116 protein-coding genes and 1 pseudogene (2 of these 117 only partly in view) are annotated in these 110,537 nt (G+C 66.8%); 56 read left to right on the forward strand and 61 right to left on the reverse strand.

Annotation, left to right across the window (positions count from 1 at the left end):
• From WDN01_05070 to WDN01_05085, 4 genes are all read left to right on the forward strand, one after another.
• On the forward strand, positions 1 to 206 hold the 3' portion of the coding sequence (locus WDN01_05070) for a putative quinol monooxygenase (protein MEJ0025380.1). Its footprint begins 91 nt before the window's first position; the window shows 206 of its 297 coding nt (coding positions 92-297); its start codon lies off the left edge, out of view; the stop codon is at positions 204 to 206.
• A 99-nt stretch (positions 207 to 305) separates the two neighbouring features.
• Complete coding sequence (locus WDN01_05075; protein MEJ0025381.1) at positions 306 to 650, forward strand: hypothetical protein; 345 nt, start codon at positions 306 to 308, stop codon at positions 648 to 650.
• 87 nt (positions 651 to 737) lie between these two features.
• Positions 738 to 2,621 carry a biotin carboxylase N-terminal domain-containing protein gene (locus WDN01_05080; protein MEJ0025382.1) on the forward strand — a complete coding sequence of 628 codons (1,884 nt, stop codon included), beginning with the start codon at positions 738 to 740 and terminating at the stop codon, positions 2,619 to 2,621.
• Positions 2,618 to 3,052, forward strand: coding sequence for a DUF1489 domain-containing protein (locus tag WDN01_05085; GenBank protein ID MEJ0025383.1), 435 nt, complete (start codon positions 2,618 to 2,620; stop codon positions 3,050 to 3,052). The genes WDN01_05080 and WDN01_05085 overlap by 4 nt, the downstream gene beginning before the upstream one ends.
• Positions 3,053 to 3,065: 13 nt before the next feature.
• On the opposite strand, the gene panC is transcribed toward WDN01_05085, so the two are convergent.
• Positions 3,066 to 3,911 (reverse strand): pantoate--beta-alanine ligase, encoded by an 846-nt coding sequence (panC, locus tag WDN01_05090; GenBank protein ID MEJ0025384.1) that lies wholly within the window; start codon positions 3,909 to 3,911, stop codon positions 3,066 to 3,068.
• A 66-nt stretch (positions 3,912 to 3,977) separates the two neighbouring features.
• Between panC and putA the strand changes: the two genes are divergently transcribed.
• The 5 genes from putA to WDN01_05115 all read left to right on the forward strand — a co-directional run bounded on the left by putA (position 3,978) and on the right by WDN01_05115 (position 9,546).
• On the forward strand, positions 3,978 to 7,088 hold the full coding sequence (gene putA, locus WDN01_05095) for a bifunctional proline dehydrogenase/L-glutamate gamma-semialdehyde dehydrogenase PutA (protein ID MEJ0025385.1): 3,111 nt from the start codon (positions 3,978 to 3,980) through the stop codon (positions 7,086 to 7,088).
• Between the two features lie 65 nt (positions 7,089 to 7,153).
• Positions 7,154 to 7,519, forward strand: a complete 366-nt coding sequence (locus tag WDN01_05100) for a metalloregulator ArsR/SmtB family transcription factor (protein MEJ0025386.1) — start codon at positions 7,154 to 7,156, stop codon at positions 7,517 to 7,519.
• Positions 7,497 to 8,024: an SRPBCC family protein gene (locus WDN01_05105; protein MEJ0025387.1), complete on the forward strand. Its 528-nt coding sequence runs from the start codon at positions 7,497 to 7,499 to the stop codon at positions 8,022 to 8,024. Before WDN01_05100 ends, WDN01_05105 begins: the two co-directional genes overlap by 23 nt.
• Before the next feature lie 109 nt (positions 8,025 to 8,133).
• Complete coding sequence (locus WDN01_05110) at positions 8,134 to 8,835, forward strand: hypothetical protein (protein ID MEJ0025388.1); 702 nt, start codon at positions 8,134 to 8,136, stop codon at positions 8,833 to 8,835.
• Positions 8,836 to 9,546, forward strand: coding sequence for a DnaJ domain-containing protein (locus WDN01_05115; protein ID MEJ0025389.1), 711 nt, complete (start codon positions 8,836 to 8,838; stop codon positions 9,544 to 9,546).
• Here WDN01_05115 and WDN01_05120 read toward each other — a convergent pair.
• Complete coding sequence (locus WDN01_05120) at positions 9,543 to 11,222, reverse strand: SPOR domain-containing protein (GenBank protein ID MEJ0025390.1); 1,680 nt, start codon at positions 11,220 to 11,222, stop codon at positions 9,543 to 9,545. The genes WDN01_05115 and WDN01_05120 overlap by 4 nt on opposite strands.
• Before the next feature lie 278 nt (positions 11,223 to 11,500).
• Here WDN01_05120 and WDN01_05125 point away from each other — a divergent pair, with 278 nt between their 5' ends.
• From WDN01_05125 to WDN01_05150, 6 genes are all read left to right on the forward strand, one after another.
• Positions 11,501 to 11,962 carry a phasin family protein gene (locus WDN01_05125; GenBank protein ID MEJ0025391.1) on the forward strand — a complete coding sequence of 154 codons (462 nt, stop codon included), beginning with the start codon at positions 11,501 to 11,503 and terminating at the stop codon, positions 11,960 to 11,962.
• A gap of 178 nt (positions 11,963 to 12,140) precedes the next feature.
• Positions 12,141 to 12,494 carry an ATP-dependent Clp protease adapter ClpS gene (gene clpS / locus WDN01_05130; GenBank protein ID MEJ0025392.1) on the forward strand — a complete coding sequence of 118 codons (354 nt, stop codon included), beginning with the start codon at positions 12,141 to 12,143 and terminating at the stop codon, positions 12,492 to 12,494.
• Between the two features lie 7 nt (positions 12,495 to 12,501).
• Positions 12,502 to 14,832: an ATP-dependent Clp protease ATP-binding subunit ClpA gene (gene clpA, locus WDN01_05135; GenBank protein ID MEJ0025393.1), complete on the forward strand. Its 2,331-nt coding sequence runs from the start codon at positions 12,502 to 12,504 to the stop codon at positions 14,830 to 14,832.
• Positions 14,833 to 14,899: 67 nt separating this feature from the next.
• Entirely contained in the window at positions 14,900 to 15,334 is a 435-nt protein-coding gene (locus WDN01_05140) for an endonuclease domain-containing protein (GenBank protein MEJ0025394.1), read from the forward strand.
• Positions 15,331 to 15,741, forward strand: coding sequence for a GFA family protein (locus WDN01_05145; GenBank protein MEJ0025395.1), 411 nt, complete (start codon positions 15,331 to 15,333; stop codon positions 15,739 to 15,741). Before WDN01_05140 ends, WDN01_05145 begins: the two co-directional genes overlap by 4 nt.
• 14 nt (positions 15,742 to 15,755) lie before the next feature.
• Positions 15,756 to 16,139, forward strand: a complete 384-nt coding sequence (locus WDN01_05150; protein MEJ0025396.1) for a hypothetical protein — start codon at positions 15,756 to 15,758, stop codon at positions 16,137 to 16,139.
• Positions 16,140 to 16,589: 450 nt separating this feature from the next.
• On the opposite strand, the gene WDN01_05155 is transcribed toward WDN01_05150, so the two are convergent.
• Genes WDN01_05155 through WDN01_05175 form a run of 5 tightly spaced genes read right to left on the reverse strand, consistent with a single transcriptional unit; the run spans position 16,590 to position 19,202 of the window.
• Positions 16,590 to 16,832, reverse strand: coding sequence for a hypothetical protein (locus WDN01_05155; protein MEJ0025397.1), 243 nt, complete (start codon positions 16,830 to 16,832; stop codon positions 16,590 to 16,592).
• Positions 16,833 to 16,862: 30 nt separating this feature from the next.
• Complete coding sequence (locus WDN01_05160; GenBank protein ID MEJ0025398.1) at positions 16,863 to 17,153, reverse strand: antibiotic biosynthesis monooxygenase; 291 nt, start codon at positions 17,151 to 17,153, stop codon at positions 16,863 to 16,865.
• The gene (locus WDN01_05165) at positions 17,150 to 17,566 is read right to left on the reverse strand and encodes an HIT family protein (protein ID MEJ0025399.1); all 417 of its coding nucleotides are present in this window, start codon (positions 17,564 to 17,566) and stop codon (positions 17,150 to 17,152) included. Before WDN01_05165 ends, WDN01_05160 begins: the two co-directional genes overlap by 4 nt.
• Positions 17,566 to 18,744 carry a GNAT family N-acetyltransferase gene (locus tag WDN01_05170; GenBank protein MEJ0025400.1) on the reverse strand — a complete coding sequence of 393 codons (1,179 nt, stop codon included), beginning with the start codon at positions 18,742 to 18,744 and terminating at the stop codon, positions 17,566 to 17,568. Before WDN01_05170 ends, WDN01_05165 begins: the two co-directional genes overlap by 1 nt.
• Positions 18,741 to 19,202: a RidA family protein gene (locus WDN01_05175; protein MEJ0025401.1), complete on the reverse strand. Its 462-nt coding sequence runs from the start codon at positions 19,200 to 19,202 to the stop codon at positions 18,741 to 18,743. Before WDN01_05175 ends, WDN01_05170 begins: the two co-directional genes overlap by 4 nt.
• A gap of 60 nt (positions 19,203 to 19,262) precedes the next feature.
• On the opposite strand from WDN01_05175, the gene WDN01_05180 reads away from it, so the two are divergent.
• The 3 genes from WDN01_05180 to WDN01_05190 are packed head-to-tail and all read left to right on the forward strand — an operon-like array spanning position 19,263 to position 21,979.
• Positions 19,263 to 20,309: an agmatine deiminase family protein gene (locus WDN01_05180; protein ID MEJ0025402.1), complete on the forward strand. Its 1,047-nt coding sequence runs from the start codon at positions 19,263 to 19,265 to the stop codon at positions 20,307 to 20,309.
• Positions 20,306 to 21,166, forward strand: coding sequence for an N-carbamoylputrescine amidase (aguB, locus tag WDN01_05185; GenBank protein MEJ0025403.1), 861 nt, complete (start codon positions 20,306 to 20,308; stop codon positions 21,164 to 21,166). Before WDN01_05180 ends, aguB begins: the two co-directional genes overlap by 4 nt.
• Before the next feature lie 12 nt (positions 21,167 to 21,178).
• Positions 21,179 to 21,979: a DUF1849 family protein gene (locus WDN01_05190; protein MEJ0025404.1), complete on the forward strand. Its 801-nt coding sequence runs from the start codon at positions 21,179 to 21,181 to the stop codon at positions 21,977 to 21,979.
• Here WDN01_05190 and WDN01_05195 read toward each other — a convergent pair.
• From WDN01_05195 to WDN01_05210, 4 genes are read right to left on the reverse strand one after another with little or no spacing between them, the layout of a single operon-like run.
• A complete protein-coding gene (locus tag WDN01_05195) occupies positions 21,962 to 23,263 on the reverse strand; it encodes a DNA polymerase IV (GenBank protein ID MEJ0025405.1) in 1,302 nt (433 codons plus the stop codon). The genes WDN01_05190 and WDN01_05195 overlap by 18 nt on opposite strands.
• Entirely contained in the window at positions 23,230 to 24,147 is a 918-nt protein-coding gene (locus tag WDN01_05200) for an ROK family protein (protein ID MEJ0025406.1), read from the reverse strand. The genes WDN01_05195 and WDN01_05200 overlap by 34 nt, the downstream gene beginning before the upstream one ends.
• On the reverse strand, positions 24,148 to 24,801 hold the full coding sequence (locus tag WDN01_05205) for a hypothetical protein (GenBank protein MEJ0025407.1): 654 nt from the start codon (positions 24,799 to 24,801) through the stop codon (positions 24,148 to 24,150).
• Positions 24,798 to 25,004, reverse strand: coding sequence for a DUF3572 family protein (locus tag WDN01_05210; GenBank protein MEJ0025408.1), 207 nt, complete (start codon positions 25,002 to 25,004; stop codon positions 24,798 to 24,800). The genes WDN01_05205 and WDN01_05210 overlap by 4 nt, the downstream gene beginning before the upstream one ends.
• A 402-nt stretch (positions 25,005 to 25,406) precedes the next feature.
• On the opposite strand from WDN01_05210, the gene WDN01_05215 reads away from it, so the two are divergent.
• Positions 25,407 to 25,781 carry a response regulator gene (locus tag WDN01_05215; GenBank protein ID MEJ0025409.1) on the forward strand — a complete coding sequence of 125 codons (375 nt, stop codon included), beginning with the start codon at positions 25,407 to 25,409 and terminating at the stop codon, positions 25,779 to 25,781.
• Positions 25,782 to 25,791: 10 nt separating this feature from the next.
• Positions 25,792 to 27,168, forward strand: coding sequence for a PleD family two-component system response regulator (locus WDN01_05220; protein ID MEJ0025410.1), 1,377 nt, complete (start codon positions 25,792 to 25,794; stop codon positions 27,166 to 27,168).
• A gap of 70 nt (positions 27,169 to 27,238) precedes the next feature.
• On the opposite strand, the gene WDN01_05225 is transcribed toward WDN01_05220, so the two are convergent.
• Complete coding sequence (locus tag WDN01_05225) at positions 27,239 to 27,997, reverse strand: SDR family NAD(P)-dependent oxidoreductase (protein MEJ0025411.1); 759 nt, start codon at positions 27,995 to 27,997, stop codon at positions 27,239 to 27,241.
• Between the two features lie 40 nt (positions 27,998 to 28,037).
• Here WDN01_05225 and WDN01_05230 point away from each other — a divergent pair, with 40 nt between their 5' ends.
• Positions 28,038 to 28,688, forward strand: coding sequence for a DsbA family oxidoreductase (locus WDN01_05230; GenBank protein ID MEJ0025412.1), 651 nt, complete (start codon positions 28,038 to 28,040; stop codon positions 28,686 to 28,688).
• Positions 28,685 to 29,614: a DUF5996 family protein gene (locus WDN01_05235; protein ID MEJ0025413.1), complete on the forward strand. Its 930-nt coding sequence runs from the start codon at positions 28,685 to 28,687 to the stop codon at positions 29,612 to 29,614. Before WDN01_05230 ends, WDN01_05235 begins: the two co-directional genes overlap by 4 nt.
• Here the strand turns inward: WDN01_05235 and WDN01_05240 are convergent.
• Positions 29,611 to 30,006 carry a hypothetical protein gene (locus WDN01_05240; GenBank protein ID MEJ0025414.1) on the reverse strand — a complete coding sequence of 132 codons (396 nt, stop codon included), beginning with the start codon at positions 30,004 to 30,006 and terminating at the stop codon, positions 29,611 to 29,613. The two genes, WDN01_05235 and WDN01_05240, sit on opposite strands and share 4 nt — an antisense overlap.
• 75 nt (positions 30,007 to 30,081) lie before the next feature.
• Between WDN01_05240 and WDN01_05245 the strand changes: the two genes are divergently transcribed.
• The gene (locus WDN01_05245; GenBank protein ID MEJ0025415.1) at positions 30,082 to 31,200 is read left to right on the forward strand and encodes a CaiB/BaiF CoA-transferase family protein; all 1,119 of its coding nucleotides are present in this window, start codon (positions 30,082 to 30,084) and stop codon (positions 31,198 to 31,200) included.
• A gap of 5 nt (positions 31,201 to 31,205) precedes the next feature.
• The gene (locus WDN01_05250) at positions 31,206 to 31,940 is read left to right on the forward strand and encodes a histidine phosphatase family protein (protein MEJ0025416.1); all 735 of its coding nucleotides are present in this window, start codon (positions 31,206 to 31,208) and stop codon (positions 31,938 to 31,940) included.
• Positions 31,941 to 31,948: 8 nt separating this feature from the next.
• Here WDN01_05250 and WDN01_05255 read toward each other — a convergent pair whose 3' ends face one another.
• The 4 genes from WDN01_05255 to erpA all read right to left on the reverse strand — a co-directional run bounded on the left by WDN01_05255 (position 31,949) and on the right by erpA (position 35,434).
• Positions 31,949 to 33,505 carry an ATP-binding protein gene (locus WDN01_05255; protein ID MEJ0025417.1) on the reverse strand — a complete coding sequence of 519 codons (1,557 nt, stop codon included), beginning with the start codon at positions 33,503 to 33,505 and terminating at the stop codon, positions 31,949 to 31,951.
• A gap of 139 nt (positions 33,506 to 33,644) precedes the next feature.
• Entirely contained in the window at positions 33,645 to 34,013 is a 369-nt protein-coding gene (locus tag WDN01_05260) for a glyoxalase superfamily protein (GenBank protein ID MEJ0025418.1), read from the reverse strand.
• Between the two features lie 8 nt (positions 34,014 to 34,021).
• Entirely contained in the window at positions 34,022 to 34,804 is a 783-nt protein-coding gene (xth, locus tag WDN01_05265) for an exodeoxyribonuclease III (protein MEJ0025419.1), read from the reverse strand.
• 288 nt (positions 34,805 to 35,092) lie between these two features.
• A complete protein-coding gene (gene erpA / locus WDN01_05270) occupies positions 35,093 to 35,434 on the reverse strand; it encodes an iron-sulfur cluster insertion protein ErpA (GenBank protein ID MEJ0025420.1) in 342 nt (113 codons plus the stop codon).
• 55 nt (positions 35,435 to 35,489) lie between these two features.
• Here erpA and WDN01_05275 point away from each other — a divergent pair, with 55 nt between their 5' ends.
• The 5 genes from WDN01_05275 to scpB all read left to right on the forward strand — a co-directional run bounded on the left by WDN01_05275 (position 35,490) and on the right by scpB (position 40,156).
• Positions 35,490 to 36,683, forward strand: a complete 1,194-nt coding sequence (locus WDN01_05275) for a deoxyguanosinetriphosphate triphosphohydrolase (GenBank protein MEJ0025421.1) — start codon at positions 35,490 to 35,492, stop codon at positions 36,681 to 36,683.
• Between the two features lie 62 nt (positions 36,684 to 36,745).
• Positions 36,746 to 37,579 (forward strand): SPOR domain-containing protein, encoded by an 834-nt coding sequence (locus tag WDN01_05280; GenBank protein MEJ0025422.1) that lies wholly within the window; start codon positions 36,746 to 36,748, stop codon positions 37,577 to 37,579.
• A 20-nt stretch (positions 37,580 to 37,599) separates the two neighbouring features.
• Positions 37,600 to 38,628, forward strand: a complete 1,029-nt coding sequence (gene nagZ, locus WDN01_05285; GenBank protein ID MEJ0025423.1) for a beta-N-acetylhexosaminidase — start codon at positions 37,600 to 37,602, stop codon at positions 38,626 to 38,628.
• Complete coding sequence (locus tag WDN01_05290; GenBank protein ID MEJ0025424.1) at positions 38,625 to 39,434, forward strand: ScpA family protein; 810 nt, start codon at positions 38,625 to 38,627, stop codon at positions 39,432 to 39,434. The genes nagZ and WDN01_05290 overlap by 4 nt, the downstream gene beginning before the upstream one ends.
• The gene (gene scpB, locus WDN01_05295) at positions 39,431 to 40,156 is read left to right on the forward strand and encodes an SMC-Scp complex subunit ScpB (protein ID MEJ0025425.1); all 726 of its coding nucleotides are present in this window, start codon (positions 39,431 to 39,433) and stop codon (positions 40,154 to 40,156) included. The genes WDN01_05290 and scpB overlap by 4 nt, the downstream gene beginning before the upstream one ends.
• Positions 40,157 to 40,213: 57 nt before the next feature.
• Here scpB and WDN01_05300 read toward each other — a convergent pair whose 3' ends face one another.
• Positions 40,214 to 41,362 (reverse strand): helix-turn-helix transcriptional regulator, encoded by a 1,149-nt coding sequence (locus WDN01_05300; GenBank protein ID MEJ0025426.1) that lies wholly within the window; start codon positions 41,360 to 41,362, stop codon positions 40,214 to 40,216.
• 215 nt (positions 41,363 to 41,577) lie between these two features.
• Here WDN01_05300 and WDN01_05305 point away from each other — a divergent pair, with 215 nt between their 5' ends.
• The gene (locus WDN01_05305) at positions 41,578 to 43,365 is read left to right on the forward strand and encodes an autotransporter outer membrane beta-barrel domain-containing protein (GenBank protein MEJ0025427.1); all 1,788 of its coding nucleotides are present in this window, start codon (positions 41,578 to 41,580) and stop codon (positions 43,363 to 43,365) included.
• Here WDN01_05305 and rnd read toward each other — a convergent pair whose 3' ends face one another.
• Both rnd and WDN01_05315 read right to left on the reverse strand, forming a co-directional pair.
• Positions 43,366 to 44,511, reverse strand: coding sequence for a ribonuclease D (rnd, locus tag WDN01_05310; GenBank protein ID MEJ0025428.1), 1,146 nt, complete (start codon positions 44,509 to 44,511; stop codon positions 43,366 to 43,368).
• Between the two features lie 48 nt (positions 44,512 to 44,559).
• A complete protein-coding gene (locus tag WDN01_05315) occupies positions 44,560 to 46,443 on the reverse strand; it encodes an alkaline phosphatase family protein (protein ID MEJ0025429.1) in 1,884 nt (627 codons plus the stop codon).
• A gap of 125 nt (positions 46,444 to 46,568) precedes the next feature.
• On the opposite strand from WDN01_05315, the gene aspS reads away from it, so the two are divergent.
• Complete coding sequence (gene aspS / locus WDN01_05320; GenBank protein MEJ0025430.1) at positions 46,569 to 48,368, forward strand: aspartate--tRNA ligase; 1,800 nt, start codon at positions 46,569 to 46,571, stop codon at positions 48,366 to 48,368.
• Position 48,369: 1 nt separating this feature from the next.
• On the forward strand, positions 48,370 to 48,885 hold the full coding sequence (locus WDN01_05325; GenBank protein ID MEJ0025431.1) for a YcxB family protein: 516 nt from the start codon (positions 48,370 to 48,372) through the stop codon (positions 48,883 to 48,885).
• A gap of 114 nt (positions 48,886 to 48,999) precedes the next feature.
• On the opposite strand, the gene WDN01_05330 is transcribed toward WDN01_05325, so the two are convergent.
• From WDN01_05330 to WDN01_05380, 11 genes are all read right to left on the reverse strand, one after another.
• Positions 49,000 to 49,491, reverse strand: a complete 492-nt coding sequence (locus tag WDN01_05330) for an ATP F0F1 synthase subunit B (protein MEJ0025432.1) — start codon at positions 49,489 to 49,491, stop codon at positions 49,000 to 49,002.
• A gap of 3 nt (positions 49,492 to 49,494) precedes the next feature.
• Positions 49,495 to 50,037 carry a hypothetical protein gene (locus tag WDN01_05335; GenBank protein MEJ0025433.1) on the reverse strand — a complete coding sequence of 181 codons (543 nt, stop codon included), beginning with the start codon at positions 50,035 to 50,037 and terminating at the stop codon, positions 49,495 to 49,497.
• Positions 50,037 to 50,264, reverse strand: a complete 228-nt coding sequence (locus WDN01_05340) for a F0F1 ATP synthase subunit C (protein MEJ0025434.1) — start codon at positions 50,262 to 50,264, stop codon at positions 50,037 to 50,039. The genes WDN01_05335 and WDN01_05340 overlap by 1 nt, the downstream gene beginning before the upstream one ends.
• A 14-nt stretch (positions 50,265 to 50,278) precedes the next feature.
• A complete protein-coding gene (locus WDN01_05345) occupies positions 50,279 to 51,040 on the reverse strand; it encodes a F0F1 ATP synthase subunit A (protein ID MEJ0025435.1) in 762 nt (253 codons plus the stop codon).
• A 10-nt stretch (positions 51,041 to 51,050) separates the two neighbouring features.
• Entirely contained in the window at positions 51,051 to 51,395 is a 345-nt protein-coding gene (locus WDN01_05350) for an AtpZ/AtpI family protein (protein ID MEJ0025436.1), read from the reverse strand.
• 177 nt (positions 51,396 to 51,572) lie between these two features.
• Entirely contained in the window at positions 51,573 to 51,908 is a 336-nt protein-coding gene (locus tag WDN01_05355; protein ID MEJ0025437.1) for a DUF5615 family PIN-like protein, read from the reverse strand.
• 8 nt (positions 51,909 to 51,916) lie between these two features.
• On the reverse strand, positions 51,917 to 52,150 hold the full coding sequence (locus WDN01_05360) for a DUF433 domain-containing protein (protein MEJ0025438.1): 234 nt from the start codon (positions 52,148 to 52,150) through the stop codon (positions 51,917 to 51,919).
• Positions 52,151 to 52,191: 41 nt separating this feature from the next.
• A complete protein-coding gene (locus tag WDN01_05365; GenBank protein ID MEJ0025439.1) occupies positions 52,192 to 55,650 on the reverse strand; it encodes an AAA family ATPase in 3,459 nt (1,152 codons plus the stop codon).
• A gap of 34 nt (positions 55,651 to 55,684) precedes the next feature.
• A complete protein-coding gene (locus tag WDN01_05370) occupies positions 55,685 to 56,347 on the reverse strand; it encodes a DsbA family protein (GenBank protein MEJ0025440.1) in 663 nt (220 codons plus the stop codon).
• A gap of 84 nt (positions 56,348 to 56,431) precedes the next feature.
• Positions 56,432 to 57,094, reverse strand: a complete 663-nt coding sequence (locus WDN01_05375; protein MEJ0025441.1) for a thioredoxin domain-containing protein — start codon at positions 57,092 to 57,094, stop codon at positions 56,432 to 56,434.
• Positions 57,095 to 57,150: 56 nt separating this feature from the next.
• Positions 57,151 to 57,681 (reverse strand): DciA family protein, encoded by a 531-nt coding sequence (locus WDN01_05380; protein MEJ0025442.1) that lies wholly within the window; start codon positions 57,679 to 57,681, stop codon positions 57,151 to 57,153.
• A 63-nt stretch (positions 57,682 to 57,744) separates the two neighbouring features.
• On the opposite strand from WDN01_05380, the gene mutY reads away from it, so the two are divergent.
• Positions 57,745 to 58,905, forward strand: coding sequence for an A/G-specific adenine glycosylase (mutY, locus tag WDN01_05385; GenBank protein MEJ0025443.1), 1,161 nt, complete (start codon positions 57,745 to 57,747; stop codon positions 58,903 to 58,905).
• Here mutY and WDN01_05390 read toward each other — a convergent pair.
• From WDN01_05390 to WDN01_05400, 3 genes are all read right to left on the reverse strand, one after another.
• The gene (locus WDN01_05390) at positions 58,878 to 59,954 is read right to left on the reverse strand and encodes a site-specific DNA-methyltransferase (protein MEJ0025444.1); all 1,077 of its coding nucleotides are present in this window, start codon (positions 59,952 to 59,954) and stop codon (positions 58,878 to 58,880) included. The genes mutY and WDN01_05390 overlap by 28 nt on opposite strands.
• Before the next feature lie 73 nt (positions 59,955 to 60,027).
• On the reverse strand, positions 60,028 to 60,690 hold the full coding sequence (locus WDN01_05395) for a ribonuclease HII (protein MEJ0025445.1): 663 nt from the start codon (positions 60,688 to 60,690) through the stop codon (positions 60,028 to 60,030).
• Between the two features lie 74 nt (positions 60,691 to 60,764).
• Positions 60,765 to 61,136, reverse strand: coding sequence for an SET domain-containing protein-lysine N-methyltransferase (locus tag WDN01_05400; GenBank protein ID MEJ0025446.1), 372 nt, complete (start codon positions 61,134 to 61,136; stop codon positions 60,765 to 60,767).
• Positions 61,137 to 61,399: 263 nt separating this feature from the next.
• Here WDN01_05400 and WDN01_05405 point away from each other — a divergent pair, with 263 nt between their 5' ends.
• Both WDN01_05405 and WDN01_05410 read left to right on the forward strand, forming a co-directional pair.
• Complete coding sequence (locus WDN01_05405) at positions 61,400 to 61,588, forward strand: hypothetical protein (protein MEJ0025447.1); 189 nt, start codon at positions 61,400 to 61,402, stop codon at positions 61,586 to 61,588.
• Between the two features lie 298 nt (positions 61,589 to 61,886).
• Complete coding sequence (locus WDN01_05410) at positions 61,887 to 62,201, forward strand: hypothetical protein (GenBank protein MEJ0025448.1); 315 nt, start codon at positions 61,887 to 61,889, stop codon at positions 62,199 to 62,201.
• A gap of 26 nt (positions 62,202 to 62,227) precedes the next feature.
• Here the strand turns inward: WDN01_05410 and WDN01_05415 are convergent, their stop codons facing one another.
• The gene (locus WDN01_05415; protein MEJ0025449.1) at positions 62,228 to 63,358 is read right to left on the reverse strand and encodes a PA0069 family radical SAM protein; all 1,131 of its coding nucleotides are present in this window, start codon (positions 63,356 to 63,358) and stop codon (positions 62,228 to 62,230) included.
• Positions 63,359 to 63,483: 125 nt separating this feature from the next.
• Here WDN01_05415 and WDN01_05420 point away from each other — a divergent pair, with 125 nt between their 5' ends.
• Positions 63,484 to 64,296, forward strand: a complete 813-nt coding sequence (locus WDN01_05420) for a hypothetical protein (GenBank protein ID MEJ0025450.1) — start codon at positions 63,484 to 63,486, stop codon at positions 64,294 to 64,296.
• Here the strand turns inward: WDN01_05420 and WDN01_05425 are convergent.
• Entirely contained in the window at positions 64,293 to 65,054 is a 762-nt protein-coding gene (locus tag WDN01_05425; GenBank protein MEJ0025451.1) for a hypothetical protein, read from the reverse strand. The two genes, WDN01_05420 and WDN01_05425, sit on opposite strands and share 4 nt — an antisense overlap.
• 95 nt (positions 65,055 to 65,149) lie before the next feature.
• Entirely contained in the window at positions 65,150 to 66,325 is a 1,176-nt protein-coding gene (locus tag WDN01_05430) for a phytanoyl-CoA dioxygenase family protein (GenBank protein MEJ0025452.1), read from the reverse strand.
• A 96-nt stretch (positions 66,326 to 66,421) separates the two neighbouring features.
• Here WDN01_05430 and WDN01_05435 point away from each other — a divergent pair, with 96 nt between their 5' ends.
• A complete protein-coding gene (locus tag WDN01_05435) occupies positions 66,422 to 67,078 on the forward strand; it encodes a glycosyltransferase (GenBank protein MEJ0025453.1) in 657 nt (218 codons plus the stop codon).
• On the opposite strand, the gene WDN01_05440 is transcribed toward WDN01_05435, so the two are convergent.
• On the reverse strand, positions 67,075 to 68,316 hold the full coding sequence (locus WDN01_05440) for a DUF6596 domain-containing protein (protein MEJ0025454.1): 1,242 nt from the start codon (positions 68,314 to 68,316) through the stop codon (positions 67,075 to 67,077). The two genes, WDN01_05435 and WDN01_05440, sit on opposite strands and share 4 nt — an antisense overlap.
• A gap of 4 nt (positions 68,317 to 68,320) precedes the next feature.
• Positions 68,321 to 68,668 (reverse strand): YciI family protein, encoded by a 348-nt coding sequence (locus WDN01_05445; GenBank protein MEJ0025455.1) that lies wholly within the window; start codon positions 68,666 to 68,668, stop codon positions 68,321 to 68,323.
• 178 nt (positions 68,669 to 68,846) lie between these two features.
• On the opposite strand from WDN01_05445, the gene WDN01_05450 reads away from it, so the two are divergent.
• The gene (locus WDN01_05450; GenBank protein ID MEJ0025456.1) at positions 68,847 to 69,062 is read left to right on the forward strand and encodes an addiction module protein; all 216 of its coding nucleotides are present in this window, start codon (positions 68,847 to 68,849) and stop codon (positions 69,060 to 69,062) included.
• Between the two features lie 295 nt (positions 69,063 to 69,357).
• On the opposite strand, the gene moaB is transcribed toward WDN01_05450, so the two are convergent.
• Genes moaB through WDN01_05465 form a run of 3 tightly spaced genes read right to left on the reverse strand, consistent with a single transcriptional unit; the run spans position 69,358 to position 72,561 of the window.
• Positions 69,358 to 69,894: a molybdenum cofactor biosynthesis protein B gene (moaB, locus tag WDN01_05455; GenBank protein ID MEJ0025457.1), complete on the reverse strand. Its 537-nt coding sequence runs from the start codon at positions 69,892 to 69,894 to the stop codon at positions 69,358 to 69,360.
• Entirely contained in the window at positions 69,881 to 71,698 is a 1,818-nt protein-coding gene (locus WDN01_05460; GenBank protein MEJ0025458.1) for a lytic transglycosylase domain-containing protein, read from the reverse strand. The genes moaB and WDN01_05460 overlap by 14 nt, the downstream gene beginning before the upstream one ends.
• A gap of 26 nt (positions 71,699 to 71,724) precedes the next feature.
• Positions 71,725 to 72,561 (reverse strand): uracil-DNA glycosylase, encoded by an 837-nt coding sequence (locus tag WDN01_05465; GenBank protein MEJ0025459.1) that lies wholly within the window; start codon positions 72,559 to 72,561, stop codon positions 71,725 to 71,727.
• Between the two features lie 82 nt (positions 72,562 to 72,643).
• On the opposite strand from WDN01_05465, the gene WDN01_05470 reads away from it, so the two are divergent.
• The 3 genes from WDN01_05470 to WDN01_05480 are packed head-to-tail and all read left to right on the forward strand — an operon-like array spanning position 72,644 to position 76,856.
• On the forward strand, positions 72,644 to 74,293 hold the full coding sequence (locus WDN01_05470; GenBank protein MEJ0025460.1) for an electron transfer flavoprotein-ubiquinone oxidoreductase: 1,650 nt from the start codon (positions 72,644 to 72,646) through the stop codon (positions 74,291 to 74,293).
• Positions 74,294 to 74,329: 36 nt separating this feature from the next.
• Complete coding sequence (locus tag WDN01_05475; GenBank protein ID MEJ0025461.1) at positions 74,330 to 76,003, forward strand: tetratricopeptide repeat protein; 1,674 nt, start codon at positions 74,330 to 74,332, stop codon at positions 76,001 to 76,003.
• The gene (locus tag WDN01_05480) at positions 75,987 to 76,856 is read left to right on the forward strand and encodes a 4-(cytidine 5'-diphospho)-2-C-methyl-D-erythritol kinase (GenBank protein ID MEJ0025462.1); all 870 of its coding nucleotides are present in this window, start codon (positions 75,987 to 75,989) and stop codon (positions 76,854 to 76,856) included. Before WDN01_05475 ends, WDN01_05480 begins: the two co-directional genes overlap by 17 nt.
• A 117-nt stretch (positions 76,857 to 76,973) precedes the next feature.
• On the opposite strand, the gene WDN01_05485 is transcribed toward WDN01_05480, so the two are convergent.
• Complete coding sequence (locus WDN01_05485) at positions 76,974 to 77,984, reverse strand: polyprenyl synthetase family protein (protein MEJ0025463.1); 1,011 nt, start codon at positions 77,982 to 77,984, stop codon at positions 76,974 to 76,976.
• A 103-nt stretch (positions 77,985 to 78,087) separates the two neighbouring features.
• Here WDN01_05485 and WDN01_05490 point away from each other — a divergent pair, with 103 nt between their 5' ends.
• From WDN01_05490 to glyS, 5 genes and pseudogenes are all read left to right on the forward strand, one after another.
• Complete coding sequence (locus WDN01_05490; GenBank protein MEJ0025464.1) at positions 78,088 to 79,020, forward strand: DUF2007 domain-containing protein; 933 nt, start codon at positions 78,088 to 78,090, stop codon at positions 79,018 to 79,020.
• Between the two features lie 104 nt (positions 79,021 to 79,124).
• Positions 79,125 to 79,319: pseudogene (locus WDN01_05495) on the forward strand (hypothetical protein).
• 310 nt (positions 79,320 to 79,629) lie between these two features.
• On the forward strand, positions 79,630 to 79,773 hold the full coding sequence (locus tag WDN01_05500) for a hypothetical protein (GenBank protein ID MEJ0025465.1): 144 nt from the start codon (positions 79,630 to 79,632) through the stop codon (positions 79,771 to 79,773).
• Between the two features lie 59 nt (positions 79,774 to 79,832).
• A complete protein-coding gene (locus tag WDN01_05505) occupies positions 79,833 to 80,711 on the forward strand; it encodes a glycine--tRNA ligase subunit alpha (protein ID MEJ0025466.1) in 879 nt (292 codons plus the stop codon).
• 3 nt (positions 80,712 to 80,714) lie between these two features.
• Positions 80,715 to 82,958, forward strand: coding sequence for a glycine--tRNA ligase subunit beta (gene glyS, locus WDN01_05510; protein ID MEJ0025467.1), 2,244 nt, complete (start codon positions 80,715 to 80,717; stop codon positions 82,956 to 82,958).
• A gap of 153 nt (positions 82,959 to 83,111) precedes the next feature.
• On the opposite strand, the gene WDN01_05515 is transcribed toward glyS, so the two are convergent.
• Together WDN01_05515 and WDN01_05520 are read right to left on the reverse strand one after the other, a co-directional pair.
• A complete protein-coding gene (locus tag WDN01_05515; protein MEJ0025468.1) occupies positions 83,112 to 83,399 on the reverse strand; it encodes a DUF4242 domain-containing protein in 288 nt (95 codons plus the stop codon).
• An 18-nt stretch (positions 83,400 to 83,417) separates the two neighbouring features.
• A complete protein-coding gene (locus tag WDN01_05520) occupies positions 83,418 to 83,816 on the reverse strand; it encodes an MAPEG family protein (protein MEJ0025469.1) in 399 nt (132 codons plus the stop codon).
• A gap of 207 nt (positions 83,817 to 84,023) precedes the next feature.
• Here WDN01_05520 and ppdK point away from each other — a divergent pair, with 207 nt between their 5' ends.
• Both ppdK and WDN01_05530 read left to right on the forward strand, forming a co-directional pair.
• The gene (gene ppdK, locus WDN01_05525; GenBank protein ID MEJ0025470.1) at positions 84,024 to 86,699 is read left to right on the forward strand and encodes a pyruvate, phosphate dikinase; all 2,676 of its coding nucleotides are present in this window, start codon (positions 84,024 to 84,026) and stop codon (positions 86,697 to 86,699) included.
• 192 nt (positions 86,700 to 86,891) lie between these two features.
• Positions 86,892 to 87,542, forward strand: a complete 651-nt coding sequence (locus WDN01_05530) for a cell wall hydrolase (GenBank protein MEJ0025471.1) — start codon at positions 86,892 to 86,894, stop codon at positions 87,540 to 87,542.
• A 77-nt stretch (positions 87,543 to 87,619) separates the two neighbouring features.
• Here WDN01_05530 and WDN01_05535 read toward each other — a convergent pair whose 3' ends face one another.
• From WDN01_05535 to WDN01_05585, 11 genes are all read right to left on the reverse strand, one after another.
• Positions 87,620 to 88,390: an SDR family oxidoreductase gene (locus tag WDN01_05535; protein MEJ0025472.1), complete on the reverse strand. Its 771-nt coding sequence runs from the start codon at positions 88,388 to 88,390 to the stop codon at positions 87,620 to 87,622.
• 33 nt (positions 88,391 to 88,423) lie between these two features.
• On the reverse strand, positions 88,424 to 89,281 hold the full coding sequence (nadC, locus tag WDN01_05540; protein ID MEJ0025473.1) for a carboxylating nicotinate-nucleotide diphosphorylase: 858 nt from the start codon (positions 89,279 to 89,281) through the stop codon (positions 88,424 to 88,426).
• Positions 89,281 to 90,864 (reverse strand): L-aspartate oxidase, encoded by a 1,584-nt coding sequence (locus tag WDN01_05545; protein ID MEJ0025474.1) that lies wholly within the window; start codon positions 90,862 to 90,864, stop codon positions 89,281 to 89,283. The genes nadC and WDN01_05545 overlap by 1 nt, the downstream gene beginning before the upstream one ends.
• 1 nt (position 90,865) lies before the next feature.
• A complete protein-coding gene (gene nadA, locus WDN01_05550; GenBank protein MEJ0025475.1) occupies positions 90,866 to 91,897 on the reverse strand; it encodes a quinolinate synthase NadA in 1,032 nt (343 codons plus the stop codon).
• 120 nt (positions 91,898 to 92,017) lie between these two features.
• Positions 92,018 to 93,703 (reverse strand): DUF3422 family protein, encoded by a 1,686-nt coding sequence (locus tag WDN01_05555; protein MEJ0025476.1) that lies wholly within the window; start codon positions 93,701 to 93,703, stop codon positions 92,018 to 92,020.
• A 110-nt stretch (positions 93,704 to 93,813) separates the two neighbouring features.
• Entirely contained in the window at positions 93,814 to 94,341 is a 528-nt protein-coding gene (locus WDN01_05560; GenBank protein ID MEJ0025477.1) for a hypothetical protein, read from the reverse strand.
• Between the two features lie 16 nt (positions 94,342 to 94,357).
• A complete protein-coding gene (locus WDN01_05565; protein ID MEJ0025478.1) occupies positions 94,358 to 94,912 on the reverse strand; it encodes a response regulator in 555 nt (184 codons plus the stop codon).
• A 130-nt stretch (positions 94,913 to 95,042) separates the two neighbouring features.
• Positions 95,043 to 95,585 carry a DUF1697 domain-containing protein gene (locus WDN01_05570; protein ID MEJ0025479.1) on the reverse strand — a complete coding sequence of 181 codons (543 nt, stop codon included), beginning with the start codon at positions 95,583 to 95,585 and terminating at the stop codon, positions 95,043 to 95,045.
• A complete protein-coding gene (locus WDN01_05575; GenBank protein MEJ0025480.1) occupies positions 95,582 to 96,547 on the reverse strand; it encodes a hypothetical protein in 966 nt (321 codons plus the stop codon). The genes WDN01_05570 and WDN01_05575 overlap by 4 nt, the downstream gene beginning before the upstream one ends.
• Positions 96,544 to 97,062 (reverse strand): hypothetical protein, encoded by a 519-nt coding sequence (locus tag WDN01_05580; protein MEJ0025481.1) that lies wholly within the window; start codon positions 97,060 to 97,062, stop codon positions 96,544 to 96,546. Before WDN01_05580 ends, WDN01_05575 begins: the two co-directional genes overlap by 4 nt.
• A gap of 37 nt (positions 97,063 to 97,099) precedes the next feature.
• Positions 97,100 to 97,687, reverse strand: a complete 588-nt coding sequence (locus WDN01_05585; protein ID MEJ0025482.1) for an HD family hydrolase — start codon at positions 97,685 to 97,687, stop codon at positions 97,100 to 97,102.
• A 136-nt stretch (positions 97,688 to 97,823) separates the two neighbouring features.
• On the opposite strand from WDN01_05585, the gene WDN01_05590 reads away from it, so the two are divergent.
• Positions 97,824 to 100,214: an ATP-binding protein gene (locus WDN01_05590; protein MEJ0025483.1), complete on the forward strand. Its 2,391-nt coding sequence runs from the start codon at positions 97,824 to 97,826 to the stop codon at positions 100,212 to 100,214.
• 47 nt (positions 100,215 to 100,261) lie between these two features.
• A complete protein-coding gene (locus WDN01_05595; GenBank protein MEJ0025484.1) occupies positions 100,262 to 101,131 on the forward strand; it encodes a universal stress protein in 870 nt (289 codons plus the stop codon).
• Between the two features lie 131 nt (positions 101,132 to 101,262).
• Here the strand turns inward: WDN01_05595 and WDN01_05600 are convergent, their stop codons facing one another.
• Positions 101,263 to 102,384: a beta-ketoacyl-ACP synthase III gene (locus tag WDN01_05600; GenBank protein MEJ0025485.1), complete on the reverse strand. Its 1,122-nt coding sequence runs from the start codon at positions 102,382 to 102,384 to the stop codon at positions 101,263 to 101,265.
• A gap of 144 nt (positions 102,385 to 102,528) precedes the next feature.
• Here WDN01_05600 and WDN01_05605 point away from each other — a divergent pair, with 144 nt between their 5' ends.
• The 3 genes from WDN01_05605 (at position 102,529) to queE (ending at position 105,349) form a co-directional block, all read left to right on the forward strand.
• A complete protein-coding gene (locus WDN01_05605) occupies positions 102,529 to 103,875 on the forward strand; it encodes a PAS domain-containing sensor histidine kinase (GenBank protein MEJ0025486.1) in 1,347 nt (448 codons plus the stop codon).
• 38 nt (positions 103,876 to 103,913) lie between these two features.
• The gene (queC, locus tag WDN01_05610) at positions 103,914 to 104,600 is read left to right on the forward strand and encodes a 7-cyano-7-deazaguanine synthase QueC (GenBank protein MEJ0025487.1); all 687 of its coding nucleotides are present in this window, start codon (positions 103,914 to 103,916) and stop codon (positions 104,598 to 104,600) included.
• Positions 104,601 to 104,719: 119 nt separating this feature from the next.
• On the forward strand, positions 104,720 to 105,349 hold the full coding sequence (queE, locus tag WDN01_05615) for a 7-carboxy-7-deazaguanine synthase (GenBank protein MEJ0025488.1): 630 nt from the start codon (positions 104,720 to 104,722) through the stop codon (positions 105,347 to 105,349).
• Between the two features lie 28 nt (positions 105,350 to 105,377).
• On the opposite strand, the gene WDN01_05620 is transcribed toward queE, so the two are convergent.
• On the reverse strand, positions 105,378 to 106,910 hold the full coding sequence (locus WDN01_05620; GenBank protein MEJ0025489.1) for a sulfatase-like hydrolase/transferase: 1,533 nt from the start codon (positions 106,908 to 106,910) through the stop codon (positions 105,378 to 105,380).
• Positions 106,911 to 106,924: 14 nt separating this feature from the next.
• Positions 106,925 to 107,521, reverse strand: a complete 597-nt coding sequence (locus WDN01_05625) for a nitroreductase (GenBank protein MEJ0025490.1) — start codon at positions 107,519 to 107,521, stop codon at positions 106,925 to 106,927.
• A gap of 157 nt (positions 107,522 to 107,678) precedes the next feature.
• On the opposite strand from WDN01_05625, the gene cysE reads away from it, so the two are divergent.
• Together cysE and WDN01_05635 are read left to right on the forward strand one after the other, a co-directional pair.
• On the forward strand, positions 107,679 to 108,500 hold the full coding sequence (gene cysE / locus WDN01_05630; protein MEJ0025491.1) for a serine O-acetyltransferase: 822 nt from the start codon (positions 107,679 to 107,681) through the stop codon (positions 108,498 to 108,500).
• 251 nt (positions 108,501 to 108,751) lie between these two features.
• Entirely contained in the window at positions 108,752 to 109,138 is a 387-nt protein-coding gene (locus WDN01_05635; GenBank protein ID MEJ0025492.1) for a hypothetical protein, read from the forward strand.
• A gap of 85 nt (positions 109,139 to 109,223) precedes the next feature.
• Here WDN01_05635 and WDN01_05640 read toward each other — a convergent pair whose 3' ends face one another.
• A complete protein-coding gene (locus WDN01_05640) occupies positions 109,224 to 109,676 on the reverse strand; it encodes a hypothetical protein (protein ID MEJ0025493.1) in 453 nt (150 codons plus the stop codon).
• A 122-nt stretch (positions 109,677 to 109,798) separates the two neighbouring features.
• The gene (locus tag WDN01_05645) at positions 109,799 to 110,002 is read right to left on the reverse strand and encodes a helix-turn-helix transcriptional regulator (protein ID MEJ0025494.1); all 204 of its coding nucleotides are present in this window, start codon (positions 110,000 to 110,002) and stop codon (positions 109,799 to 109,801) included.
• 75 nt (positions 110,003 to 110,077) lie between these two features.
• On the opposite strand from WDN01_05645, the gene WDN01_05650 reads away from it, so the two are divergent.
• Positions 110,078 to 110,537, forward strand: the 5' portion of a protein-coding gene (locus WDN01_05650; GenBank protein ID MEJ0025495.1) for a hypothetical protein. Its footprint extends 29 nt past the window's final position; 460 of the gene's 489 nt are visible here — the first part of the coding sequence; the start codon lies at positions 110,078 to 110,080; its stop codon lies off the right edge, out of view.

Raw genomic sequence — 110,537 nt, forward strand, 5'->3', positions numbered from 1 at the left:
CCGAGCCCGGCTGCATCGAGCACGGCGTCTATGTCGATGCCGAGAATCCGCTGAAGCTGCATTTCTTCGAGCGCTGGGCGGACGCGGCGGCGATCCGCGCCCATTTCGCCGTGCCGGAATCGCGCGCCTTCGCCAAGCGCCTGCGCAGCCTCGCCGCCGACCCCGGCACAATGCACGTCTTCGAAGCCGCGCCCGCGAAGCTCTGAGAGCCCGCAACCCTGCGGCGAGCGCGACTTGGCCTGCGAAACTTCCCCCAAAGTTCCGCGTTGTCCGCTAGAATACGGTAAACGGATGAGGGGACAGCCATGGATCAGATCACGCATTTCCTCAATGTTATCCTGAACTTCCTTCGTGAAGGCTACGACTCGGTGAACGCGGTCGAGGGCCTCGTCATCGCCCTCGTCGCCGCCATCGTCGCGCCGGCCTGGGACCGCATCTGGGCCGTGGCGCTCGGCGCCACGCTGGTCAACCTGATCGCCGACGTCCTCATCCCCGTCGTCGCCCGGCACGCCGCCTTCCGCCTGCCGCCGCTGATGGAGTTCGACTTCTGGCGCACCGCGGTCGCGCTCTATGTCGGCTATCTGATCGTCATCGCGGTCCTGATGTTCATCAAGCGGATGTTCCTCTCGCCGCCGGCGCACGCGCACTGAAAGGGACGGCGGTACTTATCCACAGTCGTTTCGCGCGCGTCTGATCGAGAGTATTTCGGCGCTGCGAACTGTGCTTAAACCCGCCCGATGTTCCGCTCCCTTCTGATTGCCAATCGCGGCGAGATCGCCGTCCGCGTCATCCGCACCGCCCGGCGCATGGGGCTGCGGACGGTGGCGGTCTATTCGGACGCCGACGCGCACGCCGCCCATGTCGCGCTGGCCGACAGCGCCCTGCGCATCGGCCCCGCCGCGCCGCGCGAATCCTATCTGAACATCGACGCGGTTCTGTCCGCCGCGCGCGAAGCGGGCGCCGAGGCGATCCATCCCGGCTACGGCTTCCTGTCGGAGAACGCCGCCTTCGCCGAAGCCTGCGCCGCCGCCGGCATCGTCTTCGTCGGCCCGCCGCCCGGCGCGATCCGCGCCATGGGCCTGAAAGACCGCGCCAAGGCGCTGATGGAGAAGGCCGGCGTGCCCGTAGTGCCCGGCTATCTGGGAGACGACCAGTCCGCCGAGCATCTCGCGAAAGAGGCGGCGCGTATCGGCTATCCCGTGCTGATCAAGGCGGTGGCCGGCGGCGGCGGCAAGGGCATGCGCAAGGTCGAGGGTGCCGCCGATTTCCCCGCCGCGCTGGCAAGCGCCCAGCGCGAAGCGAAGGGCGCCTTCGCCAACGACGCAGTGCTGATCGAGAAATACGTCACCCGCCCGCGCCACATCGAGGTCCAGGTCTTCGCCGACGCGCACGGCAACGCCGTCCATCTGTTCGAGCGCGATTGCTCGCTCCAGCGCCGCCACCAGAAGGTGATCGAGGAAGCGCCCGCGCCCGGCATGACGCCCGCCATCCGCGCCGCCATCGGCGCGATCGCCGTGACGGCCGCCCGCGCGGTCGATTATCGCGGCGCCGGCACCGTCGAGTTCATCGCCGACGCCTCCGAAGGCCTTCGCGCCGGCCGCATTTGGTTCATGGAGATGAACACGCGGCTGCAGGTCGAGCATCCCGTGACCGAGGCGATCACCGGCACCGATCTCGTCGAATGGCAGCTCCGCGTCGCCGCCGGCGAGCGGCTTCCGAAACGGCAGCCCGATCTCGCCATCGCCGGCCACGCCGTCGAGGCCCGCCTTTATGCAGAAGACCCGCAGAACGGCTTCCTGCCCTCCATCGGCACGCTGGAGCGCCTGCGCTTTCCGCAGGGCGTGCGTATCGACAGCGGCGTGCGCGAGGGCGACGCGGTGACACCGTTCTACGATCCGATGATCGCCAAGGTGGTCGCGCACGGCCCGACCCGCGATGACGCGATTGAGACGCTCGCGGCGGCTCTGGACGCCACGCAGATCGCCGGCCTGAAGACCAACAACGCGTTCCTGGCCCGCGCCCTCCGCGAACCCGACTTCCGCGCCGGCGACATCGATACGGCCTTTATCGAGCGGCACATCGACCGCCTCGTTCCGCCGGCGACCCTGCCGCCGCGCATACTTTCGGCCGCCGCCGATTTCGTCGTCCGCGAGCACGCGTCCGACAGCACCGATCCCTGGGCCGCGCGCGACGGCTTCCGCCTCGGCGGTGCCAAGGTCCCTCGCATCGCCTTTGCCGTCGACGGCAAGCCCGTGCTGGCCGAGGCTCAGGCCCTGGCGGACGCGAACACGCTCCGCCTCGCCAGCGGCGCCATCGCTGTGATGGAAAAGGGCGAGACCTATGTGCTGCGCGAATACGATCCCTTCGACGCCGCCGATGCCGCCGGCGCCGCCACCGACCGCGTCGTGACGCCGATGCCGGGCAAGATCATCCAGGTCCTCGTCAAGTCCGGCGACGCGGTGAAGCCGGGCCAGCCGCTCGCCGTCCTCGAAGCGATGAAGATGGAGCACACGCTGTCCGCGCCGGGTGCCGCGACCGTCGAGGCGGTGGCGGTCGCGGTCGGCGACCAGGTGGGCGAGGGTACGCTCGTGGTGCGCTTCGTCGCGGAGAAGGCTGCGTGACGCTGCACATCCTCAAGCTCTGCGTCGGCGTCGAGACGGTTGAGGAGCTGGCGCGATGGCAGGCCGGCCGCGTCCGCGACCAGAAGAAGCGCGGCGTGAAGACCCCCGAGCTGATCCACGTCACCCGCATGATGCCCAAGCGCAAGGACGAGATCCTCGACGGCGGCTCGCTCTACTGGGTGATCAAGGGCCAGATCGCGGTGCGCCAGACGCTGCTCGACATCCGCCGCGTGACCAAGAACGGCACGCCGCATTGCGGCCTGGTCTACGCGCCCGAGCTGGTGCCGGTGCGCCGCCGCGCCCATCGCGCCTTCCAGGGCTGGCGCTATCTTCCCGCGAAGGACGCCCCGCCCGACGCGCGCGGCGCCAAGGGCCTCGAAAAGCTTCCCGAGCGATTGCAAGCCGAACTGGTCGAATTGGGACTGCTGTAACGCCGCCGGCGGTTCACACCGCCATGTTGTCGATCAACCGCGTCGCGCCGATCTTCGCCGCCGCGAGAATCCGCGCCGGCCGGTCGAGGCTTTCGATCGTCTCCAGGCTCGCCGCGTCGCGGATCGCGACATAGTCGACGGAGTCGAATCCCGCCTCCAGCAGGTCGCTGCGCCCGAACTGCTCCACCACCGCGACGCCGTCGCCGCGCTTCAGCCGCGCGATCGCATCGCGCAGCACGAGATTGAGCCGGCCGGCGATCCGGCGCTGCCCGGGGTCCAGATAGGCATTCCGCGACGACATCGCGAGCCCGTCGGCCTCGCGGATGATCGGCGCCCCGGCGATCTCGATCGGCAGGCCGAGATCGGTGGTCAGGCGGCGGATGACCAGAAGCTGCTGGTAGTCTTTCTCGCCGAAGATCGCGACATCGGGCATCGCCGCGATCAGGAGCTTGGACACCACCGTCGCGACGCCGGAGAAGAAATGCGGCCGGAAATCGGTTTCGAGGCCGCGCGCCGGCCCGCCCACCTCGATCCGGGTCGCGAAGCCCGCCGGGTACATCTCCGCGACCGACGGCGCGAAAATCAGGTCGAGCGCGACCCCGCCGAGCTTGGCGGCATCGCTGATCAGGTCGCGCGGATAGCGGTCGAAATCTTCGTGCGGCGCGAACTGCGCCGGGTTTACAAAGATGCTGGCCACGCTCCTGTCGGCGCGGCTTTGTGTCTCGCGCACCAGCGACAGATGGCCGTCATGCAGCGCGCCCATGGTCGGCACCAGGCCGATGCGGGCGCCGTCGTGGCGCCATCCGGCGATCCGGTCGCGCAGCGCGGCGATGGTCTCCACGATCTCGGGCGTTTTCATCGCGCGAACATAGCGCGCCGGGCGGGGGCCGCGCTACAATCCTCCGCCACCCGAACCGACATCCCCATGACGCCGCTGCGCGACGCAATCTCAGCCGCCTATCTCGCCGACGAAGACGCCGTCGTGGACCGGCGCATCGCCCAGGCCACGCTCTCGCCCGCCGAGGCAGGGCAGACCGCGCGCGTCGCCGCCGATCTGGTCGCCCGCATCCGCAAGGACTCGGCCAAGGCCGGCGGCATCGACGCCTTCATGCGCGAATATGCACTCTCCAGCGAGGAGGGCGTTGCCCTGATGTGCCTGGCCGAGGCGCTGCTGCGGGTCCCCGACGCCGAGACCGCCGACAAGCTGATCCGCGACAAGATCGGCGGCGCGCAATGGGACCGCCATCGCGCCAAGTCGGACTCGCTGTTCGTCAACGCCTCGACCTGGGCGCTGATGCTGACGGGCCGCATCGTCCGCCTGGACGAGACCTCGAAATGGGATTTCGACGGCATCTTCAGGAAGCTCGTCGCGCGCTCGGGCGAGCCGGTGATCCGCCAGGCCGTCACCTATGCGATGCGCATTCTCGGCCGCCAATTCGTGCTCGGCCGCACCATCGGCGAGGCGCTGAAAGAGGCGAAGCCGCTGGCCGACAAGGGCTACCGCTTCTCCTTCGACATGCTGGGCGAGGCCGCCTACACCAAGGCCGACGCGGCACGCTACGCGCGGTCCTATCGCGATGCCCTCGATGTCATCGCCGCGACGACCCCGAAGGATTCCCGCGCGATCTTCGAGCGGCCCAGCCTGTCGGTGAAGCTCTCGGCGCTCCATCCGCGCTACGAATGGGTCAAGCGCGAGCGCGTCTTCGCCGAGCTGATGCCCGTCGTGCTGGCGCTGGGCGCGCAGGCCCGCGCCGCGGACATCGCGCTCACCGTCGACGCGGAAGAGGCCGAGCGCCTCGACCTGATGCTCGACCTGTTCGAGGCTTTCGGGGAAGCGCCCGAGTTGCGCGGCTGGGACGGTCTCGGCCTCGCGGTGCAGGCCTATCAGAAGCGCGCCATGCCGGTGCTCGACTGGCTGATCGATCTGGCGCGGCGCCAGGGCCGGCGCATTCCGGTGCGTCTGGTGAAAGGCGCCTATTGGGACAGCGAGATCAAGCGCGGCCAGGAGATGGGCCTCGACGACTACCCGGTGTTCACGCGCAAGGCCGCGACGGACACGTCCTATCTCGCCTGCGCGCGCGTCATGCTCGGCGCCGGCGCCGCGCTCTATCCGCAATTCGCCACCCACAACGCCCATTCGCTCGCCGCCATCGACGCGCTGGCCGGCGGGCGGCGCGACTTCGAATATCAGCGCCTGCACGGCATGGGCGAGGCGCTGCACGAGATCCACCGCGAGCTGGGCGGCGTGCCGACGCGCATCTACGCGCCGGTCGGCAGCCATGAGGACCTGCTGGCCTATCTCGTGCGCCGCCTCTTGGAAAACGGCGCCAACACCTCTTTCGTGAACCGCCTGGCCGACGACGACGCGCCGGTCGAAGACATCGTCGCCGATCCCGTGGCGCAGATCGCCGCCGCCCATCCGCATCGCAATCCCCGGATCGCGCTGCCGAAGGACATCCTGGGCGACCGCAAGAACTCGCATGGCTTTCTGTTCAGCGATCCGAAAGTCAGCGAGCCGCTGCTGTCGCGGATCGAGGACATATTGCAAACCCGCCACGACGCGGCGCCCGTCATCGGCGGCGCGGTGTGCGGCGGCGCGCCGGCCGAGATTCGCGATCCCGCGGATCGCCGCCGGATCGTCGGCACGGTCCTCGAAACCGCCTCGGACGACGCACGCGCCGCGCTGGCCTTGGCGCACAAGGCGCAGGCCGATTGGGACGCCTTGGGCGGCAAGGTCCGCGCCGGCATCCTCTACCGCGCCGCCGATCTCTTCGAGAAGAACCGCCCGCTCCTGATGGCGCTGGCGGTGCGCGAAGCGGGCAAGACGCTGCCCAACGCGCTGGGCGAAGTGCGCGAAGCCGTCGATTTCCTGCGTTACTACGCGACCCGCGCCGCCGCGACGTTCGAAGAGCCTTTGCGCCTGCCCGGGCCGACCGGCGAGTCGAACGAGCTGACCCTGCACGGCCGCGGCGTCTTCGCCTGCATCAGTCCGTGGAATTTCCCGCTGTCGATCTTCGCCGGCCAAGTCGCCGGGGCGCTCGCCGCCGGCAATGGCGTGCTGGCCAAGCCCGCCGAGCAGACCCCGCTGATCGCCGCCGCCGCCGTCCGGCTGCTGCACGAGGCCGGCGTGCCAGCCAATGTGCTCCACCTGTTGCCCGGCGACGGCCCGCGCATCGGCAAGGTGCTGTTCGCCGATCCGCGCCTTGCCGGCGTCGCCTTCACCGGCTCGACCGACGCCGCCAACGCCATCAACCGGGCGCTCGCCGCGCGCAGCGGTCCCATCGCCACGCTGATCGCCGAGACCGGCGGACAGAACGCGATGATCGTGGATTCGACCGCGCTGCCGGAGCAGGTCGCGCGCGACGCGCTGGCCTCGGCCTTCGACAGCGCCGGCCAGCGCTGCTCGGCCCTGCGCGTGCTGTTCGTGCAGGACGACGTCGCCGACAAGATGCTCGACATCCTGCTGGGCGCGATGGACGAATTGAAGATCGGCGATCCCTTGCGCCTCGACACCGATATCGGCCCCGTGATCGACGAGGCCGCCCGCGAAATGCTCGAAACCCATGCGGCGCGGATGGCGCGCGAGGCCAAGCTGCTGCGCAAGCTCGCCGTGCCGCCGGAATTGTCGAACGGCATCTTCTTCGCGCCGCACGCCTTCGAGCTCGATTCCCTCGACCAATTGAAGCGCGAAGTGTTCGGGCCGGTGCTGCATGTGATCCGCTATTCCGCCGACAGCCTCGGCAAGGTGTGCCACGCGATCAACGCGACGGCGTTCGGGCTGACGCTCGGCATCCACAGCCGGATCGAGGAGACCGCCGATTTCGTCCGCGCCCGCGTCCGCGTCGGCAACCTCTACGTCAACCGCAACCAGATCGGCGCCGTGGTCGGCGTCCAGCCCTTCGGCGGCGAGGGCCTGTCCGGCACAGGCCCCAAGGCCGGCGGCCCGCACTACCTGCCGCGCTTCGCCCTGGAGCGCACCTATACCGTCAACACCGCCGCCGCCGGCGGCAATACGGCGCTGCTCAGTTCGTCGTAGGACCGCGGCAAGGCGCGCGGCCTTCGCTTGCATGCCGGCGATCCCGGTGTTAAATACTGAACCAGATGGTTCAGTATAGCCAAACCCGCTTCGATGTATCGTTCGCCGCGCTCTCGGACGCCACAAGGCGCGGCGTTCTGGAGCAGCTCGGCCGCGCGGACGCCTCGATCACGGACCTTGCCGAGAAATTCCACATGACCCTCACGGGCATGAAGAAGCATGTCGGCGTCCTGGAGCGGGCAGGGCTCGTCATCACGGAAAAGGTCGGGCGCGTGCGGACCTGCAGGCTCGGCCTGCGCCGGCTGGAGGAAGAGGCGGCGTGGATCGAAGGGTGCCGCCGGCTCTGGGAGGCGCGCTTCGACGCGCTGGACAAGGTTGTCGAGGATCTGAAACGGAAGGAGAAGGCCGATGGACGCAAAAGGGAAGAGTGAGCCCAACCGCACGAAGAATCCCACGACGGTGGAACGGACGTCCGAGCGCGAGGTCGTCACGACGCGAACCTTCAACGGCCCGGTACGCATCGTGTTCGCGGCGTGGACCCGGCCCGAACTGCTCAAGCAATGGTGGGCGCCGACGTCGTTCGGAGTGACCTTCATGTCCTGCGAGGCCGATGTTCGTACGGGGGGCACCTACCGCTTCGTGTTCGGCCACCCTGCCTCGGAGCAGCCCATGGCGTTCTTCGGCCGGTACCTCGAAGTGACGCCGAACGCCCGCCTCGTCTGGACGAATGACGAGGGCGGCGAAGGCGGGGCCGTCACCACGGTGACCTTCGAAGAACGCGGTGCCGACACCCTGGTCGTCATGCGCGACCTCTATCCCTCGAAGGAGGCTCTCGACGAAGCCATCGCCTCCGGGAGCATGGGTGGGTACGACGAGACGTTCGCGCAACTGGACGATCTTCTCGTCACGCTGGGCGCGAGTTCGGGACGTCCGTAACGTCGTCTCTTGCATGGAACGGCGTCGACCGGTCGACTTTGCCCTTCCGGGTCCCTAAGGCTTGGAATCGGCGCCGCCAATGCCGACATTGGGGGGCGGAGGGACGTCTATGGCCAGCGACAATCTTCCGGCAAAGCCGTCGTCGAAGGGCGACATCGACGCCTTCCTCGGCCGCGCCGCCAGGCTGCCCAGCCTCGCCCAGACCAAGGGCCGCCTGATCTTCGCCATCGACGCCACGATGAGCCGCCAGCCGACCTGGGCCAAGGCGACCGAGATCCAAAGCGACATGTTCGCGGTCGCGCAATCCATCGGCGGCCTGGCGGTGCAGCTCGTCTATTTCCGCGGCCACGAATTCCGCGCCAGCGACTGGACCCCGTCGGCCACCGTGCTCGCGAACCGTATGCGCGACGTGACCTGCCGCAGCGGCTTCACCCAGCTCTGCCGCGTCCTCGCCCATGCCGCGTCCGAGGCGGGTCGGACCAAGGTCGGCGCACTGGTCTATGTCGGCGACGCCTTCGAGGAGAACCCCGATGCCGCGGCCGCCGAGGCGGCCAGGCTCGCGCTTCTCGGCGTTCCCGCCTTCATGTTCCACGAGGGCGACGATCCCCATGCCGGCGCCGTCTTCCGCGACATCGCCCGCCTGACCAAGGGCATCTACGCCCGCTTCGATGCCGGCGCCGCCAAGCAGCTCCGCGAACTTCTCATGGCCGCGGCGATCTACGCCACCGGCGGCGCCGTCGCGTTGCGCGAGCACGCGCGCAAGACGGGCGGCGAATTGCTGCGCATCGCCGACCAGATGGACCGCAAATAGATGGGCGAGTTCCTGCTCGGCGCCGTCGTCCTGGTGCTTCTGATCCTGCTGCTGCGCGCCTTCGCGGGCGCCAACCCGACCGCCCTGGCGAAGGGCCTGCGCTATGCCGGCGCCGGCGTTCTCGCCGCTCTGGCCGTCGGCCTCTTCTTCCTCGACCGCCCGGCGGTCGCCGTGTTCGTCGCGAGCGCCGCCTGGGGCGTTTTCACCGGCGGCCGTGCCTGGCCCGGCGGCTGGCCGCATCTCGGCCGCAAGTCCGCGTCGTCGCGCGGCCGGACGACGAGCGTGCGCACGTCCTGGCTGGAGATGGAGCTCGACCATGACAGCGGCGAGATGCGCGGCACGGTCCTGCGCGGCGCCCATGCCGGAAAACGCCTCGACGAACTCGACAAGAAAGCCTTGTCCGATCTCTACGCCGAAGCCGCTTCGGACGATGCGGAAACCAGACGGCTGCTGGAAGCGTGGCTCGACCGCGCCTTCGGCCCCGACTGGCGCCAGGATTTCGAACCGTCCCAGCCGCCGCCCGAACGCGCCACGACCGGCATGACGCGCGCCGAAGCCCTGAAGGTTCTCGGCCTGACCGACGGCGCGACGGAAGAGGACATCCGCGCCGCGCATCGCCGGCTGATGCTGCAGAACCATCCCGACCGCGGCGGCTCGGACTATCTCGCCTCGAAGATCAACGAAGCCAAGGACGTCCTGCTCGGGACCTAACGCGACGACGCCAGCACGGTGAAGCAGGTCTGGCCGCGCTGGGTCAGCCGCGAGCAGACTTCCCGCGCCTCGCGCTCCACGAAGGGCCCGAACCGCGCGCGGTAGAGCGTGTGGCCGTCGACCCCGGTGAAGGGGATCACCACGCGCGCCGCCTGGCCCAGGATGTCCATCGACTTCTCGGCATAGGAGGCAAGCTGGCCGCGCGCCTGGTTGATGTCGGCGAAGGCGCCGATCTGGATCGTCCAGGCCTTGGGTCCCATGACGACCGGCGTTCCGGCATCGCCGATATCGCCCTCGCCGATGTCGCTGCGCAGCCGCGCGGCCGGCTTGGCGGTCGGCACGATGGCGGCCGCGACCTGCACCGGCTTCGGCTTGACGACCGGCAGGTCGGCGGCGGCGACGACGATCTCCGGCGGCTTCGCCTTGGGCCTGGGCGCGTTGGTCACCCGGATCGGCTTCTGGACGACAGGCGGCGCCGGAGCGACACGCTGCGGCGGAGGCGGGGCGAGGGCGACGCGCTGCGGCGGCGCCTGCGGCGCCGGCTGGTAGACCGGCGCGGGCGCCGCCTGGGCCACGACGGGCGCGGTGTTCGGACGCGGCGGCGGCGGGGCCGCGATCACATTGGCGTCGTCGTCCTGGTCGGCGGTCGCGGCGGCCTCGGCGCTCTCCTCGTCGTCGGCGGCGGCCGGCGCGACGTCCAGGGTCGCGACCACGGGCGGCGCGTTCACCGCCACATTGCGCCACGGAACGCCCGCATGGGCGACCAGCGCCGGATTGACCGCGATTCGCCCGAAGGCGTCGTCGAGCAGATGGATCATTTCGAGGTCGCGGCGATGCGCGGTGCGCCCGCCCATGACGACGCCGATCACATGCGTTCCGTTGCGCACCACCGACGACACGAGGTTGAAGCCCGACATGCCGGTGTAGCCGGTCTTGATGCCGTCGGCGCCGTCGTAACGGCCGATCAGGTTGTCATGGGTGACGTAGTTGGTGCCGCGGAAGGTGAACCCCGGCGTCGCGAAATAGGGGAAATACTGCGGAAAATCATAGGCGAGGTGCCGCGCCAGCACGAGAAGGTCGCTGGCGGTCGTGATCTGGAGCGGATCGGGCAGGCCGGACGCGTTGTGGTAGAACGTGTCGCGCATGCCGAGCGCCCGCGCCTTGGCGGTCATCAGCTCGGCGAAATGGCCTTCGGTGCCGCCCAGCGCCTCGCCGATCGCCACTGCGACGTCGTTCGCCGAGCGCACGACGATCGCCTTGATCGCGGTATCGACCGGGATCATGTCGCCGGCATAGAGGTGCAGGTTGGTCGGGTGCTGGCTGGCCGCATGCTCCGAGATCGGCAGCAGGGTCTGCATGTTGACGTCGCCGCGCTTCAGCGCCTCGAACAGCAGGTACAGCGTCATCATCTTGGTCAGCGAAGCGGGATGGCGCTCGGCATAGGCGTTGCGGGCATAGAGCACCCGGCCGGTCTCGCCGTCGGCGATCAGCGCGGCGTCCTTGGCCGGGTCGGTCGCGCCTGCGGCGATCGGGATGCGCGCGCGGGCGCCGCCCCGGTGGTGATGCCCCCGGGCGAGGGTCGGATCGGTGCCTGCCACCAAGGCAAGTCCCAGGATTCCCGCCGCGAACAGCGTCCGCACGAGCGCGCCAAAGACGGCGCGCGGCTGTTCAGACATCACAGCCCCATTTCGTTAGTGTCGGCGCCCCAAACAGGATCGATAAGACCAAATCAAAGCTCCCATCGCAACCGCTAATGATCGTAGGAAGGCCCCATTTACGAAGCGTTAACGCTCCGGTCCATAAGGGTTATTTCCCCTCCGTATGGAACCCTAGGTGCAGTGCAGCATTCCTCTTGACAGAATCGCTGTTGCACTGCATATAACTCATGTTGCACCGCAACAAGGCCGCCTGGCCGAACGACGGTGCGCCATGAACCTTACGAGGAGTAACCATTATGGCGAAAGCAAAAACGGCCGGCGAGAAGCTCAACGGCACGACCGAGACCATCGAGACCGCGTTCAAGACCGGCACCGAGGCGATCAAGGCGAATTTCGAGAAGGCCGTGAAGAACTACGACCAGCTCCTGGGCTTTTCCAAGGACACGGTCGAGGCCTATGTGAAAGCCGCGAACGTCGCCGGCAAGGGCGCCGAGTCGCTGCACAACGAAATCTATTCCTTCTCCAAGCAGTCGATCGAAGGCTCGATCGCCAACGCGAAGGCCCTGATGGCCTCCAAGTCGGCGCATGAGGCGTTCGAGCTGCAGACCGGCTTCGCGAAGTCGGCGTTCGAATCCTACATCAGCGAGATGACGAAGCTCGGCGAGCTCATGGTCGCCACCTCCAAGGAAACCTTCGAGCCGATTCAGGGCCGCGTCCAGGCCTGGGTCGATGTCGTGCAGAGCGCGCGCGCGGCCTGATCCGCCTCGAAAAGCTGTAAAGCGTCTGGAAGAGCCCGGGAGCGATCCCGGGCTCTTTCGTTTTCGCGCCGCCGCCGCGGCAGTAACCGCGCCGGCTTTGGGTGCTTTATGGGGGCTTTGCACGGCCCTCTTATGGAATAGGATAGGCCTCCCTATATTCGGTCTATGATACGGCGACATGAAAGACGGACGTGACGGGCGAGGCCAGGGCGGCCAGGGAACACGCGACGGTGACGGCGCCGGCACGGGCATCGTCACGAAGACGCGCCCCAAGACCAAGAAGCCGAGCATGTACAAGGTGCTCCTGCTCAACGACGACTACACGCCGATGGAGTTCGTCGTCCACATCCTGGAGAAGATCTTCAACAAGAGCCGCGAGCAGGCCGTCGAGATTATGCTCCACGTCCACCGCCACGGCGTCGGCATCTGCGGCGTTTTCACCTATGATGTCGCCGAAACCAAGGTCGCGCAGGTCATTGAATTCGCCCGCCGCCACCAGCATCCTCTGCAATGCACCATGGAGAAGGAGTAGCGTTTAGATGCCCTCACTCTCGCGAAGCCTCGAACAAGCGCTGCATCGTGCGATCAAGCTCGCGAGCGACCGGCACCATGAATACGCCACGCCCGAGCACCTCTTGCTCGCCCTGATGGACGACACCGACGCGGCCCAGGTGATGAAGGCCTGCAATGTCGATCTCGAGGCGCTGCGCAAGACCGTCCAGAAATACGTCGACGAAGAGCTGATGACCCTGGTGATCGAGGATGGCGAGGACGCCAAGCCGACCACCGGCTTCCAGCGCGTCGTCCAGCGCGCCGTGCTGCACGTCCAGAATTCCGGCCGCGAGGAAGTCACCGGCGCGAACGTCCTCGTCGCGCTGTTCACCGAGCGCGAGAGCCACGCCGTCTATTTCCTGCAAGAGCAGAACATGACGCGGCTCGACGCGGTCTCCTATATGAGCCACGGCATCGCCAAGCGCCCCGGCATGAGCCAGCAGAAGGCCGCCAAGGGCGCCGACGAGGAAGGCGAGGAGGGCGAGCCCAAGAACAAGCAGGGCACCGAGGCGCTCGAAGCCTATTGCGTGAACCTGAACGAGAAGGCCAAGCAGGGCCGCGTCGATCCGCTCATCGGGCGCCTCGCCGAGGTCGACCGCACCATCCAGATCCTCTGCCGCCGCCAGAAGAACAATCCGCTCTTCGTCGGCGACCCCGGCGTCGGCAAGACCGCCATCGCCGAAGGCCTGGCGCGCAAGATCGTCAAGGGCGAAGTGCCCGATGTCTTGAAGAACAGCATCATCTATTCGCTGGACATGGGCTCGCTGATCGCCGGCACGCGCTATCGCGGCGATTTCGAGGAGCGGCTGAAATCGGTCGTGAAGGAGCTGGAGGCGCTGAAGGGCGCGATCCTCTTCATCGACGAGATCCACACCGTGATCGGCGCCGGCGCCACGTCCGGCGGCGCGATGGACGCGTCCAACCTGCTCAAGCCCGCGCTCCAGGCCGGCACGCTGCGCTGCATCGGCTCGACCACCTACAAGGAATACCGCCAGTATTTCGAGAAGGACCGCGCGCTCGTCCGCCGCTTCCAGAAGATCGACGTCGTGGAGCCGACCATCCCCGACACGATCAAGATCATGATGGGCATCAAGCCGTACTACGAGGAGTTCCACAAGGTCCGCTACACGACGGACGCGGTGAAGGCCGCGGTGGAGCTGTCGGCGAAATACATCAACGACCGCAAGCTGCCGGACAAGGCGATCGACGTGATCGACGAGGTCGGCGCCTCGCAGATGCTGCTCCCCGAGTCCCGGCGCAAGAAGGTCATCGGCGTGAAAGAAGTCGAGGACGTGATCGCCACCATGGCGCGCATTCCTCCGAAATCCGTGTCGAAGGACGACACCGAGGCGCTGCGCACGCTGGAAGCCGATCTCAAGCTGGCCGTGTTCGGCCAGGACAAGGCGCTGCATGCGCTGGCGAGCGCGATCAAGCTCGCCCGCGCCGGCCTGCGCGCGCCGGAAAAGCCCATCGGCTCCTATCTGTTCTCAGGACCCACCGGCGTCGGCAAGACCGAGGCGGCCAAGCAGCTCGCCAAGACGCTGGGCGTCGAGCTCCTGCGTTTCGACATGTCGGAATACATGGAGCGTCACACCGTCAGCCGCCTGATCGGCGCGCCGCCGGGCTATGTCGGCTTCGACCAGGGCGGCTTGCTCACCGACGGCGTCGATCAGCATCCGCATTGTGTGCTGCTGCTGGACGAGGTGGAGAAGGCGCATCCCGACCTGTTCAACATCCTTCTGCAGGTGATGGACCACGGCAAGCTGACCGACCACAACGGCAAGAAGATCGATTTCCGCAACGTGGTCTTGATCATGACCACCAATGCGGGCGCCTCGGATGCCGCGAAGGATGCCATCGGCTTCGGCCGCGGCAAGCGCGACGGCGAGGACGAGGAAGCGATCAAGAAGCTGTTCACGCCGGAGTTCCGCAACCGCCTGGACGCGACGATCACCTTCCAGCCGCTGTCGCGCGACACGATCGACCATGTCGTGACCAAATTCGTGCTCGAGCTCGAGGCGCAATTGGTGGACCGCGACGTGACCTTCGACCTGACGCCGGAAGCGACGCGCTGGCTGGGCGAGAAGGGCTATGACGACGCCTTCGGCGCGCGGCCGCTGGCCCGCGTGATCCAGGAGAATCTGAAGAAGCCCCTGGCGGACGAGATCCTGTTCGGCAAGCTGAAGGACGGCGGCACGGTGCGCGTGCTGCTGGATCGGGACGCGGACAAGCTGGCCTTCGAGTTCATCACGGAAAACAGCAAAAAGCCGAAAGCCCTCCCGCCCCCGAAAAAGCCGAAGGCGGAGGAGAGCGTCTGAAAGGTCACCCTCCCCTTGAGGGAGGGTCGAAATTTGCGAAGCAAATTTCGGGGAGGGGTCCGACGTCATGCGCTGGTCTGACGGTCTGCGCCGGCGCGATCTGAAGCAGACCGCGGCGCGTCGGCTTCGCACGGATATGACGGACGCCGAGCGCGTCCTGTGGGCACTTTTGCGAAACCGCCGCCTTGGCGGTGTCAAATTCCGCCGCCAGCAGCCGATCGGGCCCTATATCGCGGATTTCTTCTGCCGGTCGGCAAGATTGGTTGTCGAATTGGATGGCGATCAGCACGGCGTCGCGGAGCAGCAGCTTCATGACGAAGCGCGAACGCGCTATTTGAACGACCAAGGGTACAGCGTGATCCGATTTTCAAATCTGGATGTGCTCAAGCATAGGGACGTCGTGATGGAAAGCGTCGAACACGCTTTGGCGCTTGGCGTCCGACCCCTCCCCGAACCGCCTTTGGCGGTTCGACCCTCCCTCAAGGGGAGGGTGGAACGGTGACTTCTCCCATCACCGGCGGCTGTCTCTGCGGCGCCGTTCGTTATGAAGCCTCCGCCCCGCCGCTCTACGCCGGCTACTGCTTCTGCGCCGACTGCCGCAAGGCATCGGGCTCGGGCTTCATCGGCTTCATGGGCTTTCCCGCCGGGGGCCTGCGCATCACGGGCGATGTCGTCACCCACACGCTGGTCCAGAGCGACGGCCGCCAATCGGAGCGCAATTTCTGCCCCAAATGCGGCGGCCTGGTTTATGGCGGCGTGCGCGGCGTTGCCGAGCAGCACACGGTCTATGCCGGCTCGCTCGACGATCCGGCGCATTTCAAGCCGACCATGGCGATCTACAATTCGCAGCGCCCCGAATGGGTGCCGCTGCCGGCCGGGCTGACGGTATTCGAGCAGATGCCGGGTTAGCGAGGAAAAAGGTCATGACGCAATTTCGGGCTTCCATCGACGCTGCCCAGCATGTCCTCGATGCCTTCATGGCCGCCTTCAACGCGCGCGACATCCCCGCCTTCGAGGCGACATTCAACTTCCCATCCGTCCGGCTGGCGTCGAACAGGATGGTCATCCTGAACAAGGGCGACATGACGCCGGAGCGGTTCACCACCGGGGCGCTCGCCGAATGGGACCACTCGGCCTGGGAACGCCGCGCCGTCATCCACGCCGGCGCCGACAAGGTCCATATCGACACGCGGTTCACGCGCTATCGCAAGGACGGCAGCGTGATCGGCGGCTTCGATTCGATCTACGTCATCACTAACGAGAACGGCCATTGGGGCGTGAAGGCGCGGTCGAGTTTCGCGCCGTAGCGCCGAATGTTCCTTGCGCGAATCAATTCCAGATTGTCATTCCCGCGCAAGCGGGAATCCAGAGCCGCATGCGCCGCTGGATGCCCGCCTTCGCGGGCATGACAGTTTGTATTTTGTCGCGACCGACCGGCTTCTGGGCGCCCTGAAAATTATTTCGCGCAACAAAATATCGTTCGCCGCATCGCATCAATGGGACTTATCCTCCACCCGCGATGAAAATCTCCGCGTCCTCCGCGACTCCGCGTGAGCCGGACCGGGGATAAGTCCGCATACGGATTTATTCTCGCGCGCGTCTTGAACCGAGTCGGTCCAGCCACCAAATCAGCCAAATCCCCGCCTTGCATCCCGACGGAACGCGGCGCCGCATGGCTATCCATGAAGGAACGCCAGGAGGGACAGGCGCTTACGCGATCCCGGCGCGCTTCGAACCGTCTTTTCGCTTCGAATACGTCAGTCGCGCCGCGCGGCGTTGGCGATCCAGCGGGCCCGGCGGTCTTCGCGGGCGTTGTTGATCGCCAGCACCGCATGCACGAAACCGATCAGCCACAGAAGGAAGCCGGCGTGGAAGAAGATGATCGTGACCCAGCAGACGATCGCCAGGATATAGAGGATGAAGTTGAACAGCGCCGAGATCGGCTTGCCCGTCAGGAGCAGCGCCAGCGGCGAACAGAAGATCGCGATCAGGTAGATCATCGGTTTTTCATATAGGCGCGGGTTCCCCGCCTACAAGGGCGTGCCGTAATGCTGCACCGTCGGAAAGGTCTCGTAGAACCCATGCAGCAGTTCGCGCCACGGGCCGTAGCGCTCGGACTGGCGGAAGCCCACCGTATGGGCCTCGACCGAGCTCCACCAGATGAGCAGCAGGTAGCGGTCCTTGGTCTCGACGCAGGGCCGCACCTCCATCTTGTGGAAGCCCTCGGTCGCCTCGACCAGCGGCCGCGCCTTGGCCAGCGCGGCCTCGAAGGCGGCGGCCTGGCCCTTTTTGACGTTGAGGACGGCGTGTTCGACGATCACAGCGCGGCCCTGATTTTCTCCGCGATCGGCAACAGCGTCTTCGGATCGACCATCTTGCGGCCGTGGAAGTTCAAATCCAGCCCGTGGTCGCGCGGCAGGATGTGGAAGTGCAGATGCGGCACCGATTGGCCCGACGCCTTGTCGTTGAGCTGGACCAGCATGATGCCGGGAACGCCCAGCGCGGTCTTCACGGCGGCGGCGACCTTCTGCGTCGTCCGGATCGTGGCCGCGGCGCCGTCTGGCGAGAGGTCGAAAATGGTCTCGGCGGCTTCCTTGGGGATCACCAGCGTGTGGCCCTCCGTCGCCGGCATGATGTCCATGAACGCAAGGGTGAGATCGTCCTCGTAGACCGCGATCTTCGGCAATTCGCCGCGCAGGATCCTCGCGAAGACGTTGTTGGGATCGTAGGCCATCAGTCCTCCTCGGGGGCTTCCACCTTGCGGAACGGCCCGCGCTCGGCCAGCTCCTCGATATGTTCGGCGACGGCCGCGCGCTCGCGTTTCAGATAATCGTCGACGGCGCGGCGCAGGCCCTCATGGGCGATGTAATGCGCGCTGTAGGTCGGCGTCGGCATGTAGCCGCGCAAGAGCTTGTGCGCGCCCTGGGCGCCCGCCTCGACCTTCGCGAACTTGTTCTGAATGGCGAAGTCGATCGCCTGGTAATAGCAGGTCTCGAAATGCAGGAACGGCACGAACTCGGTGCAGCCCCAGTTGCGGCCATAGAGCACGCCGCCGCCGGCGAAGTTCAGCGCCCCGGCGATGGTGCGGCCGCCGCGCCGCGCGAAGATGAGGACGACCTGGTCCGCCATGCTGGCGCCGATCCGGCTGAAGAAGTCCCGCGTGAGATAGGGCCGGCCCCATTTGCGCCCGCCGGTGTCCATGTAGAACTCGAAAAACGTGTCCCAATGGCCCTCGGTGATGTCGCGCCCGGACAGCCAGTCGAATTCGACGCCGGCCTCGCGGACCGCGGCGCGTTCCTTGCGCAGGTTCTTGCGCTTCGCGGACGACAGCTCGGCCAGGAACTGATCGAAGGAATCGTAGCCGCGGTTTTCCCAATGGAATTGTTGGTCGGTGCGCTGGAGATAGCCGGTGGCGCCGGCCGCGCGCCATTCGTCCTGCGTCAGGAACGTGATGTGCAGCGAAGACGCCTTCAGCTCGCGGACCGCCGTGGCGCCGGTCGCCAGCAGGGCCTCGCGCACCGCCGCGACGTCGGCGCCCGGCGCGACCAGCAGGCGAGGGCCGGTGACGGGCGTGAACGGAACGGAGCATTGCAGCTTGGGATAATAGTCGCCGCCGGCCCGCTCCAGCGCGTCGGCCCAGGCGGAGTCGAAGACGTATTCGCCCTGGCTGTGGTTCTTCAGATAGGCCGGCAGGAGGCCGACGATCCGTCCCTCATGCTCGATGACGAGATGCGAGGGCCGCCAGCCGGTCCGGGCCGTCGCCGAGCCGGACTCCTCGCAGGCCGCGAAGAATTCGTAGCGCGTGAACGGGTGCGGATCGGCCGCGCCGTCCGGATTGGCGCAGGCGTTCCAGGCGGCTTTGCCGATCTCGGCCGCGCGTCCGGCGATGCGGGCTGTGAATTCGCCTGTCACGCGATCTCGATCACCGCTTCGACCTCGGTGGCGACGTTGCGCGGCAGCGAGCCGGCGCCGACCGCGGCGCGGGCGTGGCGGCCGGCTTCGCCGAACACGGCGACGAACAGGTCCGAGGCGCCGTTGGCGACCTCCGGATGCTGGGTGAAGCCGGGAACGGCATTGACGAAGACGGTGACCTTGACCACGCGCTTGACGCGCTCGAGGTCGCCGCCGCAGGCCGCCTTGGTCTGCGCGATCACGTTGATGGCGCAAAGCCTGGCGGCCGCCTTGCCGTCCTCGAGGCTGAGTTCCTGGCCCACCGTGCCGACATATTTCAGCCCGTCGGCGGCGACGGTGACCTGCCCGGAGACGTAGACGAGGTTGCCGCTGACGACATAGGGCACATAGCTCGCCACCGGGGCGGGCGGCGTCGGCAGCAGGATGTCGAGTTCTTTCAGGCGGTCGTCGATGCGCATGGTTCGTCCTCTGGATCGCAAAACATTATCGCGGGCCGCTGCGGCGCGCTATAAGCGAGCATGACCAAACGCCTGGATGCCGACGATCCGTGTCCCGCGCGCGACGGCTATGCGATGCCGGCCGAATGGGCGGCACATGCGCGCACCTGGATGTGCTGGCCCTGCCGCATCGAAGCCTGGGGCGGCCCGGAGGGGCTGCTGCGCGCAAAACAGGCGACCGCGCGGGTGGCGCGGGCGATTTCGACCTTCGAGCCGGTGATCATCGCCGCGCGGCCGACGGACGTCGCCGAGGCGAAACTGGCGACCCGGGGCAAGACCGCGATCTTCGACGTGCCGCTGGACGATTCCTGGGCGCGCGACATCGGCCCGACCTTTGTGACGTCGCCGGACGGCCGTCGGGCCGCGGTGCAATGGCAATTCAACGCCTGGGGCAACAAATATCATCCGTGGACGGAGGACGCCCAGTTCGCGACCCGGGCCGCGCGCCAGGCCGATGTCCCGGTCTATGCGGCGGCGCTGGTTTGCGAAGGCGGCGCCATCCACATGGACGGGGAGGGGACGCTGATCACGACGGAGCAGTGCCTGCTCAATTCCAATCGCAACCCACAGCTTGATCGCCAGCAAGTGGAGGAGCGGCTGGCGCTCTATACCGGCGCGCGGCGGGTGATCTGGCTCGGCGAGGGCTTCTCCGACGACGAAACCGACGGCCATGTCGACAACATCGCCTGCTTCGTCGCGCCCGGCCGGGTCCTGGTCGGCGTACCGGCGTCGCATGGCCATCCCGACTACGAACCGGTGATGGAGGCGATCCGTCGGCTCAAGGACGCGCGCGACGCACAAGGACGCCGCATCGAAATCGTCGAACTGGAGCAGCCGCGCAAGGCCGGCGGCGACTGGCGCGGCCGCCCGCTGCAGGCGAGCTATGTGAATTTCTACCTCGCCAATGGCGGACTGGTCATGCCGGGCTTCGACGATCCGAATGACGAGCGCGCCCGCGCCGTGCTCGCCGACTGCTTTACGGGGCGCGATATCCTGCAGATCCAGGCGCTGGACATCGTCGAAGGCGGCGGCGGCATTCACTGCATCACGCAACAGGAACCGGAATGAGGAACGTCACTTTCGCGGCGACTCAGTTCGCGTGTTCGTGGGATCGCGCGGCGAATGTCGCGAAGGCGAAGGAACTCGTGCGCGCGGCAGCGGCGCAGGGCGCCAATGCCATCCTGATCCAGGAACTTTTCGAGACGCCTTACTTCTGTCAGGACCTGTCGGCCGACCACTACAAACTCGCGGCGCCGTTCGAGGGAAATCCGCTGATAGTTGCGATGGCGGAACTTGCGAAGGAGCTCCGCGTCGTTTTGCCCATCAGTTTTTTCGAGCGTGCGGGTCATACGCACTTCAACTCCCTTGCCATGATCGATGCAGACGGTACCGTGCTCGGGCTGTATCGGAAGTCACATATTCCCGATGGGCCGGGCTACCAGGAAAAGTTTTACTTCACGCCGGGCGATACCGGCTTCAAGGCCTGGCGCACGCGCTTCGGGACTTTCGGTGCCGCGATCTGCTGGGACCAGTGGTTCCCCGAGAGTGCGCGCGCCATGGCATTGATGGGTGCCGAAGTCCTGTTCTATCCGACCGCGATCGGCAGCGAGCCGCCGCCGGCGCCGCCTGTCGACAGCCGCGATCACTGGCGCCGCGTGATGCAGGGCCATGCCGGCGCGAACTACATGCCGCTGATCGCCTCGAACCGCATCGGCACCGAAAAGGGCCAGGCCGGCGAGATCACTTTCTACGGTTCCTCCTTCATCGCCGGCCCGACGGGCGCGATCGAGGCGGAACTGGACCGAACGCGCGAAGGCGTGGCGACCGCGACTTTCGATCTCGACGAGATCGCGAAGGCGAGGGCGTCCTGGGGGTTGTTCCGCGATCGGCGGCCGGATCTGTACGGGCCGCTGATCGGGCATTGACGGAGTAAGACCGTGAAACATGCCGTTTTGCTTGCCGCCTTGCTCGCGGCAACGGGGTCTGTCGCGCAGGCGGCACCGGTCGCGCTGGTGTCGCATCGCGCGCAGTACGACGTGACGCTCGCCTCGACGCAGCCGGGCGGGATGGTCGCCGTACGCGGCCACAGCGTGATCGAGTTTCGCGACGTTTGCACCGCCTGGACCACGACGCAGCGCTTCATCGCCGACATGTCGGACGGCAAGGCGAGCGCGGTGCACAGCGATTTCATCGTTTCCTCCAGCGAGGACAAACAGGGCCGGCAGATCCGCTTCAAGGTCCGCAACTTCGTCAACGGCAAGGCGACTCAGCACTTCGACGGCACCGGCATTCTCGCCTCGACCGGCGGCGAAGTGCGGATGACCTCGCCGCATGGCCGGCACTTCGCGCTGCCCAACGGCACGCTGCTGCCGACCCAGCACACGCTGGCGGTGTTGCGCGCCGCCGCGGCGGGTCGCGACTCGTTCCACCAGACGGTGTTCCAGGGCGGCGACAGCACGGAGCTTTACGACACCGCCACCGTGATCGCCCATCCGGTCTCGAAGGCGAAACTGAGAGACGACAGCGTCGTGGACGGCAGCGGCCTGCTCGCGGGACTTTCCGCCTGGCCGGTCCTGATCAGCTATTTCCCGCACGACTCGCAGGGCGAGCGCGCGGACTATGAGGTCGCATATCGGCTCTATGCCAACGGCGTGATCTCGTCGATGACGCTGATCTATCCGAACTTCACGATGAAGGCCGAATTGGTGAAGCTCGAGAAACTACCGTCGAAGTGCTGAACGCTTCGCGCGGCCTTTGACCACGGCTTCGCCGCCGAACTTTGCGCGCACTTTGTCCATCGCCCGTTCGGCCGCCGCGCGCCTGGTCGAGCCATCGTCGACCAGATCGGCTGGATCGCAATCGATATCCGGCGCGAGCTGGCTGATGCCGACGCCGAGCAGGCGGAACGCGGTGCCGTCGGCTTCGCGGCGCAGGGCTTCGCGCGCGGTGCGGAAGATGCGATCGGCAAGCTGGGTCGGCGAATCGAGCGAGGCGCTTCTCGTACGGGTTCGAAATCCTGCCGTCTTCAGCTTGAGCACCACGGTACGCCCGCCATGGCCCGACGCCTTGGCGCGCGCGGAAACGCGCTCGGCCTGGCGCCACAGGACCGCCTCGAGGTCGTCGAAGTTCACAATGTTGGTATCGAACGTCGTCTCGGAGGAAATGCTCTTGAGCTCGCCATCCGGCTCGACCTTGCGGCTGTCCTGCGCGTGCGCAAGGCGGTGGAGCCACAGCCCGGTGTTGCCATAGCGGCGCGCCAGTTCCTTTGCCTCCATGTCCTGGATCTGGCCGATGTGGATGAGCCCGTCCTTGGCGAGGCGGGCCTGCAAGGCGGTGCCGGCGCCACGGATGGTGCCGACCGGTTTGTCGCGCAGGAAGGCGATGGCTTCCGCCTCGCCGATCACCGCGAAGCCGCGCGGCTTGTCGAGTTCGCTGGCCAACTTGGCCAGGAATTTGTTGAAGCTCAGTCCGATGGACACCGTGATGCCGATCTCCGTTTCGATCCGTTTCGCCAGCCGCGCCATCAGCTTGGCGGGGACCAAACTATGCAGCATCTGCGTGCCGGACAGATCGAGGAAGGCCTCGTCCAGCGACAGCGGTTCGACCTGCGGTGTCAGCTCGAGCATCATGTCGCGGATCGCCCTGGCGGCAGCGGTGTATTTGGCGAAGTTCGGTTTGATCACGACGGCTTTCGGACAAAGCTCGAGTGCCTTGAACATCGGCATGGCCGAGCGCACGCCGTCGATGCGGGCGACATAGCAGGCGGTCGACACCACACCGCGCCGCGAGCCGCCGCCGACGATCACCGGCTTGTCGCGCAATTCAGGATTGTCGCGTTTTTCGATGGCGGCATAAAAGGCATCGCAATCCATATGGGCGATGGCGAGCGTGTCGATCTCGTCGTGCGCAAGCAGTCTCAAGCTGCCGCAAGCCGCGCACCGCCTCGCGCCGGCGCGCGCGTCGGCCAGGCAGTCGCGGCAAAAGGCGCTCACGGGGCGGCCGCCGATTCGGCTTCGCTCCACAGCCAAGCCGCGCCGCGCACGCCGCTCGAATCGCCGTGAAGGTTCTTGACGATCCGGGTGCGTCCTTCCGGCGTGAAGGCATAGCGCTCCACCCTGGCGGGCAGTTCGTCGTAGATCGCATCGATATTCGACAACCCGCCGCCGATCACGATGGCGTCGGGATCGAGCACGTTGACGATGGTCGAAAGCGAGCGCGCGAAACGGTCGTAGAAATCCGCCATCGCGGCGCGGGCCGCTTCATCGCCGGAGGCGGCGGCCGCCGCGATGTCCGGACCGCGAAGGTCGCGGCCCGTATGGCGCTTGAAATCCGCCGCGAGGCCGGTGCCGCTGATCCAGGCTTCGATGCAGCCCTTGCGGCCGCAATAGCACTGCGGCGCGGCATCGATCTCGTCGGGCCTGGGCGCGGGCAGGGGATTGTGGCCCCATTCGCCGGCAATGCCATGGGCACCCGTCAGGACACGCCGGCCGACACTGACGCCGCCGCCGCAGCCCGTGCCGACGATCACGCCGAACACGACATCCGCATCGGCGGCGGCGCCGTCGCTCGCTTCGGACAGCGCAAAGCAGTTCGCGTCGTTCGCGACGCGTACCGGCCGGCCGACCGCCATGGTGAGGTCGCGGTCGAGGGGGTGGCCGATGAGCCGTGTGGAGTTGGCGTTCTTCACCAGGCCGGTGTTGCGGCTGATCGTTCCGGGTATCGCGACGCCGACCGTGCCCAGCCGGCCGAGTTTGGCGTCGGCCGCGTGCACGAGATCGCGCATGGCGCGGATCGTGTCGTCATAGACGGTTTGTGGCGTCGGCACCCGCTCGCGCAGGACCACGCGGCTGCCGTCGAGCGCGACGATCTCGATCTTGGTCCCGCCGAGGTCGATTCCGAGCCGCACTCAATGCCCCGCTTCGTCGAGGCGCGCATGGATGAAGGTGCCCGCCTCGGCCCAATCGCCGGCGCGCAGATGGGCATGTGCCGCCGGCGGCAGCAAGGGCTTCAGCCTTTCATCGCCGATCAGATGGATGCGGAACACGTCCGGTGCCGCCTCGGCGACAGACGCCAGATGCTGGGGGATATCGTCGACGAAGAAGGACGTGGCGGCGCGCGACGTCAGCGCCCTGACGGCCGGCCCCTTGGGACCGCTATTCGCGACGACCGGAAAGTGCAAGCCATGATCGGCAAGATTGCGCAGCCGTGCCGGGGCCTGCGTCTCTGCGATGTTCGTCAGCACGACGATGTCGGCACGCGCAGTCAGCGAGGAGAGGGCGTCGGCGGCGCCGTCGACGGTGGCCAGCGAGTCGAGTTCGCCACGGAACGCGTCGAGCAGGGCCGTGACTTCGACATCCAGGACGGGCGTGTCGTCTTCCACGCGCTTCACATTGCCGTGCAGGCGATAGCTGGACAGGTCGAGGTAAAGCCCGTTACTGCGCAGGAAGCGGTCGAAGCCGTCGACGAATCGCAGCAGGACTTCGTCGGCATCGACGATGACGAGAGGCCGTCCGGGCCTCAATCTCGCGCTGGCCGCGCCGATGTCGAAACGGGTGCTCATCCCGCCAGGACGAGCCGCGCCATGTGGATATCGCGCGATTCCAGCGCTTCGTCGTCGCAGAAACCGCTCAGGAGCGCATCGTCCGCCAGAAGAAAATCCAGTACCGAGCCCAGAAGCTCCGGCTCGGCTGCCCGTTCGCGCAAATCCTGGGGCTCCACGCCCGACAGGGCCAGGAAGCGGTCGCGGCTGTCAGGCAGATTCATGAGATACGCCAATCCCTTGAGCGCCAAAGTTTCCGCGCTTTCGCGCGCCATTTGTCCGCGAACCCTTGTCATAGCCGCATACTGTGACTGGGGCACGGCGCGACACAAGGGACCGCCGGGAGTCGAGAACAGGAGGCAACCCTCATGCGATACGCGCCTGCCGGTTGATCTGAATCGCCTTCGGCAACTGGCCGGCTGCGATCAGCCGCTAGATCATTGGATTCGTACGGGAAATAGGCCCTGCCGCACCGATAGCCAAACGCCACCGCCAAAGTTTCGTTGAGGGAGCGTTAAGACATCCGATCTAATACTGCGCCCACCCGGGGGCCAATCCGCAGAATGCCGTATGCGGCCATTGGCTTAGGTAGCGATTGGGCGCGCGGGAGCTGGAGAGTGGACCTCATGGACGCCAAGACCAAGACCGTGCTGATCGTCGAGGACAACGAGCTGAACATGAAGCTGTTCCATGATCTGCTGGACGCCCATGGCTACAACATCCTGCAGACCAAGGACGGAATGGAAGCGCTCGACATCGCCCGCGAGCACCGCCCCGACCTCATCCTGATGGATATCCAGCTTCCCGAAGTGTCGGGCCTGGAAGTCACCAAATGGCTGAAGGAAGACGACTCGCTGAAGGCGATTCCGGTGGTTGCCGTCACCGCCTTCGCGATGAAGGGCGACGAAGAGGTCATCCGTCAGGGCGGCTGCGAGGCGTACATCTCCAAGCCGATCTCCGTCACGAGTTTCCTGGACACCGTCCGCAGGTTCATCGGGTAAGGCACACGCCATGACGGCGCGCGTTCTGGTCGTCGACGACATACTCTCCAACGTCAAGCTTCTCGAAGCGAAGCTGACGGCGGAATACTTCGAGGTTGTCAGCGCTTTCAACGGATTGGAGTGTCTCGCCAAGATCGACCAGGCGGCGCCCGACATCGTGCTGCTCGATGTGATGATGCCCGGGATGGACGGCTTCGAGGTCTGCCGCCGCATCAAGAACAATTCCAAGACGGCCCATATTCCCGTCGTGATGGTCACCGCGCTCGATCAACCGTCGGACCGCGTCGCGGGCCTGGATGCCGGTGCCGACGATTTCCTGACAAAGCCGGTCGACGACGCGGCGCTGTTCGCCCGGGTGCGCAGCCTTGTGCGCCTCAAGATGATGACCGACGAGCTTCGCATGCGCGAGACCACCGGTCAGAGCATGGGCCTGATCGATCCGGCGACGACGCTGATGGACGCGAGCCCGACGGGCCGAATCCTGATCATCGAGGACCGGCCGGAATCGGTGCAATGGTTCGCCAACGCGCTGCAGCCCGGCGGCCACGAGGTCGCTTCGGTCGACACTTTCGAGGAAGCGTTGGTGCGTGTGCGCGGCGGCGACTACGACCTCATCGTCGTCAGTCTCGGCATGCGCGGTTTCGATGGGTTGCGGCTGTGCTCCCAGCTTCGCTCGCTGCCGGAAGGACGCAACGTCCCTATCCTGGTCGTCGTCACCGACGGCGACCGCCGCAAGCTGAACCAGGCGCTCGAGATGGGCGTCAACGACTATCTGACCCGTCCCGTCGACAAGAACGAGCTGGTGGCGCGGGTGCGCACGCAGCTGCGCAAGAAGCGCTATTCCGATCGGTTGCGCCACAACGTGCAGCTCAGCCTGGAGATGGCGATCACCGACCAGCTCACCGGCCTGCACAATCGCCGCTACATGGCGCGGCACCTGGACAATCTGGTGTCTACGGCTGTTCGCAACGGCAAGCCGCTATCCTTCCTGATCATGGACATCGATTTCTTCAAGGCGGTGAATGACGGCCACGGCCACGATATCGGCGACGAAGTGCTCAAGGAATTCGCCAATCGCATTTCCGCCAATGTCCGCGGCATCGATCTGGCTTGCCGCTATGGCGGCGAAGAGTTCGTCGTCGTCATGCCCGACACGGAAATGAGTCTCGCCTATACGATTGCCGAGCGCCTGCGCAAGAGCATCGAGACGACGCCCATCGTCATCAGCCGCGCGCCGGGCCGCCTGAACATCACCATCTCGATCGGCATCGCGGGTACGCAAGGGGCCGGTGACGGCGCCGAAGCGCTGCTGCACCGCGCCGACCAGGCCCTCTACAGCGCCAAGCGCAACGGCCGCAACCGCGTCGTCACCGCGGCCGCGGCCTGACAAGGCCCAGTCACCCGCGTTGGGTGAGCACGGACAATGCGAAGTCGGAATGGCTTGGCGGCGTGAAGCCTTAGAGCGCCTGCCCGTCGTCGATGGTCAGCAGCGAGCCGGTGATGGCGCGCGAGGCGTCCGAAGCGAGCAACAGGAGCATTCCGTCGAGATCGCTCTGCTGCGCAAGTCGCCTGCGCGGAAAGCTGTCGATCTGCGCTTTGCCCTTGTCGGAGGCGAACCATTCGTCGTTGAGTTCGGTCTCGATGAATCCCGGGCAGAGGGCGTTGACGTTGATTCCCTTGCGCGCCCATTCTCTTGCGAGGCATTGGGTCATCATCGCCACGCCGGCCTTTGAGATGCAATAGGGCGTCACGCCCGGCAGCACGCGATAGGCGCCGATGGACGCGATGTTGACGATGCGTCCTTCTCGCTTGGCCGCGATCATGCGGCGTCCGATTTCGGTCGCGAGGAGGAAGGGGCCGCGAAGATTGGTCGCCATCACCTTGTCGAAGTCGTCCGCCGAGATCTCCACCGCGAGACCCAGCACGCTCAGGCCGGCGTTGTTCACGAGGATGTCGATCGGCCCCAGCGTGGCCTCGGCGGCGTCGATCGCGGGTGCTATGGCCGCGGCGTCCGTCACATCAAGCGGGATCGTAGTGGCGCGGCCGCCGGCGGATTCGATTTCGGCTTTCACCTCGGCAAGACGTTCGACCCGGCGTCCGCACAGCGCCACGGCGGCCCCCGCACCGGCCAGAACCTTGGCGAAGTGCCGGCCGAGGCCGCTGGTTGCGCCGGTGACCAAGGCGACGCGCCCGTTCAGATCGTGTCCCTGGATCATGATCTTTCAAAATCCCGATGTTTCTTGGTAGGCTCGCGGCATGCAGATCGACGTCGTTTCCGACACGGTGTGTCCGTGGTGTTTCATTGGCAAGCGCCGGCTCGGCCGCGCGCTGGCGATGCGGCCGGATGTCCCAGTCGAGGTGTTCTGGCGGCCCTATCAGCTCGATCCCATGATCCCGCGCGAAGGCGTCGACCGGCGGGCCTATCTGAAGGCCAAGTTCGGCGATACGCCGCGCACGGCCGCGATGGGCGAGACCATCCGCGGCGAGGGCGCGGGGGAGGGCATCGATTTCGCGCTCGACCGGATCGCCAAATCGCCCAACACGCTCGACTCGCACCGCCTGATCCGTTGGGCCGGCGGGGCTGGCGTGCAGGACGTCGTCGTCGAGCGGCTGTTCAAGGCGTATTTCATCGAAGCGCGCGATATCGGCGATCCCGGTGTTCTGATCGATGTGGCGGGCGAGGCGGGAATGGACACGGCTCTGGTGCGCGATCTGCTCGCCGGCGATGCCGATTATGCGCTCGTCGAGCGCGAGGCCGGCATGGCCAACCAGATGGGCATCAGCGGCGTTCCGACCTTCATCTTCGACAGCAAGTTCATGATCTCCGGCGCGCGCGAGCCCGAGATCCTGGTGCGGGTCATCGACAAGGCGTTGCAGGCCGCGCAGGAACAGCACGTGGCGCCATGAGCGCGGCGTGGCCCGACCTGCCTTTCGCGGCGTGGCGCGACACGGCCATGACGCTGCAGCTCTGGACGCAGATCGTCGGCAAAGTCCGTCTGGCCCTGACGCCCTGGATCAACCACTCCTGGCAGGTGCCCCTCTACATGACAGGACGCGGACTCGGCACGTCGCCCATTCCGTTCGGCAACGAGGTGCTCGAGATCGAATTCGATTTCATCGCGCATCGACTGGTCGCTCGTACCAGCCAGGGCCTGGAGCGCGCGCTTGCGCTCGAACCGCGGACGGTGGCCGACTTCTACCATGCGGTCCTTGCGATGCTGGATACGTTGGGTGTGACGGTTTCTATTGCCGAAATGCCCAATGAACTCGCCAACCCGATCCCGTTTTCCGAAGATACGCTGCACAAGAGCTATGACGCCGACGCCGCGCATAGGTTCTGGCGTGCGCTGCTGCAGAGCGACCGTGTCTTCAAGCTGTTTCGCAGCGGCTTCCTGGGCAAGGTCAGTCCGGTGCACTTCTTCTGGGGCAGCTTCGATCTCGCGGTAACGCGCTTTTCCGGACGGATCGCCCCGCCGCATCCGGGCGGCGTTCCGGGATTGCCGGACGCCGTGGTGCGCGAGGCCTATTCGCACGAGGTAAGCAGCGCCGGATTCTGGCCGGGCAGCGATACGTTTCCGCAAGCCGCGTTCTATTCCTATGCCTATCCCGAACCCGAAGGGTATCGCGATCGCGCGGTCGCCGCCGGCCGGTTCGAAGCAGCTTTGGGCGAGTTCGTCCTGCCATACGATACGGTGCGCGCCGCCGCCGATCCGGACGGAATGCTTCTCGATTTCCTCGAGACCAGCTATGCCGCCGCCGCCGATGCCGGACGCTGGGATCGTGCCGCGCTTGAGTGCGCGCTCGGTGCCCCGCGCCGCGTGCGGCCGGTTTAGGGGTTCTGCGGCGCGCCGATCGGCGCCGTGATGCTGTTGGTCTCCGACACCACCTTGACCTGGACCGTCGCATAGCGCGGCAGCGGGAACACCGCCGTCGCGGTGACCGGCAGAAGCGCCTGGATCACGACCGCGCCCGCGGCTGGGGGCGAGGCGAGGAACTCGATGATCTCGGTGTCCGATTCGGGAATGTGAAATTCCCGCATGTGCAGACGGGGCTGCCTCCAGCCGCCGGTTCGGACCGCGCCCGTCGCGCTGACCACCAGGTGGTTCCGCACGATCGCGGCGGTGACCTTGTCGACCTTGAAAACCAGCGTCGGCGCCGCATCCGCGGCGGTTGCCGTAGCGGCGCCAAGGGCGAAGATCGCGGCTGCGAATAAGCGTCGGCGCATGCTCTTCCCCTCTGTTGTCCTGTCCGGAATGGACGGCTAAGAGGGAAATGCGGCGCAATTGCGATGAGGGTTTGCATGGGTCCCCTGAAGGGCGTTCGAGTGGTGGAATTCGCCGGAATCGGGCCGGGTCCCTTCGCGGCGATGCTGTTGTCCGACATGGGCGCCGAGGTCATCCGCATCGATCGCAAGGGCGGCCGTTCGCCGTCGAACGCCGAGATCACCTATCGCGGCCGCAAGGCGGTGGCGCTCGACATGAAGAAGCCCGAGGCCGTCGAGGCGGCGCTGACTCTGATCGAGAGGTCCGACGCGCTGATCGAAGGGTTCCGCCCCGGCGTGATGGAGCGGCTCGGCGTCGCACCCGATGTGTGCTTCAAGCGCAATCCGAAACTCGTATACGGCCGGATGACCGGCTGGGGTCAGACCGGCCCGCTCGCCAATGCGGCGGGGCACGACATCAACTACATCGCGCTGACCGGCGCGCTGCACGGCATCGGTCCCGCCGGCGGCAAGCCGGTGCCGCCACTCAACCTGGTCGGCGATTTCGGCGGCGGCGCGCTCTATCTCGCCTTCGGCGTGGTGTGCGGCATCCTAGAGGCGCGCGTCTCGGGCAAGGGCCAGATCGTCGATGCCGCGATGACCGACGGTGCCGCCTCGCTGATGTCGATGTTCTACGGCATGGCGGCGATGGGCATGTGGAAGGACGAGCGCGGCCAGAACCTGCTCGATGGCGGGGCGCATTTCTACGATACCTATGAGACGAAGGACGGCAAATACATCGCGCTCGGCTCGATCGAGCCGCAGTTCTACAAGGAGCTGATGGAGAAGGCGGAAATAACCGACCCGGCGTTCGCGGCGCAGATGGATCGCCATGCCTGGCCGTCGCTGAAGGACAAGCTGGCGGCCGCGATCAAGACCAGGACGCGCGACGAATGGGATGCGCTCATGCTGGGCTCCGATGTCTGTTATGCGCCGGTGCTGTCGCTGGCCGAAGCGCCCAAGCATCCGCACAATGTGGCGCGGCAGACCTTCGTCGAGGTCGGTGGTGTGGTGCAGCCGGCGCCGTCGCCGCGCTTCTCGCGCACTGTCGCGGAAGTGCAGGGGCCGCCGGAAAGCCCGGACAACGCCGCCGCGCTCGCTGCCTGGGGCTTCTCGGCCGACGAGGTCGCGAAACTGTCAAGCGCGGGTGCGATCTAGGCTCCATGAACGCGCTTCCCGGAACGGCTTCGCGCCGGCGCATCTATCTGATGCGGCACGGCCATGTGGACTACCTCGCCAAGCATGTCGCGGCGGAGGGTGCGATCAACATCGTGCCCCTGACGACGCGCGGACGGTTCCAGGCGGAGGCCGCCGGCGCGGCGCTGTCGCATGTCGCCTTCGACCGCGCGGTGTGCTCGGGCTATCCGCGCACGCATCAGACGGCGTCCTATGTGCTGGCGGCGCAAGCCGCGCCGCCGCCGCTCGAGATCGACGAGGGCCTGGTCGAGATCGCGGGCGGTTCGATGGACCCGCCGCCCAAGAACCGCGCCGAGATGATCGAGCGGATGAAGATCCGGTTCTCGGAGGCCGGCAATCCGGGCGCCACCAACCACCAGGGCGGCGAGGAATATGCCAAGGCCCAGGCGCGCGCGGTGGCCGCGCTGAGGCGGCTGCTCGGCGAGACGGGCTGGCACACGGCGCTGGTGGTGGCGCATGAGGGGATCAACCGTCTGGTGCTGAGCTGGGCCTGCGGCGCGGGCCTTTCCGCCATGGGCGCCTTCGAGCAGGACACCGGCTGCATCAATGTGCTCGATTTCGATCTCGATGCGGACGGCGGGATCGTGCGGGCGATGATCAAGTCGGTGAACCTCACACCCTATAACTGGCTGAAGCACGGGATGAACCTGACGAGCCTCGAAGCGATCTTCGAACGCGACGCGACCGAGGAATTGCGCTGATGGCGGGCCTATGTGCTCGAGACCAGCGTGAGCTTCGGACCCGGCTTGCGGCGCATCTTCTCGATCAGCGTCCTCAACTCTTCGGCGGAGAATGGCTTGTAGAGCAGCGCGAAGTTCGCCGGATGGGCGGCTGACCGTGGCGCCATGTCGCCGGTTATCAGGATGGCCGGCACCTCCGAATTCAGGGCGCCGCGAACGCGCGCGATGACTTCGAGTCCGTCATAGCCGGGCAGGCGGTAGTCGGTCAGGATCATGTCGGGCCGGAGTCCTCCAGCGATCAATGCGAGTGCCTCGGCACCGTTCGCTGCGGTATGTACGGTCATACCGAACGTCTCCAGCAGCATGGCGAGCGACTCGCGGATATTGGAATCGTCGTCGACCAGCAAAAACGTTCCGGAAGTCGAGGCCGGTGATTGGATTGGAACGTCTCTTTGTTCCGCCCTTCGTTTGGAGTCCCCATGCCCTTCGGGAATTTCCACGGTGAAGGTCGAACCTTCGCCTGGCGTCGACCGCACGGAAATAGAGTGCCCGAGCGCTTGCGCGAGACGCTTGGCGATCGAAAGGCCGAGGCCCATGCCGCGCTGGCGATCCCGCGCCAGGTTTCCCAACTGCACGTAGTCGTCGAAAATGGTGGCAAGTGACTCCGGCGGGATTCCGATTCCGGTGTCGGACACCGACAAGCGGACGACGTCGTCGGCGGCTTCGCAGCTCACGCTGACGCCGCCGGATTCGGTGTAGCGCACGGCGTTACCGACGAAGTTCGTCACGATGCGTTCCAGGAGCGCCGGGTCGCTGCGCACGACAGGGTCTTCGCCTTCGCAGGTCAGCCGCAAATCCTTGATCGCCGCCTGGGGTTGGCAGCTGGCAATCACGCGCTGCACGAGCTCCCCGAGCCTGAAATCGGCGATACGCGGCTTGATCGTGCCGCTGTCGATCTGGCCGAGATCCAACAGGACGTCCAGGATGCTCGCCATCGCGGCCAGCGATTGACGCGTCTTGACGGCGATGTCCTCGAGTTCCCCATACTCCAGCTTCTGTTCCATCACGCTCAGATAAGCCTGCGCGGCCTGCAGCGGCCGGCGCAAATCGTGGCCGGCGGCGCCGATGAACCACGACTTCATGGCGCTCGCCGCTTCGGCCTCGGCCTTGGCCTGCGTCAGATCCAGGAGCGCCTTGTCGTGCTCTTCTTCCAGCCGCCGCTGCCGCGAAACATCCTGCACCACGCAATAGACGCGCGGTCCGGCCTCGGTTTCGATCGGCGACAGCCGGATGTCGATGAGAAATTCGTGTCCGTCGCGATGCAAGGCGCGCAAGGTCGGCCGCGGCGTCAGCGTGACGGGGGACGGCGACAACATGAAACGGTCGAACCCGCGCCGATGCGCGTCGCGTAACGACGGCGGAATCAGGAGCTCCAGCGGATGCCCGAGCATGTCAGGCGCTGGGTAGCCGAAAGCCTGTTCGGCCGCCGCGTTGGCGAAGCAAATAATGCCCCGCTGGTCGACGACGAGTGCCGCGACCAGCGCCTGCGCCAGGACGGCGTTCAGGCCTTCTTCCGACAGCCGCATGCCGCAACCGAGATGTCAGAACGCGCCAATGTCGCCTCTAGCCGATGATCCGAATCCGACTATTCCCCACCCGTCGCTATCGTTCATTGATCAAACGCAACTGGGGCGCGAAGCGTGGCGGGCGCCTTCGATATCCGACTTATCCCCCGCCTTTTTCCCTCATCGACGTTTCGTCCCAGAGCTGGAGACGGTAGCCGTCGGGATCGAGCAGTTCGGCGCCATAGCCCCAGAAGACCTTCATCGGCGGATGAACGAAGGCAAAGCCTTTGCCGGCAAGTTCGCGGTGTTTGGCGTCGACGTTGTCGACCTGGAGGGTGAAGGCGAGGCCGGGGCAGGGCACGACGTCGCCTTGCGTGAGGAAGACGGTCAGGTCGGCGTCGTCCTTCATCGCCGCCGTCTTGCGCTCCGGGATCTCGAATTCGACGACGAAACCGAGGCTGTCGCGGTACCAGTCGCGCGATCGCTGCCAGTCGCGGACGGGAAGGCTCAGATGATCGAGACGGACCATGGCACCTCCTAGACCGCCAGTTCGCACCAGATGGGCACGTGGTCCGACGGTTTCTCGCGTTCGCGGACATATTTGTCGATGACGCAGCTTTTCAGGCGGTCGGCGGCCTGGGGCGTCAGCATGACGTGGTCGATGCGGATGCCGTTGTTGCGCTCGAAGGAGCCGGCGAAATAGTCCCAGAAGGTGTACTGATGCGGCTCGGTGTTGCAGGCGCGGAAGGCGTCGGTATAGCCGAGATTGGCGAGCTTGCGGTACGCGGCGCGCGATTCCGGCTGGTAGAGCGCGTCCTTCACCCAGTTCTTCGGATCCTTGCAGTCCTCCGGCATCGGAATGATGTTGTAGTCGCCCATCAAGGCGACGGCCTCCTCGCCCAGCAGAAGCTGTCTCGCGCGACGATGCAGCCGCTCGTGCCAGGCGAGCTTGTAGGTGAACTTCTCCGTGCCGACCGGATTGCCGTTGGGCGCGTAGATCGATGCGACGCGCACCATGCCCTTCTCGCCGGGGATCACCGCTTCCATGTAGCGCGAATGGTTGTCGGCGTCGTCGCCGGGCAGTCGCGGGGTGACGTCCTCCATCGGGCGCTTGGAGAGGATCGCGACGCCGTTGTAGCTCTTTTGTCCGTGTACGGCGCAATTATAGCCGAGGGCCTCGAACGCCTCGCGCGGGAACTGTTCCTCCTGGCACTTCAATTCCTGGAGGCAGACGACATCCGGATTGGCTTCCTTGAGCCACATCACGGCCGCGTCGAGGCGCGTGCGGATCGAGTTGACGTTCCAGGTGGCGATCTTCATGGCGGCCCTCGGTGAGGCGGCAAGTCTAGCCGGGATTCGACGCCGGGGCGACGCGCGTTCGCGCCGCCTACTGCCTGCTCATAGGTATCGGGATGTGGCTGATTTGGTGCCTAGACCGACTCGGTTCAAGGGGCTGTCTGAAATTTTTCCGGATGCGATTTTTTCAGCGGTTATCCAACAGAGGATTCACACGAAGCCGCGGAGGATGCGGAGACTCTGAAATTGCTGCGTGGATAAGTTTTTCCGCCGTGCCGCGGCGAACGATATTTTCTTGCCGCGAAATATTTCTCAGACCGAGAAACTGGTGCCGCAGCCGCAGGAGGATTGGGCATTCGGGTTGTTGACCTTGAAGGCGGCGCCGATCAGGTCGTTGGAGAAATCGATCTCCGCGCCCTTCAGGAAGTCGAGGCTGACCGGATCGATCAGCACCGTGGCGCCGTCGCGCTCGACCACGAGGTCGTCGTCCATGCGTGCGTCGTCGAGCGCGAAATTGTACTGGAACCCGGAGCAGCCGCCCCCGGTCACCGCCAGCCGGAGCATGGTGGGCGCGGGTTCCGACTTCAGGATCTCCGCGATGCGCCTGGCGGCGCGGGCGGAAACGGTCACGGGCAGAGCGGTTTCGACGGTCATGCGCTCATTATGTAGTGGCTGACCCCGCCACGCAAAAGGGGGTAAAAGCCCCGTCATGCCTAAGGGCTCCCTGATTCCCCCGCTTTACGAGGCGCCGTCGGCGCGCGCGCCTTTCGCCGCGCGTCCCTCGCAGAGCCTGGGCCGGTATTTCGAAGAGCGGGAGAGCGCGACGCGGACCTGCTATCAGCGCGACCGCGACCGCATCATCCACTCGGCCGCCTTCCGCCGGATGAAGCACAAGACCCAGGTCTTCGTGCAGCATGAGGGCGACTATTACCGCACGCGGCTGACCCATTCGCTGGAGGTGGCGCAGATCGCCCGCAGCCTGGCGCGGGTGCTGGCGCTGGACGAGGACCTGGCCGAGAGCCTGGCGCTGGCGCACGACCTCGGCCACACCCCGTTCGGCCATGCCGGCGAGGAGGCGCTGAACGCGGCGACCGAGGGCATCGGCGGCTTCGACCACAATGCCCATGCGCTGCGGCTGGTGACCAAGCTCGAGCACCGCTATGCCGCCTTCGACGGACTGAACCTGACCTGGGAGACGCTGGAGGGCCTGGTCAAACACAATGGGCCGCTGAAACCGCCGCTGGCCGGCCCGATCGAGTCGTTCGACGCGCGCTGGCCGCTCGATCTTGGGCGCTGGCCGTCGCTGGAGGCACAGGTCGCGGCCCTGGCCGACGACATCGCCTATGTGAACCACGACATCGATGACGGCTTGCGGGCGGAGCTGTTCACCATCGACGATCTCGCCGGCGCGCCGCTGGCGGGCCCTCATGTCCGGCGGGTGCTGGACCGGTTCGGGCGGCTGGAACTCGGGCGCTTCATCGGCGAGCTTGTCCGTACACTGATGAGCGAGATGGTCGACGACCTGCTGGCGCAGACGCGGGCCCGGATCGCCGCTGCGGGGCTCGCCTCTGCGCAGGACGTCCGCGCGCAGACAGGTGCCCTCGCGGCGTTCTCCCCATCCATGGCAAGCCAGGTGGACGCGCTCAAGCGCTTCCTGTTCGCGCATATGTACCGCCACCCGCGCGTCATGGTGCCGATCGGCCGGGCCAAGGCGGTGGTCGCCGAACTGTTCGCGGCGTTCAGCGCGGAACCTTCCCAGATGCCGGCCGACTGGGCGGCGCTCTGCGGCGCGCCGGGGGACGCCGTGACGGGCGGGGTGGTGCGCGACTACATCGCGGGGATGACGGACCGCTACGCGCTGCTGGAATATGGCCGGGTTTTCCGTGAGGTTATCGAGCTTTAGGCCGCCATGATTCGGGCGCGGACGGGTGCTAGATTAGGGTCAAGAGAATCGGAGCCGGGACCATGGCCAATTTCGAGAGAGGATCGGACGACGTGCGCGTGTTCGACGCCGCCGAGGACGAGGAAGACGTCGAAGGCTCGCGCCTTCCGCTCCTGATCGTCATCGCGTTGCTCGTACTGGCGGCGTTCGGTGCCGTGGTCTGGCTCGCCTATCAGAAGGGCGTGCAGCAGGGCCACGCGGAGGCTCCCCGCGTGATCGCGGCCGACCAGGGTCCGGCCAAGGTGGCGCCGGACAATGCCGGCGGGACGCCGACGCCCTATACCGGCCTCAAAATCTATCAGCAGCCCGCGCCGTCCGACGCCGATGCCGGCAACGACACCGCGCCGCCGTCGAACGATGCTATGAAGCCGGCCCCCGTTCAGGCTACGCCGGCCCCGCCGCCTCCCAAGCCTCAGTCCATGGCCATGGCGCCGGCGCAGGTGCCGGCGACCAAGCCGGTCGTCGCGCCGCCCGCGGCGCCGAAGCCCGAGCCCGCTGCCGTCAAGCCCGCGCCGGTCGAACCGAAGCCGGCCCCGACTCAGACGGCGGCCGTGACGCCGCCCCCCAAGCCGGCTCCCGCGCCGGTTACCGCGCCTGCGACGGCTCCGCCGACCGGTTCGGGGCTGCTCCAGATCGGGTCGTACAAGTCCGCGGCGGACGCCAACGCCGCCTGGGCCGCGTACAAGGCCAAGCACGCCTCGCTGGTGGGCGGATTGTCGTCCGATGTGCAGGCGGTGGATCTCGGGGCCAAGGGAACGTGGCATCGCCTGCGCATCGTGGCGGGCAGCAAGGCCGAGGCGAGCGCCCTGTGCGCGAAGCTGAAGGCCGAGGGCGGCGACTGCCTCCTGGCGAAGTAGCCGGACGAAAGAGTAGGGGAATGCGGACACGCGCGATCTATGGCTGCGCCGGCTTCGAGCTTGGCGCCGCGGAGCGGGATTTTTTCCGCGAGCTCCGGCCTTGGGGGTTCATTCTGTTCGCGCGGAACATCGGCCCTGCGGATCAGATCCGCGCGCTGGTGGCGTCGCTGCGCGACACGGTCGGCGATGCGAACGCGCCGGTGCTGATCGACCAGGAAGGCGGGCGCGTGGCGCGGCTGAAGCCGCCCGCCTGGAAGGCCAGGCTGCCCGCGGCGCGCTTCGGCGAGGTCTATGCCGCGAGCCACGAGGCGGCGCTGGAGGCGGTCTATCTGAATGCCAGGCTGATCGCGCACGACCTGACCGAGCTCGGAATCAACGTCGATTGCCTGCCGGTGCTCGACGTGCCGGTGGCGGGCGCCGACGCCGTGATCGGCGACCGCGCCTTCGCGGCCGATCCGGCCGCGATAATCGATCTGGGCCGGGCGCAGATCGAAGGCCTGCTGGAAGGCGGCGTGCTGCCCGTCATGAAGCACATCCCCGGCCATGGCCGCGCCACCGCCGATTCGCATCTGGCGCTGCCGCGCGTGGCGACGGAGGCCGAGGAGCTCAGCGCCACCGATTTCGTGACGTTCCGGAGCCTCAATACCTGCCCGATGGCGATGACGGCGCATGTCGTCTACGAGAGCATCGATCCCCAGCGCCCTGCGACCACCAGCCCGAAGGTGATTCGCGACGTGATTCGCGGCGAGATCGGATTCGACGGCCTGTTGATATCGGACGATCTTTCGATGAACGCGCTGGACGGGCCCTTGTCGGTGCGTACAAAGGCTGCACTGTTTGCGGGCTGCGATGTGGTGCTTCACTGCAACGGCAAGATGGACGAGATGGCCGAAGTGGCATCCGAGGTGAAGGAACTGGACGGGCAGGCGCTCAGGCGCGCGGAACACGCGCTGTCGCATTTGAGCGCGCCGGACGCGTTCGATCCGGCGGGCGCCGAGGCGCGGCTGGCCGAGCTCATGGGCGCCGATTATCGCGACGTGGGCGCATGAGCGACGCAGGCGAGAATTTCGGCGATTTCGACGCCATCGTGGCGTTGGCCGACGAGGCGCTGATGGTGCATGTCGACGGCTTCGAAGGGCCGCTCGACCTTTTGCTGACCCTGGCGCGCAACCAGAAGGTCGACATCGCGAAGATCTCGATCCTGAAGCTCGCGGACCAGTATCTCGAATTCATCGAATCCGCGAAGAAGATGAACCTGGAGCTGGCGGCCGATTATCTCGTGATGGCGGCGTGGCTGGCCTATCTCAAGTCGCGCCTGATCCTGCCGCAGCCGCCGACCGTGGACGGCGAGCCGACGGCGGACGAGATGGCGACTCGGCTGCGCTGGCGGCTGCAGCGCCTGGAGGCGATGCGCCAGGCGGCGGCGCGGCTGATGGCCGGCGACCGGCTGGGGCGCGATGTCTTCGGCAGGGGCGATCCCGAGCCGGTCAATGTGGTCAAGCTGAAGACCTACAAGGACACGCTGTTCGACCTCCTGACCGCCTATGCGACGCAGCGCACCAAGACGCTGGGCGGCAAGAACTATGTCCGCCAGCACGCCCCGGTGCTTCTGATCGAGGAGGCGCGGGCGCGGCTGGAGCGGATGCTGGGGCGCATCGCCGACTGGAGCGGGCTGGAGCGGCTTCTGCCGTTCGAATGGTCCGGCGGACAGCGGCGGCGCTCGGCGCTGGCCTCGACGCTGCTCGCCTGCCTGGAACTGGCGCGGGACGGACGGATCGAAATCCGCCAGATGGCGCCGTTCGAAGAGGTTTATATTCGCGACAAGATCGCGCCTATCGCTGAGGTCTCGCCATGAGTGGAGTCGCCCGCCTGGTCGCCAAGATCGAAACGGAAATGGGAGTGGAAGTGGAACAGGAGACGCCAGCCGACGAGGCCGTGGGCGTAAACGCCGAGCATCTGCGCATGACGGAAGCCTTGCTGTTCGCCGCGAGCGAGCCGCTCGATGCGACGGCATTGTCAACATCGCTGCCAGAAGGGGCGGATGTGCCTGCGCTCTTGGCCGAGCTTCAGGCGGTCTATGAGAAGCGCGGCGTAAACCTCTCGAATGTCGCGGGAAAATGGCAGTTCCGCACCGCGCCGGACCTCGCCTTCCTGCTGCGCAAGGAGCAGCCCGAGCAGCGGCGGCTGAGCCGCGCGGCGATCGAGACACTGGCGATCATCGCCTATCACCAGCCCGTCACGCGGGCCGAGATCGAGGATATTCGCGGCGTCATGCTGTCCAAGGGGACGCTGGACGTGCTGATGGAGATCGGCTGGGTGAAGATCCGCGGCCGCAAGAAGACGCCGGGCCGGCCGGTGACCTTCGGCACGACGGAGGCCTTTCTGGTCCAGTTCGGGCTGGAGAATGTGAACCACCTGCCGGGCGTGGACGAGCTGAAGGCGGCCGGCTTCCTGGAGGCCATCCCGCCCGCCGGCTTCGACGTGCCGAGCCCGAGCGACGAGCTCGGCCCCGACGAGGACCCTTACACCGGCGAGGAAGAGGCCGACCTGGCGACCGGCGGGCCGGAGCTGAACTAGAGTATCGTTGGCCGATTCCGGCGGGACCGCGTTCGGGCCCCGGACGGGACACCCAATCTATTGCAGCACACCGCCGCCAGCACGCACCAGCAAACGCGAAAGCTCGGCCTGGCCGGTCGTGCCGGTCTTCTCGAAGATGCTGGCAAGCTGCGATCGCACCGTGTTAAGGCTGATGCCGAGTTGATTTGCGATTTCGCGCGGCGCCTGGCCTTCCAGCAGCCAGCGGGTCACGCGGATCTCCGCGACCGTGAGGGCGAACAGGTCCCGCAATTGCTGGTCCGCGATGCGCCACGGCGCGTCCAGATCGCTGACTCCCACGAGAACGCAGGGGCCGTCGTCCGACAAGCGTTCGGCGCGCAGCGGCGCGACGGTGATGGAAAGCCGCGCCTCCGTTGCCGCCGATGTCAGGGCCATCGCGCCGCCTTGCCGGACCTGCGGATCGCGCGATCCGGCGGCGCCGATCAGGGCTTGCAGCCGTTTTCCGGATTCCGCGCGGCAGGCGATGAGCATGCCGCCCACGACCGTCAAATCGTCACGCCGCGCGAGCATGGCTTCGCCGGCGCTGTTGACATGGCGGACGCGTCCCGTCCGGTCGATGAGGAACAGGGCGTCGGGCGACCGGTCGACGATGTGCGCGAGGCTTTGGGCGACGGCGCGGGCCTCGGAAAGCTTTCGGCCCAGCTTCTGCGCCCGTATCAGATGCGGATGCAGCGCGGCACAAAAGGCGAGATCGGCGGCCGTGAACGGCCCCTGGCGCTGTGCGCGATAGGCGTCGATCCCGGTCCATTTGCCGTCTTCGAAGGTCAGCCCGATCGAGATGTCGGAATGGATGTCGAAGGCCGTGTAGAAGTCGTTGTAGTATTCCGTGCGGACGAATTCGTCCTTGGCCAGCCAATCCACATCCCGCATCATGCCGGGTAGCCAGCGTCCGCCGCGCCCACGCGCCTTCGGATGCAATCGGCCCGGCTGCGACTTCAAAGGGTTTCGATCGGCAAACCGGCCAAGACGGTTGCCGAAATCGACGGAGTCCAAACCCGCCGCCACCACGCTGCCGACTTCCGTGAACACGGTATAGGACCGCAGCGCCGCGGCATGGCCGCCGATCAGGCCCGCGAAACGCTCCAGCAGCGCCGGCCACAGGCCGGCATCGATGGCGGTCTCGTAAACGAGATCCAGCAGGCCTTCCCGGTCGGATATGTCGCCCATTGCACGTTCCCTGCCGCAGCGCGCGTCGCGGCCGAGGCTCTCGCAGGCAGAAAATCCGAGATCGCGCGCCGCGGCAAGGCCGGCGCCCGGCGCCGTGGATTTTCCCGGATTTACGGCGTTTGGAGCATGCGGCGGCGGCACCATTCACCTGAATGATGCGGATGACGCGTGCCGCGTCCTAGTTTCGCCTCGGCGGATCGGCTTTGGACGGGATGATGGACAGTTTTGCGATGCGCGGCGGGGCGCGCAGGGTGGGTTCGGTCGCGCTGCTGGTGGCCGCGGCATGGATCACATCGACGCCGGCGATTGCCCAGGCCGCACTCCCCGATTGCACAATCGCGGCCAATAACTGCTTTTATGCCTTCGGGGATACCGGATTCACAGCCTCTACGAGCGAGGAACTTGTCTTCAATGCGCCGAGCGTCGTCACCAACCAGACGACATCTTTCCGAACGGAACTGATCGGCAAAATCACCGGCGGCGCGCCGCTCTACGACCGGACCTTCGCCTTGCCGTTCAGCGATCCCGCCGTCCAGGCCGGCGTTGGGCAGGCGCGTCTGGCGATCACGACGGCCGGCGGCCCTGGCGTCGTCATTCTCGGCCCGACCCTGACCAGCCGGACAGTGACGACGACCTCATCTTCGGTCACGACCTACAGCCTTGATCACACGGTCATCTCCAACACTGTAACGACTTTCGATAACGGCACGATTCCCGGCACGGATTTTGTCATAAATCAGACGAACGGAGAGGTGTCCTACAACGGCGCCGTGATTGGAGCGTTCAGCGCGCCCTGCGAAGCAACTGGTGGGCTGTCGCCAATCTGCTTCTATGTTGTCGAGAATGTCGTCAACGGCGTCGTGCGGGGTCCAACGCCAAGCCTTTACATCGGGACACGTTCGACCTGCGGAGTCAGCGTCGCAAGCCTCCCGAGTACGGCCAGGCCGACCTGCTCGAGCGGCGGGACACCGGTCCTCCTTGCAGGCGGGCAGGTCGTCTTCAATGTCGACACCGGCACCACCGACTATATCGACCAGGCGACGACGACCACGACCGACACCCTGACCTCCGAGGTCTACACGCTGACAGGCACGGTCAAACCCATCGGCACGGTGCATGCGGTGGCGGCCGTGGCGGGCTTCGAGCAGGCGGAGGGCTTCATCGCGCGGCTGTTCGCCATGTCCGATGACGCGCAAGGCCTGTGGATCGACGGCTGGGGCCAGGCATCGACCACGCCCGGGCGCGGCGACACGCCGGGCGATTCGCGTAGCGGCGGCGGCATCAATGGCGGCTTCCAGTATCGGCTTACCGACGCTCTGCGCATCGGCGCGTCGGTCGATTGGGGCCGCACCAGCCTGGGGTTGCATGACGCCGGCGAGAGCGGCGGCTTCGACCTGACGACGGCCGCGTTCAACGCTGCCTTCGAGTCCGGTCCGCTGTTTGCCCACGCGGCCATCGGCCTCGGCTCCGGTCATCTCTCGACCACGGTCTCGCCCATCGGCCTCGGCGAGACCGCCACCAGTCGCGACGGCGTCAATGTCTATTTCGGCGGCGCCGAAGCCGGCTGGCGCTTCACGATGGACGACGTCGTCCTGACACCGCATGCGGGCCTCACCTATACCGGCGTTCACATGGGCGGCTTCGTCGAGACCGGATCGGCTCTGGCGCTGCAGGCGCCATCCGCCGACTTCCGGCGCGGGCAGTTCTATGCCGGTCTCGATGCTAGCATTCCGCTGTCTCCCAGCTTCGAGGTCGGCGGATTCACGCGCGTCGCCACACGGTTCGGCGATCTGGCCCCCAGACTGCCCGTGAGCTTCACGGCCGGCGGCCCGCTGCTCGTCATCGAAGCGCCGGGAGATGACGGCACGGGCGCCGACCTCGGCCTTCATGCCGGATACGCACTCGCCGACGGCATCCAGGCCTTCGCGGCCTACGAGGCCTTTACCGGCGGCCGCTCCGTCAACCAGTCGGCCAATGTCGGGATAACCATCGCGACGTTCTAGCTAATCCTCCAGCTCCACCACCACCGCCTCGCCGCCTTCCAGCGCGATGGCGAGGTCGCCCTTGCGCAAGGCGAGCGCGTCGTTGCCGAAGACCTGGGCACGCCAGCCATGCAGCGCCGGGACGCCTTCGTCCTCCAGGGCGGCGAGGCGCTCGATGTCGTCGGCATTGGCGATCAGGCGCGGCGCGACGCCCACCGCCTCGGCCCGCAGGCGCAGCAGCGTCTTGAGAAGATCGACCGCGGCCTGGCTCGGTTCGCGGCGCCGCCGCGGGCGGTCCAGCTCCAGGGGCTCGGGCGGCTTGGCATGGCGGCCCTCCTCGATGGCGTCCATCAGCGTCTTGCCGAGACGCGAATTGGCAAAACCCTTGGGCACGGCGCGGATGCGCTCCAGCGCGTCGGCATCCTCCGGCGGATGAGCGGCTATCTCCATCAAGGCCTCGTCCTTGAGGACGCGGCCGCGCGGGATGTCGCGGGCCTGGGCCTCGCGCTCGCGCCAGGCGGCCAGCGCGGCGATCATCGCGAGGAAACGCTTGTTGGAGGTGCGCGGCTTCAGCCGCTTCCACGCCGTCTCTGGATGCAGCGCGTAGAGATCGGGATCCTGCAGCGCCGCGATCTCCTCCTGCACCCAGGAGGCGCGGCCGGTCTTCTCGAGCTGCTTCTTCAGATATTCGTAGATCGTGCGCAGATGGGTGACGTCGCCGATGGCATAGTCGAGCTGCTTCTGGCTCAAGGGCCGGCGCGACCAGTCGGTGAAGCGCGAGGATTTGTCGATCTCGACATGCGCGATCTTGCGGCAGAGCGTTTCGTAGGACGCCGCGTCGCCGAAGCCCGCGACCATGGCGGCGATCTGGCTGTCGAACAAAGGATCGGGGATCATGCCGCCCTGGTGGTGGAAGATCTCGATGTCCTGCCGCGCCGCGTGCAGCACTTTGACGATGCCGGGCTTTTTCAGGAGTTCGTAGAAGGGCGCCAGGTCGATGCCCTCGGCCAGGGGGTCGACGATGGCCTCGACGCCCGGCGCCGCCACCTGGATCAGGCAGAGCTTGGGCCAATAGGTCTGGTCGCGCATGAACTCGGTATCGAGCGCGATATAGGGCGCGTCCTCCATCTCGGCGATGAGGGCGCTGAGGTCGGCATTGTTGTCCACGATCCGCATCGGATCGTGATAGCGGATTCGCGCGGCCCTTGCGCGCGGCTATTTGGCCTTGAGCCCCACCGTCCTGCCGGGGATGCCGCCGGCGTCGAAATAGCGGACGGTGCCCACCTGCTGGTACTCCAGGACGGTGCGCAACCCGCCGGCACCGGGGGCCGAGCGGAGCGTCCCGGACGTCGCCGTCACCGGTGCGCCGCCCACAAGGGCTTCGATGGCGGGGCGGCCGGTCAGGGTGCCGGGTCCGGCCAGGGATATCCCCAGGATATGGGCGACGGTCGGCGCGATGTCGGCATTGCTGACCGGGGCGGTGTCGACGAAGCCCTTGCGGAAATCCGGTCCGATGGCGGCCATGAAGTTCCGCGTGTCGGCCCGGCTGAAGGTGCCGTGCATGCCCTGGCCGGTGTGGAGCGGCGTGTCGGCGATCTCCACGGTGCAGAGCAGGGACGGGGTCGCGGTGCAGCCCTTGGCGAGGAAGGAGCGGAAGCCGACGACGATAGCCGGCTGCGGCAGGCTGGAGGAACCGATCAGGTTGATCTGGCTCATCGGCAGCGCACCGGCGAAGGCGGCCGGATCGGCGTTCAGGAGCGCGTCGTTGACGAAGAGGGCGCCGACATAGGACGCCAAGACCAGCTTGGCGAAGATCGCCTTGGCGGTGGCGGCTCCGCCCGGGCCGGGCGCGTAGATGAAGTCCGTGCCGCCGTTCGAGGCCACGATGGCGGCGGGCGCCTCGGCGCTCGGGCCGATCAGGGCGTTGCCCTGGCTGGGACGGTCGCCGTCGTCGCGAACGATCTCGGTGTTGGAGCGATCGGGATCGAACAGCTTCTGGCCGCCCAGCCATTGCGCCACGTCGAAGGCGAGGAAGCCCTGGGGCAGGGAAGCCGGCGGCGTCGAACCGTCGGCCGGCGGGATGCCCTTGGCGATGGTCGAGAAGCCGTGATCGGCGGTGACGAAGATGTCGGTGGTGCCGTCCTGGCCGGCGAGCTTCAGCGCCTCCATCAACACGCGAAGCTGGAAATCGGCGCTGGCGATGGCGATGCGCGCGCTCGCGCTGTTGATGCCGGGCACGAGGCGCCCCTCGCTGTCGATGGCCGAGTGCTGCGTCGCGTCGGGGTCGCGGGACCAGTAAAGCATCACGAAGGGTTTGCCGTTGTCCTTGAGATCGGGAACCAGCGCCTGCGCGGCGATGGAAACGAGCCAGGCCTGCTGCGTCAGGTTCGGCGCGCTGGTGAAGGCGGGGCGGTCGTCGCCGGTGGCGGCGAAGGATTCGGCGCCGAGCGCGCCGCTCAGCCTCGTGCTCCTGGTCGGCGTGCCGTCGGGATTGGTGGCGCGGTTGGTGGCGTCGTCGATGAAGACGCCGAGCGGATCGTCGACGCGGGCGTCCTTGGCATCGAGCGAGCCGAGGTTCTGGATCGCGGCGGGGCCCTTCTTGCCGAGGATGGCGGTGTTGAAGCCGGCGGCGCGCGCGGCGCCGATCAGCGTGGTCTGGCCCATATAGCCGTTGGGGAAGTGGTCCTTGACGTCGCGCAGCACGCAATCGTCTTCCAGGAAGGTCACGACGGCGCCCTGGCGGCAGGGCACGGGGAAGTCGACGAACAGCGTGTTGCCGTAATCGCCGGTGTCGCCGAGATAGTGGCCCGAGGCGATCGCCGAGGCGTTGGCGGTGGTGACCGTCGGATAGATCGAGTGGCTGTTGGCGAAATCGACGCCATCCTTGGCGATGCGGGCGAAGGTCGGCGCCACGTCGGGATTGACGCTGTCATAGCGCAGGCCGTCGGCGACGAAGACGATCACATTGTGCGGCTTTCCGGGAGCCGGCGCCGCTTGCGCCGGCGGAACCGGCTTGGCGTGTCGGGCCGGCCTGGCGGAAGCGGGCAGGGCGGCGGTCAGGGCGAGGGCGGCAAGAAGGGCAATACGGATCGGCTTCATCAAGGGAATCCTCTATTCTGTCCGCAGCTTAGGCCCGGTTTCGCGACAGTTTCACTATGCCGGCGCGGGCCTTGACCGCGACACGGATACCCGTCAAACACCGCTGCTTTCAAAGGTTTTTCGCCATGCATGCCTATCGCACCCACACTTGCGGCCAGCTTCGCAAGAGCGACGTCGGACAGACCGTCCGGCTGTCGGGCTGGGTCAATCGGCGGCGCGATCATGGCGCGCTTCTGTTCATCGACTTGCGCGACCATTACGGCATCACGCAATGCGTGGTGGAGCCGGACGAGCCGGCTTTCGCCGAGTGCGACAAGGCACGCTCCGAATGGGTGCTGACGCTGACCGGCCGCGTCGTGGCGCGCACGTCGGAAACAGTCAACAAGGACCTGCCGACCGGCGAGGTCGAGATGCGCATCGACGCGGTGACGGTGCAGGCGACGGCGCCGGAGCTGCCGGTGCCGGTGTTCGGCGACCTCGACTATCCGGAGGAAACGCGGCTCAAATACCGCTTCCTCGACCTGCGGCGCGAGCGGCTGCACAAGAACATCGTGCTCAGGTCCAAGATCATCCAGTCGCTCCGTACGCGGATGATCGGGCAGGGCTTCACCGAATACCAGACGCCGATCCTGACCGCCTCGTCGCCGGAAGGCGCGCGCGACTTCCTGGTGCCGAGCCGCCGCTATCCCGGCCATTTCTACGCGCTGCCGCAGGCGCCGCAGCAGTTCAAGCAGCTCATCATGGTGGCGGGCTTCGACCGCTATTTCCAGATCGCGCCGTGCTTCCGCGACGAGGACGGCCGCGCCGACCGCTCGCCGGGCGAGTTCTACCAGCTCGACATGGAGATGAGCTTCGTCACGCAGCAGGACGTGTTCGACGCGATCCAGCCGGTCTTGCTGGGGACGTTCGAGGAGTTCGCCGAAGGCCGGAAGGTCTACGCCGAGGTGCCGCACATCACCTATGAGGACGCGGCGCTGAAATACGGCACCGACAAGCCGGACCTGCGCAATCCGATCGTGATCTGCGACGTGTCGGACGTGTTCGCGCGGGATGACGTGGCGTTCAAGGCGTTCAAGGGCAAGACGGTGCGGGCGATCCCGGCGCCGGGCGCCGCGGCGCAGCCGCGCTCCTTTTTCGACAAGCTGAACGAATGGGCGCGCTCGGAAGGCGCCGCGGGCCTCGGTTATGTGATCTTCGAAGACGATGGCGGCAAGACCGTCGGCAAGGGACCCATCGCCAAGTTCATTCCCGAGGCGGCGCAGGCCGAGCTGGTCGCGCGCGCCGGCATCAAGGCCGGCGACGCGTTGTTCTTCGCGGCCGACAAGACCGAGCGGGCGGCCAAGCTCGCCGGCTTGGCGCGTACGCGGATCGGCACCGAACTCAAGCTGGTCGAAGAGGGCGTCTTCAAGTTCTGCTGGATCGTCGACATGCCGATGTATGAGTGGAACGAGGACGAGAAGCGCATCGATTTCGGGCATAACCCGTTCTCGCTGCCGCAATTCGACACGCCGGACTTCATGGCGCTCGATCCGGAGAAGGATCGCGATACGATCCTGGGCATCAAGGTGTTCCAGTACGACATCGTCTGCAACGGCTATGAGATGCTGTCGGGCGCGGTGCGCAACCGCGATCCCGAGGTGATGCTCAAGGCGTTCGAGATCGCCGGCAGCGGCCGCGATTTCACGGAGAGCAAGTTCGGCGGCATGCTGAACGCGTTCCGCCACGGCGCGCCGCCGCATGGCGGTTGCGCGGTCGGTCTGGAGCGCGTCGTGATGCTGCTGGCCGGCGAGGAGAACATCCGCGAGGTCACGATGTTCCCGATGAACCAGCAGGGCCAGGATCTCCTGATGAACGCGCCGACCGAGGTCTTGCCCAAGCAACTGCGCGAACTTCACATCCGCGTGGTGCAGCCGGAGAAGGCGTGACATGGAGCCGGTCGAGGGACACGCCGTCATCCGGTTCGCAGACGTGTTCCTCGCCCGCTGGCATGCGAGCGGGAAATATGTGGTTCCGCTCGTCGGGCTGGCGTGCGGGGCTTACGCGTTCTACGACCTCCCGAGGGGGCTGCCCGGCCGGTTCGACATCATCGTGATCGCCGCCGTCACACTCATGGTCATGGTCATCCTGTTTTGCCTCATCATGTTCGTCGTGATGGTGGCGCTGTCGTTCCTGTTTTTCCTTCCGCTCAATCGCCTGCAGCGGACCATCGACTATCATGTCGCGAGCGATGGACTGCGCCTGACCGATGGGCGCGGCCTTTCGCTGTTCATGCCCTGGAGCGCGGTTCGCCGTACGAGGGAAACGCGGCGCGCGTTCCTGTTGCGCATCCGGCCCCTCAGCGTTCGTTATCTCCCGCTTCGTGCCTTCGCACCGGCCGATCTTCCGCGTCTGCGCGCGCTGCTGCGCGAGGTGTTGCGAGACCGGGCGCGGATCGGGGCTTGAGTCGTGCACGAACCCAGCCGGCCGCGCTTGTTTGCGGCCTGGGTCCCCGCACGCTGTCGCTACGGGGTCCCCTCGCGGCGCTTTGCGCTGCTCGGCCGGGGATGACAGCGCTCCTTAATTCAGCTTGCTGCCCAGCGCCTTGATGCTGGTCTCGATCATCGCGGCGGCCTTGGACTCGTTCATGCGCGCGGCGATAAGCTTTTCGGCGGCGGCGGTCGCGGCGTCGGCGGCGAGCTGGCGGATCTCGGCCATCGCGGCGGCCTCGGCCTGGGCGATCTTGTCCTGCGCGACCTGGGCGCGGCGCGCGATCTGCTGGCTGAGCGCGGCGCGGGCCTCGACCGCGAAGCGCTGGGCTTCCGCCTTCGCCTCGTCGACGATGGACTGGGCTTCGCGCTCGGCGCCGGCGGCCTTGGCCTTCAAGCCGGCGAGGGTCGCCTCGGCTTCCTCGCGCAGGCGGCGCGCCTCGTCGAGTTCGGCCGATATGCCGGCGGCGCGCGCGTCGAGCATGCCGGCGACCATCCGGGGCACGCGGACATAGAGCAAGAGGCCGATCACGGCGACGAAGCCGACCGCGACCCAGAACTCGGGTTCCTTGAGGATTTCCATGGCTCAGCTTCCGGTGGCGGCGCGGACCGCGGCCGTCGCGTCGTCGGCCGACACGGTCTCCCCGGTCAGATGTGCGACGATGGCGATGGCCGCATCCTCCGCCGCCTTGACGACATGCGAGCGGGCCGCTTCGCGCGAGGCGGCGATGCGGGCCTCGGCGGCGGCGATCTCGTCATGCGCCTTGGCGCTCGCGGCGGTACGGTCGCGCTCGAGCTCGTCGGCGATCGATTTGCGGTTGGTGTCGGCCAGCGACTGGGCCCGGGCGCGTGCGCCGGCGAGCGCGGTCTGGTAGGCGGCCTCGGCGGCTTCGGCGCCGGTGCGGTCCTTCTGCGCCACCGCCAGGTCGTCGGCGATGCGGTGACGCCGCGCCGAGATCGTGCCGGCAATGCGCGGGCCGGCGACGCGCCACAGGACGACGAACAGGAAGGCGAAGGTGATCGCGAGCCAGAAAAGCTGGCTCGGGAACGTCTCCGTCTTGAACGGCGGAAAGCCGGCGCCCTGGTGCGGGGCTGCTTCCGTCGTCGCCGTGGTCGCCGCGTCCGCCATCAGAACGCGAACAGGATGAGGAGCGCGATGACGAGGCCGAACAGGCCGGTCGCCTCGCACAGCGCGAAGCCGAGGAGCAGGTTGGTCGACTGGGTGGCCGCGGCGCCCGGATTGCGCAGCGCGCCCGACAGATAGCTGCCGAACACGTTGCCGATGCCGATGCCGGCGCCGACGAGGGCGATGCAGGCGAGGCCCGCGCCGATCATTTTCGCTGCTGCGAGATCCATGGTGTGACTTCCTTTTAGTGATGGTCGTGGAGGTGAAGCGCTTCGTTGAGATAGATGCAGGTGAGGATCGCGAAGACATAGGCCTGCAGGAACGCGACCAGGAGTTCGAGCAGCATGATCGCGACGATCAGCGCCATCGGCGCGACGGAGAGCACCGAGAGAATGCCGCCGGCGCCGCCGAGCAGCACGACGAAGCCGCCGAACACGGCGAGCATGGTGTGGCCGGCCAGCATGTTGGCGAAGAGGCGCACCGAGAGGCTGATCGGGCGGGTGAGGAAGGAGATGATCTCGATCGGGACCAGGAGGAACAGCAGGAGGATCGGCGCGTCGGGCACGAAGAGCCGGAAGAAGCCGATGCCGTGCTTGGCGAAGCCGGTGACCAGCACCGCCAGGATCACCAGGCAGGCGAGCGCGAAGGTCACGGCGATCTGGCTGGTCACGGTGAACGAGCCCGGGATCATGCCGAAGAAATTGCTGAACAGCACGAAGATGAACAGCGTGAAGACGAAGGGGAAGAATTTCAGCCCGTCCTCGCCCGCCGCGCCCTGCAGCATGTTGGCGACGAATTCGTAGGACAGCTCCGCCATCGACTGGCCGCGGCCGGGCACCAGGGCGCGCTTGGACATGGCAAGGGTGAGGAACAGCGAGGCGGCGACGGCGACGATGATCATCAGCAGCGCCTGGTTGGTGAAATAAATGTCGTGGCCGCCGATGGTCAGCAGCGGCCGCGCGATGAGCGGCTTGACCTCGAACTGCTCCATCGGGTTCAGCGCCATCGCCACGGGGTCAATTCTCCTCGTCGTCCCTGACCGAGGGGGCAGGCCCATGGGCCGCCATCTCGGCGTTGATCTCACCGGCCGCGCGCATCACGTTGCGGATCCCCGCCGCGGCGCCCAGCACGAACAGCACGATGAGGAAGACCGGTTTGGTATGGACACCGAAATGCCCGAACAGCCAGTCGATGCCCCATCCCAAGGCGCCGCCCACCAGCAGCGCCGCCACGAGCTCCGTCGCGAAACGGGTGGCGATGCCCATCTGCGTCGGCGGCGGGCGCTTTTTGCCCGTCGCGTGTTTCGCCTGGGCTTCGTCCAGCCGCTTGCCGAGATCGCGCAGATTCCGAGGGTCGGGCATGGCTGACCTTCCCGTCTCTTTTGGCCGAAATTCCGCGCTAAACCGGCCTTCGCGGCTCGCTCGAAGGCGCGCGGAACATAGGGTTGGGTTTTGGAGGTGTCAACAACGCAAGAACGGGCGTAAGTGGCGGAACTAACTGGCGAATTTCGAGGCGCGGCGATATGCGCGCGGGATCCTCTACCAATTCAATTCCACCAGGCGAGCGCCTGCGTCGAAGCGATTCAGGATCGTCGCGAAATCTCTCTCGAGTCGATAGAGCAGCTGCCAGTTGGAACAATTTCCCAAGCAAACGCGCAAAACGCGGGGACCAGGCGTTGCGGCGGTCGGCGCGATGAAGTCGGCATCTTTGGTGATGATGATCGCGTCGCGCTCGATGGCATAGCGCCAAATATCCCTATCCCCTGCTCGGCCCAGACCGAGGTCGAGGACATGAATTCCATCATGCCCCTTGGTTCGGAGATAAGGAAGCAATTGTCGAGGGATGTGGACGTCGCAGACGAAGAAAACGCCCATTCCCAAGGCTATTCCGCGGCTTTAACGACCGGATGATCGAGCGCGTTCGCGGCATAAGCCAAGGACGCCCGAATGTCATCGGCCTCGAGGAAATCGAAATCGGCCAGTATCTCTTCAGGTGTCATGCCGCCGGCGAGCATCTGGAGAATGTCGATGACACGCATGCGGTATCCCCGGATGCAGGGGCGGCCGCTCATCTTGCCCGGCTCGACGGTGATGCGCTTCAGCAGGTCTTCCGACATGGCGGGCAGTATAGCGCAATCGGCCATAAAGGGCCACTTGCCTACTCCGCCGCCGCCTTCTCGGCCTGGGCGAGGGTCACGGAGACGAGCTGGCTCACGCCGCGCTCCGCCATGGTCACGCCGAACAGGCGGTGCATGCGGCTCATCGTCAGCGCGTGGTGGGTGATCACCAGGAAGCGCGTGTCGGTGAGGCGGGTCATCTCGTCGAGCATGTTGCAGAAGCGCTCGACATTGGCGTCGTCGAGCGGCGCGTCCACCTCGTCCAGCACGCAGACCGGCGCGGGGTTCACAAGGAACACCGCGAAGATCAGCGCCATGGCGGTCAGCGCCTGCTCGCCCCCCGACAGCAGCGCCAGCGACTGGAGCCGCTTGCCCGGCGGACGGGCGAATATCTCCAGGCCGGCTTCCAGCGGGTCTTCCGACTCGGTGAGGGTGAGCTTGGCCTCGCCGCCCTCGAACAGTTTCGAGAACAGCGTCTGGAAATTGGCGTTCACCTTCTCGAAGGAGGCGATCAGACGCTCCCGGCCTTCCTTGTTCAGGCTGGTGATGCCGCGGCGCAACCGCTCGATCGCGCCGACAAGATCGTCGCGGTCCGCGACCAGGGTCTGCAGCCGGGTCTCATGCTCGGCCGCCTCTTCCTCGGCGCGCAGGTTCACGCCGCCGAGCTGCTCGCGCTCCTGCTTGAGCTTCTCGACGCGCTTGTCGGCCTGTTCGAGCGGCGGCAGTTCTTCGTCGGGCTTGATCTCGGCGCGCTCGGGCAGTTCTTCCGGCGTCGCTTCCAGCTCGTCGCGGATGCGATCGCGCAGTTCGGCGATGCGCGCGGTCGCGGCCTCGAACAGCGCCTGGCCGCGGGCGCGTTCCTCGCGCGCGACGGAAAGCGCGGCATCGGCGGATTTGGCGTCCTTGTCGGCCTCGGCGAGCACGCTTTCGGCGACGGCGCGCGCATCGGCCGCCTGCTGGCGCGCGACATCGGCCGCGCCGATGGCGTCGAGCAGCGCGCCGCGCTTGGCGGCGATAGTTTCGGGCAGCGCTTCGGCGACGGCGAGCTCGGCGGAGAGTTCTTCGCGGCGGCGTTCCAGTTCCTCGATATGGGTGAGCGCGGCCTGGCGGCGTTCTTCCCAGCGCGTGCGTTCGTCGGCGATGGCCAGGAGCCGGCGGGCGCGAGCTTCACCCTCGCGCTTGAGCCCGTCGAACATCGCGCGGGCTTCGGAATAGGCGGTGCGCGCCTCGGCATTGCGGCCGCGCGCGGTCGCGACGTCGTTGGTGAGCGCCACGCCGTCGCCAAGCTGTTCCAGTTCGGCCTCGGCGGCGCGGCGGGATTCGAGGGCGGCATCGTGGCTCTGCGTCAGGCGGCGTATCTCGGCTTCCAGCGACGCCAACTGCGAGGCGCGTTCGGCGGCGGCGCGGGCGGCCTTGGTTGCGAAATCCTGCGCCGCGATCAGCGACTGGTCGGCGCCGCGCTGCTCGCGCTCGGCGGCGCGCTCGGCGTCGCGCGCCGCGACGGCTGCTTCCTTGGCGGCGGTCCAGGTGGCGAACACCGCGGCGCGGCGCTCCTTGGCCCCTTCGATCTCCGAATCGAGCGCGGCAAGGCGGTTCTTCTGCGACAGGCGGATGGCGGCGGCGGACGGCGCGTCGGCGCTCGCCGAATAGCCGTCCCAGCGCCACAGATCGCCGCGCGGCGAGACCAGCCGCTGGCCGGGCTTGAGCTGGGGCTGCAGGCCCTTGCCCTGATCGGGAAATACGACGCCGGTCAGCGCGAGGCGGCGGGCCAGCGCGCTCGGACCTTTCACGAAATCGGCGAGCGGCCGCGTGCCTTCGGGCAGGGGGGCGCCCTCGTAATAATAGACGCCGAGATCGCGCCAGTGATGCGGCGAGGCCTCGTCCAGCGGCGCGTCGAGATCGTCGCCCAACGCGGCGGCCAACGCCGCTTCGTAGCCGGGCTGCACGGTTACGGCGTCGACCAGCGGCGGAAAGAGATCGTGGCCGTCGGGACGCAAGAGATCGCCCAGCGCCTTGGCTTCGGCCGACAGGCGCTGCCATTCGCGCTCCGCCTCTTCGAGCGGCGTGCGGGTCTCGCTTTCGATGCGCTGCGCTTCGGCGAGCGATTCGCGCGCGGTGGCGGCGGCGGCGCGCGCCGTCTCGGCCAAAGCACGGGCGCGCTCGGCGGCCTCTTCAGCGTCGCGGACGTCCGGCGCCTTGGCGGCGGCTTCCATCGCGGCGTTCAGCCGGGCCTGGGCCTGTTCGAGCTGCGCGGCGCTGGTCTCGGCCAGGGCGTTGCCAAGTTCGCGCGAGCGCTCGGCGCTCGCCTTGCGCGCGTTCCAGTCGGCGAGTTCGGCAGTGAGGCGTTCGAGCGTCCGCTCGGCCTCAGCCAGCGCTTCGTTCAGGCTCGCGGCGAGCGCGTCGGCTTCGACGAGTTCGTCGGCGGAGCGGGCGATGGCTGCTTCGAGGGTTTCGGATTCGGCCGAGAGCGTCCCGAGCGCCGTCTGCGCGTCGTTGTCGAGCACACGGTCGCGCGCGATGTCCTGTTCGGTCTGGGCGATGCGCTGGCGCAGGCGCTGCGCGGTTTCGCGGGCGCGGGCCTCCTCCTGTTCGAGCTGCTCGCGCTCGACGGTCAGGCGGTGCAGGGCGGCGTTGCGCTCCGCTTCGGTCTGGCGCAGCGGCGGCAATTCGCTCGCGGCATTGGCTTGCGCGGTCGATGCTTCGGCGGCCAGCGCGGTGCAGGCCTCGACGGCGGCGATGGCGGCGGCGAGGTTCTCTTCGTCGGCGCGCAGGCGAAGCTCGGCGGCGGTCCAGCGCAGGTGATGCGCCAGCGCCTCGGCCTTGCGGATATGGCCGGAGAGATTGCGGTAGCGCGAGGCCTGACGCGCCTGGCGCTTGAGGCTGGCAAGCTGGCCTTCGACCTCGTGGATCACATCGTCGAGCCGGCCCATATTGGTTTCGGCGGCGCGCAGGCGGAGCTCGGCCTCGTGGCGGCGCTGGTGCAGGCCGGCGATGCCGGCCGCCTCTTCCAGGATGGCGCGGCGCGCGAGCGGCTTCTGGCTGATGAGCAGGCCGATCTGACCCTGGCGCACAAAGGCGGTCGAACCGGCGCCGGAGGAGGCATCGGCAAAGAAAAGCTGCACGTCGCGCTGGCGCACGTCGCGGCCGTTGATGCGGTAGACCGAGCCGGCCTCGCGCTCGATGCGGCGGGAGACTTCAATGGAGTCGTATTCGTTCCAGGCGCCGGTGGCGGTGCGATCGGTGTTGTCGACGAAGAGCGTGACCTCGGCCATGTTGCGGGCGGGGCGGCCGCCGGAGCCGGCGAAGATCACGTCGTCCATTTCGCTGCCGCGCACCGAGCTCGGCCGCGTCTCGCCCATCACCCAGCGCAGCGCGTCGAACAGGTTCGACTTGCCGCAGCCATTGGGGCCGACCACCGCGGTCAGCCCGGGTTCGACGTGCAGCTCGGTCGGCTCCACGAAGGACTTGAAACCCGACAGCCGGAGCCTGGTGAACTTCAAATGCTGTGCGCCGTCCTACGCTCGAGAGCCGGCGTTACTTCTTCGCCAGCAGTGAATCCAACTTCGCCTTGATCTCGGGCCATTGCGCGCCGGGCGTCTGAACTTCGCCGTTGATGACGAAGGTCGGCGTGCCGTTGATCCCGTACCGCGTCTGGGCGTCCTGCGAGACGGCCATGACGCGGGCATTCTTGTCCTTGTCGCGCATGCAGGCGACGGCCTGTTCGGCGCTCATGCCGGCGATGCGCGCCTGCCCGACCAGTCCGCCTTCGACGTCCTGCACGCCGTTTTCCGGGTCCCACTTGTCCTGATTCCGGTAGAGCTGGTCAATGAATGCGAAATAGTTATCCGCAGGCAAACAGCGGGCGAGCGACTCGGCGGCGACGTCGGGCTGGCCGATGGGGAAGACGCGGAAGATGTAGTAGACCTTGCCGGTGTCGATGTATTGCGACTTGAGGACGGGGATGCCTTCCTCGTTGAAGCGGGCGCAGTGCGGGCACATCGGCGCGGCATATTCGATGGCGACGATCTTCGCCTTGGGATTGCCCAGCGCGCGATCCTCGGCCGCCAGATCGGGGCCGTTTCCGCCGGTGGGAACGGCGCCGGCCCCGCCCGAATTGCCCATCACGAACCAGGCGATGGCGCCGAGCACGACCACCGCCAGGACGACGGCGCCGATAAGAATCTGGTTGCGACTCACGGGCGCTCTCCCAATTGGAACCGCCTGCTTTTGGCAGACCGGCCGCAAAGCTTCAATGCCGCGAATACGGAGCGTAAGACGGGGTTATTTGGCCAGCTTGGCGTCGAGCGCGGCTTTCATGTCGCCCCAGTGCCATTCGCCGCTATAAACGTTCTGGCCGTCGACGATGAAGGTGGGCGTGCCGGTGATGCCGTAGCGGGCGGCGCCCTCCTGGGCGATGCGCATTGTGCGGGCCTGGGTGTCCTTGTCGTCGATGCACTGGGAAGCCTTGTCGGCCGGCATGCCGGTGGTGGCGGCCATGGCGATCAGAGAGGCGCGCACGTCGAGGATGACGTGGCCATCGGGGTCCCATTTGTCTTGATTGCGGTAGAGATAATCGATGAAGGCGAGATATTGCGATTTGGGCAGGCAGCGCGCGATGCCTTCGGCGCCGTAATCGGGCGCGCCGATGGGAGAGACGCGGAAGATGTAGAACACCTTGCCGGTGTCGATGTACTCGGCCTTCAGCCGGGGAAACTCGTTCATGTCGAAATTGGCGCAGATCGGGCACATCGGCGCGGCATATTCGATCATCTTGATCGGGGCGTCGGGCGAGCCGAGCGTGATTTCGTAGTCCGCGTCCGTCACCGCCGCGGTGTTCGCGATCGCCGGCGGGGCGCCCTCATCCTGCGCCGTGTACCAGGCGAAGCCGCCGAGCGCGGCCAGTGCCAGCACGATGATGCCGAGGAGGACCTGGTTGCGATTCACCTTGTGCGCCCCCGACGCCGTTTGCCTCGCCGTTTTGGCAGAGCGCCGGGACCGGTTCAATCGGCGCCGCGCCCACGCGTGCGCTGGCGGGCGAGATTGAAGAGGGCCTGGCCGAGATCGGGCGGGCCCTGCCAGCGCCGGGCCGGATCGGACGGTGCGGGGTCGACGGGCTTGGGACGCTTGGGCGGCGGCGGATGCCGCTCGGCCAGGGCGCCTTGCACGAAGCGCAGGCGCACGACGGCGACGCGGCCAAGATAGGAATTGATCCGGGCGCACAGTGCGCGGCTCTCATGCTGGAGGAAGAGGGCGGCGGCCGGCTCGGCCTTGAGCGTGAGCAGGCCGCCGCTCGCCGTTTCGGAGAGGCGGATGGGGCGGGCGAGCCGCGCGGTCTCGGCGCCGGCGATCTCGGTCCAGCGCAGCACGAGCGAGGGATCGGAAAACCCGGCACGCGCGAAGGCGGTCTTGGCGGCCAGCGTCGCGTCACGGGCGACCTCGCCGACGCGGCCGCGGCGTTTGGGCGGTTCTTCGGGTTGCCCCCGCCGCGATAGCGGCGAATCGATTTGTGTGTCGGACTTCTCTTGCGCCATGGTGCGAGTATGCCAGCGCGCGTGACGAAGAAGCAAAAGCCGAACGAGGTTTCCGCACGGCCATTGCTCGACTGGTACGACGCGAACCGGCGCAGCCTGCCATGGCGCGCCAAGCCGGGCCGCAGGGCCGATCCGTATCATGTGTGGCTCTCGGAGATCATGCTGCAGCAGACGACGGTGCAGGCGGTCGGCGCGTATTACGTGAAGTTCCTCAAGGCGTGGCCGACGGTGGGCGCGCTCGCCGCCGCCGAGCAGGACGAGGTCCTGACGGCCTGGGCCGGGCTCGGCTATTACGCGCGGGCGCGCAATCTGCACGCGGCGGCGAAAGTCGTGGCGGGCGATTTGCGCGGGAAATTTCCGCAAAGCTTCGAAGGCCTGCGCGCGCTCCCGGGCGTCGGCGACTACACCGCCGGCGCGATTGCAGCGATCGCGTTCGACCTGCCGCATGCCGCGATGGATGCCAATGCCGAGCGGGTGATCGCGCGGGTGTTCGCGATCGGCGAGCCGCTGCCGAAATCCAAGCCCGCGATGCGCGAAGCGCTGCAGGCGCTCGTGCCGGCGAAGCGGGCCGGGGATTTCGCGCAGGCGCTGATGGACCTGGGCTCGGCTGTCTGCACGCCGAAGCGTCCGGCGTGCCCGCGATGTCCATGGTTCGAGGATTGCGAAGCGCGGCGGCGCGGCATCCAGGAAGACTTGCCGGTGAAGGCGCCGAAGATGGTGCGGCCGCTGAAACGCGGTGCGGCGTTTGTCGCGCGGGATGCGGACGGCGCGGTGCTGCTCGTGAAGCGGCCGGAGAAGGGATTGCTGGGCGGCATGATGCAGCCGCCGCTGGGGCCATGGGGCGAGGATTTTCCGTCGCACGACCAAGCGCTGAAGCAGGCGCCGTTCAAGGCTGAGTGGAAAAAGCGTGCCGACGTGGTGCGCCACGGCTTCACGCATTTCGAACTGGAGATCGAGGTATATGTGGCCACATTGTCATCCCCGGCGAGGACCGCGACAGCGGTCCGAGGGAAGGGGACCCAGGTGGCGCAGCATCCCGATGCTGGGCCACCTGGGTCCCCTTCCCCTCGCGATGCTGCGCATCGCTCGGCCGGGGATGACAGTTTTTGGGTTGGCGATCTAAATTCGGTCGCGTTACCGACCGTGATGAAGAAAATTCTCCATCACGCCTTCGATAATGACGGACCGCTGTTCGCTCACGCCAGATCGGCCCGCAGCCGCTGACGCAGGACGTCGATCGGGACCAGCGTGCCGTTGTGCTCGTATTGCCAGAAGGTCCAGCCGTTGCAGGCGTCCAGGCCCTGCACATGCGCGCCCATCTGGTGGATCGAGCCCGTCGCGTCCGCCGTCACCAGCGTGCCGTCGGCGCGCACCTTGGCGCGGTGGCGCTTCTGGGTGCCGTGCAGCACCGTTCCAGGCGGCAGCAAGCCGCGCTCGACGACCCAGCCGAAGGGGATGCGCGGCTCGGCGCGTTTGGATTTGGTGACTTCGATGGCCTCGTCGGGCGCCGGCACGACGGCGGCGATGCGCTCGCGCGCGATGCGGGCATAGTCCCGGTCGCGCTCCAGGCCGATGAAATGGCGGCCGAGCCGCTTGGCCACCGCGCCGGTGGTGCCGGAACCGAAGAACGGGTCGAGCACCACGTCGCCGGGTCGGGTCGAGGCCACGATCACGCGGTGGAGCAGGGCCTCGGGCTTCTGGGTCGAATGCGCCTTGCTGCCGTCCGCGCCCTTCAGGCGCTCGTTGCCGGCGCAGATCGGCAGCGTCCAGTCCGAGCGCATCTGCAACTCGTCGTTCAGCGCCTTCATCGCCTCGTAGTTGAAGGTGTATTGCTGCCTGGGCGTCTTGGTCGCCCAGATCAGCGTCTCATGCGCGTTGGTGAAGCGGCGGCCGCGGAAATTCGGCATCGGGTTGGTCTTGCGCCACACCACATCGTTCAGGATCCAGAAGCCGAGGTCCTGCAGGATCGCGCCGACCCGGAAGATGTTGTGGTAGGAGCCGATCACCCACAGCGTGCCGGTGTCCTTCAGGACGCGGCGGGCCTCGGTCAGCCATTCGCGGGTGAAGCGGTCGTAATCGGCGAAGCTGCCGAACTGGTCCCAGGCGTCGTCCACGGCATCGACCTTGGACTGGTCGGGGCGGCGAAGCTCGTTCTTGAGCTGGAGATTGTAGGGCGGGTCGGCGAAGACCAGGTCGGCGACGCCGTCGGGCAGCGTCCGCATCCCTTGGACGCAATCGCCCTCGATCACCTGATCCAGCTTCGTGCCCGCCATGCGCCCCACCGTTTATCAACAGAAGGGCGCACAGTGATTCGGCGCTGAGTCGCCGTCAAGAGTCCGTTTTGAATCAGGGCGTTAATGCCGAGTCTTCCAGGGCGGCGTTTTTAGAGTCCCCAGGATTCACACCGTACAAGATGTTGTGCACCGGGGCGAAGCTGCGCCGGTGGTGGTGGCAGGGGCCGTGGCGGTTCAGCGCCGACAGGTGCTCGGGCGTGCCGTAGCCCTTGTTCTTCGCCCAGCCGTAATGCGGGTGCTCGTCGTGCAGCGCGGCCATCATCCGGTCGCGGGTTACCTTGGCGATGATCGAGGCGGCGGCGATGGAGACCGACTTGGCGTCGCCCTCCACGATGGTGTCGCAGGGACAGGGCAGCGCGGGCGCGTCGTTGCCGTCGACCAGCGCGAAGGCGGGCGCGAAGGCTAGCGCGCGGACGGCGCGCGCCATCGCCATATGGGTCGCCTGGCGGATGTTGATGAGGTCGATCTCGTCGACGCTTGCCTCGCCGACGCCGACCGCGATGGCGGCGAACATGATGTGGGAATAGAGCGCCTCGCGGGTCTCCGCGTCGAGCTGCTTGGAATCGTTCAGCCCCTTGGGGATCTTCTTGCGGTCCAGGATGACCGCCGCCGCCACCACCGGCCCCGCGAGCGGGCCGCGCCCGGCCTCGTCCACGCCGGCCACCGGGCCGGGGCGGAGCTTCAGGACACGCGATTCGTAGATGTAGTGCGGCATCGCTCCGACACTATCAGGACGATTCGGCCGGAAAAGCGAACGGAGCAGGGCCGCGGCAGGTTATGCACATGCGCTCACGCCGACTTTGCGAACCACAGCGGCACGCCGTAGTCGATGGTGAGTTCCTCGCCTTCCGCGATGTCGCGCAGCGCATGCACGGCGATCTCGTCGGCATCGTAGCGGTGATCGAAGGTCACGTTCGACGCCTCCGAGTGATTGTAGAGGCTGAGATAGCCCAGGCCGATCGCGCATTCCTTGCCCGGCGCCAGCCCGCCCGGCGCGTCCTCGCCCCAGGCGAGGCTGTAGTCGGTGAGGCCCGGGCATTCGGAATCGGCGAGCGCCAGGGGGAGCACCGGCGAGCACTCCACCATCTCGCCCTTGGCGATGGCGGCGGTGGCGACGACGCCGCGGCCTTTGCCGGGGAGCCGCTTCCAGGCGATCTTCATGTCCGACTCAGTGCTGGTGCCGCGCGCAAGGTTTCCGCGCGGCCGCGATCCTGTCGAGGGTGAGCGAAGCCGCAGCGCCGGCCGGGCCATGCGGTGCGAAGATCTTCTCCATCGTTCTTCTGCCGCGCGCCGTTTCAAAGTGGCACAGATCGGTTCGAAAAACCGTCCGATTCCCGACATAGGGCGTCGGCCCGTACGTATATCAAACGAATTACCGCGGCTCCGCTTCGGGCGTATCTCCTCATGCAACGGAGTGCGTTTACATGAACGACCATTATCTCGTGCAATCGACGGCGGACATTCTGCTCGCGGGCTTTCCGCGCGAGGCGCGGCGGATCGCGATTTTGCTGTGGGACGATTGCATGACCCAAGGCGATTGCGGGCGCGCCGACATGTGGGCCAGCGTGGCGCACGCCATCGAAGAGATGACGCGGCCCGAGCGGCTGAACTGATCCCACCGCTTACGCACGGGCCGAGCGCAGGACGCTGAGCGACAGCGCCAGGGTGAGCAGCAGCTTCGCCGGTATCGCGTCCAGGGAAGGGGGCTCACGGAGCGGAGCGCCCCTTCTGTTCCGCGTATCCGGGCGCTTTCGAGGGTTAGATGCGGGCCGATTGCGGGACGAATGCAAGGGCGTTCCACCGCCGGCAATGGCCGTCGGCGACGAAAAATTACATTCGCGCCATATAATCCGCTTTGCCGGCTGGTTAAGCTCGCCGCGTCGGCAAGGAGGCTCGCCAAGGAGGCTTGCGATGCGCGCAATACCCGTCGCCGTCGTTTGCGTTGCCGGTCTGCTCTCTGTCCCCTCCCTCGCTTCGACGCCCATACATTTCATCTATTCCAAGCCGGGAGCGACTCCGGAGCAGTTTCAGAGCGATCGGGACGTTTGCGCCCGTGACGCCAAGCGCACGCGCTATTATCCCTGGGGTCGCGGCCATTGGGCGGAGAGAAAATACCCCAGTTCGACCGTGTTCCTGAACTGCATGGACGACAGGGGATACACCCTGTCCCGAAGCGGCTGGGATACCGGCGTGCTGTGGATCCTGCCCTTTCGCCCGCGCTTCTGACCATCCGCGCCGCGTTCGGCGGCCGTTCAAAGCGTTGCCCGCGCCGGTTCGGATTCGAACAGGCTGAGCTGGTCGCCGGCCTTGGGCGGGCGCTTGAACTTGGCGAGGGTGAGCGGGCGCGGATCCTTGTTCAGCCCCAGCCGCTTGACCGCCATGTGGAAGCGGCGCGCGATCATCTCGGCGTAAGGCCCGGTGCCCTTCATCCGCACATTCCACTGCGCGTCGTAGTCCTTGCCGCCGCGCATCGAGCGGATCAGCGACATGACATGCTTGGCCCTGTTCGGCTCATGCGCCTCCAGCCATTCGCGGAACAGGTCCTTGATCTCGAGCGGCAGGCGCAGCAGCACATAGCCGGCCGAGGTCGCGCCATGCTCCACCGCGGCGGAGAGCACGGCCTCCATCTCGCCGTCGTTGAGGGCGGGAATGGCGGGGGCGAACATCACGGCGGCGGGAATGCCGGCGTCCGACAGCGCCTTGATCGCGGCGAGGCGGCGCTGCGGCGTGCCGGCGCGCGGCTCCATCGAGCGCGCGAGGCGGCGGTCGAGCGTGGTGACGGAGAGCGCGACCTTGGCGAGCCCCTCCTTCGCCATCCCCGACAGGATGTCGATGTCGCGCATGATCAGCGGAGACTTCGTCACGATGCCAACCGGGTGGCGGAAGTCGCGGAGCACCTCGAGGACGGAGCGCATGATACGCATCTTCTTCTCGATCGGCTGATAGGGATCGGTGTTGGTGCCGATGGCGATGACCTTTGGGACATAGCCGGGCGCCGACAATTCCTTGGCGAGAAGCTCGGCGGCGTTCGGCTTGGCGAACAGGCGCGATTCGAAATCGGCGCCGGGCGACATGCCGAGATAGGCATGGGTCGGCCGCGCGAAGCAGTAGATGCAGCCATGCTCGCAGCCGCGATAGGGATTGATCGATTGGTCGAACGAGATGTCCGGCGACTTGTTGCGCGCGATGATCGTGCGGGTGGCGTCGCGGATGACCTCGGTGCGCAGCGGCGGCGGTGCGCCGTCCTCATCGCGCCAGCCATCGTCCCAGCCGTCGTCGACCAGCACGCGCTTCTGGGTTTCGTAGCGCCCCACCTCGTTCGAGAGCGCCCCGCGCCCCCGCAAAAGGCGCCTGTCGGTAGTGATGTCTAGGACTGTCGTCATGGTGACGAGGAATATAGGGCAGTAATGAGAACAAATCAAGTACGATAAAGCCGATGGCGATTATCCAGGTCTTGCCGGGACGGGCGAAATCGCGGACTGAGGCGCGCCGTAAAACAGAAGCGTCCATGCCTCAAGACCACAGCCCATCCGAACATCTCGCGGTCGATTTCGGGATCGTGCTGCATGCCTGGGGCGCGTTGCGCGCGGCGCTGGCCGGGTTACCGCGGCTGTTCCTGAGCGCGGCGCTTGCGACCGCTCTGCTGACCTTCGCCGCCTGGAAACTCCAGGGCGCCTATCACGACATGCTGTCGAGCGCGCCGGGCACACTGCGCGACGCGATCGACTTCGGCTACACGCTGCTGGTGAACATCTGCGACTGCGTCGTGATGGCGGCGGTCGCGGTGCCGGTGCATCGCATGGTGCTGCTCGGCGAGACGCGCGACGGCGTCGTGGCGCTGTTCGCGGCGCGCACCTGGCGCTTCGCCTTCTGGCTGGTGGTGCTGGAGACGAGCGCCTTCCTGGCGCTGCTGCCCCTGCCGCTCCTGCTGCGCGCCTCGCCGGTGGAGACCTATGCCGTGGTTACGGCGATGGCCGCGTTCCTGCTCGCGCTTGCCGTCGTGGCGGTGCGGCTGAGCCTGATCTTTCCGGCCATCGCCACCGATATGCCCGCCGGCGCGAGCTGGACGCTGTCGCGCGGCCGCTTCTGGCGCGTCGTCGTGACCGCCGTCTTCACGCTTATCCCGCTGCTGTTCGTCATGCTGCTCGCGACGCTGGCGGCGAGCTGGCTGGTCGGATTGTCGGGGTCCCTCGGCAATGTGTTCGACACGCTGATGTGGTTCGAGATCGTCGTCACCGCGTTGTCGCGTCCCATCGGCGTCGCGCTGGCGTCCGCGGTGCTGTCGTGGAACTACCGCCTCGCGCGCGAGGAGGCCGCCTAGTTCGAGCCGCCCGTCGCGAACAGGGCGAGCAGCGGCTTGTCCGCGCGGGCCGGCGGATGGACGAGCTCGGCGAGCACCTTGCGGGCCCAGGCGATGGCGTCGTCGCGCGAATAATGGTCGTCCTTCGTATGGCGGCCGAGATCGCGCCGGTCGGTCTTGTCGTCGCTGGCGACGAAGCGGCAGCCGCTGCGCGTGACGGTGCGCCGCAGATCGGCGACGAAGCTGTCGAACACGTCCGGATCGACGAAGAGGTCGCCCGGCTGCGGCGGGCCGATCCAGATGCAGGCACTGTTCTGCTCGCGGATCGCGGCGATGAGCTTCTCGGCATCGCGCAGCTTCTGCGCCCGCTTGCCGATGATCATGTTGAGGCCGAGCACGACGAGCGTCACGCGCCGCGCCGCACCGAGATCGTCGTAGAGGCGGGCGAGCGGCGGGATGCTGCCGCCGACGAAGTGGCGGCAGTCGCGTAGCGCGCGGCCGTCGCCGCAGCGCCAGGCGCCGCAATCGATATTGGCGTAGTCGCGCTCGGTCCAGTCGTTGGCGCCGGCGCCGCATTTGGCGAAGATCGCGACCTTGAGCGGCGCGCCGCCGACCGGATCGCGCATGGCGCTCAGCGCGTCATAGAGCGTGCCGCCGAACGGCCCCTCGCTGTTGGAATCGCCGAGCACCAGCACGCCGGCCGCGTCGGCTTGCGCGCGCGCCGGCAACGGCAGGAACAGGCCGCAGGCGAGCAGCAGCGCTAGGATGGTGCGGATCAACGGGGTCCCCTCCGATCCCGGCAGAAAAGGCGCCGGCGACGCCTTTGCCAATCCCTATCGCGGAGCCTTGGTAAACGCGTCGGCAGGCGATTCGCTCAGGCGATCTCCTTGGCTTCTTTCCGCTTCGCGGCCAGGGGGTGCATCACGCCGGCGCCGGCCGGCCAGACGCCGGGCTCGGTCTTGATGTAGCGGCAGGCGCGCCGGGCGTGCGGCGACAGGCTCTCCCAGATCTCGTGCGGCATGGACTTCCAATAGGCCGAGGGGTCCACCCAGGGCGCGTGATATTCGACGTTCGGCATGGCGCGGATTTCCCGAGACAGGTTCGGCGTGGCGCCGTGCCAGGCGCGGTTGTCGCGGAACACGCCGGCACCGGCCTTGGCGCCGACCAGGGTGGAGAGCCGCATCCATTCCGGCTCGTCGGCGAGCAGCGGCGGCTTGGGGACCCGGCCATGGGTGCCCGGAATCTGCCGCACCGGCCCGTTCTCCCAGGTGAAATCGCTCATCAGGAAATTGATCGTCACATGCGGCGGCGTGCGCTCGAGGATGAGGGAGACGGCGGCGGGATCGAGTTCGTCCGTACCCGGAACGGTCTTGAGCTTGACGCCGACGCGTTCGGCCTGTTCGCGCCGGGCCGGCGTGATCTGGAACGTGTCGCGCGTGTCGGCGTGCAGGCCCTGATATTCGATCGCGCCGGGCAGGCACAGATCGCCGCCGGCGCCGCGCACGAAATAATCGGCGGTGCCGAAGATCTTCGTCAGGATCGGCGTGGTGGTCGGCAGATCGATCATCGAGGCCCAGACCGGATCGTGCAGCAATTCGCGCGACGCCGACGCCGTGCCGTAGGAATAGCGGTGGGGCAGGCGGCTGGTCTCGGTGACGTATTTGCGGCCCCCTTCGCCTTTGACCGACAGGATCTGCGCGAGCACGCGTGCGCTCGCCTCGCGCCAGGCGGCCAGCCGCTCCGGGTCGAGCAGGTTGTTCACCACCACGAAGCCGTCGCGGAAGAAGATGCGCGCCGCACGCTCGACCTCATGCGGCTCGACGATCTCCAGGCCGACGATGCCGTTCTTGTCGCGCAGGCGGGCACGCAGGCGCTCGACCTCGGGGTCGTCATGGACGCGGTTGGCCGGTGCGCGCGGGTCGACCCGGCCGGAACCCAGGTCCGGAACGAAGGGGCGGCCGAACTCGTCGGTCGTCTCGTTGGGCGGCGTCGCGGCGTCCCAGCCCGCATCGGTTTCGCCGTAGATTTTCAACGTCTCGAATCCGCTCATCGGCCCCCCACCTGAACTGCCAGTAACATTCTGCCCCTTTAGCCACGCGACGAGAAATATTTTGTCCGATCCGCCGACGCTGGTATTAGTTGCGGCATGATAAGCGTCGTCATTCCGACACTCAATTCGCAAGCCACGCTGCCACGCTGTTTCGACAGCCTGATCGGCGCGACGGTGCGCGGGCTGGTGAAGGAAGTTGTCGTAGCGGACGGCGGCTCGACCGACGACACGCTCGCCATCGCGGACGGCACCGGCTGCCATGTGGCGCGGGGGCGCAAAAGCCGGGCGTCGCAGCTCATCGCCGGCGCCGCGACGGCGCGGGCCGACTGGCTCCTGTTCCTCCTGCCCGAGACGGCGCTCGAGGCCGGCTGGGAGAACGAGGCCGATTCGTTCATGACCGGGGCTTCGCTGGAGCGGCCGCGCGCCGCGGCCTTCCGCTATGCGCTGGACGATTTCGCCGGGAGTGCGCGGCGGCGCGAGGCGATGGTGGCGTGGCGCACGCGGCTGTTCGCGCTCCCCTATGCCGACCAGGGCTTGCTGATCCCCCGGCGCATGTACCAGAAGCTCGGCGGCCATCGCGAGGTCGCGATGGAGGATGCCGATCTGGTGCGCCGGGTCGGCCGCACGCGGCTGGTGCAGCTGCGCAGCCGCGCCATCAACAAGCCCGAGCGCGCCGAGCCGCGCCGCGGCGCCCTGGTCGCCATGCTGCACGCGCTGCGCGTGCCGGTGAGCGTGGTGGCGCGAATCGGCTAGGTCTCCCGCCGCGCACGCCGGCGCAGCAGGAAGCGGCGGATCGCGGGATCGGCTTCGAGGCCGATGGCCTGTTCGTACGCCTCGTCGGCCTGCGCGATCCGGCCGCAGCGCGCCAGCAGTTCGGCGCGTGCCGCCCAATAGGGTTGGTGCTGCGCCAGGCGCGGATCGGCGGCCAGTTCGTCGAGCGCCGAAAGTCCCGCCGCCGCGCCAGCCGTTTCCGCCAGCGCGACGGCGCGGTTGATGGCGACGACCGGCGAGGCGGTGAGCGCGAACAGCGCGTCGTAGAGCGCCAGGATCGCGCGCCAGTCGGCGCTGCCGGCGAGTCGGCGCACATTGTGCGCCGACTGCACCGCGGCTTCGAGCTGGAAGCGGCCGAGCACGCCCATCGCGCCGGCGCGGCGCAGCAGCGTCTCGGCTTCGTCCATCGCGGTGCTGTCCCAGAGCGCGGTGTCCTGTTCGCCGAGCGGCACGAAATCGCCGCCGGCATCACGCCGCGCGGCGCGACGGGCTTCGGCGTGCAGCATCAGGGCGAGAAGCCCGAGGGCTTCGGGCTCGCCCGGCAGCAGCGAAGCGACGAGGCGGCCGAGCCAGATCGCCTCGCCCGCGAGGTTGCGGCGCTGCGGATCGGTACCGGCAGGATCGCTCCAGCCCTCGGCATAGGCGGCGTAGATCGCCTGCAGCACGGCATCGAGGCGCGGGCTGAGTTCGTCGCGCGCCGGCACGCGGAACGGAATGCCGGCGCCGCGGATCTTGGCCTTGGCGCGCACCAGGCGCTGGCCCATCGCCGAGGGCGCGACGAGGAAGGCGCTGGCAATGGCGGCAGCATCGAATCCGAGCACGGTCTGCAGGATCAATGGCGCTCGGAGAGCCTCGTCGATCGAGGGATGGGCGCAGGCGAACATCAGCGCGAGACGCTCGTCGGGAATGTCGCGATGGGGCTGCGATTCCATCTCTTCCGCCATGAGGGTGAGATGTGGAGCGGCGTCCTCGCTGCGCCGGCGGCTGCGGCCGGCATCGATCGATTTACGGCGCGCGGCGGTCAGCAGCCAGGCCTGCGGATTGTCGGGCACGCCGCGCGCGGGCCAAGTCTCGAGCGCCGCGGCAAACGCCTCCGCCAGGGCGTCCTCCGCCGCCGCGACGTCGCGCGTGCGCGCGGCGAGGAAGGCGACGAGCTTGCCGTAGCTTTCGCGCGCGACCCGTTCGGCCACGGCGCGGGCAAGCGCGTCGCGCTCCGTCATCGCGTCACATCTGCCAGACGGGACGCACTTCCACCGTGCCGATGCCGGCGCCGGGGCAGCGCGCCGCCCAGGCGATGGCCGCGTCGAGATCGGGCGCCTCGACCAGATAGTAGCCGCCGAGCTGTTCCTTGCTCTCGGCATAGGGTCCGTTGAGCACCTGGGTCTTGCCGTCGGCGACGCGCACGGTGGTGGCGGTCGAGACGGATTTGAGACGGTCGGCGGAAACCAGGGCTCCGGCCTTCTTGAGCGCTTCGGTATAGGCGCCATAGGCGGCCATGACCTGGCCGCTCTCCTGCTGGCTGCGGTTCGCCATCTCGGTCTCGTTCGCGTAGATCAACAGCATGTACTGCATGGCAGTCTCCTCCATCGTCGGCCGGCGCCCAACGCGCCGCCCGACACGATGACGCGCGAGCGACGCGGATTTCGACACAGGTGCCGGCGATTTTTAGCATGCCTGCTGGTTAAACTTGAAGTTGCGCTACCCTCTGTAGTCTCTTGTTCTGGAGCATCGGCTTTGAGACACTTGGCCCATGAACGATATCCGCGAACTCCTGAAGCTGTCGGTCGAGGAGCGCCTCCGGTTGATCGGCGATCTGTGGGACAGCATTGAAGCCGAAACGCTTCCGCCGCTCACAGAAACGCAAAAGAAGGAGATCGAGCGTCGATTGGACGATTTGGAAGCAAATCCCGATGATGTATTGCCGTGGGACGAGGTCCGCGCACGGCTCTGGTCGCGGGTGAAATGACGCGTCCGGTCGCGTTTAAACGCGAAGCCGAAGTCGACATCGATGAAACATTCGGCTGATACAGCGAGCGCTCCGAGAGAACCGGGCTGCGTTTTCTACGAGCCGTTGACACGGCTCTGAGAAATATCGAACGTAACCCGTTCGCCTATCAGATTGTCCTGCGGTCCGCGCGCCGCGCAACGCTGCGTCGATTTCCGTACAGCATCTACTTCGTCGTCCGAGACAGCGACATCGTCATCGTCATCGTCGCCTGCGTTCACGGTCATCGCGATCCGGCGGTTTGGCAGAGCCGGCTCTAACGCCGGTGCTCTTCCAGCCTGGGCATGATGTCGACGAAGTTGCAGGGTTGGTGACGGATGTCGAGCTGGTACTTCAGAATCCCGTCCCAGCCGTCCTTCACCGCGCCCGGCGAGCCGGGCAGGGCGAAGAGATAGGTCCCCCGGGCGACGCCGGCGCAGGCCCGGGACTGAAGCGTCGAGGTGCCGACCTTGGCGAAGCTGATCTGGTGGAAGATCACCGAAAAGCCGTCGATCTCCTTCTCGAACAGCGGCTTCATCGCCTCGACGGTCACGTCGCGGCCGGTGAGGCCGGTGCCTCCCGTCGTGATCACCGCGTCGATGCTCGGATCGTCGATCCAGTCGCGGAGCTGGGCCGTTATCGCGTCGCGATCGTCGCGCAGCAGCGTGCGCGCGGCGAGGGCGTGGCCGGCCTCGGCGATGCGCGCGACGAGCGTGTCGCCGGATTTATCCTCTGCGAGCGTGCGCGTGTCCGACACGGTCAGAACCGCGATGCGGACCGGGACGAACGCGACGGTCTCGTCAATACCGGGCATCGCTGATCACCTGGTTGTCGGGCGGCGGCGGAGCGACCGCCGGTGGCCGCGGCGCGGGCGGCTGGGCGGGCGCGCGATAGATCGGCCACTGGCCGGCAACGGTCTGGTCCAGCGTCGGCGTCGGCTGTCCGAGGCGGCGGCTGTAGAGCCAGTGATACATCAAAAGGCGCTTCACATAGAATCGCGTCTCGGTGATGCGGATGCTCTCGATGAAGGCGAGCGCGTCGTCTTCCTTGCCGGCGCGGGCGTTGATCCAGCCGGCGAGGCGCAGCGGGCCGGCGTTATAGGCCGATGGCACTTGCACCAGATTGCCGCCATAGGTGTCGAGCAGATAGGCGATGTAGCGCTGGCCGATGGACATGTTGTAGGTCGGATCGCTGAGCGCGGAGACCGCACCGCTGCCGCCGAACTTGGCCGCGGTCGGCGGCATGAGCTGCATCAGGCCGCGGGCGCCGGCCGGCGACACGGCGTCGGCGACGAAGCGGCTCTCGCAGCGGATGAAGGCGAGCACCAGCGAAGGGTCGATGGTGTAGCCGCCGTCGGGCTTGTAGCCGGGGACGGGGAACAGGCCGGTGAGCAGGATGCCGTTACGGGCGGCGGTCTCGCTGGCGCGCAGTTCGATGTTGGTGGCGTTCATGCGGCGGGCGAGGGCGGCAAAGCCCATGTCATGGCTGCCGTCGCTGTCGCCGAAGGCGCGGTTGAGCTCGGCGGGGACCGAGGCGCGCTCTTCGCCGATCTGCGTCAGCGCCACGGCGCGATGGGCCGACGACACCGTCATGATCGCGGCGAAATCGGCGGCGGTCAGGACCGGATCGCGGAAACCGGTCTGGGTGTCCTGGCCGAGCATCTTCTCGGCCAGCAGGCCGTAGAAGGTCGGCTCCTCGCGTGCGGCGGCGTTCAGCAGGGTGACGACGCGCTGCGGATCGCCGTAGCGCAGATGGGCGCGCGCCGCCCAGAACGCGGCCTGGGCCCGCAGATAGTTCGGGACGCTCCCTGTCGCGGCCAGGACTTCCAGGCGGTTGGCGGCGTCTTCGTAATTACCGAGGCGATAGGCCGCGAAGCCGGCATACCAGTCGAGCACCGGCGTCGCGAGCCGGATATCGCCCTTCACGCCCATTGCCGCGTCATAGGCCGCCTGGTCCTCGCCTTCGGCGATATAGGAGGCGGAGACGCGGCTGATCAGGCGCGCCAGATCGTAGGGCGCCGCCCCGGCCTCCTGCGCCTGGCGCACCACCGCATAGGCCTGGTCGGGCTGGTCGGCCTTGATGAAGCGTTCGACCTGGGCCTGCGCGTTGCGTCCCGCCTCGGTGGTCAGCGGCGGATCGGAGGTGTCGAACTCCTCATAGCCGCCGCCGCGCCGGCGCGCGGGCGGGGCGGGCACGGGCACGCTCGCGGTCATCACGACGGCGACGACGTGATGGCGTTTCTTCACCTTCTTGGAAGCGCGCTGCACCGCCAGCCGGTAGACGCGGTCGGCGATCGGCAGCTCGGCATATTGATGCATCCAGTCGATCAGCTCGGCCAGCGAGGCATGGCCGTGCGGCGACAGGTAATGCTCCGCCAGGACATAGCCTTCGAGCGAGCGGTCGGAGACCTGGGCATAGAGGTCCTTGGCCTCGTCGAAGCGGCCGGCACGCTCGGCGGCGAAAATCTGGCGATAGAGCGACACGTCGGCGGGCGAAAGAACCTCCATGGGTACCGAGACCGCGGCGCCGGAATCGGCGGGCAGCGGCATGTCGGCGCGCGCGACGCCGAGCGTCGCGGCGGCGGCGAGGGCCAGAGCAGTCCAGGTCGCAAAACGCATCACGGTATCCCGTATTCGAGGGTGGGCTATGTCGCGCCCGGGTCGTCCAGCTTGTCGGCCACCGCCTGCAGGTCGCGCCACGCCAGTTTCTTATGAGCGGGCTGCCGGAGCAAGTAGGCCGGATGCAGCGTCGGCATCACGGGAACCATCCCCGTCCCGATCCGGTAGTCCAGCCAGCGGCCGCGAATCTTCATGATCCCGTCGTTCAAGCCTAGCACATGCCGCGCCGACACCGCGCCCAGCAGAATCAACATGCGCGGCTGCGCCAATTCGATATGCCGACGCAGGAAGGGGATGCACATCGCGACTTCGCCCGGATCGGGATTGCGGTTGTCGGGCGGCCGCCACGGCATGACGTTGGTGATATAGGCAGAGGTCCGGTCGAGATTTATCGCCGCGAGCATGCGGTCGAGCAGCTTGCCGGCGCGGCCGACGAAGGGCAGGCCGGCGGCGTCTTCGTCCTTGCCCGGCGCCTCGCCGATGAACATGACGCCGCTCGCCGGATTGCCGTCGGCGAAGACGGTGTTCCTGGCGAGCTTCTTGAGCTGCGAGCCGTCGAAGGATTCGAGCGCGGCCTTCAGCTCGGCGAGCGAATTGCAGCGCGCGGAGATTTCGAGCGCCGAGCTGAATCCGTCCGTCGCCAGCGGCGCAACATTGGATGGCGTGATCTGGGCGAGGGGACGGGGACCCTCGGGACGCATCGGCGCCGCGGCTTTGGGAAGCGGTGCCGGGGCGGGATCGCGAGCCGGAGCGGCGGGCCGCGCAACGAACCGGTCCACCGGCGCGTCGCCGATGGCCTCGTCCGCACCGGCCTCGACGAGCCAGGCGAGAGCCGACAGGGTTTCCTCTCCGGAAGCGGTCATACCGCGATATTAGACGCGGTTGACCCCCGAATCCTACCGTCCCATAAGGGGTTTACGGGGATGAAATCGGGTTTTCGAGGCGATGGCCGAAGACGTACAGCGCGAGAGCATGGAATACGACGTCGTGATCGTCGGCGGCGGGCCCGCGGGGCTCTCGAGCGCGATCCGGCTCAAGCAGATCAATCCCGACATCACGGTCTGCCTGCTCGAAAAGGGCTCCGAGGTCGGCGCGCATATCCTCTCCGGCGCGGTGATGGACCCGATCGCGATCAACGAGCTCTTTCCCGATTGGAAGGAGAAGGGCGCGCCGCTCGATACGCCGGTGACGGACGACCGGTTCTATCTCCTGGGACCGGCGGGCTCGATCCGCATCCCGAATTTCGCGATGCCGCCGCTCATGAGCAATCACGGCAACTACATCGTGAGCCTCTCCAACGTCTGCAAATGGCTGGCGACGCAGGCCGAGGCGCTGGGCGTCGAGATCTATCCCGGTTTTCCCGCCGCCGATCTCGTCGTCGAAGGCGGCGTGGTGAAGGGCGTGACGACCGGCGATCTCGGCGTCGCCAAGGACGGCCATCACAAGGACAGCTTCACGCCCGGCATGAACATCCTGGGCAAGTACACGCTGTTCGCGGAAGGGGCACGCGGCTCGCTGACCAAGCGGCTGCTCAACGACTACGACCTGACGAAGGGTCGCGACTACCAGAAATTCGGCATCGGCGTGAAGGAATTGTGGGAGCTGCCGAAGGACAAGCACCGGCGCGGGCTGGTGGTGCACACCGTCGGCTGGCCGCTCTCCAACGACACGGGCGGCGGCCTCTTCTGCTATCATTGGGGCGAGAATTTCTGCTCCATCGGCTTCGTCGTCCATCTCAACTATTCCAACCCGTTCCTCTCGCCCTTCGACGAGATGCAGCGGGTCAAGCAGCATCCGCGCATCCGCGCCATGCTCGAAGGCGGCAAGCGCATCGGCTATGGCGCGCGCGCGCTGACCGAGGGCGGGCTGCAATCTGTGCCGAAGCTGGCCTTTCCGGGCGGGGCGCTGGTCGGCTGCGCCGCCGGCTTCATGAACGTGCCGCGCATCAAGGGCAGCCACAACGCCATGAAATCCGGCATGCTGGCGGCCGAGGCGGTGGCGGCGGCGCTCGCTGCCGGCCGCGCCGGCGACACGGTCGAGGAATACGAGGTTTCCTACCGGGCGAGCCATATCTACAAGGACCTGAAGCGGGTCCGGAACTTCAAGCCGCTATGGTCGAAGCTGGGCACGCTGGCGGCGCTGCCCTTCATGGCGCTGGATTTGTGGACCAATCAGCTTTTCGGCCTGTCCCTGTTCGGAACGCTCGGCCACGGCAAGCCGGACTATGCGACGCTGAAGCCGGCGGCGGAGTCGCGCAAGATCGTCTATCCCAGGCCGGACGGCGTTATCAGTTTCGACAAACTTTCGTCGGTATTCTTGTCCAATACAAACCACGAGGAAGATCAGCCGGTTCACCTGAAATTGACCGATCCCGCGATCCCGATCCGGGATAACCTTCCCCGCTACGACGAGCCGGCGCAGCGCTACTGTCCGGCCGGCGTTTACGAGGTGGTGCAGGAGGCGGCCGGGCCGAGGTTCCAGATCAACGCGCAGAACTGCGTGCACTGCAAGACCTGCGACATCAAGGATCCGGCGCAGAACATCAACTGGGTGACGCCGGAAGGCGGGGGCGGACCGAACTACCCCAACATGTGAGGATATAGGTTGCGCATCGCTCTACGGATTTCCGCCTTGGGTCTCGCGATCGCGCTCGGCGCCTGCGCGGGCACGAACACCGCGGCGCCCTCCGCGCCGGCCGCCGATACGACCTCGACGGAGTTCGGCAACTATCTCTCCGCGCGCTTCGCGGCCAGCCAGCACAACATGAAGGATGCCGCGCTCTATTATCGCGCGAGCCTCACCGCCGATCCGGACAATAAGGACCTCTTGGCGCTCTCCTTCTTCTTCTCGACCTCGGCGGGCGACATCCCGGACGCGGCCAAGCTCGCCGACCGCGTGGTCGCGGCGCAGGCGGACGACCGCGCGGCGCGGCTGACGCTGGCGGTCGCCGCGCTCAAGCGGCGCGACTATGCCGGCGCGCGCAAGCAGATGTCGCTGTCGGCGAAAGGGCCGTTCAGCTCCCTCACCGTGTCGCTGATCGATGCCTGGGCGGCGGCGGGGCAGGGCGACAAGGCGACGGCGGAAGGCGAACTCGCGGCGCTGCGCGCCCAGGGCGGCGCCGATGCGCTCGCCATGTATCACCTCGCCCTGCTGGCCGATTTCGTCGGCGACGACGCGCTGGCCGACCCGTCCTATCGCAGCGCGCTCGCCTCGGGCGCGACGCCGCGCGTGGTGGACGCGTTCGGCCGCTATCTGGAGCGCAGCGGAAAGACCGACGAGGCGACCACGCTCTACACAAGGGCGGCGCAGGAATCCGGCATCAAGGAGATCGCGGCGGCCGGCCTCGCCCGCATCAAGAACCACAAGAAGCCGGACGGGATGATCGTGCACGCCGAAGACGGCGCCGCGGAGGCCTTGTTCGGCATCGCCGCCTCGCTGACCGACCAGGCGAGCGCGGATGTCTCGATCCTCTATCTGCGGCTCGCGCTCTATCTGCGTCCCGACCTGGATCTGGGCGCGGTCCTGCTCGCCGACCGGCTGGAAGGCCTGCAGAAATACGACGATGCCATCGAGGCCTATCGCATGGTGCCGAAGGGCTCGCCCTATTGGCGGCTGGCGGCGGTGGAGATCGCGCTCGACGAGGCGCGGCTGGACCGCACCGACGACGCGATCGCCAAGCTCAAGGAGTTGACGGCGGCCAATCCGGCGGATTCGGAAGCCTGGACGGCGCTCGGCGACACCTATCGCAGCGCCAGCAAGTTCACGGAGGCCGCCGACGCCTACAACCACGCGCTGGCGCTGCGCGGCGACGGCACCAGGCCGAACGACTGGCCGCTCTATTTCGCGCGGGCCGTGGCGGAGCAGGGGACGCAGAACTGGAGCGCCGCCGAAATCGATCTGAAGAAGGCGCTGACGCTGTCGCCCAACGAGCCGACGCTGCTCAATTATCTCGGCTACACCTGGGTCGACCAGAACCGCAACATCCCCGAGGCGCTCGCGATGCTGGAGAAGGCGCGCGCCTTGAAGCCGACCGACGGCTACATCGCCGACAGCGTGGGCTGGGCCTATTACAAGCTCGGCCGCTTCGCCGACGCGGCCAAGGCGCTGGAGAGCGCGGTCGAACTGGTGCCCGGCGATCCGACGATCAACGACCATCTGGGCGACGCCTATTGGCGGGTGGGGCGCAAGCTCGACGCGACGTTCCAGTGGAACCACGCGCTGGCGTTCGGGGCGAGCGATGCCGACAAGGCGGTGATCGAGAAGAAGCTCAAGGACGGACTGGACGCCGGTGCCGCCCCGAATTGAAGCTTTCGCGCCTGCGAAGATCAATCTCTTCCTGCATGTCGGCGACAGGCGCGCCGACGGCTACCACGCACTCGAAAGCATCGCCGTGTTCGTCGATGCCGGCGACCGGCTGGTCTTCGAGGCGGCCGATGCATTGTCGCTGCGCGTCGAGGGGCCGTTCCGCGAAGGGCTCGCGGCCGAGAGCGACAATCTGGTGCTGCGCGCCGCCCGCGCCCTCGCGCAGCGCACCGACACCGGCAAGGGCGCAGCGATTGCCTTGACCAAGAACCTGCCGGTTGCCTCCGGCATCGGCGGCGGCTCGGCGGACGCCGCCGCGGCCCTGCGCGGGCTCGTGCAGCTTTGGGATCTCTCCGAGGTCGGACCCCATGTCGCGCGCGGCGTCGCGGAGGAATTGGGTTCCGACGTGCCGGTATGCGTGGAGAGCCGGCCGTCCTGGATGGAGGGGCGCGGCGAGATCGTGACGCGCGCCAAGGGCATCCCACCGGTGAAGCTGGTATTGGTCAATCCGGGCGTCGCGGTTCCGACGGCCGCGGTGTTCCGCGCGCTGACGGATCGCAGCGGCGTCGGCGCGGCGAGTCGCATTCCCTTCGAACCCGATGCCTGGTCGCTCGCCGAATATCTGCGCTCGACCCGGAACGATCTCGAAGCGCCGGCGCTGGCGATCGCGCCGGCGATCGGCGAGGCGCTGGCGGCGCTGCGGGCGCAGCCCGGCATCCATCTCGCGCGCATGTCCGGCAGCGGCGCGACATGTTTCGGCCTGTTCGAGGATGACGGCAGCGCGGAGATGGCCGCGATCGCGCTGGCGCGTTCGTATCCCGGCTGGTGGGTGAAGGCCGCGCGGGTGTTGGCCTAGACGCCGTCGATCGCTATCGGAAAATTCAAGATTGTCGTTCCCGCGCAGCGCAAATCCAGATTCGGCCGCTCGCCCGGCCGCGGGATGCCCGCCTGCGCGGGCACGACCCGGGTGGCTTCAATACGCCCGTTCGACGCAGAAATCGGCGATGTCGGCCAGCGCGGCGCGGATGTCGCTCGCCGGCAGCGGCGCCAGCGCCTGCTTGGCGACGTCGGCATAGTGCCGCGCGCGCGTCATCGTCTCCTGGATCGCGCCCGTCTCCTCGACGCAGGTGATGGCGCGTTCGAGATCGGATTCGCTCTGCGGGCCGCCTTCGATCACCCGCTTCCAGAAGGTCTGCGCCTTCGCATCGGCGCGGGCATAGGCGAGGATGACCGGCAGCGTGACCTTGGCCTCGCGGAAATCGTCGCCGACCGCCTTGCCCATCAGCGCCTGGCGGCCGGAATAGTCGAGCGCGTCGTCGACGAGCTGGAAGGCGATGCCCAGGCTCATGCCATAGGCGCGTAGCGAGGCCACGGGACCCCGGTCGCAGAGCGTGGCGCCCGATTCGGCGGCGGCCGCGAACAGCTCCGCCGTCTTGGCGCCGACGACCTTCAGGTAATGCTCCTCGGTGGTGGCGAGATTGCTCTCCGATTTGAGCTGCATCACCTCGCCCTCGGCGATGATCGCGGACGCGCCGGCGAGGATCTCCAGCACGCGCAGCGAGCCGGTGTCGACCATCATCTCGAAGGCGCGGGAGAACAGGAAGTCACCGACCAGCACCGTGGCCTTGTTGCCCCAGACGAGATTGGCCGCGACCTTGCCGCGGCGCAGCGTGCTCGCGTCCACCACGTCGTCGTGCAGCAGCGTGGCGGTGTGGATGAACTCGACCGCAGCCGAAAGATTGACATGCTTGTCGCCGCCGTAACCGCCCATCCGGGCCGCGGCGAGCGACAGCATCGGGCGCAGGCGCTTGCCGCCCGAATCGATCAGGTGCTTGGCGAGGTCGGGAATGAGCGCCACGGCGCTGCCCATGCGGGCGTGGATCATGCGATCGGTTGCCGCCATATCGTCGGCCACCAGCGCGTGCAGGCGCTCGACGGGCGAGACGCCGTCGGTTCTCGTCTTGCGCAGATCGGGCTTGAGCATCGGCTCGGTCCTTGCCGGAAGCGCCCGGCGTTTGCGACATTGGAAGGGGAACCCCACCCCGTCAAGCCGACCTATTCCCGCACTACCCTTGCGAAAGATGCCGATGCGGCCCGTCCTGAAGACCAACGATCCCGTCCTGCTCAGCTTCGCGCAAAGCCTGCTTGCGCAGGAAGATATCGCCAGCGTCGTGTTCGACGAGAATGCGAGCGTGATGGACGGCAGTCTGGGCATTTTGCCGCGTCGGCTGATGGTGGCCGACGAGGACGCCGAACGCGGCATGACCTTGCTGCGCGAGGGGCTGGCGCGGCGTGCCGCGCCGCAGGAGATCAGCGAGGACCGGTTCCTGGGCGGCAAGCTCGTCTTGCAGCAGTTCAAGGACGGATTTCGCGCCGGGCTCGATGCCGTGATGCTGGCGGCGGCGGTTCCGGCGGGCGACGGCGACGAGGTGCTGGAACTCGGCAGCGGCGCGGGCACGGCGAGCCTGTGCCTCGCGACGCGCGTGCCGGGCGCGCGCCTGACCGGGGCGGAGATCGAAAGCGATCTCGTGACGCTCGCGAATCGCAACGCCACCGCCAACGGGCTGGGCGAGCGCGCGGTGTTCGTGACCGTCGACGCGCTCGACCTGCCGGCGGACATGCGGCGGGACTACGATCACGTCCTGTGCAATCCGCCGTTCCACAGCGCGGAGGGCGAGACCTCGCCCGACGCGGCGCGGGCGATGGCGATGCAGGACGAGGGGACCCTGCCGGCCTGGCTGGCTACGGGCCTGAAGCGCACGGCCTCGGGCGGGACCTTCACGGCGATCCTGCGCGCCGACCGGCTGGGCGAGGCGCTGGCGGCGCTGCCGCAGACCGGCGTGCGGGTCATCCCGCTCTGGCCGCGCCGGGACGAGCCGGCCAAGCGCGTCATCGTGCAGGCCAGGAAGGGCGCGCGGACGCCCTTCGCGCTGCTGCCGGGGCTGGTGCTGCACGAAGCCGACGGTTCCTATACCCCGCAGGCCGACGCCATCCTGCGCGGAGAGGAGGCGATTGCATGACCCGCGGCGCGGTTGCGAGCAAGGTCCCGGCCGTCACGCTGACCTTCTGGATCGTCAAGATCCTTGCGACCACGCTGGGCGAGACGGCCGGCGACACGGTCTCCATGACCATGCATCTCGGCTATCTCGTCGGCACCGCGATCTTTCTTGGGGCGCTTGTCGTGCTCGTCGCGCTGCAGATCGCGGCCCGCAAATTCCATCCCTTCCTCTACTGGCTGACGATCATCGCCTCGACGACGGCGGGCACCACGATGGCGGATTTCGCCGACCGCTCGCTCGGCATCGGCTATCCCGGCGGCTCGATCCTGCTGTTCGCCGCCGTTCTGGCATCGCTCGGCGCCTGGTACTGGTCGGAGGGCGCGGTCTCGGTGCAGTCGGTGAACACGCCCCGGGTCGAGGCGTTCTACTGGCTGACCATCACCTTCTCGCAGACGCTGGGCACCGCGCTGGGGGGACTGGGCGGCGGATTCGGGCTTGGGCTATGGCGGCGGCGCGCTGGTGTTCGGCGCGGCCATCGCGGTCGTCGCCGCGCTCCATTTCTGGGCTCGCCTTTCGCCCGTCCTCTTGTTCTGGCTGGCCTTTATCCTGACGCGGCCGCTGGGCGCGACGGTGGGCGATTTCTTCGACAAGCCGCCGGAGCAGGGCGGGCTGGACGTCAGCCGGCCGATCGCCAGCGCGATTCTGGCGGCGGTCATCGTAGTATGCATTCTCATCTTCCCGCAGCGCGCCGGATCGCATCCGGGCGCCGCCTGAGCTTGTTCTCGGACAAGCCGGACTGTAGCGTCCGGCCCTCTTTTTGAACGGGCATTGCCGTGGCCAAGACATTCCAGGACCTGATTCTGACGCTCCAGAATTTCTGGGCATCGAAAGGTTGCCTGATCCTCCAGCCTTACGACGACCAGATGGGCGCGGGCACCTTCCATCCGGCGACGACGCTGCGCGCGCTGGGGCCGCGGCCGTGGCGCGCCGCCTATGTCCAGCCGTCGCGGCGGCCCAAGGACGGGCGCTATGGCGAGAACCCGAACCGGCTGCAGCACTATTACCAGTTCCAGGTGATCATGAAGCCGGCGCCTTCCGACATCCAGGACCTTTATCTGGAAAGCGTGCGCGCCATCGGGCTCGATCCGGCGCTGCACGACGTCCGTTTCGTGGAAGATGATTGGGAAAGCCCGACGCTGGGCGCCTGGGGGCTCGGCTGGGAGGTGTGGTGCGACGGGATGGAGATTTCCCAGTTCACGTACTTTCAGCAGGTCGGCGGCATCGATTGCGATCCGGTGTCGGCGGAGATCACCTACGGCCTCGAGCGGCTCGCGATGTATGTGCAGAACGTCGAGTTCGTCTACGACCTCGCCTTCAATGAGCAGTTCCGCTACGGCGAGGTGTTCCACCAGGCCGAGCAGGAATTCTCCGCCTACAATTTCGAGATGGCGGATACGGACATCCTGTTCCAGCACTTCAAGGATGCCGAGAAGCAGTGCCAGGAGCTGATCGCCGGCAACAAGAAGCTGGCGCTGCCGGCCTATGACCAGTGCATCAAGGCTAGCCACACCTTCAACCTGCTCGACGCGCGCGGCGTGATCAGCGTGACGGAGCGCGCCGCCTATATCGGCCGCGTGCGGGCGCTGGCGAAGGCGTGCTGCGAGGCCTGGCTGGCGACGCCGATGGGCGACTACAAGCCGAGGTTCGGGTGAGCGATGTCTGACCTTCTGCTCGAACTTTTCAGCGAAGAAATCCCGGCGCGCATGCAGGCGCAGGCGGCGCGGGACTTGGAACGGCTGGTCGTCGGCGCGCTGTCGGATCGCGGGCTGTTGTTCGAGGGTGTCAAGGCCTTCGCGGGGCCGCGGCGGCTGACGCTGGCGGTGAGCGGCCTGCCGGCGAAGCAGCCGGACGTCTCGGAAGAGAAGAAGGGCCCGCGCGTCGGCGCGCCGGACAAGGCGGTGCAGGGCTTCCTGCGCTCGGCCGGCGTGAAGCTCAAGGATTGCGAGACGCGCGACGACGGCAAGGGGCCGTTCTATGTCGCTGTGATCGCGTTGAAGGGTCGCGCGACCGCCGACGTGATCGCGGACTTTCTGCCCGATTTGCTGGCCAAGCTGCCCTGGCCGAAATCGATGCGCTGGCCGCAGGAGTCTTTAACGCCAGCCGGGCAAGGCCCGTCTGGCGCGAACGCACCGGTGCGCTGGGTGCGGCCGCTGCATTCCATATTGTGCACGCTGGACGGCGAGGTCGTGTCGTTCACGTTTGCTGGGGTGGCCAGCAATAACCGCACGCGCGGCCACCGGTTCCTGTCGAGCGGCGAGATCGCGGTCAAAAGGTTCGAGGATTACGCCAGGAAGCTGCGCGAGGCGCATGTCGTGCTCGACGCCGAGGAACGCAAGGCGATCATCTTCGAGGGCGTGAAGGGCGCCGCCTTCGTGCACGGGCTGGAGATGATCCCGGATGAGGGGCTGCTGGACGAGGTCTGCGGCCTGGTGGAATGGCCGGTGGTGCTGATCGGCGCCATCGAGGACCAGTTCATGGACGTGCCGCCGGAAATTTTGCAAACGGCGATGCGGACGCATCAAAAGTATTTCAGCCTGCGCGATCCCGCGACCGGAAAATTCGCGAACCGCTTCGCGCTGGTTGCGAACATGATCGCCGAGGACGGCGGCATCAAGATCGTGGCGGGCAATGAGCGGGTGTTGCGGGCGCGGTTGAGCGACGCGAGCTTCTTTTGGTTCCGAGATAAGCAATGGAGGCTAAACAATCGAGTTATCGATCTGGCAGAGGTTGTTTTTCATGGCGAGCTTGGGAGTCAGTTTGCTCGTACTCTTCGTGTCAGTGCTCTTTCAGGCCTTATCGCGACTGCGATTGGCGCCGACTCGGTGTTGGCACGAAGAGCCGGTTGGCTGGCCAAAGTCGATCTTGTCAGCGACGTGGTTGGAGAGTTCCCTGAGCTGCAAGGTGTCATGGGAAGCTACTATGCATTGAATGATGGCGAGCCGCCGGAGATCGCCGCCGCGATCCGCGAACAATATCGTCCGCAAGGACCTAGCGATGTTGTCCCGAACTCGCCGGTATCGGTCGCCTTGTCTCTTGCCGACAAGATTGACACTGCGGTCGGATTTTTCGGAATTGGACTGAAGCCAACTGGCTCAAGTGATCCGTATGCATTGCGAAGATCTGCTCTTGGAGTCATCCGCATAATTCTTGCCAACGAAATCAGGCTCGAGCTTCGCAAGGTAATTGCGATGGCTTTCTCCCTGCACGTGCAAAAGAGAGTTGAACCGGCTTACTTCGCGCGAAGCACTAAAATTCCGCTGTCGCTGTTAGGCACGCCGAAACATGCAGAGGCGGAGCTGGAGGCATTAAACGGCGCGCTGGATGAAGCCATTGCTCTTGCGCGATCAAGCACTTCTCAGCCCGTTGATCAGTTAGACGAAATTCTTTCTTTCTTTGAAGAGAGGCTGAAGGTTGCCCTCCGCGAAAAAGGCACACGTCACGATCTGATCGATGCGGTGTTCTCGCTTGGTAATGAGGACGATTTGGTTCGGTTGGTGGCCCGCGTCGAGGTGTTGCAGGCCTTCCTGAAGACCGACGACGGCGCGAACCTGCTCACGGCTTATCGCCGCGCGGCGAATATCCTGAAAGCCGAGGAGAAGAAGGACAAGATCGCCTATGACGGCGAACCCGATCCGGAGGCGTTCGCCCTCCGGGAGGAGAAGGCGCTGTTTGTCGAACTCGCCACCGCTTCGGAACTAATCAAGGCCGAGATCGAGCGCGAGCGCTTCGCCGAGGCGATGGGCGTGATGGCGCGGCTGCGCGGGCCGGTCGATGCCTTCTTCGAGAAGGTCACGGTGAACGACAAGGACGCGAACCTGCGCAAGAACCGGCTGCTGTTGCTGTCGCGGCTGCGCGCGACGCTGCACACGGTCGCTGATTTTTCGAAGATGGAGGGCTGAATTTCCTCCCCCGCTGTTGCGGGGAGGTGGCACGCCGTAGCGCAGCGGAGGCGTGACGGAGGGGGCCAACCACCGCGGGCGCCGCTCGGCGGCGCCAGGGCCCCTCCGCCTCGCTGCGCTCGGCACCTCCCCCGCAAACGCGGGGGAGGAAAACTATGCCCCGTCCTTCTCCGTCGTCGGATCGATCATCTTGCGGACCTCTGTGATCTTGGTCGCGGGGAAGCCGCTCTGCTCGGCGTGCTTGCGGATGATCGCCTCGTCCTTGGCGAGATAGACGCAGAACGTCTTGTCGGCCGCGACATAGCTTTCCTGCCACTGGATGTCCGGCCCCAGCGCCTTCAGCACCTCGTTGGACTTGGCGGCGGCGCCCTTGAGCTGCTCGCGCTCGAAGGAGCCGACGGCGGGAATGTCGCGTTCGATGATGAATTTTCTCAACGTCATGGCATCGCTCCTTTTCGGTTAGCCGCCGAGCGGCGGAAGGAAGAAGAACACCCACATCGCCAGCACCGCGAAATTCGACAGCGCGAACAGCGCGGCGCGGTGCGAGCGCTTGTCGTAGGTCAGGTGCACGGCGCTGTGTGCGGCGCGCAGGGCGACGTAGATCCAGGCCAGCCAGAGCATCGTGTCGTCGACCCGCCCGGCAAGGATCGCCATCAGGCAGACGATATAGAACAGGACCGGCATTTCCAGCAGGTCGGCGAAATTGGGATTGTGCGTGCCGCCGGGGATATCGCCCGTGGCGCTGTTCTGCACCTCGGACCGGCCGCCGAACATGCGCCGGGCGGGAACGAAGAGCAGGACGAAGAAGGTGATTCCGGCGAGTACGCCCATGGGCGCGAAAAGGGGACTTTGGGTCATGAACGATTCCCGGGTGGCGGCGGGACGTTAGCGCCGCCACACCCCTCTGTCATGGCCCGCGAATGCGGGCCACCCGGTTGTCGACCCGTACCGGCATCGGGCGTGTTGTCATCTCCCCAGGTGCCGAGAATAGTGCTCTACGATCATCTGGGTGCCCGCATTCGCGGGCCATGACACTTTTTTGAGAACCACGGCACGGACAAGGCAATGGCAAAGTGGGTCTATTCGTTCGGTAACGGCACCGCTGAGGGGGAGGCCGGGATGCGGAACCTGCTCGGCGGCAAGGGCGCCAACCTCGCCGAGATGAGCAATCTGGGGCTTCCCGTCCCGCCCGGTTTTTCGATCACCACCGAGGTCTGCACCTATTACTACGCCCATGGCGAGAGCTATCCGGCCGACCTGAAGCCGGAGGTCGAGGCGGCGCTGGCGCGCGTCGGCGATCTGGCGGGCGGCCGGCTCGGCGATCCGGCGCGGCCGCTGCTGGTCTCGGTCCGCTCGGGCGCGCGGGTTTCGATGCCCGGCATGATGGACACGGTGCTCAATCTCGGCCTCAACGCCGAAACGACCGAAGGGCTGGCCCGCATCACCGGCGACGCGCGTTTCGCCTACGATTCCTATCGCCGTTTCATCCAGATGTATTCCGATGTCGTGCTCGGCGTCGAGCATTCGGTGTTCGAGGAAATCCTGGACAGCGAGAAGGAGGATCGGGGGTTCGAGCTCGACACCGAATTGTCCGCCGAGGATCTCAAGAAGATCGCCGGCCTGTTCAAGGCCCGTGTCGCCAAGACGCTGGGTCGGCCGTTCCCGGAAGACGTGCATGAGCAGCTCTGGGGCGCGATCGGCGCGGTGTTCGGCTCCTGGCAGAGCCCGCGCGCCAACACCTATCGCCGCATCCACAACATCCCGGAGGACTGGGGAACGGCGGTGACGGTGCAGGCGATGGTGTTCGGCAATCGCGGCGAGACCTCGGCCACCGGCGTCGCCTTCACGCGCGACCCCTCCACGGGTGAAAAACTCCTCTACGGCGAGTTCCTGATCAACGCCCAGGGCGAGGACGTCGTCGCCGGCATCCGCACGCCGCAGTCGATCTCGAAGGTGGTGCGCGAGCGCCAAGGCGCCAAACGGCTCTCGATGGAAGAGGCGATGCCGAAGGCCTTCGCCGAGCTGAAGGCGATCTGCGACCGGCTGGAGACCCACTATCGCGACATGCAGGACCTCGAATTTACCGTGCAGGAAGGCACGCTCTTCATGCTCCAGACCCGCGGCGGCAAGCGCACCGCGGAAGCCGCGCTCAAGATCGCAGTCGACATGGAGCGCGAAGGCCTGATCGACAAGCACGCCGCGGTGGCGCGTGTCGATCCGTCGGCGCTGGACCAGCTACTGCATCCGACGCTCGATCCCAACTCCCCGCGCGAGCAGATCGCGGCCGGCCTGGCGGCGTCGCCGGGAGCGGCCACCGGCGAGGCCGTGTTCACCGCCGACGAGGCGGAGAAGCTCGCGGCCGAGAACCGCGACGTCATCCTGGTGCGCACCGAGACGAGCCCCGAGGACATCCACGGCATGCATGCGGCGCGGGGCATCCTCACCGCGCGCGGCGGCATGACGAGCCATGCCGCCGTGGTGGCGCGCGGCATGGGGCGGCCCTGCGTCTCCGGCGCGGGCGCGATCAAGATCGACGTCGCGGGCGGCGTGATGGTCTGCGGCCGCCACACGGTGAGGCGCGGCGACATCATCACGATCGACGGCAGCAGCGGCACCGTGTTCAAGGGCCGGGTCGAGCTGCGCCAGCCCGAGCTCACCGGCGATTTCGGCGTGCTGATGGGCTGGGCGGATTCGATCCGTACCCTGAAGGTCCGCACCAATGCCGACACGCCGGAGGACGCCGCGACGGCGCGGAAGTTTGGAGCCGAAGGCATAGGATTGTGCCGCACCGAGCACATGTTCTTCGACTCCGATCGCATCGTCGCGGTGCGCCAGATGATCCTGGCCGACGCGAAGGCCGACCGCGAGGCGGCGCTGGCCAAATTGCTGCCGATGCAGCGCCAGGATTTCGAGGGCATCTTCAAGGCGATGGAAGGGCTTCCCGTCACCATCCGCCTGCTCGATCCGCCGCTGCACGAATTTTTGCCGCAGAAGGACGAGGAGATCGCCGAGGTGGCGCGCGCCGCCGGCAGCGATCCCGGCAAGCTGCGCGCCCGCGCCATCGCGCTGCACGAATCCAATCCGATGCTCGGCCATCGCGGCGTGCGCCTCGGCATCACCTATCCCGAGATCTACGAGATGCAGGTGCGCGCCATACTGGAGGCGGCGCTGAACGTACGGGATGCGGGCGGGGCGCCGGTGCAGCTCGAGATCATGGTGCCGCTGGTGGCGTTCAAGACCGAGCTCGACCGCATCAAGGAGCGCATCGACGCGGTGGCCGCCGCGGTGGCGTCCGAGCGCGGAAAATCGCCGGATTACATGGTTGGAACGATGATCGAGCTGCCGCGCGCCGCTCTGCGCGCGAAGGAGATCGCGGAGAGCGCGGAATTCTTCTCCTTTGGCACCAACGATCTGACGCAGACGACCATCGGAATCAGCCGCGACGACGCCGGCGGCTTCCTCACGGAGTATCTCAACAAGGGCGTGATCGCGCGCGATCCCTTCGTGAGCATCGACGTCGACGGCGTCGGCGAGCTCGTGCGCATCGCAGCGGAGCGGGGACGCGCTGCACGCGCGAACCTCAAGCTCGGCATCTGCGGCGAGCATGGCGGCGATCCGGATTCGATCCGATTCTGCCACGACTGCGGGTTGGATTACGTGTCGTGCTCGCCGTTCCGCGTGCCCGTCGCGCGTCTCGCCGCGGCGCAGGCGGCGCTCGCAAACCGCAAGTCCGACGATTGATCCCTGTACGGACGATGCAGGAAAACCCTGGGTTTTTCGACGTCAAATGACGCGGCGTCACGAATAAGCAATTTTTGATTTGACGATTCGATTTTTTGTCGGCACAAGCCGCGCTCACATCGAGGGCGGGGACCATTCGGAATTGCTTTTTTATCGTGAACTGAAATCCGAAAGAGTCAGAGAGCCGAAATCATGAAAACCAGAGATGCCTTGTCGCGATCCGATCGCGTGCTTGTGGGTGCGCTTGCCATCGTGCTCGCCACCGCGAGCGCCGCCGTCGGCGCGTCGCTCAACGCTCGTCCGCATACGGATCAAATCCGGATCATCAAGGTCGAGAAGCCCGTGGTGAAGGTCGTGCAGGCGCCGGCGATCCCGGCGACGATCCCGATGCAGGGCACGTCGACCAACGTCGTGCTGACGCGCCTCCTGCAGGAACACAAATGTCTCGCCGAGGTGATGTATTACGAGGCGCGCGGCGAAGGCGCGGAAGGCCAGAAGGCGGTCGCCGAAGTCGTGTTCCACCGCATGAACACGGGCAATTACGGTCATTCGATCTGTGCCGTGGTCTACGAGGGCGTGGGCACCGGCACCTGCCAGTTCAGCTTCGCCTGCGACGGCGCACGCGAGGCCAGCCATGAGCCCGGTCCGTGGCGCGAGGCGCAGGCCATTGCCGCCCGCATCATGGTCGGCGAGGAGCAGCTCCAGAACGCCACAAACGGCGCGGTCAATTTTCACACGACCGCGGTGCAGCCCGAATGGTCGGACTCCGGCCACTATGTCCGCACCGTGCAGATCGGCAACCACGTTTTCTATCGCCGCGGCCGCAAGCTGAACGGCGCCTGATCAATCCACGCTCGTTCGAATAGAAAACGCCGGAGCGCGACAAACGCTCCGGCGTTTTTGCTTGCGGGTTCCGGCCGTCAGAAATTCACGCGCCGGCTGACCGTGCCGTCGACCAGCATGTTGATGCCCGTGGTGTAGGACGAGACGGGGCTGGCGAGGAACACGGCCGCGCTCGCGATTTCCTGGGGCGTGGCGCAGCGGCCCGTGGGATTGCGCGCGACCGCCTGCTTGAAATAGTCGGGCATGTTCTTCTCGACATTGTGCCACACGCCCCCCTCGAAATAGACCATGCCGGGCGAGACGACGTTGGTACGGATGCGCTGCTTGGCGTATTGGCGCGCCAGGCCCTTGGCGTAATGGATCAACGCTGCCTTGATCGGGCCGTAGGAGCTGGCGTTGTCGGATTCCGCCGCCGACACCGAGGAGATGATCACGAAGGCGGCGTCGCCGCTCGCCGCGGCGGCCTTTTCAAGGAACGGCTTGGCCGCGTCGAACGCGTTGACCATGCCGAGCACGTCGAGCTTGAAGTTCTGCTCCCACGACGCCGGATCGCCGCCGATCGCCATCGCGCCGGCATTGGAGACGAGGATGTCGATGCCGCCGAGCTCGCCGCCGGCGCCGGCGATCCACGCCTTGAGCGCGTCGCCGTCCATGATGTCGACCGGGGCGCCGGTCGCCTTGACGCCCTTGTCCTTGAGCGCCGCGACCGCGTCCTTCACTTGATCCGCGTTGCGGGCGCAGACCGCGACATTGGCGCCTTCGTCCGCCAGCGTGTCGGCGATAGCCCGCCCGATGCCGCGCGTGCCGCCGAGGATGACGGCGTTCTTGCCTTTGAGATGTAAATCCATGTGCGTCTCCGGAATGTTCCGGGCGCACTCTATCTAGAAGTCGAGCGCGACGTCGAGGTTCGGCGCGCTATGCGTGATCGCGCCGCTCGATATGTAGTCGACGCCGGTTTCGGCGATGGCGCGGACGGTGGCGAGCGTGACGTTGCCGGACGCCTCCAGCGTCGCGCGGCCTTTCGCCATCGCGACGGCCTCGCGGAGCGTCTCGGGCTTCATGTTGTCCAGCAGGATGGTGTCGATGCCGAACGCCAGCGCTTCTTCGAGTTGCGCCAGGCGATCGACCTCAAGCTCGATCTTCGCCATATGGCCGAGGCCGGCGCGCACGCGCTCGATGGCGGGTCTTATTCCACCGGCGGCCACAAGATGATTGTCCTTGATCAGCACCGCGTCGTCGAGGCCGAAGCGATGGTTGAACCCGCCGCCACAGCGCACCGCGTATTTCTCCAGCAGGCGCAGGCCCGGCGTCGTCTTGCGGGTGCAGACGATGCGCGCCTTCGTGCCCGCGACCGCGTCGACCAGCGCCCGCGTGGCGGTGGCGATACCGGAGAGTTGACCGGCGAAGTTCAAGGCGACGCGCTCGCCGGTCAGAACGCCGCGCGCGCGGCCGGCGATCACGGCGAGCACCGCTCCGGCCTCCACGCTCGAACCGTCCGGCGTCTCGACCTCGAAGGCCAGCGCGGGATCGGAGAGGCGGAATGCGATCTCGGCGGCGATCAGCCCGGCGACGGTGCCCGGCCTGCGCGCGACGAGCCTGGCTTTGGCGCGCGCGTCCGCGGCGACCGTGAGATCGCTCGTGATGTCGCCGGCGCGGCCGAGATCCTCTTCGAGCGCGTGGCGTACGACGGGCTCGACCAGCAGCGGATGCGGCGGGCGCGTGACGGGCAGGGCGATCATCAGACGGCGGCGCGGACGCGTTGCGGACCGGCGCTCTCCGCATCGATGCGCTCGGCATCGGCCAGCGTCATGAAGGTGCGCCTGGGCGCCGCGTCGGTCGCGGGATAGTCGGTACGATAATGACCGCCGCGGCTTTCGTGGCGGGCGAGCGCCGCCGCCGTCACCAGGCGCGCCGCCGATGTCATGTTGAGCAGGGCGGGCTCGCTGCCGCCGGCGCGCTCGACCTGACCGATCACCGCGAGGGCTTCGCGCAGCCCCGCCGCGTCGCGTTCCAGGCCGACATGGCGCGTCATCGCATCGCGCAGGACGTGCGGCGGCGCGGGCGAGGCGAAGCGCTCGGGCGCCGGCGGATTGCCGCGTCCCGGCCGCGCCGGCACGGTGGCGGCGATGTCGTCGGCGGCACGGGCGCCGAACACGATGGCTTCGAGCAGCGAATTGGAGGCGAGGCGGTTGGCGCCGTGCAGGCCGGTCGCGGCGCACTCGCCCACGACCCAGAGGCCGTCGAGCGAGGACCGGGCGCGTTCGTCGCTGGCGACGCCGCCCATGTGGTAGTGCGCGGCGGGCGCGACGGGGATGGCCTGCGTCGCCGGATCGATGCCGGCGGCGATGCAGGCGGCGTAGACGGTCGGGAAGCGCTGGGCGAAAGACGCGCCGATCGCCATGGTGCAGTCGAGGAAGGTCTTGTGGCCGGCGGCGCGCTCGCGGTGCAGGGCGCGGGCGACGACGTCGCGCGGCGCCAGTTCGGCGTCTGGATGCACCTCCGGCATGAAGCGGCGGCCGGCCTCGTCGACCAGGATCGCGCCTTCGCCGCGCAGGGCCTCGGTCGCCAGCGGCGCGGGGTCCTTGCCGATGTCGATGGCGGTCGGATGGAACTGGACGAATTCCGGGTCGGCGATCAACGCGCCGGCACGCGCTGCCATACCGAGGCCTTCGCCGCGCGCCTCCAAGGGATTGGTCGTCACGGCATAAAGCGCGCCGACGCCGCCGGTCGCGAACACGATGGCGGGGGCGCGGAACAGGACGAGGCGCGTATGCGGGCCGTAGCCGGTGCGCGCGAACAGGCCGGTGACGCGACCGTCCTCGATGGCCAGCTCGACGGCGTGGAAGCCCTCGCGCAGCGTGATGGACGTCGTCGCCAGCGCGCGCTCGGCGAGCGTGCGGGAAATCTCCGCCCCGGCGCGGTCGCCGCGGACATGGACGATGCGGTTATGGGCATGCGCCGCCTCGCGGCCCAACGCCAGCGTACCGTCGGGCTTGCGGTCGAACGGCGCGCCATAGGCCAGAAGGTCGTCGATCCGCGCCGGCGCCTCGCGCGCAACCAAGGCCGCGACGGCGGGGTCGCAGAGACCGGCACCGGCCGTCAGCGTATCGGCGGCATGGCTTTCCCACGAGTCGTCGGCGCCCATCGCCGCGGCGATGCCGCCCTGCGCCCAGGCGCTCGAACCGGAAAGGCCCGGCCGCGTTCCGGCCAGCACGGTGACGGGAAAGGGGCTGAGCTTGAGCGCGGTGAACAGTCCGGCGATGCCGGCGCCCAGGATGAGCGCGCCCTTGCAGGCGATGACGCTGTCGACGTTGTGGGCCATTTTAAGCGGCTTTCTTGACCGGAAGCTGGACCGCCAGCATGCGGTCGATGGCGCGTTTGGCGCGGCGCGAAATCTCGGGATCGACCGTCACCTCGACCGTCATCGTCTGCAGCGCGTGCAGGATCTTGTCGAGCGTGATGCGCTTCATATGCGGGCACAGATTGCACGGCCGCACGAACTCGATGTCGGGATATTCGGCGGCGACGTTGTCGCTCATCGAGCACTCCGTGACCATCACCACGCTGCGCGGCCGGTGGCTGCCGACATAGCCGATCAGCGCCGCGGTCGAGCCGGCGAAATCGGCTTCGGCGACCACGTCCGGCGGGCATTCGGGATGCGCCAGGACGACGATGCCGGGATGCGCCTTGCGGTAATCGCGGATCTCGGCGGCGGTGAAGCGCTCATGCACCTCGCAGGCGCCTTCCCAGGTGATGACCTTCACGCCGGTCAGATTGGCGACGTTCTGCGCCAGATATTTGTCCGGGATCATGATCACCGTGTCGGTGCCGAATTCGCGCGCGATCTCCTCGACCACCGCGACGGCGTTGGACGAGGTGCAGCACACGTCGCTCTCGGCCTTCACGTCGGCGGTGGTGTTCACATAGGTCACCACCGGCAGGCCGGGATATTTCTGCTTCAGAAGGCGCACATCGGCGCCGGTGATCGAGGCCGCCAGCGAACAGCCGGCGCGCGGATCGGGGATAAGGACGGTCTTGCCGGGCGAGAGGATCTTCGAGGTTTCCGCCATGAAGTGCACGCCGGCCTGGACGATGACCTTGGCATCGGTGCGCGCGGCTTCGCGCGCGAGCGCCAGGCTGTCGCCGACGAAATCGGACACGCAATGGAAGATCTCCGGCGTCATGTAGTTGTGGCCGAGGATCACCGCGTTCCGCTCGCGCTTGAGGCGATTGATCTCGGCGATGAGCGGGGCGAACACCGGCCACTCGATCTCGGGGATCACATGGCTGACTTTACGGTACAGTGGCTCGGTCGCCCTTGCGACGGCGGCGGTATAAGCCAGTTCGACACCCATTTTTCGTCTCCCGTGCCTGCCGATATTAATGCTCAACATGAGTATATATGTAGGGCAAAAAGACCGGCCTTCAAGGGCCGGCTCTTCTTGGCAGTTATGCTACATCTGAGCATAAATCTGTCAAGCAGGATCGTCGCGACGCCTCCAGCTCAGGATGGACATCGCGCCGCGGCAGAAAACGTAAATGACAGCGGCACTTAAGTAGGTGAAGCCATTCGGCTCCCGGATGCTGGGAGGAAACGCCGCGGCCAGCCAGGTCCAGCAAGCGACCGAATGACATACCCCCGGCACGAACGACATCAGGATGTGGGTGGCGTAGTAGATGAAGGCGACGGCGCCGATGGGTTCGGCGAAAAACTGAAGCTTCCACAGCTCCTTTTGCACCGCGAACGCGTCGCGCTGGGTGCGCCGGATGCTTTCGCCAAGTTCCTGGTCGCGCAGGCGGTCGACCCGGTCTCCGAGCAGGGCATAGCGCGTGCCCAGGCGGTCGATGAAATCGAAGTCGCGGTAAATCGTCCGGCGCACGAATTCGTCGTAAGGCTGCCAGCCTTCGATCCGCACGAGCCTGAGATCCTGCAGTCTTTCGCGATAGACCTGTGCGTAATAGCGGGATTGATTTATGCGGTAGAGCAGTCCGCCGGTGCACATCTCGCCGATGGACGTGTAGAGGGGGCTCAGCTCCGATAAGTTCGACTGGTCTCCGGCGGCGCGGATCCGTCCGCTCGCCTTGCGCATGTCGTCGATGTCGACCAGCGCCGCCATGCGGAGCTCGGCCACGACATGGAGACGACGGATCATCCGGCCGAGCTGCTCCGACTTGAAGCCGTCATAGATGATGAAATAGCGCAGCGGCGATGTCGGCGCGCCCGGCTTCTGCCGCAGGCTGGTTCCGAAGATCGCGGCGCCGTCCAGCATGCCGCACATGACCTTGTTCGCGTCGCGGATCGAAATCTCCGAACCCTCTGAGCTGGAGCCGAGCGCGGCCGCGAAGAAGTTCGGCCGGCGATCCACGAACTGCCGCAGCACGTCGTTCACGATGCGGGCCTGCCGCTGCGCCGTCATCTCGCTGGTCGGGACTTCCGTTTCGCGGTGCGGCCGCGGCGAGAGCGGCCGATTGACATGGGGATGGCACAGCGCCAAGCCCCGGATGTTGATGAACACGCGGCCCGGCAGGTCCGAAAAGCCGATCGCATCGACGCGCGCCTCGAGGTCGAGCCAGAATTCGTCATAGATGTCGTCCAGCGTGGCAGCGACATGGGCGGCGCCCAGATCGCCGGCATCGAGCGAGTCGAGCGCCTCGCGCACCTGTTGGCCGGGGCCGCTCTGGCAATTCTCGAACCCATCCGCGAGAAACGTCAGCGTGTAATATTCGTCGTGCACATCGGCGCGCAGCCTCAGGCGGACGCAATCGAACTTGCCGACCGTGACGAACAGGGAGTCGCGCTCCGAGATCAGCGTGTGGGCCGCCGCTTCCTCCACGTCGGAGGCCTTTTCCTCGACGTCGAAGGCCTTGGTCGGGACGATGCCGTGCCGCTTCTGCAGGCGCGCCAGATAGGCGTTGATCGCCTTCATCGCCTCGTGCTTGCGACTGCCCGGCTGATCTTTTTCCTTCGCGGCGGAATCCGGCGAATCCTTTCCCGTCGGGTCGGGATCTGCGCCCAAGCGCATCCCGATATGCCAGGTGAGGGCGGGCGCGTTGACGGCGATGGCCGAGCGCCGGTGCGGCAGACGCGACAGTTCGTAATATTCGCCTGCGTAAGGCGGTTGGTATTGCTGCGGATCGCGCCGCCCCCCGACACCGTTCATATCCCCGATTGCCCCCACAACCGACAACAACCTTAGAGGGAATTGGGCGCGTTGGCGAGGCGGCGCGGAATGCGCCGTCCCGCCAGTCCGTCGCGGACAAACTTGGCCGTCTAGTTCGAGATCGACGTGTAGGGATCGTCGCTCGCGGCCGCCAGCGAGCCGAAATTGAAATGTTCGGTGACCTTCGCGAGTTCGCCCAGCATCTGGGCGGCGTGTTCCGGCGACAGCGTCATGGCCCCCGGCGCCAGCAGGTGCATGGTCTGCACATGCACCGAGACCGGTGCGCGATCATACTGGCCCGACCGCAGCAATCCGTCGGCCAGGTCGCACAGGCTGCGCGCCGCGGTGTCGAGCGCGGCATAGCCGAACATCCCGGCCAGCGTGACGATCTGGTCGGCGTGTTTGAGGATGGCCGTCAGGCGTTGCGCATCCAGGAAATCGCCGACGTCGCGGGCGAACGCGATCTCTTCCATCGCGGCGATTGCGGTCCGGATCGCGGCCTCGGATTCCGCCCGCATGGATTCGAGGCTGTCGGCCGCGGCGCTGATCGCCTCGTCGCGCATCAAGCCGCCTGGGCGCGCCGCGAGCTCGGCGAGCCTTGTGGTGGGGAAGAACACCTTCTTCTTTGCCTTGGCCATGATGTTGCCGCTCCTTTCAGGCCGCGGAATTTATCGTCTGTTGCTCGGCGACAGTATCGGCGTCCGATGCTTGATTATCGGTTTCGCGCTTGTAGTTGCCGTCCAGCGGCGGCAGATCCCGGAACCGGCGATCCGGGCCGGTGAACTCGCCCGCTTCGATGAAGGGACGCGAATTGCGCGCGATCCAGTTGATGCGATCGAACAGCGCCGCGGGCGAGAACGGCTTCTTGACGACGAGATTGGCGCCCGCGTCGCGTGCCGCGGCGACAAGGCGCAGCTGGGTGTAGCCGCTCATCACGATGACCGGCACGAAGCGGAAGGGACTCTTCTCCTGGCGCCGGATCCAGCGGATGAAGTCGGCGCTCGTCATGTCGGGAAGCGCGCCCTCGACCACGACGAGATCGGCGTAGTGATGCGTGAGATGATGCTTGGCCTGCGCGCCGGTCTCGCAGACCTTGGGCGAGTCCATGCCGAAGCCACGGAACATCTGCGCGACAAGTCCACGGGTGAAGTGGTCGCTGTCTATCAAGATCGTCGTGACGCTACGCAAGTTCAGGCGAGGTTGTGCCATGCTGAGCCGCCCCGGGGCCGTGATCGCACTTGAAAGCAAGCGATCCTAAGTGGGGATTGGTTAACGAGTGCTGAGCACCGCACATTGAAAAACAGGCGTGTACCCACTTTGGGTAGCTGATGTTGACGCGTCACGCCCGTGCCATCGCCGACAGCTTCGCGACGGTGTTCCAATTCCGTGCCGTACCCGGCATTCCCAAATGGCGTGCGAGCACCGCAGGCGTCAGTTTCGAGCGCCCCATGCCGTCGGGATAGAGCATGTAGGCGTGGCGCCCGCCGCCCAGCACGACCTCGGGTCCCTTGATCACGGCCTGCAGCGCCGCATAGGCCGCCGCCGGCGGCGCCGCGCGCAGGAACAGCACATGGACATGGCCGGGATCGGCCTCGGCTTCTTTCGCGAAAGGGTTCGCCGCGACGATCGCCGCGAACGCCTTGGGCGTCCGCACATGGATGTCGATCGTCAGTCCGAACGCCTTGGTGCAGAGCGCTTCGAGCTTCTTCTCCGTCGCGGCGGCGGTCAGCGCGCCGGCGTCGAACACCAGATTGCCGCTTTGCAGAAGGCTGCGAACCTCGCCGAAGCCGGCCTTCTCGACCGCCGCGCGCAATTGCGCCATCGGCAGGACTGCCGTGCCACCGACGTTGACCGCGCGGAGCAGGGCGATCTGGACGCTCATGATGCCTTGCGCGCGCCCAACCGCACGCCGGGCGCGGGGCGCTCGCGCAGCACTTCGCGGCGGAAGCGGAACAACTCGGCCGGTCGGCCGCGCGCCTGGCTCGCGAATTTGCCGGTGCCTTCGACCAGGCCCTGGCCCTCCATCAGGCGGCGGAAATTCTGCTTGTGCAGGCGGATGCCCGAGATCGCCTCCACCGTGCGCTGCAGCTCGAGCAGCGTGAAGCTCGGCGGCATCAGCTCGAACACGACGGGGCGGTACTTCATCTTGCCGCGCAGCCGCGCAATGGCGGTCGCCAGGATGCGGCGATGGTCGAACATCATGCTGGTGCCCAGCGCGGGCAGCGGGTTCGCCATCACGGGCTTTCGCCCGTCGCGCATCGCCTCATGGACGAGGCCGGCCTCGTAAAGAAGCTCGTAGCGCTCGAGCACCTTTTCCTCGTCCCAGGCGAGACCGTCGATGCCGAAGCAAAGCCGCGTCCTTTCGCGCCGCGTTTCCGCGACCTCGCCGCTGGCGGCCGCCTTGGCGAACTGCCTGAGCGCGGGAACGATGACGGTGTCGATCAGCGTGGGCCTGGCGTCGCGCCAATCCTCCCAGGGGAAATAGCGATACCAGTCGCTCCATTGCGTGTCGGGGCTTTTGCGCTCGCCCGCCTGCCGCGTCAGCGCGAGATAGCCGACGGAGACCACGCGCGCGCCTTCGTCCGGCTTGGGCAGATGGCGGCCGCGATCGCCGAAGGTGTAGAGCTGCTCGGCATAGCCGAGCTCGAGCTGGGCCTGCTCGCCCACCCATTTGCGCAGCCCGCTGTCGAGGGTGCGGTGATTCAGCGGATCGAAGGGGCCGAAGGGCAGGGCGTCCTCGGCGCCGGGATGCTGCACCACCAGCACGGAAGGCCGCTCGTCGGCGACCGAAACGATGGCGGCCGACAGGCCGATGCTGACGACGTGTTCCGCGACCGCGCTCACAGGCCCACCAGGGGAAATTCGACCACATCCCCTTCCGCAACCATCTTGCCGGCGCCGATGCTCTTGATCGCCTCGACCATGCGGCCCTGGCGGCCGAGCAGTTCGTCGGCGTGGCGCACGAGCAGGGCGTTGGGATAGGCGTGCGGCGCGCGGCTGCGGATCGCCTTGGCGGCATAGAGTTCGCTGCCGCGGCCGAGCCGGTCGCACAGGACGATATAGGTCGCCGCCATCGACCGGCTGATCCCGGCCCAGCAATGGACCAGCATCGGGTCTTCCGCCGGCCAGGTGCGGGCGAAGGACAGCAGCTCCTCGACATGGGTCTGTTCGGGCGGCGTGTCGCCGGCGGCCGAATCCACCACGTCGTTCATGCCCAGGCGGAGATGGCGGTCCGCCGGGAACCCGGCCGGGGTCTCGATCATGTGGTCCGGCGAAAGCAGCGTCACGATGTGGGACGGGCGGTGAAGCCGGATGACGTCCTCTACGGCGGAAAGCGGCGTGACCAGGATGCGCGGCATGGCCCCTTGCTAGCCGAGGAAAGCGACAGGAGGAAGGCTATGCCGCCAGCTTCTTGAACCTGTCCAGAAATTGGGCCTGCGCCTCGGACGTCGGAAGGGGCACCAGCTTGGGGGTGCGTACCGAGGGAGGCGGCACGACGAAAATCTTGCGGGCGACCTCCCATTCGAAGCCGGCAAGCTGGGTGGCTTCGAAATAGGCGGCGATCAGATCTGCCTTCTTGAAGAGCTTCGCAAGGACTAGGGGAAGCGTGGCCGGCAGTCCAAATCGCAGGTGGATCGCAGTCTGAAGTTTGAGCTCCAAAGCTTTGTAATTCATACCGATTACGATCTTGAACGGCGAAATGAGGTCACCGATCACATACTCCGGCGCGTCGTGCAGGAGCGCCATCAGGCGGGTCTCTCGGGTCAGGCCGGGCCGAAGCTCCGACGTGATCCGCTCGACCAGGACGCAATGCTGGGCGACTGAGAAGGCGTGCTCGCCCTTGGTCTGGCCGTTCCAGCGGGCAACCCGGGCGAGGCCATGGGCAATGTCCTCGATCTCCACGTCCACCGGGGATGGGTCTAGCAGATCGAGGCGGCGGCCGCTCAGCATGCGCTGCCAGGCGCGGGGTTTGTCCTTGGCCATCCGGGGTTTTCCAGTGATTCGGAGGGTGACGGTTTAACGAAACCGCCCCCTCGGCGCGAGCCTTGCTTTGTATCCCCGGCAACGAGCCGGACCCGTGCCGAAAAGGTGCGGTCTTCCGGCCGCGTGGGGAAAACGGATGAGCATGAAGCCCCTGGGGGCGGAGAGGCTGCGGCTGGTCACCGATCCCGACCGGCTGCCTTTCGAGAGCACGGCCAGCCTGCCCGAGCCTGTCGGGCCGGTCGGGCAGGACCGCGCCATGCGGGCGCTCCATTTCGGGGCCGGAATGGCCCAGCCGGGGTTCAATCTCTTCGTCACCGGCCCGCAAGGGTCCGGCAAGCGCAATTCCGTCCGCCGGGCGCTGGAGCGGCTGGCCGCGTCCATGCCCGCGGCGCCCGACATCGCCTATGTGTTCAATTTCGAGCAGCCGCACCGGCCACGCGCGCTGCGCTTCGCGGCCGGCGACGGGGTACGCTTCAAGGCGGCTCTGGCGGAGTTCGTCGCGGCCCTGAAGATCTGCATGCCCCGCCTGTTCGAAAGCGAGGACTACCGGGGCCGGCGCGCGGGGCTGGAACAGGACTTCCACCAGGCCGCCGAGGCGGCCATCGACCGGCTGCGCCGCGACGCCGAAGCCCAGGGACTGGCGCTGGTCGAACGCGACCGCGGCTTCGATTTCCGTCCGACACGCGACGGGCTGGTGATGTCGGAGGATGACTACCGCGCCCTCGCCAAGGAAGAACGCGAGCGTCTGGCCGAAGAGACCCGCCTGCTGCGCGGCGCGCTCGAAAAGACGATGGAGCGGCTCGAAGCCCTGCGCCTCGCCACGGTGGAGAAGATCAAGGTTCTGGAGCGCCAGCTCGGCGAGAGCGCGATCGGCGCCCTTGTCGCGCCCCTGGCGCAGCACTTCGCCCAGCACCGCGAAGCGCACGCCCATCTGGCGGCGATCTACAAGGATGTGCTCAGCCAGATCGAGGCGCTGCAGGCGCTCGCACGCGGGGAGGAGCGGCGCGACGGCGTCCCGCTCCACCGCTACGAGGTCAACCTGATCGTCGACAATGCCAAGGCGACGGGCGCGCCGGTCGTCACGCTCGGCCTGCCGTCGCTGACGCAACTGGTCGGCAAGGTAGAGCATGTGACGGTGATGATGACAGTCGTCACCGATTTTCGTCACATCAAGGCCGGCGCGCTGCACCACGCCAATGGCGGGTTCCTGTTGATCGACGCGCTGGATCTGGCGCGCCAGGAGGTCTCCTGGGAGGCGCTGAAGCGCGCGCTCGCGGCGCGCAAGGTGAAAATCGAGAGCCTGTCGGAGATCCACGACCGTGGCGCGTCCGTGACCATCCAGCCCGAGCCGGTGCCGCTGGACGTCAAGATCGTTCTGTTCGGCGAGGCCTGGGTCTATCAGCGGCTCGGCCAGGTCGATCCGGAATTCGCCGACCTGTTCAAGGTGCAGGCGGACTTCTCCGCCACCGCGCTGCGCACCGACGAGAATTGCGTGGGCCTACTCGCCGCCATGGCGTCGATGGCCCGGACCGAAGGGCTGAAGCAGCTCGACCGCGGCGGCGCGGCGCGGCTCGTCGACGAGGCGGCGCGGCAGGCCGGCGATGCCGAGAAGATCAGCGTGCGCACCGGCCGTCTCGCCGACCTGGTACGCGAAGCCGATCACTATGCGGCGCTGTCGGGCATGACTCTGATCGGGGCGGAAGACATCGCTTCGGCGGTTGCGGCCCGCGACGACCGCTCCGGGCGGCTGAAAGCGCTGGAGCACGAACTGGTGCAGCGGCGCATCCTGTTCATCGACACCGAGGGCGAGAAGCCGGGCCAGGTGAACGGCCTCACCGTGCTGAGCGCCGCCGGTTTCGCCTTCGGCATGCCGGCGCGCATCACCGCGCAGGTCGCACCGGGGGAAGGCCGCATCGTCGACATCGAGCGCGTCGCCAGGTTCAGCGGACCCAGCCACGTCAAGGGCGTGCAGATCCTGTCAGGCTATCTGAGCGGCGCCTATGCCACCGGCCGGCCGCTTTCGATCCATGCCAGCGTCGCCTTCGAGCAGTCCTACGGGCCGATCGACGGCGACAGCGCCTCCGCCGCCGAACTGATCGCGATCCTGTCGGCCATCGCGCAGGTGCCGGTGCGCCAGTCCATCGCCATCACCGGCTCGATCAACCAGCACGGCCAGATGCAGCCCATCGGCGGCGCCAACGAGAAGATCGAGGGCTTCTTCGACATCTGCGCGGCGCGCGGGCTCGGCGGCCATCACGGCGTCATCATCCCCAAGGCTAATGTCGTGACGCTGATGCTGCGCGAGGATGTGGTCGCGGCGGCGCGGACGGGCGCCTTCGCCGTCTACGCGGTCGAAACGGTGGACGAGGCGATCGGCGTGCTCACCGGCATGGCGGCCGGACCCCGCCGCCGCGACGGCAATTTCCCCCGCCGCAGCTTCAACCGCCGGGTCCAGGACAGGCTGATCGACTTCGCCCGGCCGCGCCTCCTGAAGCCGGTGCACCTTGACGGCTGGTGGCGGATTTAGGAACGCTGCTCCGCGACAGCGCGTTTCCTAGCGCACCGGAGGCACCCATGACGTTCGTGAAGATATTGGCGCCGCTCACCGGCGGGGCCCGCGACGCGGCGGTGCTGGCAAGCGCCTTCGCCGCCGCAAAGCCGTTCAACGCCCATGTCGCGGCCCTCTTCGTGCGGCCCGATGCGATGGAAGCGCTGCCGTTTTACGGCGAAAGCATTTCGAGCGTCGTGATGCAGGAAATCAGCGAAGCGACGGCAAAGGCCTCGGACGAGGCGAGCCTGAAGGCGCAGGCGACCCTGCAGGCGGCGGCGACGGCAGCCGACGCGGTCGTCACGGCGGCACCGGAACTGCGGGACGTGCCGACCGCGTCCTTCAAGGACGTCACCGGCAACTTCGCCGACCAGGTGACGATGGCGGCGCGGCTCAGCGACCTGGTCGTGCTCGGCGCGCTCAAGGAGGACGATCGTCCGGGCCTGACCGAGGCATTCGAGGCGACGCTGCTGGAAACCGGCCGCCCGGTCCTGATCAGCGCCCACGCCGCGCCGGCCAGCTTCTGCCACAACAAGATCGCGCTCGCCTGGAACGACAGCGTGGCTTCGGCGCACGCGGTGACGGCCGCGCTGCCGTTCCTCGGCTGCGCGGCGACGGTCGAGATCCTGAGCATCCGGCGCGGCAAGGACGAGGCGATCGACGCAAGCGAACTCAAGACCTATCTGAAGCTGCGCGGCATCGACGCAAGCGAGCGGACGGTCGACGCCGGAACGCGGGTCGTGGGCGACGTGCTTCTCGAAGAGGCTTTGAAGGGCGGGGCGGGCCTGCTGGTGGCCGGCGGTTACGGCCACAGCCGGCTGCGTGAGATGTTCTTCGCCGGCGTCACGCGCCATGTCGTGAGCCACGCGGCGCTGCCGCTGTTTCTGGTGCATTGAGGCGGTCTGATCGCGATCGGATCATTTCCAGATTGTCATTCCCGCGCAGGCGGGAATCCACTCTTGGCGGATCGCTCCAGTCACTGGATGCCCGCCTTCGCGGGCATGACAAACAAGAGAAGGGGTTGGCTCTACAACTTCCGCAAGATCACGCTGCCCGCCGAATAGCCCGCGCCGAAGGAACACAGCAGGCCGATATCGCCCGTCTTGAGGTCGGCGCTGTATCTGTGGAACGCGATCACCGAACCCGCCGAGCTCGTATTGGCGTACTCCTCCAGGATGTTCGGCGCCTCGCCCGGAAACGGATCGCGGCCCAGGACACGCCGCGCGATCATCTCGTTCATGCCGAGATTGGCCTGGTGCAGCCATAGCCGCTTCAGCGCCGCCGGCGCGATGCCGTTCTCCGCCAGATGGCTCACGATCAGCTCCGCCACCATCGGAACGACTTCCTTGAACACCTTGCGGCCCTCCTGAACGAAGAGCTTGTCGGGTTTGCCGACGCCCTCCGGCGCGGCGCGGTTCAGGAAGCCGAAATTGTTGCGGATGTTGTTCGAGAATTTGGTCTTCAGCCGCGTCGCCAGGATTTCCCAGGCATTGCCGCCCTGCGCGGTCTCGCTGCGCTCGACCACGAAAGCGGTCGCCACGTCGCCGAAGATAAAATGGCTGTCGCGGTCGCGGAAGTTCAGATGGCCCGAGCAGATCTCCGGATTGCACACCAGGATGGCGCGGGCGTGGCCGGCCGATACCGTGTCGGCGGCGGTCTGCAGCGCGAAGGTCGCCGAGGAGCAGGCGACGTTCATGTCGAAGCCGAAGCCGTCGATGCCGAGCGCGTCCTGCACCTCGACCGCCATGGCCGGATAGGCGCGCTGCATGTTGGAGGCGCCGACCAGGACGCCGTCGATGTCGGCCGCCGTGCGGTCGGCGGCCTTCAGCGCGTCGCGCGCCGCGGTCACAGCCATCTCGGCCATGAGCGATATCTGGTCGTTCGGCCGCTCGGGAATGCGCGGACACATGACGTCCGGATCGAGCACGCCCGTCCTGTCCACGACATAGCGCGCCTTGATGCCCGACGCCTTGACGATGAAGTCGGCGGAGGATTCGACCAGCGCCGTCGCCGTGCCGGCGGCAATGGCCTGCGCATTGGCCGCATTGGTGTTGCGGACATAGGTGTTGAAGGCCGTCACCAGTTCGTCGTTCGAGATCGAATTGGGCGGCGTGTATAGGCCGGTGCCGCTTACGGCGAGCGTCGTCACGCGTGCCATCCCCTTGAAACACTTGCCGGTTGAGGCTGGCGCAGGGCACCGCCAAAGGCAAGCAATTCACCACCTGATAAACCCGGCGTTCAGACATTGGGCCTAAGAATTCAACCCATTGTGGTGTAGCGGGTGCGGTGCGGCGTGGATTTGGCCTGGACGGCGAGCAGGACGGCTGCGCGCGAGACCCGACCCGGGCTCGCCGGCGCGCTGCTGGCGCTCGGACTGGGTGCGGTGTTGGCCGCCGCCGCGGCGCAGGCGCCGGCCGGCGAGGCGATCGCGGGAGTCGTGATCTTCGCGTTGCTCGGCGGCGCCGTGTTCTTCCTGACGCGGCTGGCGGAGCGCAGCGACGAGCGGCTGCTCACAGCGGAATCGAGCTACCGCGCCTTTTTCGAGCACGCGCTTGAAGGCATTTTCCGCACCACGCCGGACGGCCGCTATATCGACGCCAACCCGGCGCTTGCCCGCATCTACGGCTATGGCAGCGTGACGGCGCTGAAGGCCGGGCTGACCAACATCGCGGACCAGCTCTATGTCGATCCGGGCCGGCGCGCCCAGTTCCAGGCGCTGATGCAGGCCAACGACCAGGTGAGCGCCTTCGAATCGGAAATCCGCCGCCGCGACGGCGCGACGATCTGGATCTCCGAGAACGCGCGCGCGGTGCGCGACTGGACGGGGCGCATCGTTTGCTACGAGGGCACGGTCGAGGACGTCACCGCGCGCTACGCGGCGCAGCGCGCCCTGCGCAAGGCGCTGGCGGAAGCCGAAGAGGCGAGCCGCGCCAAGAGCGCCTTCCTGGCGGCGATGAGCCATGAACTCAAGACGCCCCTCAACGCCGTGCTCGGCTTCTCCGAGATCATCAGGGACGAGATCCTGGGGCCCATCCAGCCGCAGCGCTACCGCGCCTATGCGAGCGACATCCATGCCAGCGGCACGCGGCTCCTCGCCATCATCTCCGACGTGCTCGACGTCGCGCGACTATCGGGCGGCGCGATCACGCTGAACGCGCGGCCCTGCTCGGTGGCGGTGCTCGCCGACGAAGCGGTGGCGATGGCCCGCATCGCGACCGAGGATCGCCGCGAGATCGCGATCGACGTGGCGGCCGGATTGCCGCAGGTGGATGTCGACCCGCAGCGGCTGCGCCAGAGCCTCGCCAATCTCCTGAGCAACGCGCTCAAATTCACGCCCGAGGGCGGCCGGATCGCGCTCAGGGCCTGGCTGGACGCGGGTGGCGGTATCTGCTTTTCGGTGCGCGACACCGGGATCGGGATGGATCGCGGCAAGATCGCGGCCGCGCTGGAGCCGTTCCGCCAGCTTGACGGCAGCCTGGCACGGCGCTTCGAAGGGGCGGGCCTGGGTCTTGCGATCACCAAATCGCTGGTCGAGCTGCATGGCGGCACGCTGGCCATCGAAAGCGCGGTCGGCGCGGGAACGACCGTCACCATCGCGCTGCCGCCGGTGCGCACGCACACGCTGGCCTTGACGGGGTAGCTCTCGCCTTGGCGCGCGCAGGGCGCTAAAAGCCGCGGATGAAAACGGCACTGGTACTCTTTTCCGGCGGACAGGATTCAACGACCTGTCTCGCCTGGGCGCTTTCCAATTTCGAGCTTGTCGAAACGGTCGGCTTCGACTACGGCCAGCGCCATCGGGTGGAACTCGACGCGCGACCGGGCCTGCGCGCGGCGCTGGCGGCGTTCCCGCAATGGACGGGGCGGCTTGGCGACGATCACCTGCTACCGCTCGATACACTGCGCGCTATCGGCGGCACGGCGCTGACCGGCGATATAGCGATCGAGATGGGCGCCAACGGGCTGCCAACGACTTTCGTACCGGGACGCAACGTGCTGTTCCTGACCGCAGCGGCGGCGCTCGGCTATCGGCGCGGCATCGCCGACCTGGTCGGCGGTATGTGCGAGACCGATTTTTCCGGCTATCCCGATTGCCGCGACGAGACGATCCAGGCGACGGCGCGGGCGCTGTCGCTGGGCCTGGCGCGCGAGACGCGGGTGCACACGCCGCTGATGTGGCTCGACAAGGCCGCGACGTGGAAGCTGGCGGAGGCGCTCGGCGGCGCGGCGCTGGTCGACCTCATCGTGCGCGAGACGGTCACTTGCTATGAAGGCAATCCGGCGCCGCATGCCTGGGGCAAGGGCTGCGGCACCTGTCCGGCCTGCGAGTTGCGGGCGAAGGGCTACGAAAAGTACCGCGCGGCATGACCTCCAACTGAATTGTCATGGCCCGCGAATGCGGGCCATCCAGTTGGGATGAAATTGCCGCCGGCATGGAAAATGGATGGCCCGGACAAGCCGGGCCATGACGAATTGGAATTGGTCCGATGACCTATTCGGTGAAAGAAATCTACTACACGCTGCAAGGCGAAGGCGCGCAAGCGGGGCGCGCGGCGGTGTTCCTGCGCTTCGCGGGCTGCAATCTGTGGAGCGGGCTGGAACGCGACCGCGCGACGGCGCAATGCCGGTTCTGCGACACCGATTTCGTCGGCGTCGACGGACCGGGCGGCGGCAAGTTCGCGACGGCGGAGGAATTGGCCACGGCAGTCGCAGACAAATGGCCGGGCGGCGGCAAGCCCTATGCCGTCTGCACCGGCGGCGAGCCGCTGTTGCAGCTCGACGATGCGGCCATCGCGGCGCTGCACGCGCGAGGCTTCGAGATCGGCATCGAGACCAACGGCACGCAGGAGCCGCCGGCGGGGATCGACTGGATCTGCGTCAGCCCCAAGGCGCGCGCCGATCTTGTCCTGACGCGCGGCAACGAGTTGAAGCTCGTCTACCCGCAGGAAGGCGCAGAGCCGGAACGCTATGCCGGTCTCGCCTTCGAGAACTTCTTCCTTCAGCCGATGGACGACGACGCGCGTGCCGCGAACACGCAGGCGGCGACCGAATACTGTCTCGCCCATCCGCAATGGCGGCTGAGCCTGCAAACCCACAAGCTGATTGGAATTCGATAAGAAGCACCTCCCCGCAAGGGGGTGAGTTTCACACCGACGCCTCGACCTTGCGGCGCCGCGTTTCGCCCTTCGGCCTGCGGGCGGCGAGGTCTTCCAGCAGGTCGCGCTTCATCGCCGCCGCGGACGGCTCGTTCCACAGATTGCGCCATTGCCGGGGATCGTTCTTCAGATCGTAGAGTTCGCCTTCGGTACCTTCGTAAATCGAGGTCTTGCCATAGGCCGTGATCGTCCAGCCGTCGCGATGGAGCGTGCGCAGCGACACCGAGACGCCTTCGAACTCGCTGTCCCATTCGGTGAAGACGGCTTCGCGCCTGCCGGCAGCCGACGCATCGCGGGGCAGGGCGGCGCCTTCCATCCAGTCCGGCTTCTCGACGCCGGCGATCTCGCAGAAGGTGGGCGCAAAATCGACCTGGCCCACCGGCGCCGTAAAGCTTGCGGGCGCTATCTTCGCGTTCGGCGCCGGCCGCCAAATCAAAGGCAGGCGCATCAGGCTGTCGACATGATGCGGCCCTTTGAACAGAAGGCCGAAATCGCCCTGGAACTCGCCGTGGTCGGTGGAGAAGATCACATCGGTATCGCCGTCCCAGCCGCGCGCCGCGATGCGGCCCATGACGCGGCCGACCGCCTCGTCGATCAGCTCGTTCTTGATATGCGTCATCGCGTCGATCTCGCGGAGCTGGTCGGTTGTCAGGCTCGACGGCACCCAGGCCGGCGGCGCCTCGAAGCAGGTCATGCGTTTGCCGGTCCACCAATCGCGCCAGTGATGCGGCTTGTCGGACAGGATCGCGTCGATTTTCTCTTGGCTGCCGGGATAGCCTTCCGGGATCGGAAGGTCGCGCCAGTCGTGCCGGCCAAGCTCGTTCTGCGGCGGATCCCACGGGTGATGCGGATCGGGAAAACTCATCCACACGAACCAGTCCTCGTTCGCATCCAATGAGTCGAGATAGGCGATGGTGCGGTCGGCGACCCAGTCGGTGTGATAGAGCCCGCGCGGCGTCGGATTGTGCTTGACCTGCACACCGCCGGTGTCGCCTTCGCCGTAGGAATTCTGGTGCAGGTCCATGCCGAGCACCGGATAGAAATTGTCCAGCACTTCGGAATGCGTCTTCATCAGCCACTGCGCGTAGTGCAGCGGCCCGCGCGCCCCATGCGCCGCCAGCTCCATGTGATCGAAGCCGCGATGCGGGCCGAACGTGCCCTCGCGGCCCATGCGGTTCTCGGCAAATTTGCCCATCAGATCGAGGAAGGGCTCGAAATGCGCCTTGCCGATCAGCGCGGTGCGGTAGTTCTTCTTCTCCTTCAGCAGCCGCGCGACGGAGGGCGCGTCCTCGGGCAACGGCACGCCGTTCATCCACACGCCATGCGTGGTGACGTATTGCCCGGTGATCATGGTGGCGCGCGCGGGCATGCAGACGACATTCTGCGCATGGCAGCGCGTGTAGTTGAGGCCGGCCTTCGCCAGCGCGTCGATATGCGGCGTGCGCGCGATCCTCTGGCCGTTCGCGCCAATGGCGTCGAAGCGCATCTGGTCGGTGGTGATGAAGAGGATTTTGCGGCCCATGTCGTGTCCGATTGTTAGAACCGCGTGACGATCTTCGTCATGTCGGGCCGCACGCGCTCCTCGAGCGGCTGCGCCGGCTGGCCGATATAGACATAGCCCGCGATGCGCTCGCCGGATTTGAGCCCGAGGCGGTCGCGCACGCCCAGATGGAAGGCGCACCACTCGGTCAGCCAGTTGGCGACGAAGCCCATCGCATGTGCGGCGATCAGCAGATTCTGGCAGACGGCGCCGGCGGACAGCACCTGCTCCCATTCCGGAATCGGGATCGCCTCGCGGGTGCGGCTGACCACGGCCACGACGACCGGGGCACGCAGGAAGCGGTGGCGCTCCAGGTCGAGGCGCTCCGGCCCCGCCTGCGGCTCGGTCTCCAGGATGCTCTCGACGAGGAGTTCGCCCATGCGACGGCAGGCTTCGCCCTCGAACACGATGAAGCGCCAGGGGAACAGCTTGCCGTGGTCCGGCACCCGCGCGGCGGCGGTCAGGATCGTGTCGAGCTGGCCCGGCGAAGGCCCCGGTCCCGTCATGGTCTTGGCGGAGCCCGAGCGGCGCGACAGAAGCAGGTCGATGGCATCGGGAGCGGGTCGGTTGAGAGCGGGGGTTGCGGAGTCCATATCGGGCCTATGCGGAGCGGGTGGGTTGGTTACGCGGCAGCGAAGCTTTATTTAGCAGAAGGGGCGCGGGTCCTCGCGGGGCTTTTCACGCGTTCGACGCGTTGTTTTGTCATACACCTGGAACCGCTGCTATAAGGCGGGCAAATCGGGAGCGAACATGGCCGTCAAACGCGAGAAAATCGCCACCTGCGATCCGATCTGGCATGCCCTGCGGGAGCAGGCGGAGACCCTCTCCGAGCGGGAGCCGGCGCTGGCCAGCTTCGTGCACGGCGCCGTGCTCAAGCACGACCGGCTGGAGAACGCGGTCTCCTATCACCTGGCCAAGAAGATCGGCTCGGAAGACCTCTCGCCGATGATGATGCGCGAGATCTTCGAGGAGGCGATGACGGCCGACCCGGCGATCGGCGACGCGGTGCGCGCCGACCTCGCGGCGGTGTTCGACCGCGACCCGGCCTGCAAGGCGCATATCGAGGCCCTGCTGTTCTACAAGGGCTTCCAGGCGCTCGAATGCCACCGCATTGCTCACTGGCTGTGGCACCAGAACCGCCGCGCCATGGCCCGCTTCTTCCAGAGCCGCATCTCGGAATTGTTCGGGGTCGACATCCATCCCGCCGCGAAGATGGGCAAGGGCATCATGATCGATCACGCCACCGGCGTGGTGATCGGCGAGACCGCGGTGGTGGAGGACGACGTCTCCATCATGCAGGGCGTGACGCTCGGCGGCACGGGCAAGGAGTCCGGCGATCGCCATCCCAAGGTGCGCCGCGGCGTGCTGATTTCGCTCGGCGCCAAGATCCTCGGCAATATCGAGATCGGCGAGTATTCGCGCATCGGCGCCGGCAGCGTGGTCCTGAAGGCGGTGCCGCCGGGCTGCACCGCGGTCGGCGTGCCGGCCCGGCTCACCAACTGCGCCGCCGGCGGCCGCCCGTCGCACGAGATGAACCAGGTCATCGAATACGACCAGGACAAGAGCGGCTGAGGTCGATTCACGCGGAGCCGCGGAAAACGCGGAGTTCTGGCGTGGTTTGTTTTGAGTCGATCATCATAAGAAGGTCGTCATTGCCCGGCTTGTCCGGGCAACCCATTTTTCTCGCCGCCAAATTGGGTCGCCCGCATGAAGCGGGCGATGACGGTTTTATTTTCAAGCAAGTGATCTGAACCTCCGCCATTATGGCGCAAACACACCTTACGCTCCTAGGTTCCTGAAACGTTCGGCGCTATTTAGTTGGAATGGCCGAACGTCACGTCATCACCGCATTAACCGCAAAACGTAAGCAGATCGAACGGCTGGTCCGGCTACTTACGAAGAAATTGCAGGTAGCAAACGCTGAACTGGAAGCTATCGAAGCCGCATTTCGCATCTTCAAGGCCGACATCGCTCTATCTGCGCCGCCAACAAGCCGTCCGGCGTTTGGAATATCTAAAGGTGATTCTTTGCGGGCCGTATTTCGGGTTCTCCGCGCAGCACCTAAGCCTCTTAACACGTGGCATCTCACCGAACTCCTCATGCGGGAGCGCGGATTACCGCCAGACGACACAAAGCTCTACCGCACCATGGAACAGCGTTTGCGCGCATCACTGAATTACTATCGGCGGACGAAAGGTGTTCTCAAATAGTCGCGAGGGCCTGACGGACTGGTAGTATGGGAAATAGCGCCACGCTAGAACGAGAATGGTTGCGGGACAATGTCGGTACGCGGAACTAAGGCTTGATCCGAAGGTACATTTCGAAAACGTCCCATGCGATGAAGAAGATCGCCCCGATGATGAGGAAATAGAATTGCAAACGAGCGTAAGTGCTTGTCCGTTTCGAGTTTGATTCGATTGCATCGCGAATGCCGCCGCCAGCGGCTTCCATCATCTGCGGATGACTCCCGACTTTGGGATGTCGTCCACTTTCAACCTTGAGAAGCTCGAAATTCGCAAACAGGGTTGAATCAACGTACCGCAGATTCATACACCCAGAAAAGAAGCTAAAGCCCCAACACAACACGGCAGTCCCGAGCGGAATCTGAGAAAGAGACAGAACCATGTCCTGACTTCTTGTCACTGCGAAAGCGATGGCGGCACCGGCAGCCGCGAGCATAAAATAGGTGTAGCGTTCTTGGGAGGCGCGTTGGGTTCGATACAGTTCAATTTCCATGTCGCTGGACATGTGCGCCGCTTTCATATTTGGGCTGTAGATGATGTTGGGCGGACGCTATTTCGGTTTGCGTCCACTCGAAAGCGGGTTCGGCAATTTATCCACGGCTCATGCGCTTTGAACCGACGTTCCGTCTATTGAAGCAGGTCCAACGGCTTCACGCCCAGCACCTTCGCGAACTTCTCAACGACTTCCAGAGTCGGATTGCGCAGGCCGCGCTCGATCTGCCCGACATAGGTGACGGCAAGATCAACCTCGTCTGCCAACACCTCCTGACTTAACCCGCGCTCTTTGCGGATTCGCCGGACATTGATCCCAAGGACTCGCGCCAGTCGCATAGGCGAAGGCGGAACGATTTGTTAAGGCCACACCAGTCACTATAGTGATGACTTTTGGTTGTAAGCGAGCCGGACATGATCCGCTGGTCGTTCGTCTGGAAAGGGGCCCTCATTGGCGCGGCGCTCTATGTGCCGTTGATCATATTCGTCAGGCTGAACTCTCAGCCATCGCCGCAGTCTTCTTCCGAGCGTCACAGCTTCGGCATCGATCCCCGGAATACCGAACTGCACTCAGACAATATCAGACGGATGCCGGGCGACATATTGGGGTCTCGGCTGTACCTCTCAATTTACAGCGCAAACAGCATTGTCGGGCTGAAAATTCGGGATGGCGTGGTCGCTTGCGGCGTTGGCGAGGATATAGAGGTTCAGTTCGATGATGGCCCTGTGGAGGTCTACACCTGCCATCAGGAGCGAGAGGCGGAAGTAACGTTGTCGGATGGACCAGCGATCCTCGACAACGCCGAGCAGTTCATTGCGGGGATAAGAAAGGCGTCATCCGTGACGATCAGCCCGTTGCTCATGGGCAAAGGTC

The organism is Rhizomicrobium sp., assembly GCA_037200985.1.
Taxonomy (GTDB): domain Bacteria; phylum Pseudomonadota; class Alphaproteobacteria; order Micropepsales; family Micropepsaceae; genus Rhizomicrobium.

Excerpts from the sequence above, each read along its gene's own strand:
- WDN01_05485 (MEJ0025463.1), bottom strand. The coding sequence starts at position 77,984 with ATGCTCAAGCCCGATCTGCGCAAGACGAGAACCGACGGCGTCTCGCCC.
- WDN01_05325 (MEJ0025431.1), top strand. The coding sequence starts at position 48,370 with ATGGAGCCGGTCGAGGGACACGCCGTCATCCGGTTCGCAGACGTGTTC.
- WDN01_05635 (MEJ0025492.1), top strand. The coding sequence starts at position 108,752 with ATGGCCGAACGTCACGTCATCACCGCATTAACCGCAAAACGTAAGCAG.
- WDN01_05275 (MEJ0025421.1), top strand. The coding sequence starts at position 35,490 with ATGCCTAAGGGCTCCCTGATTCCCCCGCTTTACGAGGCGCCGTCGGCG.
- nadC (MEJ0025473.1), bottom strand. The coding sequence starts at position 89,281 with ATGATCGCCCTGCCCGTCACGCGCCCGCCGCATCCGCTGCTGGTCGAG.
- aguB (MEJ0025403.1), top strand. The coding sequence starts at position 20,306 with ATGAGGAACGTCACTTTCGCGGCGACTCAGTTCGCGTGTTCGTGGGAT.
- WDN01_05215 (MEJ0025409.1), top strand. The coding sequence starts at position 25,407 with ATGGACGCCAAGACCAAGACCGTGCTGATCGTCGAGGACAACGAGCTG.
- clpS (MEJ0025392.1), top strand. The coding sequence starts at position 12,141 with ATGAAAGACGGACGTGACGGGCGAGGCCAGGGCGGCCAGGGAACACGC.
- WDN01_05515 (MEJ0025468.1), bottom strand. The coding sequence starts at position 83,399 with ATGACGTTGAGAAAATTCATCATCGAACGCGACATTCCCGCCGTCGGC.
- WDN01_05230 (MEJ0025412.1), top strand. The coding sequence starts at position 28,038 with ATGCAGATCGACGTCGTTTCCGACACGGTGTGTCCGTGGTGTTTCATT.
- WDN01_05245 (MEJ0025415.1), top strand. The coding sequence starts at position 30,082 with ATGGGTCCCCTGAAGGGCGTTCGAGTGGTGGAATTCGCCGGAATCGGG.
- erpA (MEJ0025420.1), bottom strand. The coding sequence starts at position 35,434 with ATGACCGTCGAAACCGCTCTGCCCGTGACCGTTTCCGCCCGCGCCGCC.
- WDN01_05345 (MEJ0025435.1), bottom strand. The coding sequence starts at position 51,040 with ATGGCGCTGAACCCGATGGAGCAGTTCGAGGTCAAGCCGCTCATCGCG.
- WDN01_05080 (MEJ0025382.1), top strand. The coding sequence starts at position 738 with ATGTTCCGCTCCCTTCTGATTGCCAATCGCGGCGAGATCGCCGTCCGC.
- glyS (MEJ0025467.1), top strand. The coding sequence starts at position 80,715 with ATGTCTGACCTTCTGCTCGAACTTTTCAGCGAAGAAATCCCGGCGCGC.
- WDN01_05355 (MEJ0025437.1), bottom strand. The coding sequence starts at position 51,908 with ATGGGCGTTTTCTTCGTCTGCGACGTCCACATCCCTCGACAATTGCTT.
- WDN01_05305 (MEJ0025427.1), top strand. The coding sequence starts at position 41,578 with ATGGACAGTTTTGCGATGCGCGGCGGGGCGCGCAGGGTGGGTTCGGTC.
- xth (MEJ0025419.1), bottom strand. The coding sequence starts at position 34,804 with ATGAAGATCGCCACCTGGAACGTCAACTCGATCCGCACGCGCCTCGAC.
- putA (MEJ0025385.1), top strand. The coding sequence starts at position 3,978 with ATGACGCCGCTGCGCGACGCAATCTCAGCCGCCTATCTCGCCGACGAA.
- WDN01_05435 (MEJ0025453.1), top strand. The coding sequence starts at position 66,422 with ATGATAAGCGTCGTCATTCCGACACTCAATTCGCAAGCCACGCTGCCA.
- WDN01_05210 (MEJ0025408.1), bottom strand. The coding sequence starts at position 25,004 with ATGAATCTGCCTGACAGCCGCGACCGCTTCCTGGCCCTGTCGGGCGTG.
- ppdK (MEJ0025470.1), top strand. The coding sequence starts at position 84,024 with ATGGCAAAGTGGGTCTATTCGTTCGGTAACGGCACCGCTGAGGGGGAG.
- WDN01_05585 (MEJ0025482.1), bottom strand. The coding sequence starts at position 97,687 with ATGGCCAAGGACAAACCCCGCGCCTGGCAGCGCATGCTGAGCGGCCGC.
- WDN01_05410 (MEJ0025448.1), top strand. The coding sequence starts at position 61,887 with ATGCGCGCAATACCCGTCGCCGTCGTTTGCGTTGCCGGTCTGCTCTCT.
- WDN01_05240 (MEJ0025414.1), bottom strand. The coding sequence starts at position 30,006 with ATGCGCCGACGCTTATTCGCAGCCGCGATCTTCGCCCTTGGCGCCGCT.
- WDN01_05625 (MEJ0025490.1), bottom strand. The coding sequence starts at position 107,521 with ATGGACTCCGCAACCCCCGCTCTCAACCGACCCGCTCCCGATGCCATC.
- WDN01_05530 (MEJ0025471.1), top strand. The coding sequence starts at position 86,892 with ATGAAAACCAGAGATGCCTTGTCGCGATCCGATCGCGTGCTTGTGGGT.
- WDN01_05570 (MEJ0025479.1), bottom strand. The coding sequence starts at position 95,585 with ATGAGCGTCCAGATCGCCCTGCTCCGCGCGGTCAACGTCGGTGGCACG.
- WDN01_05175 (MEJ0025401.1), bottom strand. The coding sequence starts at position 19,202 with ATGCGCATCGACGACCGCCTGAAAGAACTCGACATCCTGCTGCCGACG.
- WDN01_05165 (MEJ0025399.1), bottom strand. The coding sequence starts at position 17,566 with ATGGCCTACGATCCCAACAACGTCTTCGCGAGGATCCTGCGCGGCGAA.
- WDN01_05125 (MEJ0025391.1), top strand. The coding sequence starts at position 11,501 with ATGGCGAAAGCAAAAACGGCCGGCGAGAAGCTCAACGGCACGACCGAG.
- queE (MEJ0025488.1), top strand. The coding sequence starts at position 104,720 with ATGACCTATTCGGTGAAAGAAATCTACTACACGCTGCAAGGCGAAGGC.
- WDN01_05400 (MEJ0025446.1), bottom strand. The coding sequence starts at position 61,136 with ATGAAGATCGCCTGGAAGCGGCTCCCCGGCAAAGGCCGCGGCGTCGTC.
- WDN01_05105 (MEJ0025387.1), top strand. The coding sequence starts at position 7,497 with ATGGACGCAAAAGGGAAGAGTGAGCCCAACCGCACGAAGAATCCCACG.
- WDN01_05590 (MEJ0025483.1), top strand. The coding sequence starts at position 97,824 with ATGAGCATGAAGCCCCTGGGGGCGGAGAGGCTGCGGCTGGTCACCGAT.
- cysE (MEJ0025491.1), top strand. The coding sequence starts at position 107,679 with ATGGCCGTCAAACGCGAGAAAATCGCCACCTGCGATCCGATCTGGCAT.
- WDN01_05580 (MEJ0025481.1), bottom strand. The coding sequence starts at position 97,062 with ATGCCGCGCATCCTGGTCACGCCGCTTTCCGCCGTAGAGGACGTCATC.
- clpA (MEJ0025393.1), top strand. The coding sequence starts at position 12,502 with ATGCCCTCACTCTCGCGAAGCCTCGAACAAGCGCTGCATCGTGCGATC.
- WDN01_05235 (MEJ0025413.1), top strand. The coding sequence starts at position 28,685 with ATGAGCGCGGCGTGGCCCGACCTGCCTTTCGCGGCGTGGCGCGACACG.
- WDN01_05390 (MEJ0025444.1), bottom strand. The coding sequence starts at position 59,954 with ATGGCGGGCACGAAGCTGGATCAGGTGATCGAGGGCGATTGCGTCCAA.
- WDN01_05075 (MEJ0025381.1), top strand. The coding sequence starts at position 306 with ATGGATCAGATCACGCATTTCCTCAATGTTATCCTGAACTTCCTTCGT.
- WDN01_05335 (MEJ0025433.1), bottom strand. The coding sequence starts at position 50,037 with ATGGCGGACGCGGCGACCACGGCGACGACGGAAGCAGCCCCGCACCAG.
- aspS (MEJ0025430.1), top strand. The coding sequence starts at position 46,569 with ATGCATGCCTATCGCACCCACACTTGCGGCCAGCTTCGCAAGAGCGAC.
- WDN01_05620 (MEJ0025489.1), bottom strand. The coding sequence starts at position 106,910 with ATGGGCCGCAAAATCCTCTTCATCACCACCGACCAGATGCGCTTCGAC.
- WDN01_05300 (MEJ0025426.1), bottom strand. The coding sequence starts at position 41,362 with ATGGGCGACATATCCGACCGGGAAGGCCTGCTGGATCTCGTTTACGAG.
- WDN01_05205 (MEJ0025407.1), bottom strand. The coding sequence starts at position 24,801 with ATGAGCACCCGTTTCGACATCGGCGCGGCCAGCGCGAGATTGAGGCCC.
- WDN01_05350 (MEJ0025436.1), bottom strand. The coding sequence starts at position 51,395 with ATGCCCGACCCTCGGAATCTGCGCGATCTCGGCAAGCGGCTGGACGAA.
- WDN01_05645 (MEJ0025494.1), bottom strand. The coding sequence starts at position 110,002 with ATGCGACTGGCGCGAGTCCTTGGGATCAATGTCCGGCGAATCCGCAAA.
- WDN01_05565 (MEJ0025478.1), bottom strand. The coding sequence starts at position 94,912 with ATGGCACAACCTCGCCTGAACTTGCGTAGCGTCACGACGATCTTGATA.
- WDN01_05150 (MEJ0025396.1), top strand. The coding sequence starts at position 15,756 with ATGACGCAATTTCGGGCTTCCATCGACGCTGCCCAGCATGTCCTCGAT.
- WDN01_05535 (MEJ0025472.1), bottom strand. The coding sequence starts at position 88,390 with ATGGATTTACATCTCAAAGGCAAGAACGCCGTCATCCTCGGCGGCACG.
- WDN01_05490 (MEJ0025464.1), top strand. The coding sequence starts at position 78,088 with ATGCGGCCCGTCCTGAAGACCAACGATCCCGTCCTGCTCAGCTTCGCG.
- scpB (MEJ0025425.1), top strand. The coding sequence starts at position 39,431 with ATGAGTGGAGTCGCCCGCCTGGTCGCCAAGATCGAAACGGAAATGGGA.
- WDN01_05110 (MEJ0025388.1), top strand. The coding sequence starts at position 8,134 with ATGGCCAGCGACAATCTTCCGGCAAAGCCGTCGTCGAAGGGCGACATC.
- WDN01_05155 (MEJ0025397.1), bottom strand. The coding sequence starts at position 16,832 with ATGATCTACCTGATCGCGATCTTCTGTTCGCCGCTGGCGCTGCTCCTG.
- WDN01_05255 (MEJ0025417.1), bottom strand. The coding sequence starts at position 33,505 with ATGCGGCTGTCGGAAGAAGGCCTGAACGCCGTCCTGGCGCAGGCGCTG.
- WDN01_05520 (MEJ0025469.1), bottom strand. The coding sequence starts at position 83,816 with ATGACCCAAAGTCCCCTTTTCGCGCCCATGGGCGTACTCGCCGGAATC.
- WDN01_05560 (MEJ0025477.1), bottom strand. The coding sequence starts at position 94,341 with ATGGCCAAGGCAAAGAAGAAGGTGTTCTTCCCCACCACAAGGCTCGCC.
- WDN01_05330 (MEJ0025432.1), bottom strand. The coding sequence starts at position 49,491 with ATGGAAATCCTCAAGGAACCCGAGTTCTGGGTCGCGGTCGGCTTCGTC.
- WDN01_05290 (MEJ0025424.1), top strand. The coding sequence starts at position 38,625 with ATGAGCGACGCAGGCGAGAATTTCGGCGATTTCGACGCCATCGTGGCG.
- WDN01_05140 (MEJ0025394.1), top strand. The coding sequence starts at position 14,900 with ATGCGCTGGTCTGACGGTCTGCGCCGGCGCGATCTGAAGCAGACCGCG.
- moaB (MEJ0025457.1), bottom strand. The coding sequence starts at position 69,894 with ATGCCCGGTATTGACGAGACCGTCGCGTTCGTCCCGGTCCGCATCGCG.
- WDN01_05360 (MEJ0025438.1), bottom strand. The coding sequence starts at position 52,150 with ATGTCGGAAGACCTGCTGAAGCGCATCACCGTCGAGCCGGGCAAGATG.
- WDN01_05100 (MEJ0025386.1), top strand. The coding sequence starts at position 7,154 with ATGGTTCAGTATAGCCAAACCCGCTTCGATGTATCGTTCGCCGCGCTC.
- WDN01_05640 (MEJ0025493.1), bottom strand. The coding sequence starts at position 109,676 with ATGTCCAGCGACATGGAAATTGAACTGTATCGAACCCAACGCGCCTCC.
- WDN01_05405 (MEJ0025447.1), top strand. The coding sequence starts at position 61,400 with ATGAACGACCATTATCTCGTGCAATCGACGGCGGACATTCTGCTCGCG.
- WDN01_05180 (MEJ0025402.1), top strand. The coding sequence starts at position 19,263 with ATGACCAAACGCCTGGATGCCGACGATCCGTGTCCCGCGCGCGACGGC.
- WDN01_05280 (MEJ0025422.1), top strand. The coding sequence starts at position 36,746 with ATGGCCAATTTCGAGAGAGGATCGGACGACGTGCGCGTGTTCGACGCC.
- WDN01_05315 (MEJ0025429.1), bottom strand. The coding sequence starts at position 46,443 with ATGAAGCCGATCCGTATTGCCCTTCTTGCCGCCCTCGCCCTGACCGCC.
- WDN01_05465 (MEJ0025459.1), bottom strand. The coding sequence starts at position 72,561 with ATGACCGCTTCCGGAGAGGAAACCCTGTCGGCTCTCGCCTGGCTCGTC.
- WDN01_05115 (MEJ0025389.1), top strand. The coding sequence starts at position 8,836 with ATGGGCGAGTTCCTGCTCGGCGCCGTCGTCCTGGTGCTTCTGATCCTG.
- WDN01_05555 (MEJ0025476.1), bottom strand. The coding sequence starts at position 93,703 with ATGAACGGTGTCGGGGGGCGGCGCGATCCGCAGCAATACCAACCGCCT.
- WDN01_05225 (MEJ0025411.1), bottom strand. The coding sequence starts at position 27,997 with ATGATCCAGGGACACGATCTGAACGGGCGCGTCGCCTTGGTCACCGGC.
- WDN01_05545 (MEJ0025474.1), bottom strand. The coding sequence starts at position 90,864 with ATGGCCCACAACGTCGACAGCGTCATCGCCTGCAAGGGCGCGCTCATC.
- WDN01_05470 (MEJ0025460.1), top strand. The coding sequence starts at position 72,644 with ATGGCCGAAGACGTACAGCGCGAGAGCATGGAATACGACGTCGTGATC.
- WDN01_05595 (MEJ0025484.1), top strand. The coding sequence starts at position 100,262 with ATGACGTTCGTGAAGATATTGGCGCCGCTCACCGGCGGGGCCCGCGAC.
- WDN01_05250 (MEJ0025416.1), top strand. The coding sequence starts at position 31,206 with ATGAACGCGCTTCCCGGAACGGCTTCGCGCCGGCGCATCTATCTGATG.
- WDN01_05445 (MEJ0025455.1), bottom strand. The coding sequence starts at position 68,668 with ATGCAGTACATGCTGTTGATCTACGCGAACGAGACCGAGATGGCGAAC.
- WDN01_05220 (MEJ0025410.1), top strand. The coding sequence starts at position 25,792 with ATGACGGCGCGCGTTCTGGTCGTCGACGACATACTCTCCAACGTCAAG.
- WDN01_05415 (MEJ0025449.1), bottom strand. The coding sequence starts at position 63,358 with ATGACGACAGTCCTAGACATCACTACCGACAGGCGCCTTTTGCGGGGG.
- WDN01_05340 (MEJ0025434.1), bottom strand. The coding sequence starts at position 50,264 with ATGGATCTCGCAGCAGCGAAAATGATCGGCGCGGGCCTCGCCTGCATC.
- WDN01_05120 (MEJ0025390.1), bottom strand. The coding sequence starts at position 11,222 with ATGTCTGAACAGCCGCGCGCCGTCTTTGGCGCGCTCGTGCGGACGCTG.
- WDN01_05420 (MEJ0025450.1), top strand. The coding sequence starts at position 63,484 with ATGCCTCAAGACCACAGCCCATCCGAACATCTCGCGGTCGATTTCGGG.
- nadA (MEJ0025475.1), bottom strand. The coding sequence starts at position 91,897 with ATGGGTGTCGAACTGGCTTATACCGCCGCCGTCGCAAGGGCGACCGAG.
- queC (MEJ0025487.1), top strand. The coding sequence starts at position 103,914 with ATGAAAACGGCACTGGTACTCTTTTCCGGCGGACAGGATTCAACGACC.
- WDN01_05460 (MEJ0025458.1), bottom strand. The coding sequence starts at position 71,698 with ATGCGTTTTGCGACCTGGACTGCTCTGGCCCTCGCCGCCGCCGCGACG.
- WDN01_05440 (MEJ0025454.1), bottom strand. The coding sequence starts at position 68,316 with ATGACGGAGCGCGACGCGCTTGCCCGCGCCGTGGCCGAACGGGTCGCG.
- WDN01_05380 (MEJ0025442.1), bottom strand. The coding sequence starts at position 57,681 with ATGGCGCAAGAGAAGTCCGACACACAAATCGATTCGCCGCTATCGCGG.
- WDN01_05450 (MEJ0025456.1), top strand. The coding sequence starts at position 68,847 with ATGAACGATATCCGCGAACTCCTGAAGCTGTCGGTCGAGGAGCGCCTC.
- WDN01_05395 (MEJ0025445.1), bottom strand. The coding sequence starts at position 60,690 with ATGCCGCACTACATCTACGAATCGCGTGTCCTGAAGCTCCGCCCCGGC.
- panC (MEJ0025384.1), bottom strand. The coding sequence starts at position 3,911 with ATGAAAACGCCCGAGATCGTGGAGACCATCGCCGCGCTGCGCGACCGG.
- nagZ (MEJ0025423.1), top strand. The coding sequence starts at position 37,600 with ATGCGGACACGCGCGATCTATGGCTGCGCCGGCTTCGAGCTTGGCGCC.
- WDN01_05260 (MEJ0025418.1), bottom strand. The coding sequence starts at position 34,013 with ATGGTCCGTCTCGATCATCTGAGCCTTCCCGTCCGCGACTGGCAGCGA.
- WDN01_05430 (MEJ0025452.1), bottom strand. The coding sequence starts at position 66,325 with ATGAGCGGATTCGAGACGTTGAAAATCTACGGCGAAACCGATGCGGGC.